This window comes from Neorhizobium sp. 05N33, from assembly GCF_056397445.1.
The window spans coordinates 54,663-168,181 of record NZ_JBFTNK010000006.1; the positions used below are offsets into that span (position 1 = coordinate 54,663).

The window sequence follows — 113,519 nt, forward strand, 5'->3', positions numbered from 1 at the left end:
CGCCAGATCGCGGGTCAGGTCAGGATTGGAGCCGATATAGGCCTCGTAGAAAAGCTGATAGTTACGAGGGATCGGCGCGACGCCCATCGATCGCACCGCATAGATGATCTGGCCGATCAGATCGCTAGATTGCGCTCTCGGCGCTGTTGCCGTCGTCATCGACGATCCCCACTAGATCTCACCTGTATGCTATGAAACGAAGTAGTATGTGAAAAATGTTGGAAAAGAATTAAGGGGTGCGAGCTGAAGAGCTTATTCTTAAATTTATTTCGCATTTCTGAAATACCCGCTTTTACCCTCAAAACTAATGGGTTTACAGACTTCGAGCCCGAAGAAATATTCACCTTTAGAATGTTGATATATTGTCGGAATTAATCATTGTAGGCTGATCGAAAGAGAAAACCCGCCATTCGGGAGGCGGGCCTGCTCGTTATATTGTAAATCAGGTCGCCTTATTTGGGACCGATCATGTTCTCCGGGCGGACATACTGGTCGAATTCCTCGTTCGTCAGGTATCCGCCGCCGACCGCTTCTTCGCGAAGAGTCGTTCCGTTCTTGTGGGCGGTCTTGGCGATTTTGGCGCAGATGTCGTAGCCGAGCCGGGAGTTGAGAGCGGTGACCAGCATCAGCGAATTTTCCACGCCGCGTCTGATATTGTCTTCCCGGGCCTCGATGCCGACGACGCAATTGTCGGTGAAGGAGACCGCAGCGTCGCCGAGCAGCTGCACCGACTGCAGGAAATTATAGGCCATCATCGGATTGTAGACGTTCAGTTCGAAATGGCCCTGGCTGCCGGCGAAGGTGAGCGCCGCGTGGTTGCCGAAGATGTGGGCGCAGACCTGGGTCAATGCTTCCGACTGGGTCGGATTGACCTTGCCCGGCATGATCGACGACCCCGGCTCGTTTTCCGGCAGCGATAGTTCGCCAAGGCCCGCACGCGGACCGGAACCGAGGAAACGGATGTCGTTGGCGATCTTGAAGAGAGCGGCGGCAGCGGCGTTGATCGCGCCGTGGGCGAAGACCATGGAATCATGCGACGCGAGCGCTTCGAACTTGTTCGGGGCGGTGACGAAGGGCAGACCGGTGATCTTCGAGATCTCCTCGGCTACCTTTTCGGCAAAGCCGACCGGGGCGTTGAGGCCGGTACCGACCGCCGTGCCGCCCTGAGCGAGCTTGGAGAGCGCCGGCAGCGTCAGTTCGATATTGGCGATCGCCGAGCCGACCTGTGCCGCATAGCCGGAAAATTCCTGGCCGAGCGTCAGCGGGGTGGCGTCCTGCGTATGGGTGCGGCCGATCTTGATGATGTGGGAGAAGGCCTTGACCTTCACGTCCAGCGCTTCGTGCAGATGCTTCAGCGACGGGATCAGGTGGCGCACGATGGTTTCGACGCAGGCGATGTGCATGGCCGTCGGGTAGGTGTCGTTCGACGACTGGCTCATGTTGACGTGGTCGTTGGGATGGACGGGCTTCTTGGAGCCCATCACGCCGCCGAGCATTTCGATCGCGCGGTTGGAGATCACCTCATTGGCGTTCATGTTCGACTGGGTGCCGGAACCGGTCTGCCAGACGACCAGCGGGAAGTGGTCGTCGAGCTTGCCGTCGATGACTTCCTGCGCCGCTTCGACGATGACCTTGCCGATCGCGGCGTCGAGGCCGCCCAGTTCCATGTTGGCGCGGGCGGCGGCCTGCTTGACGATGCCGAGCGCCCGAACGACCGCGAGCGGCTGCTTTTCCCAGCCGATCTTGAAGTTGCCGAGCGAGCGCTGCGCCTGGGCGCCCCAATAACGGTCGCTTGCCACTTCGATCGGGCCAAACGTGTCGGTTTCGGTGCGGGTCGATGCCATCTTCGCTGCCTCTTTTTGCTCGTGGTCGCTGCCGGTGTCTTGAAAGATCAACAACGCGTTACCGCGTCGGAGCCGGCCGGCGGCATTACTATACGATTGCTGAACGTCCGCAAGCCGCCGAAACAGGCTTTTTGGTACGCTTTCGTCGTGCCTTTTATGACACGGACCGCGTAATTATGCAGCAGAATCCGCCCCCTGATGGGGTCCTTGTCGATGGCCGTCAGTAAAAATTTAACGAATAGTTTCTTAACCTTCCGACTGCGCACCGATGCTGTTTTTCGACGGAACTGAAACCCGCCGGACACTCGGGCGTTTCTTTCCATCCCTCGCGCGATCGGTTAGATGGCGTGATACATATTCGAGCCCGCGGATCAGGACGCGGATGCAGGTGACGGGGACGACATTGCAGCACAAACACAAAAAAACTTCGATCGCATTGGCGCTCGTGTCCGGCATCTCGATTTTTACCGGAGCCGCCGTTCCCGCACATGCCGTGACCCTTCTCGATCTCTTGCGTGGTGGTCCTGGGGCAGACCGCCCAAGGCACGCCGATAACGGCCTGCCGGGTGTCGGCGGCAATGCCAGCATGCCGAGCGAGCGCAGTCTCGCCGATCCCGAACCGCTGCCGAAGGTCTCGGGGCCGCGTTATTACACGTATAAGCCGGACGCCGAGCGGGTTGTGAAGACGACCGCCTTCGCTGCGGCGTCCGCGACGGACGGCACGCGCCTTATCACAGAGGCCAGGGTTTCGGCCCCGCCGGAAATTGCCACCGCTCTCGAAGCCTTCTACGGCAAGGCCGCGGAGCCTCTCTGGGTCACCGCCGGCGACGTTAATGACAAGGCGAGGGGAGTGCTGTCGCTCTTCGAGCGGGCTGGCGAATACGGGTTGGAACCGGCCGACTACATCCTGCCGGCCCCGGCGTTGACCACCGCAAGCGTTGCCGCGCCCGCCGATGCGGCAACCCCCATCAATGTTTCCGCAACGACGTCGGCGCCGGTTTCCGCTGCCGATAGCCACGACCGCGCCCTCATGCAGTTCGAACTGGCGCTGTCGGAAAAGGTGCTGATGTTTGCGCAGGACATGGTGCGCGGCCGTATTGATCCGAACAAGGTATCCGGCTACCACGACTTCAAGCGCAAGGACGTCAAGCTCTCCCTCGTCCTGCCTTTCGCGCAGACCGGAACCGATGTCGCAGCCTATCTCCAAAGCCTTGCGCCGCAGGGTTCCCAATTCCAGGCGCTGAAGGCCGAGCTGGCGACGCTGCGCGCCGCCGCCGCCAACGACGGTCCGCGCATTTCGCTGCCGGACGACATTCTCCTGAAGCCGGGCAAGAGCAGCCCGGATATGGCGAGCATCATCGCCGCCATCCAGCATACCGGTTCCGAAGCGCTGAAGACCAAGCATGCGGCGACGCTGACGGCCTACCAGCAGACCCCGGACTACACGCCCGAGCTCGTCGAGGTCGTCAAATCCTTCCAGGCCGAAGTCGGCCTCAAGGCGGACGGCGTCATCGGCAACGCGACGGTGCGCAAGATGGTCGGCCACACGTCGAAGGACAAGATCGAGAAGGTCGAAGTCGCCATGGAACAGGCGCGCTGGCTGCCGGACGATCTCGGCCAGCGTTACGTCTTCATCAACCAGCCGGCCTTCATGGTCTATTATCATGACCGCGGTGCTGAACAGTTTTCGATGCGCGTCGTGGTCGGCGGCAAGGCCAATCAGACCTATTTCTTCCAGGACGAGATCGAAACGGTCGAGTTCAACCCCTATTGGGGCGTTCCGCAGTCGATCATCATCAACGAGATGCTGCCGCACCTGCGCCAGGATCCGAGCTATCTCGACCGGATGGGTTACGAGGTGTCGATTGGCGGAAAGGCGGTCCCGTCGAGCAGCGTCAACTGGTTCGGCTCGACCGACAAGATCTCCGTGCGCCAGCCACCGTCGGGCGACAACGCCCTCGGCGATCTGAAGATCCTCTTCCCGAACAGCCATGCGATCTACATGCATGACACGCCCTCGAAGAGCTTCTTCCAGCGCGACATGCGGGCACTGAGCCATGGGTGCGTGCGTCTTGCCGAACCGCGCAAGATGGCCGCTGCCGTGCTCGGCACGACGATCGACGACGTGAACGGTCGGATTGCCGCCGGCCAGAACGTCGCCACCAAGGTGCCGGTAAAGATCCCGGTCTATGTCTCCTACTTCACCGCCTGGCCGAACAAGGACGGCAAGGTCGAATATTTCGACGACGTCTATGGCCGTGACGATGCGACGGTGAGAGCCTTTGCCGCGACGACCAAGGTCCGTGCGGCCCAGAGCTGAGCTTTCTGCCGGGATCGAGTTTGGATTACAGAAGGCGGCCTCGTGCCGCCTTTTTACGTGGCTGTCGCCACCCGCTTCACATCGGCCGAAATCAACGTTTCCACCATTTCCACGGTCAGCTCGTGATAACCGCCGATCACCCGGTCCGGGTTGAGCGTATCGACGGCGACGTCGGAATAACCGAAGCTCACGGCGATCGAGGCAATTCCGGCATTTTGCGCGGCGAGAATATCGTTGACGCTGTCGCCGATCATCACGCTCGTCGCGGGGGCGCCGCCGGCACGTTCGATGGTGCCGAAAATATGCCGGGCATCCGGCTTGCGGACGGCAAAGGTGTCGCCGCAGGTCATCGCGACAAAGCGATCCAGAAGGCCGAGCTTTTCAAGAAGCGGGAAGGCGAGCCGTTCGGACTTGTTGGTGCAGACGGCGAGCCGCATGCCGGCGGCCGACAGGCGGTCGAGACATGCAACGACACCGTCGTAGGGGCGGCTTCGGCCCGGCATCTCCGCCTCATAATGTTCCATATAGCGGTCGAACAGCCTGGCCGCGGTCGGCTCGTCGAGCGGAACTCTGCGCAGTTCGAAGGCGCGGCGGATCATCACGCGTACGCCCTGGCCGACGAGATGCGTGAGGTCCTCGAACGTCACCGGCTGCAGGCCGACGTCCTCGATCGTATAATTGAGGCTGTCGATCAGATCCGGTGCGGTGTCGATCAGCGTGCCGTCGAGGTCGAAAATGACGAGTGGAGCGGTCAATGGAACCTCGTGAACGTCGTTCGGGGGATGTCCCGGATTACGCAATGCTGCCGTGAAATGCAAATATGCGAGATTCGCCCACCTTCGTAAAACCCATGGCTTCGTAAAACCCGCCGTGAGGGGACTTTCGTTTGCCGGGAGACGCGTGTAAACAGCGGGTCGGCGAAACAGCGGGGAGCTTTTGGCGGATGGACGCCCGGGAAATGAAAGTCAAGGCGGCGCAAGCGGCACTGGCCTATGTCGAGGACGGCATGAGGCTTGGTATCGGCACCGGTTCGACGGCGGACGAATTCGTCAGGCTACTCGCCGAAAAGGTTCACGAGGGCTTCAAGGTCGAAGGCGTGCCGACGTCCGAGCGTACCGCGCGGCTCTGCGTCGAGCTCGGTGTCCCGCTGAAATCGCTCGACGAGCTTCCGGAGCTCGATCTGACGATTGACGGTGCCGACGAAGTCGATGCCAACCTGACCCTGATCAAGGGCGGCGGCGGTGCGTTGCTGCGCGAAAAGATCGTCGCCGCGGCGTCTGCCCGCATGATCGTGATTGCCGACGAAAGCAAGCTCGTCGGCATGCTCGGGGCCTATCCGCTGCCGATCGAAATCAATCCCTTCGGTCAGACGGCGACCCAGATCGCGATCGAAAAGGCCGCCTCCAGATTGGGGTTGAGCGGCGAGTTGAAGCTGCGTAAATCGGGGGCTGATGTCTTCACGACGGATGGCGGCCACTACATTTTCGACGCATCTTTTGGCCGCATTCCTGATGCAGACGCTCTGTCAGCGGAGCTGAATTTCATTCCCGGTGTCGTGGAACACGGGCTGTTCATCCATATGGCGTCCTTAGCGATCATTGCCGGTGAGGCTGGAGCGCGGACGCTCGAGGCGAAGTAAACTAGGAGCAACAAACTCATGATCAGATTCGCGGTTCTCGGCCGTGCCGCCGCTGTGGCTATCCTCTTCTCCGGCGCCTTCACGGTATCGGCTCGCGCACAGGAAGTTTCGGAAGCCCAGCTTGCCGCTGCACGCGATGCGATCGCGTCGCTCAACGTTACGGATCGCTACGACAACATCCTGCCCAACCTGGCGGAGCGTCTGAAGGCTCAGTTCATCCAGGCCTCTCCCAACTTCCAGGGGCAGATCTCCAACGTCGTCGACGAGCAGGCACTCGTGCTTGCACCGCGCCGTGCCGATCTGGAGAAGGAAGCCGCGACCATCTACGCCAAGAGCTTCTCGGTCGACGAACTGAAGTCGATCTCCACCTTCTTCAACACGGAAACCGGCAAGAAGCTGCTGACCAACCAGCCGCTCGTCAGCCGCGAACTGACCAAGGCCGCTGAAATCTGGGCAAACGGGGTTTCACGCGATCTGACCAACCAGAGCTCCGAAAAGCTGCGCGGCATCATCGATGCAAACCCGATCAAGCCGCCGGTCGTCGATCCGGCTCCGGCGGAAGCACAGGCCGCACCCGCGCCGGCAAAGCCTGCACCGGCCAAGCCCGCCGCTGCGCCTGCGGCCAAGCCCGCTGCTCCGGCCGCGACCGCTCCGGCCAAGCCCGCTGCTCCGGCTACCAAGCCGGCGCCGGCGCCCGCGCCAAAACCCTGATCGATCCCTCGATCCGCTGAATATTATGGAAGCCCGGAGCAATCCGGGCTTTTCCTTTGGGGGTTCCCGTCCCTATATGTGAGCGACATCCCGCCGCCTGCTCTCAAGGAGAATAACATGACCGCCTATGACTATGATCTCTTCGTGATTGGCGGCGGATCGGGCGGCGTGAGGGCCGGGCGCGTGGCAGCATCGCTCGGCAAGCGGGTGGCGATCGCCGAGGAATATCGTTTCGGCGGCACCTGCGTCATCCGCGGCTGCGTACCGAAAAAGCTCTTCGTCTATGCCTCCCAGTACCACGAGCATTTCGAGGATGCGGTTGGTTACGGCTGGGACGTCGGGGCGAGCACGTTCGACTGGAAGAAGCTGATCGCCGCCAAGGACAGGGAGATCGCCCGCCTTGAAGGCCTCTATCGCAAGGGCCTGGAAAACAACGGCGCCGAAATCCTCGAAACCCGCGCCGAACTGGTCGGCCCCCACACGATCCGGCTCGTGAAGACCGGCAAGACGGTGACCGCCGAAAAGATCGTCATCGCGACCGGCGGGGCGCCCAACCCGCATGCGGCGCTGCCCGGCCACGAACTCTGCATCTCGTCCAACGAAGCCTTTGATCTGCCGGAACTGCCGCGCTCCATCCTGATCACTGGCGGCGGCTATATCGCTGTCGAATTCGCAAACATCTTCCACGGCCTCGGCGTCGACGTGACCCTGATCTATCGCGGCAAGGAAATCCTCTCGCGCTTCGACCACGACATGCGCCAGGGCCTGCACAAGGCGATGGTCGAGAAGGGTATCCGCATCGTTCTGACCGATGTGATCGAGGAGGTGACCAAGGCGGCAGCCGGTGGACTTGTCGCCAGGACGATGAACGGCGAGACGATCGCCGTCGACACCATCATGCTGGCGCTCGGCCGCGATCCGAACACGACGGGGCTCGGCCTCGAAGCCGCGGGCGTCGAGGTGAACGAGCGTGGCGCCATTGTCGTCGACAGATATTCCCGTACCAGCGTGCCGCATATCTATGCGCTCGGCGATGTCACTGACCGGGTACAGCTGACTCCGGTGGCGATCCACGAGGCGATGTGCTTCATCGAAACCGAGTACAAAGGCAATCCGACCGCCCCGGACCATGACCTGATCGCGACCGCCGTCTTCTCGCAGCCCGAGATCGGCACGGTCGGCCTGTCGGAAGAGGAGGCCGCCAAGCGTTATCCGGAGCTTGAAGTCTACCGCGCCGAGTTCCGGCCGATGAAGGCGACGCTTTCGGGACGGGCTGAGAAGATGATCATGAAGCTGGTCGTCGATGCGCAAAGCCGCAAGGTGGTCGGCGCCCACATCCTCGGCCACGACGCCGGCGAGATGGCGCAGCTTCTCGGCATCTCGCTGAAGGCCGGTGTCACCAAGGACGATTTCGACCGCACCATGGCGGTGCATCCGACGGCTTCGGAAGAACTCGTCACCATGTACAACCCGAGCTACCGGATGAAGAACGGCGAGCGCGTCTGACGCGCGCCCGGGCTCTGGCGCGGCACTAGCTGGTGATGCGCGGCGTGGCGACGATCTTCAGGAAAAGCGTCTGCATGGCCTGGGTAATGCCCTGCGTCGGGCTGACCTCGAAGAAAAGGCCCGGCGTGGCGCATGCCTCCATCTTGGCGGCGATCGTGCCTTGGAAGGGTGCGACCCAAGCCTTGTAGAAGTCGTTTTCGGGCAGTTCCAGATATGTCGTGTAGAGAACTGCGATGCGGACACCGCGCAGCTTGAGCGCGTCGCAGGCGGTGATGTCGATCGGCTCGATACAGCGGGTGCCGTTCCTGGCGCCCTTTGGACTGGTGCAGCCCTTCGGCTTGTAGCTGTCGCCCACGCCGTCGGCGACGAAGAAGACGATCTTCTGCCTGTCGATATTGCTGGTCCCGTTGCCGGGCACATCCTTGATTTCAGTGTTGATACCCTTCAGCGCGTCGTCGAAACTCGTCTGCTGGTCATCGTTGTAGTTCTGATAGGGAATGCTCATCAGAGTGATCTGGTTGGTCGCCTTGCTGACCTCGCCCAGATTGTAGTCGAGGTTTGCGACCTTGAAGAGCTTCGCATCCATGGCGGTCTTGCCGAATGTGTAGGCGGCCATGCGGAACTGGTTCGCGACCGTCTGGGTATCGGTGGCTTTCGCCATCAGCGCCTTGGTTGCGGCTGCTACCACGTCGATGCGGGTCGTGACGTTGTTGTTCTTGGCGACGTTGTAATAGCTGTTTGGGTCCTCGACGCCGTCCTCCGAGACGATGTGGCAGGCAAAGGCGCAGTTCGCATCCTTGCCCTTGCCATCAGATCCCAGGCGCGTGGCGTACTGCATCTTGGTCACGTCTGCCGGCGTCGCCCCGACACCCATCGAAGGCGTGTTGTCGAGCAGCATGTAGAAGTCGATGAACGACGGCGTCTGGTATTGCGCGGTGGCCTGGCCGGCAACGGTGATGTCATCCTTGCCGACGATTGTCATGAAGGTGGTCGGCAAGGTGGCGCTGAACGATACGCGTGAGGTCAGGATACCGTTGGTCTTCACCAGGGCGATATCGACGCTGACGGGCAGGGTGGAAAGCTCGCCGGACATCTGGCCGAGGAAGATGCTTCGGGCCTCGGCCGGATCGAGCGCCACGCTTCCGTCGCCCTGCAACTGCATAGCCTGGGCGACCGCCTTCGATTTTTCGGCGACCGCGCCGACAGCGGCCGCATCGGCTGCCCCGACGAGCTGTTGCTTGATGGTAAGTGCGTGGCCGAAATCAAGCGCCATGCCAGCGGTGCCGATCAGCGGAACCAGCAGCAACGCGGTCATGACGCCGAAATTGCCGCGGCAATCTTTCCATAGACGTGTCATCGGATGCATCGCCTGCTCCCCAGCAAGAAATTTTCGGCGGAGCGTCGCGCAAATTCGTGAAGTTGTGGCTAAGAACGATAGTAAAAACCCGCGGATGTCTTGATTTCATACTGCATGCGATCCGACCGGCTGCTCCGAATATGGCGCGGACGAGTGGCGGTGAAAGCAGGCAAAACGGCTATGCAACGGTGCTGTTAAGGTTTATAAGCCGCCTCGATTTTAAAGACTTGCCCGGCGGAGGATGGCCGAGGCTGAAACAGGTGAGCGAGATGGCACAGAATTGGACCCCGAGCAGTTGGCGGCAGAAACCGATCCAGCAGGTCCCGGAATTCCCGGACAAGGCCGCGCTGGCAGCGACGGAAGCCCAGCTCGCCACCTTTCCGCCGCTCGTATTTGCCGGTGAGGCCCGCCGCCTGAAGAAGCAGCTCGCCAGTGTCGCGGAAGGCAATGCATTCCTGCTTCAGGGCGGCGACTGCGCCGAAAGCTTCGTCGAACACGGTGCCGACAATATCCGCGATTTCTTCCGTTCGTTCCTGCAGATGGCGGTCGTGCTGACCTATGGCGCTCAGCTTCCGGTCGTCAAGGTCGGMCGCATCGCCGGTCAGTTCGCCAAGCCGCGTTCGTCCAATGTCGAAATGCAAGGCGGCGTCGAACTGCCGTCCTACCGCGGCGATATCATCAACGGCATCGAATTCTCGCCGGAGTCGCGCATTCCCGATCCGGAACGCCAGATGATGGCCTACCGCCAGTCGGCCGCGACGCTCAACCTGCTGCGCGCCTTCGCGATGGGCGGTTATGCCAATCTCGAAAACGTTCACAAATGGATGCTCGGTTTCGTCAAGGACAGCCCCCAGGGCGAACGTTACCGCAAGCTCGCCGACCGCATCAGCGAGACCATGGATTTCATGAAGGCGATCGGCATCACTGCGGAAAACCAGCCGAGCCTGCGCGAGACGGATTTCTTCACCAGCCATGAAGCGTTGCTGCTCGGCTACGAAGAGGCTTTCACCCGCGTCGACTCCACCTCGGGCGACTGGTACGCGACGTCCGGCCACATGCTGTGGATCGGCGACCGTACCCGCCAGCTCGACCATGCGCATGTCGAATATTTCCGCGGGATCAAGAACCCGATCGGCCTCAAATGCGGCCCGTCGCTGCAGGCCGACAACCTGATCGAACTGATCGACGCGCTCAACCCGACGAACGAAGCCGGTCGGCTGACGCTGATCTGCCGTTTCGGTTACGACAAGGTCGCCGATTCGCTGCCGAAGCTGATCCGCGCCGTCGAACGGGAAGGCAAAAAAGTCGTCTGGTCCTGCGATCCGATGCACGGCAACACGATCACGCTCAACAGTTACAAGACCCGGCCGTTCGACCGGATCCTGTCGGAAGTCGAAAGCTTCTTCCAGATCCACCGCGCCGAAGGCACCCATCCGGGCGGCATCCATATCGAGATGACCGGCAAGGACGTCACCGAATGCACCGGCGGCGCCCGGGCAGTAACGGCGAGCGACCTGCAGGACCGTTACCACACCCATTGCGACCCGCGCCTCAACGCTGACCAGGCACTGGAACTGGCCTTCCTGCTCGCCGAGCGGATGAAGAGTGGCCGCGACGAAAAGCGGATGGTCGTCAACGGCTGAACCGCCGCGCATCATCGTTGAAATCGGAGAAGGCCGGCGGCGACGCCGGCCTTTCCGTATCTTGATATAGCTTCCGTTGATGATCATCATCAGCGGAATAGATTTGACCCCGCGGCCCACGCCCGCGACACTGGGCCGTCGCTTCGTCGAGGATGGTGCATGCAGCAGAAGAACAGCGGTCGTTGCCTGTGCGGTGCGATCCGGTTTGAGACGGTAGGTCCGCTGCGGACAGTCACGGCCTGCCATTGTTCGCAATGCCGCCGCCAGACCGGGCTTTATTATGCGGCGACCAGCGTTCGTGCCGAAAACATGACGCTCAAAGGCGAGGAGGCACTCAGCTGGTATCGCGCCAGCGATGAAGCGCGGCGCGGCTTCTGCTCGCAATGCGGCTCTGCGCTGTTCTGGCAGGCGGAGGGCGCGGCAAGCATTTCGATCCTGGCGGGCGCTTTCGATCAGCCGAGTGGACTTGTCATGGGCGAGCATATCTACTGTGCCGACAAGGGAGATTTCTACGAACTGCCGGAGGACGGCGTGCCGCATTATCCGGGCGATCGTCCCGCATCTGCCTGAACCATAAAAAACTCTCGGAACAACGTTGCCGCGGTCTGCTGCGGACATTAAATCGGTACCATGACCCAGGATATCAGCCAGACATTTCGTATCGCCGTTGCCCAGCTCAACCCGACAGTCGGCGATATTGCCGGCAATCTGGCGCTGGCCCGAGAAGCCAGAAGGGATGCCGCCCGTGAAGAGGCGGATCTCATCCTCTTCACTGAGCTCTTCCTGTCCGGTTATCCGCCGGAAGACCTCGTCCTGAAACCGGCTTTCCTCAACGCCTGCCTGAAGGCGGTGGAGGAGCTTGCGGCCGATACGGCAGACGGCGGCCCCGGCGTCATCATCGGCTTCCCGCGTCAGGGCAAGGAGGGCCGGCACAATTCGATCGCCGTGCTCGACGGCGGCAAGGTGATCGCCGTGCGCGACAAGATCGACCTGCCGAATTACGGCGAGTTTGACGAAAAGCGGGTCTTCATCGCCGGCGAGATGCCGGGGCCCGTCAATTTCCGCGGCGTGCGACTCGGCATTCCGATCTGCGAGGATATCTGGGGCGATCTCGGCGTCTGCGAGACGCTCTCGGAAAGCGGGGCGGAAATCCTGCTCGTGCCGAACGGTTCGCCCTATTTTCGCGGCAAGGTGGATATTCGCCATCAGGTCGTTCTGAAGCAGGTGATCGAGACCGGCCTGCCGATGATCTACGCGGCCCAGCTCGGCGGTCAGGACGAACTGGTCTTCGACGGCGCAAGCTTCGCCTTCAACACCGACAAGTCGCTCGCCTTCCAGATGAGCCAGTTCGAGCCGGCCGTCGCCGTCACCGAATGGAAACGGATTGGCGAGACCTGGCACTGCGCCCGCGGACCGATGGCGCGCATTCCGGAAAAGGAGGAGGCGGATTACCGCGCCTGCCTTCTGGGGTTCCGCGACTACGTCAACAAGAACGGCTTCAAGTCGGTCGTTCTCGGCCTGTCCGGCGGCATCGACAGTGCCATCTGCGCGGCGATCGCTGTCGATGCGCTGGGCGAGGAGAGGGTGCGCACGGTGATGCTGCCCTATCGCTACACCTCCGAGGATTCGCTGAAGGACGCAGCCGATTGCGCCAGGGCGCTCGGCTGCCGGTACGACATCGTGCAGATCGCCGAGCCGGTGGACGGTTTTTCGTCAGCGCTGGCCGAGCTGTTCGAAGGAACCGACGAGGGGATTACCGAAGAGAACCTCCAGAGCCGCGCCCGCGGCACGATCCTGATGGCGATCTCCAACAAGTTCGGCTCGATGGTGGTGACGACCGGCAACAAGTCGGAAATGTCGGTCGGCTACGCGACGCTCTACGGCGACATGAACGGCGGCTTCAATCCGATCAAGGACCTCTACAAGATGCAGGTCTACGCGCTGGCCGCCTGGCGCAACGAACACCTGCCGCCGACGGCTCTTGGCCCAAGCGGCGAGGTGATCCCGAAGAACATCATCTCCAAGGCCCCGTCCGCGGAACTCAGACCCAACCAGACCGACCAGGATTCGCTGCCGCCCTATCCGGTGCTCGACGACATTCTCGAATGCCTCGTCGAGCTGGAAATGGGCACCGAGGAGATCGTCGCCCGCGGCCACGACATCGCGACTGTTCACCGGATCGAACACCTGCTCTATCTCGCCGAATACAAGCGGCGCCAATCGGCGCCGGGCGTCAAGATCACCAAGAAGAATTTTGGCCGCGACCGGCGTTATCCGATCACCAACCGTTTCCGCGATCGATAGGAGAGGATCATGGCCTCGCGCAGCTCGGTCGAGATCTTTAATATCCGGACGAGGGTGATGCGAGTGGTCTGGCAGACGGAAGCCCTCTTCGAAGCGCCCAACTGGTCGCCGGACGGGCGTTACCTGATGCTCAACAGCGAGGGCCTGATCTATCGTCTGTCACCGGAGGGTGGTGACGGGCCTGAACCGGTCGATACCGGCTTTGCCCGCCAATGCAACAACGACCACGGCATTTCGCCGGACGGTTCGCTGATCGCCATTTCCGACAAGGTAGAGTTAGGCAAGTCGGCGATCTATGTCCTTTCCGCCGGTGGCGGCGTGCCGCGGCTGGTAACCCGGAACCTGCCGTCCTACTGGCATGGCTGGTCGCCGGACGGAAAAAACTTCGCCTATTGCGGCATCCGCGGCGACGAGTTCGACATCTATACCATCGGCATCGAAGGTGGCGCAGAGACGCGGCTGACATTCGGCGAGGGCCGCAATGACGGGCCGGACTATTCGCCGGATGGAAAATGGATCTATTTCAATTCCAGTCGCACCGGGCTGATGCAGATCTGGCGCGTCCCGGCCGCAGGCGGCGCGGCCGAGCGGATCACCGACGGCGGTTACGGCGACTGGTTTCCGCATCCGTCACCGAAGGGTGACAAGATCGTTTTTGTCTCCTACGACGCCGATGTCTTCGACCATCCGCGCGATCTTGACGTCCGCGTCAGGCTGATGGACATGGACGGCGGCAATGTCGAAACGGTGTTCGAGCTCTTCGGCGGGCAAGGCACGATGAATTCGCCGAACTGGTCGCCTGATGGCGATGAGTTTGCCTATGTGCGCTATTTCCCTGTCGCATGAACGCCTTGCGCCGGGGATAGCGTAAGGGCATAAACGATCCTGTCAGGTGCCGGCGACAAGCCGGAGAATCGGGAATCCGGGGTGGAACCGGAACGTGCCCAACGCTGTGAGGTGGACGCTCGGCCGCAATATATGAAAGCCACTGGGAAACCGGGAAGGCGGCGGTGCAGGCGGATGAAACCAAGTCAGAAGACCGGCCTGACGAGATAGACCAGCCCGCGCGGACGGCGGAAAGGTTTCGGACCTCTTTTTGCCCAAAGGCTTCGTGCCGGGAAGGCAAGGGAGCGACGGCATTGTTGGGGACTTAACGATGCAGACTGATCCTTTCGCGCATGCCTTGCTGCCTGCAGGCGAGTTTTCCAAGGTCGAACGCGCCGCTGTCTACCGGGCGATCGAGACACGCCGCGACGTGCGCGACCAGTTCCTGCCCGATCCGCTGCCGGACGACCTGGTGATGCGGCTGCTTGGCGCCGCGCATTCGGCACCCTCGGTCGGCTTCATGCAGCCATGGAATTTCATCCTCATCCGCGATCAGGCGGTACGCGAGGCCGCGCGGGCCGCCTTTTCGCGCGCCAATGACGAGGCCGTGGAGATGTTTGCCGAGGAAAGCCGCGACCTCTACCGCAGCCTCAAGCTCGAAGGCATTGTCAAGGCGCCGCTGTCGATCTGCGTTACCTGCGATCCGGACCGCGCCGGTCCGGTCGTGCTCGGCCGCACTCACAATCCGCGCATGGATGCCTATTCGACCGTCTGCGCCGTGCAGAACCTCTGGCTCGCGGCAAGGGCCGAGGGCGTCGGTGTTGGCTGGGTCAGCATTTTCCGCGACGAGGACGTGCGCGGGCTGCTCGGTATTCCCGACCGTGTCGAGATCGTCGCCTGGCTCTGCCTCGGTTATGTCGATCGGCTCTACGGCGAACCCGAACTGGCGCTCAAGGGCTGGCGCCAGCGCTTGGGCCTGGACGCGCTGATCTTTCAGGACCGATGGGACAGCCGCTGATTATTGCTGCGGCTGTGGTCCTGCCGATTTCGGATTGGTGAGATCAATACCCGCTTCGGGCAGGAAGGTCGGCCCGACGGTGCGCACCTTTTTGCTGGGGTCGTATGGCCGCTCCGGCGGCGGCGTGAGCACTGGCGGCGGGACCGCGGTCGCCTGCGGCTTTTGCGGCGGGTGGGTGCGCAGGTTGGTAATTCCGGAATAAGGCTCCTCTTGCCTGGGAAGTTCGATGCCCGGCACCTTTCGCTTGTCGTCGACTACAGGCGGCAGCGGCTCGAAAGAAGGGATGCAGCGCTGTTCGCGAATGGCGGCGAGAATGGCATTGCGCTCTTCCGAGGGCAGGATTATCTGCCGCGAACCGTTGCGCTCAGCCGTCAGCGTGTCGCGGCTCTGCTCCATTCTTCCCAGCGCATCTCGCATCTGGCCGCAGACTTCGGCATTGGGGCCGCCGAGGACCACGACGCTGCCGTTGCCGCAGCCGGCGCGGCGCATGTCGACCCGCAGTTCACGGATATCGGCATTATATTCGCCGAGCTGCTGGGCATAGCTGCGCGCCGCCGACGTATTGCCGATGATCTCCGGGCTGTTTCCAAGTTTCCGGTAAAGCGCTGCGCAAACGGCAGGGTCTCCCGCCAGCGCTGCGGCAGGCAAAAACAAGAGCGGTATGGTCAGCAGGCCGCGAAGCGGTATCGGCAATTCCGGCATCCTCTCCTTTACTGGAAGATGACATCATGGAACGTGCCGGTTGATAATCTCATAAAGCCGAGACCACCGCATGGCGAAATCTATCCAAGGGCCGGTTGAGCCCCGGGCGGGGCTCAAGACATCGCATCGAGAGAGTTATTCAACTCAGGATTGAAATTGCAGATTGGGCTGCGATGCCTCCACGACGGCGAGTGCCGCCATGTTCACCACGCCGCGCGACGTGACCGAGGATGACAGGATATGCGCCGGCTGGGCCGCCCCGAGAAGAATGGGGCCGACATGCAGAGCATCCGTGAGGTTGCGGACGAGACCGAGCGAGATATTTGCCGCATCGAGATTCGGGAAAACCAGCAGGTTGGCTTCGCCGGTCAGCGAACTGTCCGGCATGGCCCGCTTGCGCAGCGTTTCCGACAGGGCAGAACCACCCTGCATTTCGCCGTCCACTTCCAGCTCCGGCGCCCGCTGGCGTACCAGCTTCAGGGCGGCCCGCATCTTCTGCGCACTTTCGGAATCGCGCGAACCGAAATTCGAGTGGCAGATCAGCGCTGCCTTCGGGGTGATGCCGAACCGGTGGATTTCCTCTGCCGCCAGAATGGTGATCTCGGCAATTTCCTGCGCGGATGGGTTGTAGTTGACGAACGTGTCGGTGAAGAACATCGCGCCTCGCTGGGAAATCACCAGGCTGAGGCCCGAGAACGCGCAGACGCCCGGACGCTTGCCGATGATCTGGTTCACGTCGCTGAGGTGCTTGTCATAACGGCCCTCGACGCCGCAGATCAGCGCATCCGCATCGCCGCGCTTGACCGCCAGCGCACCGATCACCGTATTGTTGGTGCGCACGATGGTGCGTGCCGCTTCCGGATTGATGCCTTCGCGGCCGACCAGCGCAAAATATTCGTCGACATAGTCGCGGTAGCGCGGATCGTCTTCCGGGTTGACCACGGCGAAATCGACATTCGGGCGGATTCGGATGCCGAAACGGGCAAGCCGCGCCTCGATGACGGAAGGACGGCCGATCAGGATCGGCGTCGCGGTCTTTTCCTCGAGCAGAACCTGGGCTGCGCGCAGCACGCGCTCGTCCTCGCCTTCCGAAAAGATCACCCGGTTCTTTTCCGAAACCTTGGCTGCGCTGAAGATCGGTTTCATCACGAAACCGGAGCGCCAGACGAAGCGGTTCAGCTGATCCAGATAGGCCTCGAAATCATGGATAGGCCGCGATGCGACGCCGGTCTCGGCGGCAGCCTTGGCAACCGCCGGCGCAATGCGCAGGATGAGGCGCGGATCGAAGGGCGAGGGGATCAGATAGTCTGCGCCAAAAATCGGCGACTCGCCGGAATAGGCGCGCGCCGCGACGTCGGAGACTTCCTCGCGGGCAAGCGCTGCGATCGCCTTGACCGCCGCCATCTTCATTTCCTCGTTGATCGTCCGGGCGCCGCAATCAAGCGCGCCGCGGAAGATATAGGGGAAGCACAGGACGTTGTTGACCTGGTTCGGGAAGTCCGACCGGCCAGTGCAGATCATCGCGTCGGGACGGGCGGCGCGGGCAAGCTCGGGCATGATTTCCGGCGTCGGATTGGCCAGCGCCATGATCAGCGGCTTGTCGGCCATCTGCTCCAGGAGTTCCGGCTTCAGCACGCCGGCGGCGGACAGGCCGAGAAACACGTCGGCGCCGCCGATGCTGTCGGCAAGCACGCGCTTGTCGGACTTCTGGGTGTAGATTTCCTTCCACTCGTCCATCAGCGTATTGCGGCCGTCATAGACGAGGCCTTCGATGTCGTGGACCCAGATATTCTCCTTCTTCGCGCCGAGCGAAACGAGGAGGTGCAGGCAGGCGAGTGCCGCAGCACCCGCGCCCGAGGTGACGATTTTCACGTCGGCGATGTTCTTGCCGGCGAGCTCAAGCCCGTTGAGGACCGCGGCAGCGACGATGATCGCGGTGCCGTGCTGGTCGTCGTGGAAGACCGGGATGTTCATCTTTTCGCGCAGCCGGCGTTCGACTTCGAAACATTCCGGAGACTTGATGTCTTCGAGGTTGATACCGCCGAAGGTCGGCTCGAGCGCCGAAACGGTCGAGACCATCGCCTCGATACCGGGCGCGTCGATCTCGATGTCGAACACGTCGATCCCGGCGAATTTCTTGAAGAGGACGGCCTTGCCCTCCATCACCGGCTTTGAAGCCAGCGGGCCGATATTGCCAAGCCCAAGCACGGCCGAGCCGTTGGAGACGACGGCGACGAGGTTGGCGCGGGCGGTATAGTCCGCGGCCAAATCCGGGTTGTCGCGGATCGCCAGACATGGGGCTGCAACGCCCGGAGAATAGGCAAGCGCCAGGTCGCGCTGGTTGCCGAGCGGCTTGGTCGCCTGGATCTCCAGCTTGCCGGGCCGCGGATAGCGGTGGAAGAACAGCGCCTGCTCGTCGAGATCGGCATTGGCTGGGGAAGTTACGGGCATATTCGATGTCATTGCGACCTCGGCGTCTTTCTCGGGAATGGGTCCCTCAATACAACAAATCGAACGGGGGTCCATCCCAGATATTTGCCTCGCCGAATAAAACAAAGCCCGGAGAGGCGCTTGGCCTCTCCGGGCTTTTCGTCGTCTGGGTCAAGGCTCTTATGTCACGCTCTTCGTATCAGCCGCCGCTTTTCGACAGCATGGTCCGCATTTCGGCGCCGAAGGTCTTCAGAGCCTGTACTTCCGGCGTCTTGCCGAGCACGATCGCTTCCCAGACCGACGGTTCCTTGGCGCGGATTGCCGGCATTGCCGGCGGGCGCGAGCGCACAAAGGCCACGTCGAGCTGCTTGATGGCAACCGAATAACCGGGCTCTTCAGCAATCGCTTTCTTGGCGATGTCGACGTCGGCGGTCTTCTTCATGATCGGCAGGTAGCCGGTCTCCACGAAGGTGATCGCGTTGATTTCCGGGCGCGAGATGAATTTCAGGAACGCCCAGGCGCCCTTGCGATGGGCTTCGTCGGAGGCCGAATTGATGCCGATCGTCGCACCGCCGATCGGGGCAGCGCATTTGACGCCGCAAGGCAGCGGGGCAACGCCGAGATCGAATTTCACGGCACCGCGCAGTGCGCCGAAGCCGCCGGTCGAGTCGAAATTGATCGCAGCCTGGCCACTGGTGAAATATTGGCTGGCAAGGCTTTCGTTGATCGCCGCTGCTTCCGGCGAAACCTTGTCCTTGCGGATCAGATCGGCCATGTAGGTATAGGCGCCGATCGAGGCATCGCTATCCATCAGCACGGAATTGTCCTTGGGGCTGACCCATTCGCCGCCGGCCTGTGCAACGAAGGCCCAGCGCACGAACTGGCCGAACCCGATGACACCCCACTGCTTGACGTCATTGCCCTGGCGAACCGTGAGCTTAGCGGACATCTGGCGCAGTTCGTCCCAGGTCTTCGGCGGTGTATTCGGGTCAAGACCCGCAGCGCGGAAAGCGTCCCTGTTGTAGTACATGACCGGTGTCGAGACGTTGAACGGCAGCACATAGGATTTGCCGAGATATTTCGGGCCTTCGAGCGCGAACGGCTGATACTGGTCAAGGAATGCGGCGCCTTCCTTCTGAAGGTAGGGGTCGAGCTGCTCGAGCACGCCGGAATCGGCGAACAGGCCGTAGCGGGTGACCTCCAGCATCATGAGGTCCGGTGCCTGGCCAGCCGGGATGGCGGCCTGCAGCTTGGTGGTCGTGTCGTCGTAATTTCCCGTATATTCGGCCTTCAGTTTGTATTCGCTCTGCGAGGCGTTGAACTTGTCGACGATCTGGTTGACCGCGTCCGTGCCCTTCTTGGCGAGCGAATGCCAGAAGGTGATTTCGACGGGGGCGGCAAGCGCCGGCTGGCCCGCAAGCACCGCGACGGCCGCCGCGATAAGCAGTTTCCTCAACATCCCATTCTCTCCTTTTCGTTGAAACGGCGGTTGAAATACCGGTTCGACGGCCCAGACCGCTATCGCGAAAGGGTAGGAAGGGGACGTTACAGGCGAATGACGCAGGGAGTGGAAAATGTCACGAGACTTTCGCACTGGGCCGCTAAGTCAAAGCGTGACCTTGGGAAAACGTTAGAACGCGATGCGAATATTGAGGCCCTATCTCTATCTTCTGCCCTGTGTCGGGCTGCTCGGCCTCTTCATCTATTGGCCAATCGTCTATTCCGCCTGGCTCAGCATCCATCAGACCAATATCCTCAACGGACGCTCCAGATATGTGGGCTTCGACAACTATCTTGAGCTGTTCGGCTCGGATCAGTTCCATCATTCCCTCTGGGTGACCTTTCTCCTGATGCTGGTGAGCGTGCCGCCGCGACTGATCCTGGCGCTGGCGCTTGCCCATCTCCTGAGGGAAAGCCATGCTTTCGCACGGCTGCTGCGGGGCGTCTATTTCCTTCCCTATGTCACCAGTTCCGTGGCGATTTCGGTGATCTGGAGCTGGATGTTCAACACCGATATCGGCTTCATCAACCTGACGCTCGGCGCCATCGGCATCGGCAAGATTCCTTGGCTGCAGGACGTCAACCTGGCGCTGGTCGCAGTTGGCATCGTGGCGATCTGGAAGCAGCTCGGTTACGATACGCTGCTGTTCATCGCCGGGCTCAACGCCATTCCCGACGATTATTACGAAGCGGCGCGCATCGACCGGGCGGGGCGCTGGCGTCGGTTCAGGGACATCACCTTTCCATTGGTCGCGCCGACCACGCTGTTCCTGCTCGTGGTCTCGGTGATCGACAGTTTTCAGATCTTCACGCTCGTCAACGTCATCACCCGCGGCGGGCCGGCCAACGGCACCGATGTCCTGATGAACTTCCTCTACTACCTGAGCTTTACCCTGTTCGACATCTCGACAGGATCGGCATTGGCCGTGCTCCTATTTCTCGGACTGGTCGCCATTACGCTCGCAAAGCTCGCCTTTGCCAGGGACAAGGTGAATTATGACCTTTCCTGATCGTCTCCTCCATTTCCTCGGCTGGGCGGGGGCGGCGCTGCTCGGCCTCGGTGTGGTCTTCCCCTTCCTGATCGGCATCGGCGCCTCGCTGCTCGCACCGTCCGACCTCCTCAATCCCAATGTCGCCGAATGGTCGCTGCATCCAGATAATTATCTGCGGGTGTTCACCGAGGCAGGTCTCGGCGCCTATTTCATGAACTCGATCATAATCGCGCTGTCGACGACGGTCGGTACGATGATCACCTCGATCCTTGCAGCCTATGCCTTTGCCCGCATGGAGTTCCGTGGCCGCAACATGCTGTTCTGGGCGGTGCTCGGCACGCTGACCATTCCGGAGCTGATCTGCATCATTCCCAACTACCTGTTGATGGCCAAGATGAAGCTGGTGCCGAGCATCTGGGCGGCGGTGCTGCCCCAGCTTGCCTCCGGTTTCGTGACCTTCTTCCTGCGCCAGCATTTCATGGGCGTGCCGAAGGTCTACGAGGAGGCGGCACGCCTGGACGGCGCCAGCCATTTCAAGATCCTGATCGACGTCATCGTGCCGATCTGCTGGGCCGCGATCGCCTCGATGGCGCTGTTTGCCTTCATCGCCCAGTGGAATTCCTATCTCTGGCCGCTGATCGTGCTGCGCGGCGATACGCAGACCGTGCAGATCGCGCTCGCCAACCTGCAGGCGTCGGTGCGCGAACAGCCGTTTACCGACTGGCCCCTGATCCTTGCGGCGAGCTGCGTGGTCCTGTCGCCGAGCATCGTGTTTTTCTTATTTGCCGAACGCCAGCTGGTGCAGGGCGCGGGTCTCGGCGGCATCAAGTGAGGTTTCGAATGACCAAGATCGCATCCCATCGCGGCGGCACCCATCTATGGCCGGAAAATTCCAGGCTCGCTTTCCGCCAGACCGCCGCGCTGCCGGTCGAACTCGTCGAATTCGACGTCCACCACACTGCCGACAAGGTTCTGGTCGTCCACCACGATGCAACGATCGACCGGATGACCGACGGCAAGGGCGAGATCGGCAGGCTCACCTACGAACAACTGTCGAAATTCGTCATCGTCGGCGCGGCAGGTGAAACCATTCCGACCCTCGACGAGGTGATTGACATCTTCGCGCCGTCGCCGGTTGACCTGCGCCTCGAGATCAAGACACGGCCGGACGGGACCGCCTACGAGGGCATGGAGGAGGCGATTGTCGAGCGGCTGGTCGCCAGCGGCATGCTTTCCCGCTGCATGGTGACGAGTTTCTCGCTGGAGCGGCTCGACGCCTTCCGAAAGGCGCTTGAGGCGGCCGGCCACAATGTTTCGGAGCTTCTCGGCTTCGTATGGCTCTGCTCGCCGGCAGTCATCCGCCAGGTGGGCTGGATCGGCGTTGACGCCGCCTTGGCCGCCTATGGAGTTTTCGAGATCGGCATTCGTGCCGAAATGATCTCCGCGCTCGCAATTGCCCCGTTGAGCGACCGCGGCGTGATCATCCACGGATGGGCCGCGCACGACATCGAAATGGCAACGCGGATGTTCGATCTCGGTATCGCGAGCTTCACCACCGATCGCCCGGATATCGCGATTGCGACCCGCGCCAAGCGGGAGATGAGGTAGTCATGCGGCATCCTGTCATCATCCTGAAACACGAGTCTGGTTTTGAAGCCATCAGAAGCGGCAGCGAAAGGACGACTTCGTGACCGGTGAGATGGATACAAGGCATTTCAGAACGCTCTTCATTTCGGACGTCCATCTGGGCTCCAAGGCCGCCCGAACGGACTTCCTCCTGGATTTCCTGCGCTATCATGAAGCGGATACCATTTTCCTGGTCGGCGACATCGTCGACGGCTGGCGGCTGAAGCGCAACTGGTATTGGCCGCAGGGCTGCAACGACGTGGTCCAGAAACTGCTGCGCAAGGCGCGCAAGGGCACCCGCATCGTCTACATTCCCGGCAACCACGACGAGTTCCTACGCTCCTTCCCGGGCACGCATTTCGGCGGCATCGAAGTCGCGGAGCGCGAAATCTACGAAATGGCCGACGGCAAGAAATACCTTGTCCTGCATGGCGACGAATTCGACGTCGTGGTCCGCAATGCACGCCTGCTCGCCTATCTCGGCGACTGGGCCTATGATGCCGCGATCGTCATCAACATCGGGCTTGCCGCCATTCGCCGCCGTCTCGGCATGCCCTACTGGTCCTTCTCCGCATGGGCCAAGCTGCAGGTCAAGCACGCCGTCAATTTCATCGGCGAGTTCCAGCGGGTCGTCGCCGACGAAGCCCGTCGCAACAACGTCGACGGCGTCATCTGCGGCCATATCCATCACGCCGTGATGGAGGACATCGACGGCATCCACTACGTCAACACCGGCGACTGGGTGGAAAGCTGCACTGCGATCGCCGAGAATTTCGATGGCACGCTGGAAATGATTTCCTGGCAGGACATCGTCGCGACGGCCGAGATCAAGGCCTTGCCGGCGCCGCAATCCGTCGGGGACATGCGGGCCGCCTGAGTGGCCCGCGACAGACGGGCTGGCCGGTCGGAGGGCCATTTCTTGCCATAGGCAGGCATGAGGGTGTGTGTTAGGTAAGCTGAAACTTCAGCAACCCACCCGTGAAATCGTGATTCCCTCAAATACGGCGCAGACAGCGCCCCGGTTCTTCCAGTTGCGCTGTGCGATCGCCTATGGCGCGCCGCTCGGGGTGAATGGCGTGATTCTACCCTATCTGCCCGTCTGGCTCGACGGGCTGGCCTTCACCGAATTCGAAATCGGCATCGCGCTTGCCTCGCAGCTTTTCCTGCGCGTGGCTGCCGCTCCGGTGGCGGGACTGCTTGCCGACCGTATGACGGAACGGACCCTGATGCTCGCCTGGTCCGGCGCCCTGTCGCTGCTGACGGCATTCGCGATGTTCTTCACCCGCGATTTCTGGCCGGTCTTGATCATCGTCGCCATTCAGGCTGCGGTCTTCGCACCCTATGCGCCAATCGTCGAATCGATTGCCGTGAGCGGTGTCCGGCGCTGGGGTTTCCAGTATGGCTCGATGCGCGTCTGGGGGTCCGTTGGGTTCGTAGCCGTGACGCTTCTTGTCGGCGAAATGCGCGGCTTCCTGGGTTTGCAGGCCATTCCATCGGCGATAGCGGTCGGCTTTCTGCTGACCGTCGCTGTGGCGTTCGCGGCGCCCAGGCTTGGCCGGGCGGTTATAAGGCCGGACCCCGACAGGATGCCCCAGCCGAGTTCGCTGAAAAGGCTCGACCTGCACGTGCTGATGATCGGCGCGTCGGTGGCGCAGGCAGGGCATGGCATGTTCTATACGTTCGGCACGATTCACTGGCAGCAGGTCGGGTTTTCAAGCGGCTCGATCGGCGTGCTCTGGAGTGCTGCAGTCGTGTCGGAAATCCTGGTCTTTTTCGCCGCCGGCTGGATTGCGCGAAGGATTTCGCCGTGGACGCTGATGCGAATCGGCTGCGCGGTCGCGGTGCTGCGCTGGACGCTGTTTCCGATGCCGCTCGATTTTTGGGGATATCTGGCGCTGCAGGCTACCCACGCCTTCACCTTCGCCTTCGTGCATATCGGCATCCAGCATCGGTTGGTCGAGGCGGTGCGAGAGGATCAGGAGGCCTCGATGCAGGGTGCCTATGTGTTCTACAATGGTGTCTTCCTGGGCTTGTCGACGGTGCTTTCCGGCGTGCTCTACCGCCAGTTCGGCCTGACCAGCTATGTTGCCATGTCCGTCCTGGCGCTTGTCGGCCTGTCGATCATTGCATTTGCCGCGAAACTTCAGCCCCAGAGGTCAGCTTCCGGCGGATAGACGAGAGAGCCTTCATAGCGCAGCCCGCCCGGCCGGTCGCGGGCCAGCAGCAGCGGCCCGTCGAGATCCGCATAATCTGCATCCTGAGCAAGCAGAACGGCCGGCGCCATGGCAAGCGAGGAGCCGACCATGCAGCCGATCATCACCGCAAATCCAAGCCGCTGCGCTTCCGCCTTCATCGCCAGTGCCTCGGTGAGACCGCCGGTCTTGTCGAGCTTGATGTTGACCGCGTCGTAGCGGTCGCGAAGGTTTTCCAGGTCCTCGGTGGCATGCACGCTTTCATCGGCGCAGACGGAAACGAGGCGGCGGATACGGCCAAGTGCCGCATCCTGGCCGGCGGGCAATGGCTGTTCGATCAGCGACACATTCGTTTCGGCGGCGACCGCCATATGGCGGGCGAGGTTTTCCTCCGTCCAGCCTTCGTTGGCATCGACGATGATCCGCGCTGCCGGCGCGGCGTCGCGAACGGCCCTCAGCCGTGCTTCGTCATTATCGGTTCCGAGCTTGACCTTGAGAAGCGGCCGTTGCGCGTTCCTGCCCGCCTCGGCTGCCATAGCTTCGGGTTCGCCCAGCGACAAAGTGAAGGCCGTGACGAAGGGTTTGCGGCTGGTGGCGCCGATCATATCGGCAACGCGCCGTCCGCCGAGCTTCGCCTCGAGGTCCCAAAGGGCGCAGTCGACGGCGTTTCGCGCGGCTCCGGGCTTCATCCGCCTCTGCAATTCTTCGCGCGTCAGGCCGGCACGGATGGCATCGGCGACCGCTTCGATCTCCGCCATCACGCCGTCCAGGCTTTCGCCGTAGCGCTTGTAAGGCACACATTCGCCGCGGCCGGAAATGCCGTTTTCACTGACGACGCAGGTGATGACTTCCGCTTCGGTCTTGGAGCCGCGGGAAATCGTGAACGACCCGGAGATTGGAAACGTCTCTATTGTGGCTTCGAGGTGACGGCTCATGGTTTTACGCGTCCCGTTGTGGCAAATCCCTATGACGCAGCTATATTGCCGGTCTCGAAAGTGCGATCAACCGCATCGTGTTGAAACTCCTGACAAGCTTGAAGCGCGAAAGAAACACGTGACGTCCCAGCCAGCCGAAATCAAGGCCGAAGATATGCCCGGCGGCGACGGTGAACGGTACGTGCTGGCCGGCGAATGGCGCGGCCCGACGATTGCGCCTGTGCTCAAGGAGTTCGAGCGGTTTGAGCATGCCAAGAACCGCGGAAAGGTCGAGATCGATCTTTCCGGCATAACCGGGGTCGATACCGCCGGTGCCTGGCTCATCCGCAGGCTGATGACTGCCAAGGGCGGGCAGGACGGGGAACCGGCCCTGGTCGGCGGCGAAGGCCCGATTCGCGAACTGATCGACGTGCTGCCCGAACATACTCCCGCGCCGCCTGCAGACGGCGCAAACAAGGGAAACCCGTTCGAACGACTGTTTGCGCCGGTCGGCGAGGTGATGGTTTCGCTCGGTGGCGACTTCTACGCGGCCATGCACATTCTGGGATCGGCGGTCCGCGGCGCGCAGATGAAATTCGGCCGTGGCGCTGGCGTCTCGCCGGCCTCGGTCGTCACCCATATCGACCGCATGGGCGTGCGCGCCGTGCCGATCATCGTGCTGATGTCCTTCCTGATCGGCGCGATCATCGCCCAGCAGGGCGCCTTCCAGCTGCGTTACTTCGGCGCCGAAATCTTCGTCGTCGATCTGGTTGGTATCCTGCAGCTTCGCGAGATCGGCGTGCTCCTGACGGCGATCATGATCGCCGGCCGTTCGGGCAGCGCGATCACTGCCGAAATCGGTTCGATGAAGATGCGCGAGGAGATCGACGCCTTGACGGTGATCGGCCTCAATCCGGTCGGCGTGCTGATTTTCCCGCGCCTGGTGGCGCTGACGGTGGCCCTGCCGCTCTTGACGATCCTTGCCAATTTTTCGGCGTTGTTCGGGGCGGCCGTCGTCGCATTTGCCTATTCCGGCATTACCTTCGATACCTATCTGTCGCGCCTTCACGAGGCGATCGACCATACCTCCGTCGCTTCGGGCATGATCAAGGCGCCGTTCATGGCGCTGGCGATCGGCATCGTTGCCGCCGTCGAAGGCATGAAGGTGGGCGGCAGCGCCGAATCGCTCGGCCAGCACGTCACCACCTCGGTGGTGAAGTCGATCTTCGCCGTCATCTTCATAGATGCGATGTTCGCCCTTTTCTATTCCGCGATCGACTTCTGATGGAGAACGGTTTGGAAGAGGCGCCGCAGACCGCCATCAAGGACAAGTCGAACGGCCGGCAGGTGGTGCTGTCGGTGCGCGACCTGACGGTCGGCTTCGGCAATAAGCTGGTGCTCGACCACCTGAACCTTGACATCTACCGCGGCGAGATCCTGGGTTTCGTCGGCGCATCCGGCACCGGCAAATCGGTGCTGATGCGAACCGTGCTCAGTCTTCTGCCGCACCGTTCCGGCACGATCCACATTCTCGGTGCCGATTACGACACCGTCTCGGAAGACGAGCGCATGGCGCTCGATACGCGGCTCGGCGTGCTTTTCCAGCATGGAGCGCTGTTCTCGGCCCTGACGGTGAAGGAAAACATCCAGCTGCCGATGCGCGAATATCTCGATCTGCCGCAGTCGCTGATGGACGAACTTGCCTACCTGAAGATCGAGATGGTCGGCCTGCCGCCTGATGCGGCAGACAAATATCCATCCGAACTGTCGGGCGGCATGATCAAGCGCGCTGCGCTTGCACGTGCCCTGGCGCTCGATCCCGACCTCGTTTTCCTTGATGAGCCGACGTCCGGCCTCGATCCGATCGGCGCTGCCGATTTCGATGCGTTGATCGCCAGGCTGCGCGATACGCTGGGATTAACGGTCTACATGGTGACACACGACCTCGACAGCCTGTTCTCGGTTTGCGACAGAATTGCTGTGCTTGGCGAGAAACGGGTCTTGGTCGAGGGTACGCTTGAGGATATGTTTGCCTGTGACGATCCATGGGTACAGTCCTATTTCCGCGGCAAGCGGGCGCGATCAGTCGTGGTCCAAGAAAAGCAGCCTGCGGCAGAAGTAAAAGAGTGACGTAATCTATGGAAACCAGAGCCAACTACGCCCTTGTCGGTTTCTTCACCTTGCTGGTGATCGCTGCCGCTTTCGGCTTCGTCTATTGGATGGCGCAATCGGGCCGTGGCGGACCGACGGCCGAACTGGCGATCCGCATCCCCGGATCAGCGAACGGCTTGTCCGTCGGCTCTCCGGTCCGGTTCAACGGCATTCCGGTCGGTTCGGTTCGCAGCCTCACCATCGATCCGGATGATCCGCGTTATTCGATCGCGTTCACCGAAGTGCGGGCCGATGCTCCGGTCTATCAGTCCACCCAGGCGGCGCTCGAAGTGCAGGGCCTGACGGGTGCGGCCTATATCGAGCTTTCCGGCGGCGCCAAGGGGGAGGAGAACATCCTCCAGAAATCGATGGAGAACGGCCGGCCTGCGGTGCTGATCGCCGAACAGTCGAGCGTCACCAACCTGCTCGCCACCGCCGACAAGATCCTCGAACGCGCCGACAAGGCGATCGGCGACATCCAGGGATTTGTCGCCGACGCGCGCGGTCCATTGACCCAGACCATCCGCAACGTCGAGACTTTCACGTCGGCGCTTGCCCAGAATTCCGACAGCATCGATAAGTTCCTGAACAGCCTCTCGACGCTCTCGGCGACGATCGACCGGGTCTCCGGAACGCTCAACTCCACCCTTATCGCAGCTGAACGGCTGGTGAAGGCGATTGACGCGGAAAAGATCAATGCCGTGGTCTCCAATACCGAGCGCGCCACCCGCAACATCGCCATGGCCTCGGATAAGTTCGACGACCTGGTAACCAATGTCAGGAACGCCGCCGCCAACTTCGAAAAGGCGGGTTCGGACGCCCAGACCCTTCTGAAACGTGCCGATGGCGTTCTGGGTGCCGTCAATACCGATCAGGTCGCCACCACGATCCGCAATATCACCGCCGCTTCCGAGGATGCCCGCCAGACCATCGGCTCGGCCCGCGGCGTGGTCGACAATTTCGCCCACCGGAAGGACGATATCGACCGCGCGATCGGCGATTTCACCGATCTGGCAAAGAAGCTCAACGACGCTTCGAGCCGCGTCGACGGTATCCTTGCCAAGGTGGACGGGCTTGTGTCGAGCGACGACTCGCAAGGCCTGTTTGCCGAGGCGCGCAAGACGCTCGAATCCTTCCGCACCATGGCCGACAATATCAATGGCCGGGTCGGACCGATCGCCGACAACCTGTCGCGTTTTTCGGCGGGCGGCCTGCGGGACATCCAGACGCTGGTCAACGACGCGCGCCGCACGGTGCAATCGCTCGACCAGACGATCAACAATTTCGACCAGAACCCGCAGAGGCTGATTTTCGGCGGCGAGACGGTGAAGCAATATGACGGCAGAACGCGGCGGTAGGCGGGGCATTTTCAGTGTTGGAAAGAGTGGGGTTTTGATGACCGGTTCGGAGGTTCTGATGCGACGCGCGGCCCGTGCCCCGGTTCTGCTTGCGCTGCCGCTTGTCGCGGCACTGTTGGCTGGCTGCGGCAGCAAGGCCAACAACGACACGTTCGACCTGTCGATCACTCCGTCCGGCCAGGGCCAATCCGCCCGTAACCGGCAGATCCTGGTGCCCGAACCGACAGCGCTCAAGCTCTTGAACAGCGAACAGGTCGTCGTGCGCGTTTCAGCTTCCGAAATCCAGTATCTGGCCGACTCCCGCTGGGGTGACCGCCTGCCGGCGCTCGTCCAGTCGAAACTCGTCGAAGCCTTCGAAAATTCCGGCCGTCTCGGCGGCGTCGGCAAGCCGGGGCAGGGCCTGGCGATCGATTACCAGATCGTCACCGATATCCGCGCCTTCGAGGTGACGGCTGGCAGCCCCCGCCTCGCCAACGTTGAAATCTCGGCCAAAATCCTCAACGACCGTAACGGCACGGTGCGCGCCCAGAGCGTGTTCAAGGCGACGGCCCCGGTCTCGGGTGCCGAGAACCGCAATTTCATCGAGGCCCTGGATCGAGCCTTCGCCAAGGTCGGCGCGGAGATCGTCGACTGGTCGCTGAAATCGATGTGACATGAGATTGCGGTTCGATCCGCGACTCTAGGAGGCGTCGAAGGATGTCGGCTCGCTCCATCGGTGGGGTTGCCGCGATTTCTTCTCATCGCGATGTTTGCGCAAATTTTCGCCAGATATGACGGTAAAAGATCCGCCGCAGAACGAAAAGGATTCGGGATGCAACAATGGCGCATTCCACCGGAACACAGCATCACCCCAGTAATTGGTAACAGGCCCGGCCTTCCCGTCCTTCACCAGAATAATTTCGCATAACGTTCCGCGAAATATGAATGCTCTCTTGTGGTTGAAGCGCTTTTCCGGAACGGCCAAGGCCAAGTCTTGGAGTCCGGCTATCGCCGCATCCAGCAATAAGAAGCTCTCAGCAAGGTACACGAGGTCAATATCTGCGTGGTGCCACGGTGCTCGCAATCCCAGGATTTCCTCAGCCCAGCCTCCAAAGACGTGGCACGGTGCGCTGTGCTTTTCGAGGATCGATAAGACCTCCGCAACCGTCGCCAGTGTGTTTGCCATAGGAGACCCGCCGAATCTTCCATAAGTGGCAAATTCAATCATCGAAACTGGATGAAGTATAGAGACCGTGGATCACGAGCGGCATTGTCGTCGAAGCGAGACCCATTCGCCAACAAAAAAGCCGCCCCGAAAGGCGGCTTTTTAGGTATCGGTTGTTCCGATCCGGCCCTTAGTTGAACCGGCCAGCCGCGTGGGCCAGCATCGTGTAGACCTTGCCAGTGTCCGAGGTGAGGTAGCTCTGGGTTACCGTCTTGTCGCGGTCGGTACGGGCGACGTCGGCGAGCAGCTTTTCGAAATCGGCGATGTAGCGGTCGACGGCGGTGCGGAATTCCGGTTCGCGGTCGTACTTGCGCTTGATCTCGTCGAAGGTCTGCTGACCCTTCAGCGTGTAGAGGCGACGGGTGAAGACGTCGCGTTCGCCGCGCTGGTAACGCCGCCACAGGTCGACCGATGCGTCATGATCGATGGCGCGGGCGATATCCACCGACAGCGAATTCAGCGATTCCACCATATGGCGGGGGTTGCGGTTGTCGCCGTTGCCGCGCGGAGCGGGGGCCGGCTCGGCCGCACGCGGTGCCGGAGGCTGTTGCTGACGCGGTGCAGCGGCAGGCGTCTCAGTGAACTCGTCACGCGATGCGCCGCGCAGCAGATCGCTGATCCAGCCGCCGTCGGTGCCGCCGCGCTGTGCCTGTTCGGGTGCGCGTGCGACGGGCGCCTGTGTCGGGCGGTCGAGCGGCAGCGTGCCGCGCAACGCGTTTCCGGCATAGGGGTCGTTGCGGGGTGCAGGCGGCGCCGGCTGCGGGATGGCTGCGGCAGCGGGCTGCGGCTGCGGACGGGCAGGAGCCGGCTGCGGAGCAGGCGCCTGGCGTGGTGCGGAAGCCTCGGAGATTTCGAAGTTCTGCGTCGAACGTCCGACCAGCGCCGAGATGTCCTGCAGCGCCTTGATCTGCTCGGCGACGGCTCGCCGCATCGCGGCTGCACTTTCCTTGGCTTCTTCCGGCAGGTCGAAGGCGCCGCGCTTGAGTTCGGTGCGGGTCGTATCCAGCTCGCGGCGGATATCCTGCGCCGAGCGGCGGATTTCGTCGGTTGCGCCGGAGAAGCGGTTGATAGCCTCCTCGACCGATTCCCTGAGCGTATCGCGCAGCTGTTCGGCGGCACTGCCGGAGCGGGTGGTGGCATCCGACAGCAGCTGCTCGACGTCGGTGAGCGACTGCGAAATGCTGCCGCGCATCCGCTCGGAGAGATCGCGGGTGCGCTTCTCGGCATCGGAGAGCGTCGTCTCGATGGCGTGGTTGGCGTCGCTGCCGGCGCTGATCAGCGCTTCGCGCATTGCATCAGCCGTGACTTCGGCACGATGCTGCGTTTCCCCAAGCGTCCGGCCGATATCGGCAAACGAAGCATGCAGGCTTTCGCGGAGCCGCGAGCCGACCTGCAGCGAACGTTCTTCCGCCCGCTCGAACGCGCTGTCGACGAGGCTCGTCATGCCGCGCATCGTCGTCTCGATTTCCTCGGACCGCTTGACGAGACCGGTCGACAGGTTGCGCAGCGCGTCCTGACGTTCGTCCAGTGTGCTGGCGAGGTTGGACTGTGCTGCACCGAGGAGTTCGGATGCTTCGACAAGCACGCGTGAATGGTCGTCGAAACGGCCGACAAGGCTGCTGACCTGATCGAGCGTGTTGCCGAAGACGTCCGACATACGACCGATATTGTCCTCGAGCATGCGGGTCGAGCCGGAAACGATATCGGCGGAGTTGGTCGCCGACTGCACGAAGCGGTTGGCCGTCACGCTCAGCTTGCGGTCGGCTTCCGAGAGGTGATGGGCGACGGCGTCGGCGGTACTGCCGAGTTCCTTTGCCGTCTCCTGGACCATCGCGGAAATGTTCGAATTGCTTTCCGCCAGCTTGTCGATAAGGCTGTTGACGCTGGCCGACAGGCCCTGTTCGACGTGACGCATGGTGCCGGCGGCACTTTCGGTCCGCTGCGTGATGGCGGCAAGCGTCTCGTTGGTCCGTGCGGCGATCGCATCGACCAGTGCCGAATTCTCGTTGCGGATACGCGCCGTCGACTCTTCCGTGGCGGAGGAAAGCCGCGAGGTCGTTTCTTCCGCGGCAGAGGAAAGCCGTGCCGACGTTTCCTGCGCCGCAGCCGAGAGCAGTTCTGCACCCTGCTGGGCAGCAGTCGTCATCTGTTCGATGGCGTTGCGGCCGGTCGCGGCATATTCCTCGACCATCGGCTTCGCCTTTTCGTCGAGAAGGCGCGTCAGTTCAGCCGAGCGACCGGCGAGCATGGAATTCAGGTCGCGGGCGCGGGCGTCGAGGGCCGAGTGGATGGCTTCGCCGCGGGCCGCGAGCGCCCGGTCGACGGCGTCCATGGCGCTGTCGAGGTGGCTTGCGGTATCGGCGAGCGTGGTGCGGATGCCGTCGCCGCGCGAGTCGAGAGCCTTCTGCGCATCGTCCAGCGCCTCGGAAATTGCCGTCACCTGGCGCTTCACCAGGCTGTCGGCCTCCGCGACCTTGTGGACGATCGCATTGCCGGCTTCGGAGAAAGCGAGCGCTACGGTTGCCGCCTGGCCGGCGAGCCGGTTCTGGGTTTCCGAAATCCGACCGACGATCTGGGTCGAGCGTTCCTCGATTGCCTTGGTGAACTCGGCGTTGCGATTGCTGAGTTCCTCGGTGAATTCGGCGCCGGCACGGGCCAGCACTTCGGCGGAGCGGGTGGCTTCGCTGTCCATGCTCTGGGCTGCGGCGCCGACTGCTTCGCGCAGTGTCGAGGCGAGGCCGACAGCCTTGCTTTCGATGGTCTTGGTGACGTTGTCGAGGCCGATCGTCAGAGCGCGGTCGATCGTGCCGAGGCGTTCCTCGATACGGGCGGTGCGGCCGTCCATGGTGTCGGTGATACGATCCGAAGCCTCGGTGGCCACGCGTTCGAGGTCAGCCGTGCGGTTGGTGAGCGTGGCCGAAAGATTGGCGCCGGCCTCGTCGACGAGCTGGGCGGCCTCGAGAATTTCGCCGCGGATACGGCCTTCGAGCCCGCCGAACGTCGATTCGATGCGGCTGCCGGTTTCCTCGAGTGCGCCCTGAACCCCGCCGACCGTCTGCCGGATGCGGTTGGAGAATGCGTCGGCCGACCGGCCGATTTCGCCGGCAGCATCGGAGAGCCGGACGGCAAGCGTCCCGACATTGTCGCGCAGACGTTCTTCGAGAGACTGACCTGCCGTATCGATCGCATCGCGCAGAGCATTCTGCTGGTTTTCGAGCGACATTTCCAGCATTCCGGCACTTGCGGCAATCGAGGTGCCGAGCGACGTCGCCTGGTCCTGCATCAGGGTCCCGATCTGGCTCTGCGCATCGCCGAGCGTGGTCGCGATCGAATTCGTGCGTTCTTCCAGAGTGTCGCGAATCTGTTCGTAGCCGGAGCCGAGTGTCGTTTCCAGCTGCTGGTGGCCAAGGCCGATGGTCGCGGCGATGCGATCCTGCGTCGAGCCGAGAACGGCTTCTACCCGTTCCAGTCCATCCGCCATGCCCGTTTCGAAACGCTGGGCGCCGCTTGTGAGCGCCGTTTCAATACGGCTGGTTGCGCCGCCGACCGTCTGTTCGAGGCGATCGCCGCCGCTTTCGAGAATGCGGGCAAGCTCCGCCGTCCGGTTATCGAGCGACTGGTCGAGATTGACCTGGCTGTCGGCATAGGCGTTGCGGATGGTCTCCGCGCGGGCCGCAAAGGACTGCTCGATGCGGACGTCGGCATCGATGAAGGTATTGGCGATGGCCGTCGACTTTTCGTCCAGCATGCCGGCGAGGCGGTCCTCGCCGAGTGCGAAGGAGGTGGCGATTTCCATCGACTTGTCGTCGAGGATTTCTGCAAGCCTGTCGCGGTTGATGCCGAGCGATTCGTTGATTTCAGAGGTACGGCGGGCGAGGTCGCCACTCATGCGCTGTTCGGTCTCCGAAAGCGCACGGGCGATCGATTCCGACTTGTCGTCCAGCATGCCGGCGAGGCGATCTTCACCGAGCGCGAAGGACGTCGCGATTTCCATCGACTTGTCTTCGAGGATTTCGGAAATCCGCTCGCGATTGGCATCGAGCGACGACTGCATCTCGGACGCACGCCGGCCGAGCTCGTCGCCGATCCGCTGTTCGCTTGTCGCGAGCGTGCGGGAGATGTGCTCCGACTTTTCGTCGAACATGCCGGCGAGCCGCTCCGGCGCACCGGACATCAGTGTTTCGATTGATGCAGACTTCTGGCTGAGCACCTCGGTCAGATGATCGTGGCTGCCGGAAAGTGCAGCGATGATGGCGCCCGAGCGGATTGCCAGGCTCTGTTCGAACTTGGCCTGGTTTTCGGAAAGCGTGCCGAGCAGGCTGCTGCTGCGCTCGGCAAGCGTTGTTTCGATATTCTGATGCGCGTTCGCAAAGCCTGCGTGAAGTTCGCTGGTGCCGGAGGCGAATACGCCCTTCAGTTCACCGGTGCGCGAGGCAAGCACATCCTGAAGCTCGCCGGTGCCCGAGGTGAGCACACTCTGGAGTTCGCTGGCGCGTGCGGTGAATGCGTTCTGAAGTTCGGTGGCGCGGCCGCCGATCACGTCGTGAAGTTCGCTGGTTCCGGAGGCGAGCACGCTCTGGAGCTCGGTTGTCCGAGTTCCAAGCACGTCCTGGAGTTCTCCGGTGCGCGAGACAAGCACGGATTGGAGTTCCCCGGTATGCGTCACGAGCGCATCCTGGATTTCGGTAGCGCGGGACGACAGCGTGTCCTGAATTTCGCTGCTGCGGGCCGACAATGCGTCGGACAGTTCGCGCGAGCGGCTTCCGAGCATGGAGTCCAGCATTTCCTGGCCGGTGCCAAGCGTCGTCTCGAGCGCAAGCGACTGATCGGTGAGCGAGGAACTGATGCGCTCGACGCTGGACGAGAGAATGTTCTCGATCGCGTCCGAACCGCTGGCCACCGTCTCGTTGATGCGGGCAAGGCTGTCCATCAGCTTGCTGTCGAGCGTGCCGGCGCGCTGGTCGAAGGCGGAGGTGAATTGCGAGATGCTGTCGTCGAAGGTCGTGCTGAGCAGGCCGACGGTCGTCTGCAGGCGCTCTTCGAAGAAGCCGGAGCGCATGTCGAGGTCGAGGACCACGTCTTCGACGGTGCTTTGCAGGCTCTGGCGGAAGGACGAGCTCTTTTCTTCGAGCGAGCTGTTGAGCGAAGCAAGGATGCCGCCGAGCGAACCGGTGAGCGTCTGTTCGCTTTCGGCAAGTCCGTCGGTAATTTCCCGGGTCCGGGCAAGCAGGGTCTCGTTCAGCTGGCGGGTGCGGTCCGCAAGTGCTGCGTTGAGCTTTTCGGTATTGGCGTCGAGCGAGGAGGCGCGCGTCTGGAATTCGTTGAGGAGCGCCTGGCCGCGCTGCGACAGCACGGTGTTGATCGCTTCCATCCGCTCGTCGAACTCGTGGGCGAGTGCGAAGCCGGAGGAATTGAGCGTCTGCAGCAGGTTTTCAGTCTTGGTGGTCAGCAGGCTGCCGAGCGCTTCGCCGGCGGCGTTGGATTTCTCCATCAGCGCCGCGCCGCGCGTCTCGATCATCGAGGCGAAGGCTTCGCCGGACGTTGCCAGGCGAATGGAGATTTCTTCGGTTGCGAGCGACAGCTCTTCCTTGAGCTGGTCATGGGCGCCGGCGATCGACGAGCGGATGCGCTCAGCGTGGTTGACGATCGCATCCCGTTCGGCGCCGAGTTCGTGGACGAGACCGCGAACGCGCAATTCATTGTCGGTAAAGCTTCGCTCCAGCGCATTCACTTCCGAATGCACGAGCGTTTCGAGCTCGGCGGCACGGGCGATGGTGCGCTCGATACCTTCGTTCATCGCCGATACTTCGCGGCGCACGGCCTGACCGACGCTCATGATCCGCTCGGAGGCAACGGTCTCCGGGTCCGAAAGGCGAAGCGCCACCTCGGCCATCGAGCGGGCGGCGGTCCTGAGGTCCTGAGCGCGAGCCATCATGATCGCGAAGGCGAAGAACAGCATGATCGGGACGAAGATGCAGACCGCGAGCGCGACGATGCCGGGCGCAGCCAGAACGCCCTCGACCGAGGTGATCTGCCAGAGTTGGTTGCCGTAGATCATCTGCCCGAGGGCGATACCGCCGATTGCCCAGAGGATCGAGACGATCACCGCATTGCGGATCGACGAGCGCATTGCGCCGCCTTCCAGCGTCCGCAGGATCGCCGTCGAACTGCGCTTCCCCGAATCGTTGGCAGGCTGGAATGTGGGGGATTTGGCAGCGGTTTCGGTAGCGGCCGACCTGTATGATTCGGCGGCATCATCCTGGTATTGGGTCTGACGCGGTTTGTTAGTGTCTGACACTCTTGCCTCCGAGGCATGGGGCACTGATCTTTGACGCGACTGATCATCGTTGAAGTTGATTTTTAGGGCATCTTCCAACGCCTGGAACGCCGTCTCATCGATCGACTCGCTGCTAGGGTTCTTTGCCATGCGGTTACGCCTCGTTACATACTCGCCCGGCAAATCCCATCTGACGCGCTGCCGCCCGCAGACCGACAGATGGAACGCTGCCTGCCGGAAACTCTCCACCCACAAAGCGGATTTCCAGTTTCCTATTCATTTTCAAGTCGGATGGCCGTTCTTTCAAACGGATGATAATGAAAGCTTACCAACCTACCACCCGGGGCAAAAGGACGATATTCCCCGCCACCTTAGGCGTATTGTAGTGGCACATTCGGCCACCCTGCACAATTATGACGCCTGCCTTCGAATGATGCTGTGGAATGTTGTTAACAGAATTTAAACCATGCGAAGATGCAAAACTCCTAAAATCCCGGGAGCTTAGCAGAAATTAACCATATGGGAAGAAACCGGCCCAGATTGTGCCGGAATTTAACGGGATAGCTGCGATTGGCCCGCACAATTCGGGACATTATCAGAAGAACAACAGGGAAAACAGGTTCATGGCAATGGCAGCCGTCAGTATCGCGTTCGAAGCTCCGGAAACCCTCCGGGGCGCTTGCCCCTCGCAGTCCCGTCCGATCGACCTCGTCCATCTCGCGACCCAGACCATGGGCGACAAGAACCTTGAAGTCGAAGTGCTCCAGATGTTTGCACGCCAGGCGCGCCGCGCGCTGCACGATATATCAAGCGCCGATAGCGCCTACGTTGTCGCAGCCGCACACCGTCTGAAGGGCGCTGCCGGTGCGGTCGGCGCCTTCAAGGTTTCCGCCGCTGCCGAGCGCCTTGAAGACAATGCCTCCGACGCCTCCTTGCGGGCTGCGGTCGCTGCTGCAGTCATCGAGGCCGAAAACTTCATCAACAAACTCTGCCGCTGAGCGAATCGTTTGGGCGAGGCGCCGATTGAACAGCCGGCGGCGCCCCGAAATGTTGACTGCGCCGGGCTTTTATTGGAAGACAGCACGCTCAAATAGTGTGCCCTGACCCTTCAACATTCCGGATTTCCCTATCATGACGAAACTGACCATCGTTGCCTTCGACGGAACGCGCTTCGATATCGAAGCCGAGCCAGGCTCCACCGTTATGGAGAATGCGGTTCGCAATTCCGTCCCCGGCATCGAGGCCGAATGCGGCGGCGCCTGCGCCTGCGCGACCTGTCATGTCTATGTCGACGAGGCCTGGACCGAAAAGGTCGGCCCGCCGGCACCCATGGAGGAAGACATGCTCGACTTCGCCTTCGAGGTGAAGCCGAACTCGCGCCTTTCCTGTCAGATCAAGGTCAAGGCGGATCTCGACGGTCTCGTGGTCAACGTGCCCGAGCGCCAGGCCTGATCGTGGCCTGACCGTCATATCCCATCACCTTTCCGGGCAAAAAAAAGCCTCGCTCCGCAAAAGCGGCAAGCGAGGCAAGGCGGGCGCATCACCAGCAGGGGAGGGAGGAAACACCTGCGGCTTGAAGACACGCCAGGAGAACTAAAACGCTGGAAATCAAAAACTCAGGAACACCTGAAGCAACTGCGTTCGACACATCGGTCCGAAACCGGAGGGGCACGCTGATCTTGCGGCTATCTACCTCATCTGCTTCGTTTTTCGAAGCGTTGGTAGGTAAGCTATGTCTTAGGTTATATCCGAGATTCGTATTTTAGACTATCACCATAAATCACCCGTCATTGACAGGGGATGGTGCAAGCTCGGCAAAAGCCTCGCAGCGGTTGGCGGGGCTGATTCTTTAGAGAGCGGAAGAGAGCGGATTAATTTCCGGATCGTTTCATGCGGTACTGCAGCAACCGCATCATCCGGGCGTCGAAATTGGCCGCCTCGATCTGGTCGAATCGGAGCTGCTCCCGGTCATGCGCTTCGAGAAGCCGGCGGGTCGTTTCCGCAACTTGTTTTTCCAGCGCGTCGCAGGTTCTGTTGGCAGGTAGACCAAGCAGTTCCCGTTCGAGCTGACGCGCATGGTTGCGGGCGATTTCCGCGTGCCGCTCCTCATGGCGTTTGATGTCCTTCGAGAGCGTATCCCAGATGAAGCCCAGCTCGGCCGTGGCTCGGCCGCGATTGCCCCAGCGGGGCAGGATGATGTGGGTGCGAAGCGTCACCCGTGCACCGCCGACCGAACAGTGGCCACCGCTTTCCACATAGGTGACATCGCCCCCGAACTTGATTTCGGTGGCGCCCGGATGGCGATGGCCGGTCCCGCGAGTGAGAGGGCCGAGGTTTTCCAGTTCCTTGTCGAGATCCTCGGCCGTGCGGCCGCCGATCCGAAAATAGGAATAGGTCTTGTTGATGATCGGCTCTGCCATGGCCGTCGCCGGGATCGCGCAGAGAGGAAGAAAGACGCCGAAAAACCGGCGGACTCTGCGCATGGAGAACATTCTATGGCCTGCGACGTTGAACTTATGGGGACCTTGGGGCATAGCCAGCCTGAGCGCAACACAAAGGCATCAAATTTTGCGTTACCCTTCGACAGACGGCCGACCGGTGATATCGCAGCGCAACAGCACCTGGCGTGTCGGGCGCGGTCGTGCCCTTGAACTCGGCCGCCAAGGCCAGATTATGGCGATCATCAACATCACGCCTGATTCCTTTTCCGACGGCGGAAAATACGCAAACGTCGATGCCGCGGCGGCTCATGCCCTTTCCTGCGTCCGCGACGGCGCAGCTATTCTCGATATCGGCGGCGAATCGACGAGGCCCGGCGCGGCCGAGGTGTCGGCGACCGAAGAGCAGGACCGCGTCCTGCCGGTGATCGAAAAACTAGTCGCGGAGACGGATGCGCTGATCTCGATCGATACCTATCGGGCCGAAACCGCCCATCTGGCGATGGCGGCAGGTGCCCATATCATCAACGACGTCCACGGCCTGCAGCGTGAGCCAGAGATCGCCACCGTTGCGGCTCAAACATCTGCCGGCGTTTGCATCATGCATACCGGCCGCGGGCGCGAGCAGGAAAAGCGGCCCGACAGGATCGCCGACCAGGAATTTTTCCTGCAGCAGTCGCTCGAGATCGCACGCAGCGCCGGTATTTCCGACGAGGCGATCGTGCTGGATCCCGGCTTCGGCTTTGCCAAGGACCGTGACGACGACCTGGAATTGATGGCGCGGTTTGCCGAACTGCATAGGCTCGGCTTCCCGCTGCTCGCCGGCACCTCGCGGAAACGCTTCATCGGCGCCCTGACGGGCCGCGAGAAGGCGGGCGAACGCGACGTCGGCACCGCCGCGACGACGGCGATCCTGCGTCTTGCGGGCGCTTCGATCTTCCGTGTCCACAATGTCGCTGCCAACCGTGACGCGCTGGCAATAGCCGACGCGGTTCTCGCCGCGGCCTCCGTTCATGAAGAAAGAGAGGGCCTTTGATGGCGACCTACACGATCACGCTGAAGAACTGTGCATTCTACGCCAAGCACGGTGCCTTCGAGCAGGAGGCCACGCTCGGCCAGCGTTTCTTCATCGATGTCGTCATGGACGTAGAGGCGGATGAGGCGCTCGAAAACGATGATGTCGCAAGCACGGTGCATTACGGCATCGCCTACGAGATCGTCGAGAAGGTGGTGACCGGTCGCCGCCGTAACCTCATCGAGACGCTTGCCAAGGACATCGGCAAGGCGCTGTGCGCCTGGTCGCCGCAGATTCGCCGGGTGGAGATCACCGTGCGCAAGCCGAGCGTGCCGATCCCCGGCATCCTCGATTACGCGGAGGTGCGTGTTGAGCATTTCGCCTGAAAAGACGTTCGAAGTCGCGGCTCTCGGGCTTGGCGGCAATATCGGCGATCCGCCGTCGTCCATGGCCGAGGCGCTCCGGCAGCTCGATGCGCGCGAAGACTGCCGGGTCGTGGCCGTGTCGAAACTCTATTCGACCCCGCCTTGGGGCAAGACCGACCAGGCGGATTTCTTCAACTGCTGCGTTCTGGTGGAGACTTCATTGGAGCCGGAGGACCTTCTGGACGTCTGTCTGTCGATCGAGCGCGGCATGAAGCGCGTCCGCCTGGAGCGCTGGGGACCACGCACCATCGATATCGACATCCTGACCTATGGGACGCGGGAGCAGAAGACCGAAAAACTGGAAGTGCCGCATCCGCGCATGACCGACCGCGGCTTCGTAATGATGCCGCTTGCCGACATCGCCCCGGATCTTCTGGTGAAGGGAAGGAAAGTGCGAGACTGGCTTGGTGGAACCGACATCGCCGGCATCAAGGTCGCGCGCGACAGCCAGAACTGGTGGCAGAGCGCCTGACGGCGCCCCAGCCAGCCTTATTCTTTAATCGAGCCGACGGCGATCGAATCCATGTCGCGGTCGAGGCTGAGCCCGATCACCGGTACCATCTGGTCTTCGACCTTGATCGAGATGGTGATGTTCATCTTGTTCTCGCCGCGCAGGCTCGCGACCATCGCGCCGTTGAGCTGATTGCGGTTGATGCCCATGACGACCTTGTCGCCGCTGACCGAGCCGGAAATGATGTCCAGTCCCTTGCCCTCGGCGCCATCCAGGAACTTGCCGGTGTAACCGCGGCCGCTCTGGGCGATGGTGGCCGACATCGGTTGCTGAAACACGCCGACACGGCAGGTTCCATCGAGCTTGATGCCGACATCACTGTCCGGGATAGCCGCACCGGTCAAATTGCAGCTGAATTTCGTGCCCTTGTATTTGCCGGCGACGATTTCGCCGGGACCTTTCCAGACGCCGGCGACCGACTGGAAGAATGCCTTGTCGCGCGGAGCGGCTTCAGCCTGCGGCGCCATGGCGGAAGTGGTCGCGACTGTCAGAATGGCGAACCCGCCCAGAAGCGAAAAGAAGCGCGAATACATGAACTTTCCCCTGACGAGCAGCAACTTTAAGTGTCCCGTAATTTAGGGGGGAATGGTTAACGACTGGTGACCATGGCCGGATTTGGGCCATGGTCAACCCTTCTATTGTTCATCTTTTCGCCCGCCGACTGCCGCAATATCCGAGATGAAATCGCTGATTCCGGGCCTTTTCACCGCCCGGAAGGGCAGCGGCCGGCAAAGATCCATGGCGGCGATGCCGATTCGCGCGGTCAAGAGGCCGTTGATCACGCCTTCGCCCAACCGCTTCGAAAGTCTGGAAGCGAGCCCGTGCCCGAGGACCTGTTGCGCAACGCCATCGCCGACGGCGATCGAGCCGGTTACGGCGAGATGGGCAATAACGTCCCGCATCAGTCGCAACAGGCCAAGCGTGCCCGGCCGGCCGCCGTAAAGGTCGGCCATGGCGCGGATCAGCCGCGTTACTTCGAAAAGCACGTAGGCGAGGTCGACAACGGCGCGTGGGCTGATGGCGGTGACGATCGAGACACGTTTGGACGATCCGAGAATGAGAGCACGGGCCTTGCGGTCGAGCGGCGCCAGGAGCTCCCGTTCCGCAAGCTCGATAAGCTGGGGGCCATCGATGATCTCGTCCTTCGTGGCGTCGAGGTTGGCGCGACCCTTGGCGGTCTCCGCCCGGTGACTGAGAAGTTTCGCAAGCGTGGCAACGACGGCACGCGCGGCGGTTGGGCGAGGGGAAAGGGCGGCCTCTTCCGCTTGCGCTTTCAGGGTCTGGACGGCGGAAAGCCGCATCATGCCGAAGATCTCGCGGCCGACGATCACGGCAACTGCGACGAGCCCGATGGCAAGTGCTGTGAGTGCTGCATATCCCAGCCAGTCGGCACGGGTGAACAGGTCGCGGACGACGCTGTCGGCCCACAGACCGAAGGCGAGCGACAGGAAGGTGCCGAAGGCCGCGGTCGCCAGATTGACGAACGAGAATTTCTTGCGTGTCCGGGGCTCGGCGACCGGGATGGCCTCTGCGGCGAGTTCGGGCGGCGTCACGAACGGATCTTGTTCGTCGGGCGTCACCACGACGCCGTCCTCGAAGCTGCGCGGGCTGCGGCGAGGGACAGGCAAGGTTTCGTTTCGGGCGGCACTTTCCTCTTCGACCGAGAAAGATGCGGGTCGGCGTTTGCCGTTCTGAGGTGATTCGGGCGGTCTCATGCGAGGCGATCTCCGAACAGGAATTGCATGGCGCGGTCGAGCCGGATATGCGGTACCGAGAGCTTCATGCCGCCATTCGCCTCTTCGAGCGCCGGTGGGCGAAAGCGCACCACGTTGATCTCCGGAAGCTCCGCATTGACCGAATCCAGCTGCTGAAAAAATGCTTCAGGATCTTCCGGCAAGTCGCCGGGAAATATCGCGGTTTTCTTGTTTCCGTCGAAGCGTTCGCCGTTGATCATCTCGCCCGCAATAGGCGTGCCTACGATGACCGGCAGGAGATGGGTGTCTTCCTTGACGGTCGCCTCGCGGGTAGCGCGCACCGATGCGATCGCCATAACCTCGATGCCGGCGCCGGCCATGCCGATCCGTTTGACGGCGCGATCGACCAGCCGACCGGTGAGCCGTTCCAGGCGATCATGGCTTTCGTGATGCAGGTGATCCGCCTTGGTGGCGGCGACCAGAACCTTGTCGATCCTGCGGCCGATCAGGGAAGAGAAGAAACTGTTGTGGCCGGGGCGAAAACAGGCGAGCACATCGGTCAGCGCCCGTTCCAGATCCTGCACCGCTTCGGGACCGCGATTGATCGCCTGCAGCGCGTCGATCAGCACGATCTGACGGTCGAGCCGGGCGAAATGCTCGCGGAAGAACGGCTTGACCACGACGTTCTTGTAGGCCTCGTAACGGCGCTCCATCATCGCCCGCAGCGAACCCTTCGGCGCTTTGGTCTCGGGCATGTTCGGTAGCGGCGCGAAGGTCAGAGCCGGCGAGCCTTCGAGATCGCCGGGCATCAGGAACCGGCCGGGCGGCAGGGTCGAAAGCGACCGTTCGTCCGCCTTGCAGGCCCTGAGATAAGCGGCAAAGGCTTCGGAGAGCCGCCTTGCGGTCATTTCGTCAGCCGGGGCGTCCGCATCTATGCCGTTTGCGAGAGCCAACCATTCCCTCGACAACTCCTCCCGGATGCCGGTCCCGGCAAGTGCTGCGGTATTGTCGCTGAAGGTGCGAAAATCCTGCGCCAGCAGCGGCAAGTCGAGCAGCCATTCGCCGGGATAATCGACGATGTCGATCGACAGCCGGCCGCGGGAAAACATCCGCCCCCAGCCGCTGGCGCTCTGGTAGTCGAGGGTGATCCGCAGCTCCGAGATGGCGCGGGTCGAATCCGGCCAGATCCGGTCGCGCACCAGGGCCTGGATATGGTCTTCGTATTGAAAGCGCGGGATGGCGTCGTCCGGCTGCGGCTCGAGCCGCACCGCCGACACCCGGCCCGATCGGAGCGCTTCGAAGAGCGGCAGCCGCCCGCCGTTCAGGAGATTGTGGACGAGCGACGAGATGAAAACGGTCTTGCCGGCTCGCGACAGGCCGGTCACGCCGAGCCTGATCGTCGGATGCACGAGGCCCGAGGCACGGTCGGCGAGATTGTCGAGCGCGATGCGCGCGTCATCCGAGAAGCTGGTAAGCGAAGGCGGCAAGGCGTCGTTCCGGGTCCAGAGTTTACGCCTATATAGGAAGCCGTTGCGAGGCCGCAAAGCCGTCACTCGGGTCCTGGTCAGGCCGTCAGGAAGTCGGTCAGTGTCCAGGCGGCATCCGAGCCGGCGACAAAACCGCGATAATCGAGCACCGCAAGGCCGGCAGGCGGGTAACCGCCCGGGACCGCCGCCACCATCTGGTCGGCGCCGATCAACCCTTCCAGAACCTCTTCCATAGTCGGGTTATGGCCGACGAGCATGACCGAGTTGCTGTCTCTTTGGCCTGCGAGAATGGCGAGATAGGTGCCGAGCGAGCCGTTATAGAGTTCGTCGATGAAGACAGGCTCGATCTCCTCGCTGATCGCGCGGCGGATGGCTGCGGCGGTCTGGCGGCACCGCATGGCGGTGGAACTGATAAGGATATCAGGCCGATAGTTGCGATCTGCAGCCTTGTCGGCAACGATCTCGGCCTGTGCGAAGCCCTGATTGTCGAGAGGGCGATCGAAATCGTGCTGTCCCGGTTCAGCCCAGCCGGATTTGGCGTGGCGCAGGAGATAGATGCGGGAAGGAGGAGGAGTGATCATCGTCATGCCCGGCACCGCTAGTGAGAGGATGGAAGCGATGGGTACCCTTTCGGCATGAGACTCGTCAACTGCCGCAGATGTTCTGAAATAGCCTCACCGGGCGCGTCCGCCTGTGGAGAAGAGTTTCGGACATTCAGAATAAAAGCTTAAAAAATAGCCGTTTAGCGGATTTTTATGACAGTTTTAAAAATGCCTTAATACTGAGCGCGAGGCTTGAATCCGGATGGGAGGATAGGATATAGAGCGCCGCATGAGATGTTCTTCAGGAGAATCGCGTTGAGTGAGAAGATCGATCTTAGCAATTATGTGCTCTCTGAAAACGACGAGTTCATGAATGCAAACCAGAAAGCGTATTTCCGGGCAAAACTGATCGCCTGGAAAAACGATATTCTGAGAGAAGCGCGCGAAACGCTCGGCCATCTGGCTGAAGAGAGCGCCAACCACCCCGATCTCGCCGACCGGGCTTCCTCCGAAACCGACAGAGCTATCGAGCTTCGAGCCCGTGACCGTCAGCGCAAGCTGATCTCCAAAATCGATGCCGCCTTGCAGCGCATCGAGGACGGCACCTATGGTTACTGCGAGGAAACGGGCGAACCGATCGGCCTCAAGCGTCTCGACGCTCGTCCGATCGCCACACTGTCGATCGAAGCGCAGGAACGCCACGAGCGCCGTGAAAAGGTCTATCGGGACGAATAATTCGCCTGATCAGCCATAAACGAATTCAAGGCACGGTTTTTCCGTGCCTTTTTTCTTGGGCCCAAAATGGCGGGGGCGCCCGCTCACTTGTCGCGGGTGACCGACATTTCACCGAAGATACGGGCGACTTCCGACTGCAGGCTCGGTTCCGGTGTCGCACCGGTGACCGGCGGCACGCCGGGGTTCCTCGGCTGTATCTGACGGCTCGGCTGGGGGATGATGGCCGACTCGCGGGCTGCGAGGTTGTTGGCCATTTCCTCTTCGAGAATCCGCTCGAAATCGCTGCCGAGCTGTTTCGGCTTGTCGGCGGCCGATTGCAGGGCAGGCGGCACGATTGCGGCGCTGACCGGCACGACGCGCGGCTCGGGCGCTTCCTGGAAGACACGTTCGCGGGCGGCATCGAGCACATCGGCGGCTTCGTCGAAAGCCGGAACCTGGAGAGGAGCGGGGGCAGGAGCTGGGCTAGGTGGCGGGGCCGCGGCTGCGAGGGCCGCGATCGGCCGCAACTGTTCGGACTTTACTTCCGGGGCTTGACGGGCGGGCGGTTCGATCCTGGGGGCGGCCACCGGCTCGGCAGCCGCTACATTGTTGGCCATGACAGGCGGGGCTGGCCGCGGAGCAAGGGTGCCGCTCATCGGCATGGGCCCGGTGACGGGAGCTGCTGCTGCTGCCAAAGGCGCAGCGGCGCGCGGGGCCTCGCGCGGCGGCACGACGCTTTCCCGTGCCGGCTCGATGCGCGTTTCCGGAGCCGCGGGACGTGGGATCTGGGCAGGGCGGGGTTCGGCGACGGGAGCCGGCCGGGCTTCCATGGCGGGTGCGGCTTGACCGGGAGCCGTCATGTCAAGCGGCTGGAAGCGGTTTGCCGCGCTTGCTGGGATCACCGGCACGGCGGGTGCCGCCGTGGAAATTCCGCTTTCGATGACGATATCGGTCGGCCCGCCGATCATGATCAGGTGCTCGACCCCGTCGCGGCGGATGAGGACCAGACGACGGCGCGCGTCGACGGCCGCTGCATCCAGCACCTGAAGCCGCGGCTGGCGATTCTTGCCGCCGCGCACGAAGGGGGACGGGCCGGCGCGGCCGCGCATGAGCCAGAGCGCGCCGATGAGGACAAGAAGCCCAATGCCGACGCCGACGACTGCGATCACCAGGCGGCCTCCATAGGCGCCCATCAGGTCATCTAACATCTCTTGCCACTCCTCATATGAACCCTGCGGTAAAAAACGACTTTTTTCCTACCGAAGCAAGCTGCTAACTGTCACTGTTGCGCGCTGAAAGACAGCGCAGAAAAGCAAAGATAGGTCACTCCGCCAAACTGTCCCGGGTTTTGTGGCTCAGCAGAGCTTTTTGCTTAACCAGCAACTTGCTAATAAGGAATCGCGGGATTCCTGATCCCTGAATGTTCATGGCCGCTGCGCCGGTCGAAATGCGAGGAATTGATGACGAAGTTGCAGCAGAGCGGCAACTACGATGCGCCCCTGGTGGAAAAAGGGACGCGTGGCGGCACCATCGTCCGAATCGTTCTTCTGGCGCTCGTTCTCTGTGGCGTGGCTGCCGGCTTCGTGATGTTCCAGCATGCGCTCGACAACGAGCTGGTGCTCGGCCTGCTCGGCATTCTCGCCATGGTCGGCATCTTCTTCCTGGTGTCGTCGATCATCGGCCTCGTCGAGGTCATGCCGCAGTCGCGTTCCGACGAATTGGCCCGCGGTTTCCTCGCCAACCATCCCGACGGCATTCTGATCACCGATGCCAAGGGCCGCATTCTTTACGCCAATGCCGCCTATGGCCGGATGACCGGTGCGACCAAGGCGAGCAACGTTCAGTCGCTCGAAGCGCTTCTGTCCAAGACCCGCGAATCGACTGAGGCGCTCTACCGGCTGACGACGGCTCTGCGCGAGGGCCGGGAAGGCCATGAGGAGTTCCGGCTTCTCCAGCCGATCGGACGGACGACCGGCAATGGTTCCGGTGCCCACTGGTACCGTCTCAAGGCACGGCTGCTGACGCCCGCCGACAGCCGCAAGGGCCAGCTCGACATCTGGCAGATCACCGACATCACCTCGGAGCGCGACGACCAGGAACGGTTCTTCCGCGAGCTGCAGAACGCTATCGACTATCTCGACCACGCGCCCGCCGGTTTCTTCTCCGCCGGCAAGAAGGGTGAGATCTTCTATCTGAACGCCACGCTTGCCGAATGGCTCGGCATCGACCTGACCAAGTTCGTGCCGCGCTCGGTAACGATTGCTGATCTGGTGGCGGGCGAGGGCATGGCGCTGATCCAATCGGTGCAGGCCGCGCCCGGTCTGAAGCGCACCGAGACGCTCGATCTCGATCTGCGCCGCGCCAACGGCCAGAGCCTGCCCGTGCGGCTGGTGCACAATGTCAGCGCCACCCGCGACGGCGCACCGGGCGAAAGCCGCACCATCGTGCTGGCGCGGCCGAAGGGCGGCGAGGGCGACCAGTCCGCCTCCGCGATGCGCTTCACGCGCTTCTTCAACAACACGCCGATGGCGATCGCCTCCGTCGATGGCGAAGGCAGGATCCTGCGCATCAATGCGCCGTTCCTCAAACTGTTTGCCGGCGTCGTTTCCCGCGACGACGTGGATGCCGGTATCGAACTCGACCGCATCGTGCACGACAATTCCCGCCAGCATCTGATGCAGGCGATCGCTGCTGCCAAGGACGGGCAGGGCGATATCGCCCCGATTGATTCGCGCCATCCCGGTGACGAGAACCGCTATGTGCGCTTCTATGTGAACGCCGTGATCGACGAGAGCGACGAGGCGCCGGAAGAAGCCGCGATCGTCTATGCCGTCGAGACGACCGAGCAGAAGGCGCTCGAAACCCAGATGGCCCAGACCCAGAAGCTCAATGCGGTCGGCACGCTGGCGGGCGGCATCGCCCACGACTTCAACAACGTCCTGACCGCGATCCTTCTGTCCTCCGATCATCTCCTGTTGCAGGCGCGCCCCTCGGATGCGAGCTTTGCCGACCTGATGGAGATCAAGCGCAACGCCAACCGCGCCGCCGTGCTGGTGCGCCAGCTGCTCGCCTTCTCTCGCAAGCAGACCATGCGGCCGGCGGTGCTGAACCTTACCGACGTCGTCGGCGACCTGCGCATGCTGGTCGACCGGCTGATTTCCGGCACCAATGTGAAGCTCGAAGTGGATTACGGCCGCGATCTCTGGCCGGTGCGCACCGACCTGTCGCAATTCGAGCAGGTGCTGATCAACCTCTGCGTCAACGCGCGCGACGCCATGCCCCAGGGCGGCACGATCCTGATCAAGACCCGCAATGTATCCGCCGAGGATGCGGGCGGTTTCAACCAGGCGGATCTCCCGGCCGAAGACTTCGTGATGGTCGAAGTTTCCGACACTGGCACGGGCATTTCGCCCGAAATCATGGACAAGATCTTCGAACCGTTTTTCACCACCAAGGAAGTCGGCAAGGGGACCGGCCTCGGCCTCTCGATGGTCTATGGCATCGTCAAACAGTCCGGCGGCTATATCTATCCCGAATCGGAAGTCGGACGCGGCACGAGTTTCCGCATGTTCCTCCCACGCCACATTCCCGAAACGCCCGTCGTCGTCCAGGACGCTACCGCAACCGGTACGCAGGCGCCGCCGGCAGCTCTCGCGCCTGTCGTGTCGACGCCTGCATCCGACGACCTCGACCTCACCGGAAAGTCGGCAGTTGTCCTGCTCGTGGAGGATGAGGAGGCCGTTCGCCGAGGCGGCAAGCGCATGCTGGAAACCCGTGGCTACACCGTGCACGAAGCGGGTTCCGGCACTGAGGCGCTCGACATCATGGAAGAGCTCCAGGGCCAGGTGGATATCGTCGTCTCCGACGTCGTCATGCCTGAAATGGACGGGCCGACGCTTTTGACGGAACTGCGCAAGACCTATCCGGACATGAAGTTCATCTTCGTTTCCGGTTATGCGGAGGATGCGTTTGCCCGCAACCTGCCCGCCGACGCGAAATTCGGCTTCCTGCCGAAGCCCTTCTCGCTGAAGCAGCTTGCCGTGGCGGTCCGGGAAATGCTCGATTCGGAGTGAGAATCGGATCGTCCCTCATAAATTTCAAACGCCGCGATTCCCTCGTCAAATTGCGGCGCAGCCTTGATTTCAAACGGGAATTTTCCAAACCCACGGTGGGCGTGAACATCATGAGAACGAAATCGAAATACCTATTTTGACTCAATCTCTTGGGCGACCCTTGCCAGATGAGAACAAAATAGGTACATCACCTTTATCGGCTGCTTCATTGCGTGCGCGGCGGCAATAACCTAAAGGTGGGACCAGATGGCACAGAATAGTTTGCGGCTCGTAGAGGATAAAGGCGTGGACAAGAGTAAGGCGCTGGAAGCGGCATTGTCGCAGATCGAACGATCCTTCGGTAAGGGATCGATCATGAAGCTCGGTGCAAACGAGAGCATTGTCGAGATCGAGACGGTTTCCACCGGCTCTCTCAGCCTCGATATCGCGCTCGGCATTGGCGGCCTGCCGAAGGGCCGCATCGTTGAAATCTACGGTCCGGAAAGCTCCGGCAAGACGACGCTTGCGTTGCAGACGATTGCCGAAGCCCAGAAGAAGGGCGGCATCTGCGCCTTCGTCGACGCCGAACATGCGCTCGACCCGGTCTATGCCCGCAAGCTTGGCGTCGATCTGCAGAACCTTCTGATCTCGCAGCCGGATACCGGCGAGCAGGCGCTCGAAATCACCGACACGCTGGTCCGCTCCGGTGCCGTCGATGTCCTCGTTATCGACTCGGTTGCGGCTCTGACGCCACGTGCCGAAATCGAGGGCGAGATGGGCGACAGCCTGCCGGGCCTTCAGGCACGCCTGATGAGCCAGGCGCTGCGCAAGCTCACCGCTTCGATCTCCAAGTCGAATACGATGGTGATCTTCATCAACCAGATCCGCATGAAGATCGGCGTGATGTTCGGTTCCCCCGAAACCACCACCGGCGGCAACGCCTTGAAATTCTACGCCTCGGTTCGCCTCGACATCCGCCGCATCGGCCAGGTCAAGGAGCGCGAGGAAGTGGTCGGCAACCAGACCCGCGTGAAAGTCGTCAAGAACAAGATGGCGCCTCCCTTCAAGCAGGTCGAATTCGACATCATGTATGGCGAAGGCGTTTCCAAGACCGGCGAACTCGTCGATCTCGGCGTCAAGGCCGGCATCGTCGAGAAGTCCGGTGCCTGGTTCTCCTATAACAGCCAGCGCCTCGGCCAGGGCCGTGAGAACGCCAAGACGTTCCTGCGCGACAATCCTGAACTTGCCCGGGAAATCGAGACGTCGCTCCGCCAGAATGCCGGCCTTATTGCCGACCGCTTCCTGCAGAACGGCGGTCCCGACGCTGACGACGGCGACGCGGCCGCGGATATGTAAAGCGGTTCCGCCGCACGCGGAGATTTCTCCGGCGGATTATTTTGAACCGGCCGCGCATGGAAAGATGCGCGGCCGGTTTCTCGTTCCGTGAGGCGGCGGGGCGGCTGGACAGTTGGGGGTGTGGGCGATACAAGCCTCTGGTTTTCGAATAATAGGACCGCATCCGGCGGTAAAAAGGGCGTAGCATGAGCGGCGTGAATGAAATCCGGTCGACCTTCCTCGACTATTTCCGAAAGAACGGACACGAGGTCGTGTCCTCCAGTCCGCTGGTGCCGCGCAATGATCCGACGCTGATGTTCACCAATGCCGGCATGGTTCAGTTCAAGAACGTGTTTACCGGCCTTGAGAAACGCCCCTATTCGACTGCGGCGACCGCCCAGAAATGCGTTCGTGCCGGCGGCAAGCATAACGACCTCGACAATGTCGGTTACACCGCTCGTCACCACACCTTTTTCGAAATGCTCGGCAACTTCTCCTTCGGCGACTATTTCAAGGAACGCGCCATCGAGCTTGCCTGGAACCTGATCACCAAGGAATTCGGCCTCGACGCCAAGCGTCTCCTGGTGACCATCTACCACACCGATGACGAAGCTTTCGACCTCTGGAAGAAGATCGCCGGTCTTTCGGACGACAAGATCATCCGCATTCCGACCAGCGACAATTTCTGGGCGATGGGCGATACCGGTCCCTGCGGCCCGTGCTCGGAAATCTTCTATGACCACGGCGATCATATCTGGGGCGGCCCTCCCGGTTCGCCGGAGGAGGATGGCGACCGGTTCATCGAGATCTGGAACCTCGTCTTCATGCAGTACGAGCAGGTGACGAAGGAAGAACGGATCGACCTGCCGCGCCCGTCGATCGACACCGGCATGGGCCTGGAGCGTGTTGCAGCCGTCCTGCAGGGCCGGCACGACAATTACGACATCGACCTGTTCCGGGCGCTGATCTCTGCCTCGGAAGAGGCGACCGGTGTCAAGGCGGAAGGCGAACATCGCGGCAGCCACCGCGTCATCGCCGACCATTTGCGGTCCTCCGCATTCTTGATCGCGGACGGCGTACTGCCCTCGAACGAAGGCCGCGGTTACGTGCTCCGCCGCATCATGCGCCGCGCCATGCGCCACGCGCAGTTGCTGGGTGCCCGCGATCCGCTGCTCTGGAAGCTGCTGCCGGCGCTCATCCAGCAGATGGGCCGCGCCTATCCGGAACTGGTCCGTGCCGAATCGCTGATTTCCGAAACGCTGAAGCTCGAGGAAAACCGTTTTCGCAAGACACTGGAGCGCGGCCTTTCGCTGCTGTCGGATGCGACGAACACGCTTCACAAGGGCGACATGCTCGATGGCGAGACCGCCTTCAAGCTCTACGACACCTACGGTTTTCCGCTCGACCTGACGCAGGACGCTTTGCGCGCCCGCGAAATCGGCGTCGATATTTCCGGTTTCACCGATGCCATGCAGCGCCAGAAGGCGGAAGCCCGCTCGCATTGGACCGGTTCCGGCGACAAGGCGACGGAAACGATCTGGTTCGAGCTCAAGGAAAAGCACGGCGCCACCGAATTCCTCGGATATGACACGGAAACCGCTGAAGGGGTGGTGCAGGCGATCGTCCGCGACGGCAAGGCTGTCGACAGCGCGTCCGCCGGCGACCAGATCCAGATCGTCGTCAACCAGACGCCGTTCTATGGCGAATCCGGTGGCCAGATGGGCGATACCGGCGTGATTGCGACGGACAATGCCAAGCTGAATGTCTCGGATACCCAGAAGAAGGGCGAGGGCGTGTTCGTCCACATCGCGACCGTGACTGAGGGCACGTTGAAGGTTGGTGATGCCGCAGCTCTGACAGTCGATCATGACCGTCGCTCGCGCCTGCGCTCCAACCATTCGGCCACCCATCTGCTGCATGAGGCGCTTCGCGAAGTGCTCGGCACGCATGTGGCTCAGAAGGGTTCGCTGGTTGCGCCCGAGCGCCTGCGTTTCGACGTTTCGCATCCGAAACCGATGTCGGCCGAGGAATTGCAGAAGGTCGAGGACATGGCGAATGCCATCATCCTCCAGAACGCGCCGGTCACGACCCGGTTGATGAGCGTCGATGATGCGATCGCGGAAGGTGCCATGGCGCTGTTCGGCGAAAAATACGGCGACGAGGTTCGCGTCGTTGCGATGGGCAAGGCAATCGAAGGGCCGAAGGCCGGCAAGGCATATTCGATCGAGCTCTGCGGCGGCACCCACGTCAATGCGACCGGCGATATCGGCCTTGTCCGTGTTCTCGGTGAAAGCGCCGTCGGCGCCGGCGTTCGCCGCGTCGAGGCGGTGACGGGCAAGGCTGCGCGTCTCTATCTTGCCGAGCAGGATGAGCGGGTGAAGACGCTCGCAGGTGCCTTGAAGGTGCAGCCGGCGGAATTGGTTTCGCGCGTCGAGGCGCTGATCGACGAGCGCCGCAAGCTCGAGAAGGAACTGGCGGATGCCAAGCGCCGGCTTGCGATGGGCGGCGGGCAGGGTGGTTCGGCCGGCGATTTCAGGGAGATCGGCGGCATCAGGTTCATGGGCAAGGCGCTGAATGGCATCGATGCCAAGGACCTGAAGGGCCTGGCGGATGAAGGCAAGGCGAGCCTCGGCTCCGGCGTCGTCACGCTGATCGGCGTTTCGGAAGACGGCAAGGCCAGCGCCGTGGTCGCGGTCACGCCGGATCTGGTCGAGCGCTTCAGCGCCGTGGATCTGGTCCGGGTCGCGTCCGTGGCGCTTGGCGGCAAGGGCGGCGGCGGCCGTCCCGACATGGCCCAGGCCGGCGGACCGGATGGCGCCAAGGCCAATGAGGCGCTCGACGCGGTGGCAGCCGCTCTCGGCGCCTGACGGCAAACACCGGAAGCGGGCATTGCCCGCTTTTCGGTTTCAAAGGAAAACCAATGGGCGTGACGGCCAAGATCGATGATGAGCTGGATGAGGTCGAAAATGGCCTCGTCCCCACGCTTTTCCGGGATGCGCCGAATTCCGTCTCGTTCAACAAGCTGCGCAAGCGCGTGCTCCGGCAGGTGCGCCAGGCCTTCGACGATTTCGGCATGCTGAATGGCCAGAAGCGTTGGCTGATCGGTCTTTCCGGCGGCAAGGATTCCTATTCGCTGCTCGCCGTGCTGCTCGATCTGCAATGGCGCGGCCTGCTGCCGGTCGAGCTGATTGCCTGCAATCTCGACCAGGGCCAACCGAACTTCCCCAAACACGTTCTGCCGGAATATCTTGCCTCGATCGGCGTAAAACACCGCATCGAATATCGCGATACCTATTCGATCGTGAAGGAAAAGGTGCCGGAAGGCGCCACCTACTGCTCGCTCTGTTCCAGGCTGCGGCGCGGCAATCTTTATCGCATCGCCCGCGAAGAGGGCTGCGACGCCTTGGTGCTCGGCCACCACCGCGAAGATATCCTCGAAACCTTCTTCATGAACTTCTTCCATGGCGGCAGGCTCGCGGGTATGCCGGCAAAGCTCTTGAACGATGAGGGTGACATGATGGTGCTGAGGCCGCTTGCCTATTGCGCCGAGGACGATCTGGCCAAATTCGCCGCCGCCATGCAGTTCCCGATCATCCCTTGCGATCTCTGCGGCTCGCAGGATGGCCTGCAGCGCAATGCGATGAAGGCGATGCTTGCCGATATCGAGGCCCGCATGCCGGGCCGCAAGGACACAATGTTGCGCGCGCTCGCCCATGTGAACCCGTCGCACCTGCTCGATCCGAAACTCTTCGATTTTTCCGGCCTGCAAGCCGCTCAAAATCTCTGAATTCCTCCCGAACCCAGCCTTCGCGCACCAATCCTCCAAGAGACCGTTGTCATGACCCTTCCGCTCGACATCACGAAGCTTGCCGATCTTCTGCGCCTTGCCGCCAAGGCCGAAATCCTGCCGCGTTTCCGGCGGCTGCGCAGCGGCGACGTCCGCTCCAAGAGCGAGCCGTCCGACCTGGTGACCGAGGCCGACGAGGCCGCCGAGCGGATGATCCGCCGAGAACTCGAAGCTTTCGCGCCCGGCGCGCTCTTCGTCGGTGAGGAATCGGTGGCGGCCGATCCGTCGCTGCTCGCCAAGCTCGCGGATGCGGAATTCGCCGTGGTCGTCGATCCGGTCGACGGTACGTTCAACTTCGCCTCGGGCATTCCGGCCTTCGGCGTCATGGCCTCCGTCGTCTGGAAAGGCGAGACGGTGGCCGGTATCATCTACGATCCGATGGGCGACGACTGGGTCATGGCGGAAAGGGGCGCCGGCGCGTTCCTGCGGCGGCCGGACGGCGAGGCGATCCGGCTTTCGGTCGCCGACGCCCGGCCGATCGATGCCATGATCGGCATGGCGTCACCTGGATATTTCTTCGGCGGCGAGCGAGAGCGGATCCTCGGCAATCTCGCCAAGGTCCGGTTCTTCGCCAACTATCGCTGCTCGGCCCATGAATACCGCACATTCGCCGGCGGGCATGTGCAGTTCGTGCTCTACAACAAGCTGATGCCCTGGGACCATTTGGCCGGCACTCTGATCGGAACGGAGGCGGGCGGTTATGTCGCGCGCTTCGATGGCTCTCCTTACATGCCCCACCATGTCGACGGAGGCCTGCTGCTCGCCACCGACAAGGAAAGCTGGCAGATGCTGCGCAACGAGATCATCGGCCACTGAAATAGGCGCTAACAAGAAAAGGCCGGATTGCTCCGGCCTTTTTATTGGGCGAAGTGCCTTAGATCTTCGGATTGTGCGGCTGGAAAAGTTTTCCCTTTTCGCCGATCAGCACGAAGATCAGCCCGATGATCGAGACGGTGAAGAAACCTGCGACCAGCGGCAGCGCCGTACCGTTGAAGGACTGGCCGATCGCGACGCCGATCAGCGCGCCGCCGACTGTGCTCATGAAGCCGAGCACGGCGGACGCCGTCCCGGCGACATGGCCAAGCGGCTCCATGGCGAGCGAATTGAAGTTCGAGCCGATCCAGCCGAACTGGAACATCGAGAGCCCGAAAAACGCGATGAAGATCACGAGCGGCATGGGCTGAGGCCCGAAGATCTGCACGAGCATCCAGACGAATGTGATGCTGATGAAGCCAAGCAGCGAGCCGTGCGAAAGGCGCCGCATGCCGAAACGCCCGACAAACCTGGCGTTCAGGAAGGATGCCGCCGACATGAACACCGCCACACAGGCGAAGACCAGCGGGAACCAGACGCCGACGTCGTAGATCCCGACATAAATTTGTTGGGCCGAGTTGATGAAGCCGAACATGGCGCCGAAAATGAATGTGCTGGCAATCGTGTAACAGAGGGCAAGGCGGTTGGTCAGAACGATTTGGAAGGCGTGCAGGATCGACGAAATGGTGAAGGGACGCACATCGGCCGGATCAAGCGTTTCCGGAAGGCGCGAATACATCCAGAAGCCGATACAGAGCGAGGCGACCGCCATGAACACGAAAATCAGGTGCCAGTTGCCGAACAGCATGATCACCTGGCCCGTGGCCGGCGCGATGACCGGCACGACCATGAAGACCATCATGATCAGCGACATGACTTCCGCCATGGCGCGACCGCCGTATACGTCGCGCACGATCGAGATGGAAATCACCCGCGTTGCGGCCGCTCCTGCGCCCTGGATGAAGCGAAGGGCCAACAGCGCTCCGAATGATGGCGCGATGACGGCGCCGACCGCGCAGACGAAATAGAGGCCGAGGCCGAAGAGCATCGGATTTCTGCGACCGAAACGGTCGGAGATCGATCCATAGATGATCTGCGCGGCGCCGAGGCCGAAGAGATAGGCTGAAACCACATATTGGCGGTGGTTTTCGTTGACGACGCCAAGCGATGCGCCGATCTCCTGCAATCCGGGAAGCATGATGTCGATGGCAAGCGAATTAATGGCCATCAGCATCGCCATCACCGCGATGAACTCGACCCGACCCATGCCGCGCAGGCGGGCCGGGGCAGTTTGTGAAGGATTTGTCACAGCAGTTTCCTAAACAACGTGAAAGGCGCCGTTGGGAGCGGCGCCTTGAAAAATATCGTTTAAAATATCCCGGACAGCAGTCCGGAAAATCTCAGGCAGCGCCGCGAACGCCGATGCCCTGTTCCTGCAGATGAGTCTGCAATTCGCCCGATTGGAACATCTCACGGACGATATCGCAACCGCCGACGAACTCGCCCTTAACGTAAAGCTGCGGAATGGTCGGCCAGTTGGAATAGTCCTTGATGCCCTGGCGGATCTCCGCATCGGCGAGCACGTTGACGCCCTTATAGTCCAGGCCGAGATAGTCGAGGATCTGCACGACCTGACCGGAGAAACCACATTGCGGGAACTGCGGGGTGCCCTTCATGAAGAGAACGACGTCGTTGGTCTTCACTTCGTTGGCGATAAAATCGGTAATTCCGCTCATGTCCTATCCTTTCACATGCGGTTTCAAGGGCCGCTGCGCTGCGTGATCTGCCTTAAATAGCAATCCAGCATCGGGAATTCCAGCGGAATAGTCCGTCGGAATGTGCTTATTGTTTCGCGTAGCCCCGGCTTCGAACCTTAGCCCGGACTGACATCCCTCACTCCGCCGGAGCGGAGGTCTGTAACGCCAGCGCATGCAGCACGCCGCCCATATTGCCCTTCAGAGCCTCGTAGACCATCTGGTGCTGCTGCACCCGGCTTTTTCCCCGGAAAGCTTCCGCCACCACTTCCGCGGCATAGTGGTCGCCGTCGCCGGCAAGATCCCGGATGGTGACCTTGGCACCGGGAATGCCGGCCTTGATCAGGTCTTCGATTTCACCGGGTCTCATAGCCATGATGTCATCCCTTTTCTCTCCGCGGGACTCAAAACCGCAGAACCTTTTGTCAGGATACACTGCCTCAAAGCTGCTCTGCGGTCAAAGCTGGATCGAAGGGCTCCGCCTCAATGGTGTAATAATACGTGTTTCACCTTGTGGAGGCTGGCTTTGGCTCGGGTTCTGAGCGGCGGAAGATGCTGGGCCCGGGAGAATCGAAAAAGCCAGATGGAACTCAGGGTCAGGATCATGAAGCCGTAGGACTCGAAGCTTTCCTCCATCACGACGATATCGAAATGTTCGGCCAGCTGGCTGATGCCGAGAACGGCGGCAATCAGGGCCAGCGGCCAGGAAAGGCGTGGATGAATGGCCCGGAGAATGCCTCCTCTATGGCGATATTCGAACACGATCGTCGCAATCAGCAGGATGAGAGCGGCCGCGCCGATAATAATCGGCAGCCAGGTCTTCGACACACAATAAATTGTCATACTTCCACGGCATATTGGCATCTCGCGCATGAAGAACACGATGGAAATGCAGGCCGTCGTGATTGCGACGAAGCGAGCCAATATCCGCGTACCCAAGGCCGCCATGACGGCAAAAAAGGCGGTGACGGCAAGCGAAGCGGACTGAATGTCTTCGATGGGGCCGTCTTCATCGAAGATGTCGTGGGTGGTCATTCCCATCTTCGAAAAAATCATCCAGGCCAGAACGTTCAGGCAAAGGGTGATGATTAGTGCATCGAGCCAGATGCGCTTGTAGTGCCAGGTCGGGCCCGATGACCTCAACCAGGTCAAAATCGGCATAAGCATTTTTTGCGCTTACTTTCCTAATTCAGAAAGCCGCAACGCTTACCGGGACAGCCCGAGTCCATCAATCCCCCGCGCTTCAAATTTGTTCACCTGTGCAAACAAACCGCGACCTGGAAATCGCGGGCTTGGGTATCGGAACGGGCTGGACTGGATCAGGCCATGAAGGCTGGGAACCAGCTTTCGTGGGCGTCCGTAAGCTGCGGGACCACAATGTCGATGAGGTCGTCGACGATCAGGCTTGCACCTCCGACGATACCGAGCGGGCGGAACGGTACGCCGGCGCTCTCGGCGCTGGCCTGCACGAAATTGGCAAGATCGGCAGGCACCGCGATCACATAGCGGGCCTGGTCTTCGCCGAACAGCAGCGCATGCGCCGGGCCGCGCTGTTCCTTGAGGCCGACCTTCATACCCTTGGCCGATGCCATCGCCATTTCCGCAAGCGCGATCACCAGGCCGCCCGAGGAAATGTCGTGGCAGGCCGTCACCTGGCCGTTGCGGATAAGCGAACGGACGAAATCGCCGTTGCGGCGCTCGGCCTTCAGATCGACTTCCGGCGGCGGGCCGTCATTGGTGTCGAGAATGTCGCGCAGGTAGACCGAAGAACCGAGATGGGTGCCGTCGGTTCCGATCATGATCAGCTTGTCGCCGTCGTTGGCAGAACCGATCTTCGCCATCTTCTGCCAGTCGGGCAGCAGGCCGACGCCTGCAATCGTCGGGGTCGGCAGGATCGCGACGCCGTTGGTCTCGTTGTAGAGCGAGACGTTGCCGGAAACGATCGGGAAATCCAGCGCCCTGCAGGCCTCGCCGATGCCCTTGATGGCGCCGACGAGCTGGCCCATGATTTCAGGTTTTTCCGGATTGCCGAAATTGAGGTTGTCGGTGGCCGCGAGCGGCTCAGCGCCGGTGGCGACGATATTGCGCCAGCATTCGGCCACCGCCTGTTTGCCGCCCTCGAACGGATCGGCCTCGACATAACGCGGAGTGACGTCGGAGGAGAAGGCGAGCGCCTTGGTCGGGTGGTTCTCGACGCGCACGACGCCGGCATCGCCGCCCGGCCGCTGCAGCGAGTTGCCCTGGATCAGCGTATCATACTGTTCCCAGACCCAGCGGCGGCTGGACTGGTTGGCCGAGCCGACGAGTTTCAGCAGCGCCTGGTTATAATCCGCAGGTGCCGCGACCTGCGAGGCGGGCAGGGGTGCACGAACATTCGACTGGACCCACGGCCGATCGTATTCCGGAGCCTGGTCGCCAAGATCCTTGATCGGCAGGTTGGCGACTTCCTCGCCCTGATGCAGGACACGGAAGCGCAGGTCGTCGGTGGTCTTGCCGACAATCGCGAAATCCAGGCCCCATTTGACGAAGATCGCCTTGGCCTGGTCTTCCTTTTCCGGCTGCAGCACCATGAGCATGCGCTCCTGGCTTTCCGACAGCATCATTTCGTAGGCCGTCATCCGGTCTTCGCGCACCGGCACCTTGTCGAGATCGAGTTCGATGCCGAGATCGCCCTTGGCGCCCATTTCGACCGCCGAGCAGGTGAGGCCGGCGGCACCCATGTCCTGGATCGCGATGACAGCGCCGGTCGCCATCAGTTCAAGGCAGGCTTCCAGCAGGCATTTTTCGGTGAAGGGATCGCCGACCTGGACGGTCGGGCGTTTCTCCTCGATCGATTCGTCGAACTCGGCCGATGCCATCGTGGCTCCGCCGACACCGTCGCGGCCGGTCTTGGCGCCGAGATAAACGACCGGCAGACCGACGCCCTTGGCCTCCGACAAGAAGATGGCGTTGGATTTGGCAAGCCCGGCCGCAAACGCGTTGACCAGGATATTGCCGTTGTAGCGCGGATCGAACTCAACCTCGCCGCCGACAGTCGGCACGCCGAAGGAGTTGCCGTAACCGCCGACGCCGGCAACGACGCCAGACACGAGATGTTTGGTTTTCGGATGATCGGGCGCCCCGAAGCGCAGGGCGTTCAGTGCCGCGATCGGGCGGGCGCCCATGGTGAAGACGTCGCGAAGAATGCCGCCGACGCCCGTCGCCGCGCCCTGATAAGGCTCAATATAGGACGGGTGGTTGTGGCTCTCCATCTTGAAGACCACGCAATCGCCATCGTCGATATCGACCACACCGGCGTTTTCGCCAGGACCCTGGATGACCCGCGGTCCCTTGGTCGGCAGCGTGCGCAGCCATTTCTTGGAGGATTTATAGGAGCAGTGCTCGTTCCACATGGCGGAGAAGATGCCGAGTTCCGTGAACGTCGGTTCGCGTCCGATCAGATCGAGAATCCGCTGATATTCGTCGGGCTTGAGGCCATGCGAGGCGACGAGTTCGGGAGTGATCGCGATACTGTTCGGAATGGTCATGATCTTCTCTGGATTGAAGGGCCAAGCTCTTGGCGCTCTTTAGCCTAAGTCGCAAAGCGGCGCGACAGGAAAATACGGCTGTGCAGCGTTACGGCGTAGGAGCCGGAAAACAAAAAGCGCCGGAAAACCGGCGCCTCAGTTGGAAAATACGCGATCTGGATCAGAACTTGTAGCCGACCGCGATGCCTGCATAGGAAAGACCGGCATTGTAGTCGCAGAGGTTGGCATTCGATGAGTGCTCGACGGTCGCCAGCACACGCCAGTTGTTGGTGATGTTGTAACCGAGGCCGAGCGACTCGTGGAAGAGCGCATGGCAGCCGACCTTCGGACCGTCATTCGGCTTGTCGAGATTGCCGTTGTTGAAGGCGCCGCCGAAGCCGAGATCGACGAAGATGCGGTCGGTGATCGGTGCAGTCCAGGTGAAGCCCGCAAATACCTGGCTTGCTTCGCCTGCCGTCGACACGATCGCGCCGACATGGACGCGCGGACGCAGCATGTGGTCCATGAAGCTTGCGGCATGACGCTGGTCGAAGGGGTCAAAGAAGACGGTGGCGGACGGGAAGGCGCCCTTCTCAAAAGTGCTCGCGCTCTGGATCGAACCGGAGACGCCGATCCGCACTTCGTCGAACAGACGTTCCTGGGCAAATGCCGAGGAGGATATGCCCGAAGCCAGAATGATTGCTCCGATTGCAGATGCGAAAAATGCCTTGTTCATTCCACCGCCCTCATAAGCGCCGCCATACCGGCGGCCGGTGCGATCCACACTCGGTGCACTCGCCCACTCTTCAAGATCGAAGTGGTACAATGGCAGTTTGACGCCGTCCAGCACCGTTCACACTGTGTTATCACTTGTGGCCAAAAAATGTGACGATTTGGACAAGCCGGTGCAGGCGTGCAACAGATTACATATTAATGCGTAAATACAGATGGTTAATATCAGCAGCCCGTCGCGCCGCCGGCCCAGCGCAGGACGTCGCGCTTGATCCTCTCCCCATCGGGACCATTGATCATCGGGCCGAAAGCGTCGAGGCGGGCCGGGTTGCCTTCCGCCTGGACGACCAGCATCGGACGCGACTCAGGGCTGTTGCGCGGCACGGCGAGAATGCGCGGCCGGCCGGAGAAGGAATTGAGTTCCGGTGCCAGGCGGTAGGGCTTGAAAGCCGCGTCGCCCGACTTGAACCAGCAGCTATTGGCGGCCAGCGCCACGCGTTCCATGGTCGGAAGCGCGGCGCGGTTGGCCGTCACTGCCGCGGGACGTCCCGACTGACAGGCGGACAGCGCCACCCCAAGGATCACCAGAGACGAGATGGCGGGCAGGCGATGGGAGAACGGCATCAAAACGTCCTGACGTGGTTTCGGTCGTTCTAGGATCGATCCGGATAAGATGAAGGTTCAGGCGGTCGCGGCGATGACATCGAGCGCCGAGGCGAAAATCCCGCGCCCGTCATTGCCGCCATGGGCGGCTTCGATCAGGTTTTCCGGGTGCGGCATCATGCCGAGCACGTTGCCGCGGCTGTTCATGACGCCGGCGATGTCGTTCAGCGAGCCGTTCGGGTTGGTGCCCTCGGCATAACGAAAGACGATTTCGCCACGATCTTCCATGCCCGATAACGTTTCCGCATCGACGAAATAGTTGCCGTCGTGATGGGCGACCGGGCAACGCAGCACCTGGCCCTTTTCGTAGGCTCGGGTGAAATCCGTGTCGGCATTGACCACTTCGAGCTTCACTTCCTTGCAGACGAATTTCAGCGAGGAATTGCGCATCAGCGCGCCGGGCAGCATGCCAGCTTCGACCAGGATCTGGAACCCATTGCAGACGCCGAGCACCTTGACGCCCTTGTCCACCTTGTCCTTGATCGCCTGCATCACCGGCATGCGGGCCGCGATCGCGCCGCAGCGCAGATAATCGCCGTAGGAAAAGCCGCCCGGGATGACGATGAGATCGACATCATCCGGGATGTCGGTCTCCGTCTGCCAGATGGTTATCGGCGCCTTGCCGGAAATCTTGGTGAGGGCAGCGATCATGTCGCGATCGCGATTGAGACCGGGAAGCTGAACGACGGCGGATTTCATGGGTGCGGTTCAAACCTTGCCTGGGCCTCGGCGAGCTCGCGCAGTTCGAGGCGGTTTTCGATACGGTCGAGACGCTGGCTGTGCCTCTCCAAAGTCATGTAGATGTTATGAATATCCTGATGCATGGAGACCATGGTACCACGCATCGCATTCATTTCGGCCTTAAGCTCGCGCTGGTCGACTTTCAGATCAGCAATATCGGCGTGCACGCGCTTCAGCAGCTCATACATCAGTTCATTCGTGATCTCGGCCATCACACGCTCCGCAACCTTCAGTCGAGGGCGATAGTATAGTTCTCGATCACAGTGTTTGCCAGCAGCTTGTCGCACATGGCTTTGAGGTCCGCTTCGGCCTTTGCCTTGTCGGCGCCCTCCAGCTCCAGGTCGAAGACCTTGCCTTGGCGCACATGTCCGACGCCGGAAAAACCCAGACTGCCGAGCGCGCCTTCGATGGCCTTGCCCTGCGGATCGAGAACGCCGTTCTTGAGCGTGATCGTCACGCGTGCCTTGATCACTGATCTACCCCCAGTTACTTGACGAGGACCGGTCCGGTGCCGCGGACGGGTTCGTTCTCATTGATGATGCCGAGACGGCGCGCCACTTCCGAGTAGGCTTCAACCAGACCGCCAAGGTCCTGCCGAAAACGGTCCTTGTCCATCTTTTCCTTGGTCTCGATGTCCCAAAGACGGCAGCTGTCCGGCGAAATCTCATCAGCGAGAATGATGCGCATCATGTCGCCTTCGAACAGGCGGCCGCATTCGATCTTGAAATCGACGAGCTGGATGCCGACGCCGAGGAAAAGGCCGGAAAGGAAGTCGTTGACGCGGATGGCAAGCGCCATGATGTCGTCGAGCTCGGCAGGGTTCGCCCAGCCGAAAGCGGTGATGTGCTCTTCGGAAACCATCGGATCGGCGAGCGCGTCGGACTTGTAGTAGAACTCGATGATCGAACGCGGCAGGACCATGCCTTCCTCGATGCCGAGGCGGGTCGAGAGCGAGCCGGCGGCGACGTTGCGGACCACGATCTCGAGCGGAATCATCTCCACTTCCTTGATCAGCTGTTCGCGCATGTTCAGCCGGCGGATGAAATGCGTTGGGATGCCGATCTTGTTCAGATGGGTGAAGAGGTATTCCGAAATGCGGTTGTTGAGGACGCCCTTGCCGTCGATGACGTCGTGCTTCTTCTTGTTGAAGGCGGTGGCGTCGTCCTTGAAGAACTGGATCAGCGTGCCGGGCTCAGGGCCTTCATAAAGGATCTTGGCCTTGCCTTCGTAGATACGGCGGCGACGGTTCATGATTTTTATCTCGTTGTTGGCGCCCTGCCGGACGCAATGGATGATGTTTGAGCGGTCCCTTATCGGAAAAGAACGGGTTTCACAATGCGGGCCTCCAAAACCTTTGTGGGCGAGGGGTTGGCGAAGCGTAACCAAGAATCGTTGACCTCCAGACTACACAGGTTTTCAAAGGTTTTGCTCTAGCAATTAGGATGTCCGGATCCCACGAGCAGCAATAAACAGGGAAAACAGGGGATCATGATGTGCATCTTCGTCGTGATGGCGCCAAGGGCGTTTGGGGCAAATTTGCCTATGACCGCAGCTCGCGGTTTCGCGCGAAATCTCGTCGCCGGGGTCAAGGGGCCTCGGCTTGCATTGCCGACACAGGCGGCCGGGTTCGGATCAGGTTTTTCCGCCTCGACGGCAAAGCTCTGTAAGAACATAGCCATCCAATTGCGTCATGATTTCGACGCCTCCGGTGTCGTCGTTTCCGGTGACGAGCTATGGACCTGGATGCACAACCTGCCGAAGCTTTCCTGTGATGTAATTGCCATTCGTCAATTCCGTATCGGGATTCCGCGTCCGCCAGTGTCGGAATCGGCAAACCGCCGATTGCGCTTCGCTCCTCTTTTGATTAAGGGGGTCCCATAAAAGTTCACTTTGGGAGACCCGAGATGAGTGGCCTCAGCGATCGCGAAAAAGCCTTTGAAAACAAGTTTGCCCTGGATCTTGAATTGAAGTTCAAGGCGCTTGCCCGTCGCAACAAGCTCGCTGGTCTCTGGGCGGCCGGCCTGCTCGGCAAGACAGATGCCGACGCTTACGCAAAGGAAGTCGTCGTTGCCGACTTCGAGGAAGCGGGTGACGAGGACGTCTTCCGCAAGCTGCGTGGTGATCTCGATGCCGCAGGCGTTTCCATCTCGGACCAGGATATCCGCTCCAAGATGCTGGAGCTTCTGGCTCAGGCGGTCGATCAGATCGAGAACCAGTAAGCTTCATTTCACCAGACTGATAAGAAGCTGCGTCCGGTCGGCGCGGCTTTCTCTTCCCGTGGATAAAACGGGGTCAGTTGTCCGTGGGATGTCGCTTGCGGCCGTCGGGCTGTATGCTTTCGCTGGTGCGCCAGCGGCCCGAATGTATGAAATCCGGAATACTGCTGCGCGGCATCGGCCTTGCGAGCGCATAACCTTGGAGGACGTCGCAGCCGAGATCGCGCAGGATACGAATCTGTTCCGTGGTCTCTACGCCTTCCGCGACAACCTCGATATTCAGCGATTTGCCGATCTCGATGATGGATCCGACCATCTTGCGTTGCTTTTGCGACTGCGAGACGAGACGGACGAGCTCGCGATCGATCTTCAGCGCACGCGGATTGAGCCGGAGCAGGCTGATGATCGAGGCATGGCCGGTGCCGAAGTCGTCGATCTCGATATCGATGCCGAGCTTCTTGATCCGGGCCAGGTTCTTCAGGATATCGTCGTCGCAATCGTCAAGGAAGATCGATTCCAGGAGTTCGAAAGATACCGTGCCGGGCTCGATCTTCAGCTTCTTGAGCTTGCGTGACAGCGAGGCGTCGTGCAGACGCCGGTATGAAACGTTGACCGAGAGTTTTGGGATCGAGAGGCCATTGCTGCGCCAATCGCGGAAATCGGCAAGCGCCTTATCGAGTATGGTTCCGTCGATGACCGAGACGACGTCAAGTTCCTCGGCCATATCGAGGAACTTGTCGGGAGACAGCATGCCTCGCTCCGGGTGCATCCACCGCGCCAGCGTTTCCACGCCGGAAATCTCCAGCGTCGCTGCATCGAACTGCAGCTGATAATACGGAATGAACTCGTCACGCTCGAGAGCAAGAAGGATTTCGTCTGAAATCCGCTTCGTGCTGATGATCTCGTTCTGGGTATCGGCCGAGAAGAATTCATGCCGGTTGCGGCCGCGATTCTTGGCCCGGTAGAGCGCGATATCGGCGTTCAGAAGGAGTTGGCGCGCATCGACCTCCACTCCCGTATGACAGGCGATGCCGATGCTGGCGCCAAAACGGCAGTCGTGCCCCTCATAGGACACCGGCTTGCGCAATTCCTTGATGATCCGGTCGGCCAGATGCGAGAGCTTGCGTGGCGAACCTTCGAATTTCGACAGGATGACGAATTCGTCGCCGCCGATACGGGCGACGAAATCGCCCTTGCGGATCGTGCCTTTGAGGACTTTCGCCGCATGCTTCAGCATCATGTCGCCGGCGCTGTGACCGAGTGTGTCGTTGATCTGCTTGAAGCGGTCGAGATCGATATGGAGGATTGCGATGCCGTGTCTGTCGCGGGCGCATTCAGCCGCCACGCGGTCCAGCATCTCGTCGAGGTAACGCCGGTTCGGAAGGTCGGTCAGGTAGTCGTGCATCGCATTGTGCTCGATGCTGCTGCGGGCGGCTTCGAGTTCGCGATTGCGCGCCTCGGCAAGGGTCTTTGCCCGTTCGAGTTCGCGGTGGAGCGCCACGTCGGCCGTCACGTCCCAGTTGGCCCCGACCATTTTCTGGTGACCATTTCCATCGACGAAAGACATGGTGCGGGTGCGCACCACGCGTTCGGACCCGTCCCGCAGTATCACGCGGTATTCGTCCGAAAAGCGTTTGCCCTCCTCGATATTGGCAAGCACGTTTGCCTGTACGCGTCCGGCGTCATCCGGGTGCAGGAAGCTCTCCCAGAGCCCGCCGATCTTCACTTCCTCGCTTTTTGCCAGCCCATAGATACGGAACATCCGCTCATCCCACTCGACCTCGCCGGTGGAGAAATCGGATTCGTAGACCCCGATGCCGGATATTTCGAGGGCCATGTCGAGCCGTCGTGACATCTGTGCGGTTGTCTCCTCCGCGGCCTTGCGGGCGGTGATATCCGTGTCCGTGCCGACGACGCGGGTCGCCTTGCCGTTCGCGTCCCATTCGACGCACGCACCCCGGCATTCGATCCAGATCCAATGCCCTTGCTTGTGGCGTTCGCGATAATCGAAGACGGCATAGGCCGGATCGCCGGCATTCTGCCGCTCGATGGCATGAATGACATGGTCGTGGTCGTCCGGATGCACGAGCTCCAGCCATTCCTTCGTGCTGGCGGCCAGTGGATCCTCCGGCGACATTCCGCGAATCTGCCGCCACACCGGCGAGTAATATTTCTGGCCGGTCGCATAATTGTGATCCCAGACCCCCGAGACGGAGCTGACAAGCGCGTTGTCCCAACGGCTTTCACGTTCGATAAGCTCTTCGACCTGCCGTCTCTGATCGGTGATGTCGGTCAGGTGGACCGCAGAGAGGATCTGACCTTTTAGGTTTTTGCCGAGCGGCGCGAAGGTGGCTACCACCCATCGCTGCGAACCGTTCGGATCCGGGACGCGCAGTTCCAGGCGTTTCGCGGGAGAATCGAGAGACAGGCCCCGGATCGTCCGGTGGAAACTGTCCTGGTCACCCGGATGCAGGATGGCTGACAAAGCCGCCGGCTGACGGCCGTCGCCCATCCATTCGCGTCTGAATGTGCCATTCGTAAACAACAGCGTAGCGGCGTGGTCGACGATGGCAATCGGAAACGGTGCTGCCTGGAACACCGTCTCAAGAACGCCGATCTCGTCTCCTAGGCCGGAGTCCAATAGGCGCGAGAGAACATTTGACGGCATCGGCACAGCCTGGCGCTACAAAACGAGCGGGCACCTTAGCAAGTGTCAATTAAGTCCGGCTTAAAAATGCTGTTCGAATTGACACACCCTGAAATTATGGGGCGCCGCCCATTGCACCATGTTTTTATGGCTTCAGGCGGCTGAGGAACTGGGCAAAAACCATTGTGCCTTCGGGCCAGGGGCCGTGGCCGGAATCCTGGTTGATATGGCCAGCTTCTCCGGCATCGACGAGCATCGAACCCCAGGCGGACGCGATGTCGTCCGCGTGTTCATAGGAGCCGAACGGATCGTTGCGGCTCGCGATCGTCAGCGACGGGAAGGGGAGCGGATCGCGCGGGTAGGGCCCGAAGGTCTGCAGGTGCCTGGGCCGGATGGACGGATTGTCCACTTCCGGCGGGGCCACGAAAAAGGCGCCGGCCACCGGTTTCGTGAACAGCGGAATGGCGTGAATGACGGTCGGGATGCCGAGCGAATGGGCTATGATGACGACGGGCCGCGTCGCGCAGTTCACCTCTTCGGCGACCCGTGCAATCCAGTCCTCGCGCACCGGCTTTGACCATTGGTCCTGCTCGACCCGGCGGGCCGTCGTCAGCTTCTGCTCCCAACGGGTCTGCCAGTGATGTGGCCCGGAATTGGTGTAGCCGGGGACGATCAATATATCTGCTTCGGATGCCTTCATGGCGCCTATCTGTGTTCGCCGAGGGTCAAGATCAAGCCTCGCCGAAAACCCGGCGGAAGATCGTGTCCACATGCTTGGTGTGATAGCCGAGGTCGAATTTCTCGCGCAGGTCCGCTTCAGACAGTGCGGCGCGGACCTCCTGGTCCGCCAGCAGCTCCTCGAGAAAATCCTTGCCTTCTTCCCAGACCCGCATCGCGTTGCGCTGTACGAGACGATAGGCGTCTTCGCGAGAGACGCCGGCTTGCGTAAGGGCAAGCAGCACCCGCTGCGAGTGAACAAGCCCGCGGAACTTGTTCATATTCTTCATCATGTTCTCAGGGTAGACGAGCAGCTTGTCGATCACGCTGGTCATGCGCGCTAGGGCGAAATCGAGCGTCACCGTCGCGTCCGGGCCGATCATGCGCTCGACCGAAGAGTGCGAAATGTCACGCTCGTGCCAGAGCGCCACATTCTCCATCGCCGGCAAGGCATAGGAGCGTACCATGCGGGCAAGGCCCGTCAGGTTTTCGGTCAGCACCGGATTGCGCTTGTGCGGCATCGCCGACGAGCCTTTCTGGCCCGGCGAGAAAAACTCTTCCGCTTCGAGCACTTCGGTGCGCTGCAGGTGGCGGACTTCGATCGACAGCCGTTCGATCGATGAGGCGATGACGCCTAATATCGCGAAATACATGGCGTGACGGTCGCGCGGAATGACCTGGGTCGAGACCGGTTCCGGCTTCAGGCCCATGGCGGCGGCGACATGTTCCTCGACGCGCGGATCGATATTGGCAAAGGTGCCGACGGCGCCGGAAATCGCACAGGTGGCGATCTCGTCGCGGGCTTCGAGCAGACGCGTCTTGTTGCGGTCGAATTCCGCATAGGCCTGGGCGAGCTTGACCCCGAACGTCGTCGGCTCCGCGTGGATGCCGTGGCTGCGGCCGATCGTGACCGTGTCCTTGTGCTCGAAGGCGCGACGCTTCAGCGCTTCGAGCAACTTGTCGATATCGGCAAGCAGCAGGTCCGTGGCGCGCACCAGCTGTACGCTGAAGCAGGTGTCGAGCACGTCGGAAGACGTCATCCCCTGGTGGATGAAGCGGCTATCCGGACCGACGAATTCGGCAAGATGGGTCAGGAAGGCGATGACGTCATGCTTGGTGACGGCCTCGATCTCGTCGATGCGCGCGACATCGAATGTGGCGCTGCCACCCTTTTCCCAGATCGTCTCCGCTGCCGATTTCGGGATCACCCCGATCGCCGCAAGCGCATCGCAGCCATGTGCCTCGATCTCGAACCAGATGCGGAACTTGGTTTCGGGCGACCAGATGGCCACCATTTCGGGCCGCGAGTAACGGGAGATCATGGGTTTGTCGTTTCCTTCACGAGTGTCGGCTGCGCTGTAGCAAGAAGCGCGGCGAAGCTCAAGTTTTTGAGGCCGATCAAACGAGATCAGGGCGCAGTCTTGACCGGAACGGCGATCCAGCGTCCGTTCTGGCCCTCGAAACCGGCGCTGAGGACCATGACCAACGCGACTTCGACCGGAGCACCTTCGAGCGATGAGCCGGTGACGACGCCGGCGAGCCGGTACCCGGTGACGCAGCCGCGTGAGGCGGGAATGCGCTGGTCTTCGTGGACCATGTCGTCGACCGGTTTTCCGTTCCGTTCGGTAAAGCGCAGGCGCAGCGAGACCGTCTTTTCGACTATGCCCTCGCATTGCGGATCGAGAGGCTGAGGGACCTCCTCGAGAACAAGCGTATTGGCTTCTCCGACAGGAGGCAGGGCCGGCACGCTGCGATAGCGGAGCTGATGCGGGTCGGCGCCGATCTCGGTGATCGGATTGAAGGCGACGAGTTCACCCGGATGATTGGCGAGCTCATGAGTTTCGACCATCACATCTGCGTCATTGTGGACCTGCCAGCGGGCCTTGGCGATCGTCGCCCCGTCTTCTTCCAGCCGGACCCGGAACGGCGTACCCGGCAGATAGGTATCCTTATTGAGGTCGAGCGCGAAGATATTGGCATAGGGAAAACCGGATCCGTCCTGGATGCCGTATTCCTCGAAGGCGAAAACGGCGCCGTCGGAAGAAAAGCCGATCGGGCGTACGCTTGCGATATCGGCAGCCGATGTGGAACCGGCGAACATTATCGCCGCAAATGCCGGAACCGAAGATCGCAAGCCTGACATCATCTGCGTCCGTCCTCCGCCGCGGCTTTCAGCCGCGCGATATTCTCACGATAGGCCGCGATTCCATCGCCTTTGTAAACCGCAGATCCTGCAACAAAGACATTGGCGCCCGCAGCGGTTGCTGCGCCGATCGTCTCGGCGGTAATGCCGCCGTCGACTTCGAGCTCGATCGGCCGGCCGCCGATCATTGTCCTGGCATCGCGAATCTTGTCGACCATCGCGGGGATGAACTTCTGGCCCCCGAAGCCGGGATTGACGCTCATGATCAGGATCAGGTCGATGTCGTCGAGAACGTTCTCGATCGCTGAGAGCGGTGTTGCCGGGTTGAGCGTGACGCCGACCTTCTTGCCGAGCGAGCGGATCGTCTGAAGCGAGCGGTGCAGGTGTGGCCCCGCTTCGACATGTACGGTGATGCCGTCGCATCCGGCCTTGGCAAAGGCTTCGAGGTAAGGATCGGCGGGTGAGATCATCAGGTGGCAATCGAAGAAGGCGGTCGTATACGGCCTCAGCGACTTGATCACATCGGGTCCGAACGAGATGTTCGGCACGAAATGCCCGTCCATCACGTCGAGATGGACCCATTCGGCTCCCGCTTCGACGGCGTCGCGAACTTCCTGGCCGAGCTTCGAAAAATCGGCAGCGAGAATGGACGGGGCGATGCGGATCGGCAGGGGCGCGGCCAGGGTCATGGGTCGAAAATCTCCGGTTGTCGGCTGTCCCTCTAACATCGCGATGTCACGGGAACAACGTCACTCGGTCGCCGGACGCGACAGGGTGAACGTCGATCCACGCCATTCGAGCAGGCGGAACGGATTGTCCTTCAGTTCATGGCCGCGATCGAAGGCAATCGGGCCGATCACGGTATTGAAGGAACGGCTGCCGATCGTTTGAGCCAGAGGCTGGCCTGCCGCCGCAGTCGCCGCCTGGTGAACCAGTTCGGTCGCGGCATAAGCGGGCAACATGTAGCCGGTCGCATCGATATTTTTTGCGCGCAGGGCCGCGACGGCTGCCGCCGCGGAGGGCAGGGCGGCATAATCGGGAAGGGCAACGGCTAAAACGCCGTCGCGCAGCGGCACCGGACGGTTGGCTGCACGCAAGTTATCGCCGCCAAGCAGTGTGAGCGGAATGTTCTCGGAAGCGCCGTCGCGGGCAATGATCGCCATGTCGTTGCGGTCGCCGCCGACGAACACATGGCTTGCCCCCGCCTTGGCGAGACGGCGCACCAGCGCCACCTGCTGCTCCTGGCCCGGCCGGAAGGTGTCGGTGAAGATCGGCATGATGCCCATCGGTTCGAGACGCTGGCGGATGGCGCTCGCAAGCTCGCGGCCGTAGATCGTGCCGTCCTCGACCAGCGCGATCGGCTCCGCCTTCCAGATGCCGAGAATGGTTTCCGACAGTTTCTCCGCCTCGTCGCCTTCGGCCGGCGCCATGCGGAAGAAAGGCCAGCCATTGCGCAGCGTGTCTTCCATCAGGATCTTCGAGCGGACAGAGATGGTAATTGCCGGGATCTGGGCTGCCTTCAGCAGCGGCAGCGCGGTGGAAAGCGTTTCGACGCAGAGAAAGCCGATTGCGGCAGACACTTTCGCGTCGATGAGGTTTCTGGCAGCGGCAGCGCCGCCGTTCTCGTCACAGCTTTCATCGATCTCGACAACGGTGTCGCCGGCCGCTTCCGCTGCTGCGCGGGCGCCTTGGAAGACCTGGGTGCCGAGCGGTGCGTATGGACCGGAGCGTGGCGCCACGACGCCGATCATCGCCGCCGATGCCGATCCGCATCCGAGAAATGAAGCCAGCAGTCCGGCGATGATGAAACGTCGTGCTGTCATGTTTTCCCTGGGATTCTTCTTTGAAGTGACATTTAGCCTTCTGGTCGCAGCCGTCAAAGAGAATCGGCTTTTGCAAGCAAAAAGCCGCAAGTCCGGTGGACATCAAGAGTTTTTGCCACCATATCTCGAAGAGTAATGCAGGACTGACGGCAGTCCCTGGATGCCTTTCAAGAGATGCCTTTGACGGACCAGCCTCTCCTCGATCCCGTCCACTACCGAAACGGCATGGCGCGGTATGCTGGCCACGTCCAAGTTGTGACGACGGAATTCGAAGGCGTCAGGCGCGGCGTGACGGTGACGGCAGCGTGTTCGGTCTCGGACAATCCGCCGACCGTGCTCGTCTGCCTGAACGGCAGCAATGTCAACAATGCCGTTTTCGAAGAGAGCGGCATCTTTGCTTTGAATTCGCTGGCGGCGCATCATCAGGCGCTGGCGACGGCATTTGCGGGCTTGAGCGGCGTTCCGGCGGACGAGCGGTTCGCGCTCGGAGATTGGAAGACACTGGTGACCGGCGCCCCGGTTCTTGCCGATGCCGTCGTCAGCTTCGATTGCCGTTTGACCGACATCAAGCGGGTTTCGACCCATTTTGTCATGTTCGGCGAAGTGAGGGCCATGCATTTCGGCGAGGCGAACCCCTCGCTCATCTATCTGGATCGCGGCTTTCGCACATTATAGGATGCCGTTTGAAAGGGTGTAGTCATGCCTGACGGAACAAAAAGCGCTCTGCCGACCTCGATCGACGAAACGATCGCGCTTTTAGGCGCCGAGGATTATCTTGCCGGGCGCTCGCTCGGCACGGTGATTTTCCTGGCACTGAAAATGAAACGCCCGCTTTTCCTCGAAGGTGAGGCAGGGGTCGGCAAGACCGAGATCGCCAAGACGCTCGCCAAGGCTCTGAACCGGCCGCTGATCCGGCTGCAGTGTTACGAAGGCCTGGATATCTCCTCGGCAGTCTACGAATGGAACTATCCTGCCCAGATGCTGGACATCCGGCTTTCAGAAGCATCGGGCGTCAAGGATCGCTCGCGCATCGAGGCGGACCTGTTTTCCGAACGCCACCTGATCCGCCGGCCGGTGCTGCAGGCGCTTGGCCAGCCGGGTGGTCCGGCGCCGGTCTTTCTGATCGACGAGCTCGACCGCACCGACGAAGCCTTCGAAGCCTTCCTCCTGGAAGTGCTGTCCGACTTCCAGGTGACGATCCCCGAACTTGGCACGATCAAGGCCGAGGAGCCGCCGATCGTCATCATTACCACCAACCGTACACGCGAAATCCATGACGCGCTGAAGCGACGCTGTCTGTATCACTGGGTCGATTATCCGGATGCGGCACAGGAACTGGAGATCATCCGCCGCAAGGTGCCGCAATGCTCGGAAACCCTGTCGCGGCAGGTGGTCGCCTATGTGCAGAGGCTGCGGACAGTCGATCTCTTCAAGAACCCGGGCGTCGCCGAAACCATCGACTGGGCGACGGCGCTAACCGAACTTGACCGAATCGCCCTCGATCCGGAAACGATTGCCGATACGCTCGGCACGCTCTTGAAATATCAGGACGATATCGCCCGCATCAAAGGCGGAGAGGGCGAACGGGTGCTTTCCGAAGTGAAGGCCGAACTTCTGGCAGCGGGATAGGGATCATGGCGGCTGGTTTCAGCGAAGACGGTATGATCACGCCTCCGGTTCCGGCCGGCGCTGGAGGCTTTGACGCGGCAAGGCCCGGCGATGGCCGGCTTGCAGACAACCTCGTCTATTTCTCCCGCGTCCTGCGGCGCGCCGGGCTGAAGACCGGGCCGGCCGCTGCCGCCGACGCGATTGCTGCGGTCGACGCGATCGGCATCGGTTCGCGCGAAGAGTTCCATGCGGCGCTGTCGGCCGTCTTCGTCAAGCGCCACGAGGATCAGCCGGTCTTCGACGAAGCGTTTCGCCTGTTCTGGCGCTCTCGCGATCTGGTCGGCAAGATGATCGCGATGATGTCGCCGAAGGCTGCCGACAATCGCGAAAGGGAAAAGCAGAAGGCCGGCGCCACCCGCGTCAGCGAGGCGCTGACCGCCGACCAGCCGGAGACCCCGAACCGCAAGAAGCCGCCGGAGGTCGAAGTCGACTCGCGCTTCACGACCTCCGCCGGCGAAATCCTCAAGCGGATGGATTTCGCCCAGATGAGCGCGGCCGAACTGGCGGAGGCGCGGCGTGAACTGGTCAAGCTCGCTCTGCCGCTGGACAAGGTGGCGACACGCCGCTTCCGGTCGTTCAATCATCCGCCCAGGATCGACCCGCGCGCCACCATGCGCCAGGCGATGAAGAGCGGCGGCGATCTTATTCTGCCACGGTTTCGCGAGCGCAAGACCGCGCCGCCACCACTCGTGGTGCTTGCCGATATCTCCGGTTCGATGAGCCAGTACACCCGAATCTTTCTGCATTTTCTGCATGCTCTGACCGAAAAGCGAACCCGGGTGCACACCTTCCTGTTCGGCACGCGGCTGACCAACGTCACCCGCCAGATGCGCCGCCGCGATCCGGACGAGGCGCTGTCGGGCTGCACGGACGCGGTGCGCGACTGGTCGGGCGGCACGCGGATCGGCGCGACGCTTGCCGAATTCAACCGGCTCTGGTCGCGTCGCGTGCTCGGGCAGGGCGCTGTCGTGCTGTTGATCACCGATGGCCTCGAGCGGGAGGGTGTCGAGGAACTGGCGCAGGAAATGGACAGGCTGCACCGCTCCTGCCGCCGTCTGATCTGGTTGAACCCGCTGTTGCGTTTCGATGGTTTCGAGGCACGGGCGCGTGGCGTGCGCGCCATGCTGCCGCATGTGGACGAGTTTCGTGCCGTCCATAATCTGCGCTCGCTTGCCGATTTGGCGACGGCATTGTCGGATGACCATGCAAAGACCGCGGACCCGCGGCGCTATTTGAACATGAGGAGGGTCGCATGACTGTTTCCGAAATTCTGGACCCCTTGCTGACCGCCGAGAGCTGGAAGCAGGCCGGCCGCGACGTGGCGATCGCAACTGTGATCGAGACCTGGGGCTCCGCGCCGCGCCCGACAGGCAGCCATCTCGTCATCGACGGCGAAGGCAATTTCGAAGGCTCCGTCTCCGGCGGCTGCGTCGAAGGCGCTGTCATCACAGAGGCGATCGACGTCATCGAGAGCGGCGCCCCGAAAATGCTTGAATTCGGCGTTGCCGACGAGACGGCCTGGCGGGTCGGCCTGTCCTGCGGCGGCAGGATCCGGGTTTATGTGGAAAGGCTCGGCTGATGCAGCTCGAAGCACTGATAGAGCTCAACGCCGCCCGGCGTTCCCGCAGGGCTGCCGTTGTCGTAACCGATCTCGCCAGCGATGAGGTTCGGGTCATCCTCGAAGGCGAAGCCACCTCCGGCCCGTTCGGCGAAGAGATAGCCAAGGCATTTCGCAGCGGCAAGGCAGGAACGGCGGAGATCGAAGGACAGTCGCTGTTCCTCAATGTTCACCTGCCGCCGCCGCGCATCGTGGTGATCGGCGCCGTGCATATCAGCCAGGCACTCGCGCGGCTGGCCCCGGTCGCCGGATACGACCTGACGATCATCGATCCGCGCACGGCTTTTGCGACCGAAGAACGTTTCGAGGGCGTCGATCTGATCGCCGACTGGCCTGAAGACGTGTTGAAGGACCGCCCGCTCGACGCCTATACCGCACTGGCGGCCGTTACCCATGATCCGAAGATCGACGATTTCCCGCTCTCCGAAGCGCTGCGGGTCGGGTGCTTTTACGTCGGCGCGCTCGGCAGCCGGAAAACCCATGCGAAGCGGGTCGAGCGGCTGAAGGAAATGGGCCGCAGCGACAACGAGATCGGTCGCATCGCCGCGCCGATCGGCCTCGACATCGGTGCCGCGAGCCCCGCGGAGATCGCGCTCGCCACGCTTGCCCAGATCGTCCAGGCGTTTCGCCGACGTGATCTCGTCACTGCCGGGTGACGCCATGAGATACGGGACGTTCGAACTCGACGATGCGGAAGGCGTAGTGCTTGCGCACAGTATCAGACTGCCGGCCGGCCGCATCTCGAAAGGGCACATGCTGTCGCGGGAGGACATCGCCCGGCTTTCGGTAGAAGGCATCAGATCCGTCGTCGCAGTGCAGCTTGATCCGGGCGACATGCTGGAGGATGACGCGGCCCAGGCGATTGCCGATGCGATCGCGCCGGACAATCTCCGTTTCTCGGAGGCGACCACCGGCCGCGTCAACATCTATGCCAAGGTGGATGGCCTTTTTGTCGCCGACAAGAGGGTGGTTGACGCGCTGAACCGCATCGATCCGGCGATCACCCTCGCCTGCCTTGCCGATCATGTGGCGGTGCGCGCCGGCGACATGGTGGCGACGGTGAAGATCATTCCGCTTGCCGTCGGTGGGACAAAGGTCGCGGAAGCCGTGAGATTACTGGCAGAATCGGTCGCCTTCGAGGTGAAAGCCTTCAGTCCCCGCGCGGTGACCCTGATCGCGACCGAGCTTCCTTCGCTGAAAGTGTCGGTCATGAATCGGACCGCCAAGCTGCTGGAGCAGAGGCTTGCTTCATCCGGTAGCCGGCTAATAAAAGAAATCCGCATTCCCCATTCTGCTGAACGCCTTACCGAGGTTCTTCAACAGCTTCGGCCGGAGGAAATTAATGAGCCGGCTATGATTATCGTCTTCGGCGCCTCGGCGGTGGCCGATCCTGACGATGTCATTCCCGCCGCCATCCGCCGCGCGGGCGGAGAGGTAGATCAGGTCGGCATGCCCGTCGACCCCGGCAATCTTCTCGTTCTTGGGCGGATCGGCAATGTTCCGGTGCTGGGTGCGCCGGGCTGCGCCCGCTCGCCGAAGGAAAACGGTTTCGACTGGGTGCTGAACCGGCTGATGGCCGGCGAAACGCCGACCTCCTTCGATATCACCGGCATGGGCGTCGGGGGGCTGTTGATGGAGATCCCAACCCGCCCGCGCCCGCGCGACGCCACGTCGGAAAAGGCAGCGAGCCTTTCGGTCGGCGCCCTGATGCTCGCGGCCGGCCAGGCACGGCGCATGGGCAAGGACGGGCCGCACAAGCTGCTCGCCGAATTCGAGGGCATTCCGCTCGTCCGCCGTACCGCCGGGATACTGTTGGCGTCGCAGGCTTCACCTGTCATCGCCGTAACCGGTCATCGGCGCGACGAGATCGAGACGGCGTTGTCCGGCCTCGAGATCGGTTCCCACTTCAATCCGGACTATGCCTCCGGCATGGCAAGTTCGCTGGTGGCCGGTTTCTCAAGTCCGGAACTGGCGCAGAAAGACGGCATTCTGGTCATGCTGGCCGACATGCCGGGCGTCACGACGGAGCATCTGAACATGCTGATCGCCGCCTTCCGGGAAGCCGGCGGCGGTGTCGTGGTCCGTTCGGTGTCGGACGGAAAACGTGGCAACCCGATCATTCTGCCGCGAGTAGCCTATGATGCCGTATTGCGGCTGCAAGGCGATGTCGGCGCTCGTGCGATCATCGAGAATTCAGGACTTTCGGTGGTCGATGTGGATATCGGCCCTGCCGCGCATCTGGACGTCGATACGCCCGAAGCGGTAACAGCCGCCGGCGGGATTTTGAAAAGGTAAGCGAATGGACAATCCCGACATCGAGGAAATGTTCGAGGGGCTCGGCCCGGTCTCGATCCGCCGCATGTTCGGCGGCAAGGGCATCTATCACGATGGTTTGATCGTTGCGATCGACCTGCGCGGCGAGATCATGCTGAAAGCCGATGCGGTGAGTGCACCGGAATTCGAAGGCGCCGGTGCCAAGCAATGGTTTTATGAGGGAAAGAAGGGGAAAACCGTGCTGATGCCTTATTGGTCGGTGCCTGAAGAAGCCTTCGACGATCCCGACGAGATGCGCAAATGGGTGCGGCTGGCTTTCGAAGCCGCCGTGCGAGCGAACTCCAAATCCTGAACTTCGATTCCGAGTGCTAGATTTCGCATCTTGCTCGACAGGGTCCGAAGCACATACCGTCCACCTCATATTGAGGGACGTCGGCCGCCGAATCTCTCGGTAAGCTTGCATCCGGAAATTCTGTCAAAATGATTTCATCAAGTCGACCGCTTCGGTTCTCCGGAGCGGTTTTCGTTTGCACTTATTTTGGGAGATATGAAAAGGCCCTGGCAGAAAAGGCCGAAAGCGGCTGAGGCGGGTTATGAGGATCGAACCAGCCGATGTCCGACAGTTTATCTGGCTCCGTGAGCGAAGGCTCGCCCGTAAAGTCGCGGGTGATGTAGATCAGCGAAACCCAGTGCTGCCGATCGGCTTCGATGATCTCTTCGGCGGTACAAAGAAGCTCAACCTTGCCGATTTTCAGACCGGTTTCTTCTTCCGCTTCGCGGCGGGCGGCTTGCGAGGAAGGCTCCATCGGATCGACCTTGCCTCCGACGATGTTCCAGAAACCCGCTTCCGGCGCCTTCAGACGACGGCAAAGCAGAACCTTGCCGTCGTCGCGCAGGATCACAAGCCCGGCGCCGACGCCAGGGAAATCAACGCCGGGCGTGAGCACGGAAGTGTTAAGCCTTGCCGCCGTTTGCAACGATCAGCATGAAAGCCGGAATATCGTCGCCGAAGCCGACGGGGGTCGGGCCGTCGTCGTGATCGCGGTGGTAACGCTGACGACGCTCGCGATTGTCATCGTTTGCGGGTGCCGGTGCAGGTGTCGGCCGCGAATTGCGGTTGCCGCCATTGTTCTGCGGCTTCCTGTCTGCCTTGCGTTCCGGTTTCACGTTTTCCACCCTAGCTTCCACAAATGCCTCTTCGACTGCTTCAATCTGATTATCCTGGCTCTTCGTGTCAGCCTTGTGACTCGAATCGCCGCGCACGGAATCAGCACGTCCCGAATCGCTTCGTCTGCCGCGGCCGCGGTCCTTATCACGATCGCGACCCTTGCGGCCACCGCGTTCGCTCTCATGGCTTTCCATCGGCGCGGGAAGTGCCGAAATGTCGCCATTCAGCCATTCGATCTTCTCATTGATGAGGTTCTCGATGGCAGCGAGATATTTGGTGTCGGAGCGGGTAACGAGGGTAAACGCGCGGCCCGAGCGGCCGGCGCGTCCGGTGCGGCCGATGCGGTGGACATAGTCCTCCGCATGGATCGGCACGTCGAAGTTGAAGACATGGCCGACATCGGGCAGGTCAAGGCCGCGTGCGGCAACGTCGGAGGCGACCAGCAGCTGGATATTGCCGTCGCGGAAATTCTGCAGCATCGTCGTGCGGGAACGCTGGTCCATGTCGCCATGCAGAGCGCCGACCGAGAAGCCATGCCGCTCGAGCGAACGGAAAAGGTCCGCCACATCGACCTTGCGATTGCAGAAGATGATCGCGTTCTTGAGATCGTCCTGCGCCTTGATGAGCTCGCGCAGCACTGCGCGCTTCTCGTAATCCTTGTTGTGCGAGGCGACGAGGCGCTGCGTCACGGTCTTGGCGGTGGTGGAAGGCTTGGCGACCTCGATCCGTTCCGGGTTCTGCAGGAAGCGGTCGGCGAGCTTCTGAATTTCCGGCGGCATGGTGGCCGAGAAGAACAGCGTCTGCCGGGTGAAGGGGATCATCTTGGCGATCCGCTCGATATCCGGAATGAAGCCCATGTCGAGCATGCGGTCGGCCTCGTCGATGACGAGAATTTCGACACCGGTCATCAGCAACTTGCCGCGCTCGCAGTGGTCGAGCAGGCGGCCGGGGGTGCAGATCAGCACGTCGGCGCCCCGTTCCAGCTTACGGTCCTGGTCGTCGAAGGACACGCCGCCGATCAGCAACGCGACGTTGAGCTTGTGGTTCTTGCCGTATTTCTCAAAATTTTCGGCGACCTGGGCGGCGAGTTCGCGGGTCGGCTCGAGGATCAGCGTCCGCGGCATGCGAGCGCGAGCTCGGCCCTTTTCCAGAAGCGTCAGCATCGGGAGAACGAAGGAGGCCGTCTTGCCCGTGCCGGTCTGTGCGATGCCGCAGATATCGCGGCGCTGCAGAGCATGCGGGATTGCCCCTGCCTGGATCGGCGTGGGGATCGTATAACCCGCGTCGGTGACAGCGGAGAGGACTTTCTGGCTCAGGCCAAGATCAGCAAATGTGGTCAAAGGGAATTCTGTTTCCGTTCCGGTTCTATGCGAACACTATGGGAGTCGACGCATGCTGGCCGACAACTGGCCGCGACATAGGACCAAAATGTCCAAAAGTCAAGGAATGCAGGGCGATTGGCGATAGGATTGGTGAATGAAAACGCTCGCTGAGCAAGCCGGCTACCGTTTATATAGGCAAACAATTGCCTTCTGCCTAGGCGCGTCCCTCAATTGAGGTAGGTGGTGAGCTTCATGCCGGCATTGAGGAAGTGCACGGGGTCGATCGGATTGCCGTCTCGGCGGACCTCGTAATGGACATGCGGGCCGGTGGAACGGCCGGTCGAGCCTGCCCTGCCGATCACCTCTCCGGCGGCAACCTCGTCGCCTTCCTTCACCAGGATTTTCGACATGTGACCGTAGCGGGTGGTGATGCCCTGGCCATGGTCGATCTCGACCATGTTGCCGTAACCGCTGGCAGCTCCCGCCGAGATTACCTTGCCGGAGCCGGTACTTTTTACGTCGTCTCCGGTGGAGGCCTGGAAATCGATACCGGCATGCAGCGCCATCCGGCCGAGGAAAGGATCTATGCGGTTGCCGTAGCGGCTGGTGACCGGCCGGCCGGGGGCGGGATTGCCGAAGGGCAGGTCGCGCGCCGTCTCGCGCACGCTTTCCAGCCGGCTGAGCGCCGCATCGAGCTCGTCGAGCGAGGCATCGAAGGCGCCGATATTGGTCTGCGGCGCGACATAGGGGCCCCCAACGCCGTCCGTGGCATCTTCAGTACCGTTGTCTGCGGATGCCACCTCGACGCCGGTCCGCTTCAGGATCGCGGCGATAGCGTCTGCGGTTTCCGAAGCGCCGGTGGTCAGATCAGCGATCTTGGCAAGCTGCTCCTTCTCGATGTTCTTCAGGGACAGCGTCACCTTGGAGAAAACCCGGTCGGCGCGGTCGGCGATGTTTTCGCGCAGAGGCGCATAACCGAGCGCGGTTGGCGCCTGGAGCGGGGTGGCGGAAGTCTTGCCGGAGAGCAGCTTCTCAATTGCCTGGACGCCGCCGCTGCCGCCGGAAAGCGAAGCCTGGCGTTCCTGGGCCGGTGGCTGGAGCATGGCCGGCATCGCTGTTTCCGGTGTCGTGAGGCCGGATTCCTCGGCGCGGTTCAAAAGAGAACCCAGCTTGCCGTGGCGCGAAAACAGGGCGTTCTGCTGTTCCAGCAGCTTCTCGACCTTTTGCTCGACCACCTGCTGGTCGAGGAGCTGGCGCGAGGTGATCCGGTCGAGCTGGGCGCGCAGCGCCGCGATCCGATCTTCGTAATCGTATTGCATGCGGGCCTGGCGCGCCATGGTCGCGCCGATCAGGTCGTCACGGATCACCAGATAGGAGGTGGCGCCAAGATAGCCGATTGCGAAAACGCCGAGAAAACAGAAGGTCAACGCGGCCATCCAGGGCCGGATGGTCATGTGGCGGATCTTCTCACCGCTGGCGAAAATGAGAACGTGCTGAGGCGCCCGTTTCCCAAACACCCGGCTTTCGGTTCCCTTCGCCACGCGGATCTCCCGGAGATGCGACTCGTTCGGCCGCTGTTCCTATTGTCGGGATTACACATGGATATGGTTAACGAACGCTTTAATCGAGGCGTTCAGGCGTAGCTGGTGGAGGTTAGCGACCTGTAGAATGACGGCGTCAGGCCCGCTTCGGCCCGGGCGATATCGTTGAACGGCGCTTTCAGCGATCCGCGGAAATTGGCGCGCACCAGCTGCTGGAACGTCGCTGCCGGATCCTTGCGCTCGCGGGCGCAGAGAAAGCGGAACCATTTTGCGCCGATCGCCACGTGGCCCTTTTCATCGTTGTAGATGACGTCGAGGATGGCCGCGCTTTCGAGATCGCCGGTCTCGCGCATCTTCGCCTGCAGGGATGGTGTCACGTCGAGACCGCGCGCCTCGAGAATGAGCGGCACGACGGCAAGGCGGGCGGTAAGGTCGTTGCGCGTGGAATGGGCCGCCTGCCACAGCCCGTCATGGGCTGGCATGTCGCCATAGTCGGCACTCATCTCGTTCAGCCGGGCCCGCACCATGCGAAAGTGTTTCGCCTCTTCGAAAGCCACCTGCATCCAGCCGTCAAAAAAGGAATTCGGCACCGGCTCGGTCGCAAACCGGGCGACGATATCGAGCGCCAGATCGACGGCGTTGAGCTCGATATGGGCGATCGCATGCAGCGTTGCGATACGGCCGTTGACGGTATGCAATGAGCGTTTGCCGACCGCCTTCGGCGGCACCAGCTCGGGCTTTGCCGGCCGGCCGGGACGTTCGGGGAGGGGGGCGTCGAGTGGAGAGCGGAGCGACAGCCGCCGCTCGAACCACCGGGTGGCGGTCTCCTGCGCCAGCCGCGTTTTGATATTGAGGTCGGCCGACAGGATTGCCGCCGTTGCGCCGCCCCTCAGCGACGTGATCGAAAACTCGCCCGACATCGATTTGTCTCCTGCCTATAGCGCCTTGAGGCTTTCAAGCACCTCCTCGGCATGGCCTTTTACCTTCACCTTCGACCAGATCCGGGCGATGCGCCCGTCCGCGCCGATCAGGAAGGTCGTGCGTTCCACGCCCATATAGGTCCGGCCATACATGCTCTTCTCCTTCCAGACGGCGTAAAGATTGGCAAGGGCAGTGTCTTCGTCAGCCGCCAGGATGATCGAAAGGTCATGCTTCTTGGCGAACTTGTCATGCTTCTTGACGCTGTCGGGCGACACGCCGATGACCGACGCGCCCGCCTTTTCGAATTCCGGCAAGAGACCCGTGAACGAGATCGCCTCCTTGGTGCAAGCTTCGGTGTCGTCTTTGGGATAGAAATAGAGGACGACCGGTTTGCCCGCGAACGCCTTGAGGGAAACGGAGCCGCCGCCGTCGCGCGGAAGGTCGAAGTCCGGTGCAATGTCGCCAATGGTCAAATCGGCCATGGATTTCCTTTCTTTCGCCGGTATCGTGGATGATATTCGCCACAATCGGTATATAGTCGCCCGAGCGACGTCCAGAGCGGTCGCGCCCGGCCCGACGACGAATGCAGAAAGATGAGTCCTCAACTTGGTATCGGAAATTCGCGGAGAAAGGGTCAGTTTCAGTCGGAAAGAAATCATTCCGCTGCATGAATTACCCTCCGCACAGGTCGAGGATCCGATTATCGTGCACTGCCCGCCGCCGAGCCGGCGAGGCAAACGAGTCGGCAAGACGGTGCTGTTTTTCGTCCTGCTGGTGTTTATTGCGGTCGGCAGCGCCGTTTTCGCGATCGAGGGCGGCATGGTCGACAGCACGCTTTCGTCGCGTGCTCAGAGCGCCATCAACAATGCCATCGGTCCACGTTACGTCGCTTCCGTCGGCTCGACCGCCATCCGTTTCGATTCGAGGTTACGCCTTGCGCTGGAAGCGCGTGACGTCGATATCGTCGAACGGGCGACCGGCGAACATCTGAGCCGTGCCGGCGCCATGCGCATGGCCGTCGATCCGCTGGCGCTTCTCGGCGGCCGCGTGTCCATCAAGCACATGGAGGCGGAACATATCCGTCTCGACACGGCTCAATTGCCTTCCGGCGATCCATTACCGATCTCGGAAGTCCGCGTCGATGCCATGCCGGCTCTGCTGGAGGAGATTTTCCAGCGTCTCGACGAAGCCAAAGCGCTCATCGAGCGAACCGGGACCGGCTCCGTCAGCATCGCCGGAATAGAGATCCTCTTGCCGGCAGCGCCCGGACGCAAGCCGATCACGCTGGTCGTCGACGATCTCGAACTGACACGCAGCGCCGAAGGCGAGGTGGTGATCAACGGCGCGATCAGCCTCAACGGCCGCAAAGCCGTCCTCATCGCAGCGTCGAAGACCATCGAAGGGGTTACGTCGTCGCTCTCGGCCAAGCTGACGGGCCTCGAGGTGACATCTTTTATGCTGCAGCGAACCGAGGATGGTCAGCCGCGCGAGGGGATCGAAGGCTCCCTCGATCTCGATCTTTCGGCGGTTCGCTCACGTGAGGCTGCAAAGCCGGCCATCACCGCGACGCTTCGCCAGTCTCCTGGCCATTTTTACTTCGATGGTATCCAGCAGATTTTGAGCGGTGCCAATATCAACGTGGCCTATGATTTCGCGAAGAACTCGATCGAGCTGCTGAAATCCGAGGTCCGTTTCGGGCCGACAATCCTGCCGTTCACCGGCGCGGTGATCGATCTCAGCCGGCTCAATCCGGACGACAAGCGTCCAGGGTTCGGCCTCGATGTTCTGATCAGCGGCGCAACAGCCGTCGGCGCCTCGGCAAGCGAGCAGCCCGCCCGCTTCGATCTCAAGGCGAATGGGCGATACCTGTCGGCAGATCGCGCGCTTCAGTTCGATGAGATGGCGGTTTCCAGCCCTCTCGGCCGCATGGCCGGATCTCTCAAAGTGCGGTTCGGCAACCAGTCTCCCGAGATCAGTTTCGGGGCGCAGCTGCCGCATATGGAAGTGACCGGCGTCAAGCAGCTCTGGCCGTTCTGGATGGCCCGCAAGCCGCGCGATTGGGTCATGGACAACATGTTCGGCGGCACCATCACCAATGGCTCGATCGCCGTCTTCATTCCGGCCGGCCGGATGAAGGGGCCGGGCATTCCGATGGAGCTCGACAAGAACGAGCTGCAGATCGGTTTTGATCTCGCCAATACCCGGATCAACCTGCCGGGCGACGTGCCTCCGCTACGCGACATCGATGGTCGTTTCGACTTGAAGGGCGAGGTGATGCAGGTCGATATCGCACGCGCATCTTCCTTCTTTCCATCCGGTCGGTTCGTCGCCGTTGAAGGCGGCCGGTTCTCGATCCCCTCGACCTATGTAAAGCCCCTGATGGCGGACCTTTCGCTCAAGATTGCGGGGCCGGCCGATGCGATGACGGAGCTTGCGAATTTCCGGCCGATCAATGCGTTGAAGGGGACTGAGTTCAAGCCGGAGGATTTTTCCGGTCACGCGCGCGTCGACCTCAAGGCCCATATGGGGCTAATCTTGGCGCACAATCCGCCGAAACCGACCTGGAGTGCCCATATCGATCTGGACGACATCGATCTCGGCCCGCAGTTTTCCGGCCGCAAGATCGGCAGTCTGGATGGCACGCTCGACATCGACAACCTGGCGGCACGGCTTGTCGCCAAGGGGACGATCGATGATGTGCCGGCCGATATCACACTGGTCGAACCAGTCGGGCCGACTTCTTCGGTCAAGCGCGAGCGGATCGTCAAGACCGTCCTCAATAACGATCAGCGGGAAAAACTCGCGCCGGGTCTCTCCGACGTGATCGACGGGCCGGTGACGGCTCAGTTGACGCGGATCGACGAAACTCGCCAATCTGTCGCGCTCGATCTCAGCCGGGCAACGCTTTCCATCCCGTGGCTCGGCTGGACCAAGGGCGGCGGCATTCCGGCCAAAGCGCAATTCGAATTGTCCGACACCGGAGAACGTTCCGATATCCGCAATTTCGAACTCTCCGGCGACGGGTTTGGCGCGCGCGGCAGCTTCGCGCTCAATGGCGGCAGCCTGACGTCGGCGGACTTCTCGCATATGCAGCTCTCGCCGTCCGACAATTATGCGGTGAGCGTCAAACGCACCAAGGGCAATTTCGACGTCTCGATCAGCGGCTCCGTCGTCGATATGCGGCCCGTCGTCACCAAGATCCGGGCAGGCGGAAAGAGCGGTAGCGGCGGCAAGCGCGGTGGCGACGATACGAGCAACGCCACCGTGCGAGGTAAGCTCGATCGCATGATCGGGTTCAATGACCAGACGCTCTCGAATGTGTCGTTCCTGTTTTCAAGCCGTAGCGGCAATATTTCGGCGGCGGATTTTTCCGGCTCGACGGAAAGCGGACAGGCGGTCGTCAGCGAGATGAATGCGGGCGACACGATTTCCATCACCAGCGGCGATGCCGGCGCGATCATCCGCTTCATGAACCTCTACGACAACATGCGCGGCGGCCTCCTGAACCTGCGCTTGAAGGCGCAAGGCGATGCGTGGACCGGTGCCATCGATCTGCGCAATTTCGCGCTGGTCAACGAGGCCAAACTCCAGTCTCTCGTTGCGACTCCGGACCAGGAGGGCCGCAGCCTGAACACGGCCACGAAAAAGAACATCGATGTCAATTCGGCCAAATTCCAGCGCGGCTTTGCAAGCCTGCTTTATCGGAACGGCTCGTTTGCCATAGAAAACGGCGTCGTGCGCGGCGAACAGATCGGTGCGACTTTCCAGGGCCTGGTGCGCGATGCCAAGGGCAATATGGAGATGACCGGGACGTTCATGCCGGCCTACGGCCTGAACCGCCTGTTCGGTGAGCTGCCGCTGATCGGCGCCATTCTCGGCAACGGCCGCGATCGCGGCCTGCTCGGCATTACCTTCAAGCTCGAAGGCCCGTTCGAGAAACCGAGGCTGACCGTGAACCCGCTGTCGCTGATCGCGCCCGGCATCTTCCGCCAAATCTTTGAATTTCAATAAAAAGGGCCGCGAAAGCGGCCCGTTTCAACTCGCTATCGAGACGCTCGGCTCAGGCCGGGCGCACCAGGATGTGCTTCTTCTTGCCGAGTGAGAGCTTGATCACGCCGTCGCCGGTGATCTCGCCGGTGCCGATGGTCATACGTTCGTCGCTGACGGCCTGGTCGTTGATGCGCACGCCGCCGCCCTGGACGTGACGGCGCGCTTCGCCGTTCGAACCGGCAAGGCCGGCGCGCACGATCAGCGACAGGAGCCCGATCCCGGCTTCGAGATCGGCAGTGGGAACCTCGACCGACGGCAGGTTTTCGGAAAGCCCGCCTTCCTCGAACGTCTTGCGGGCGGTCTCCGCTGCTTCTTCCGCAGCTGTGCGACCGTGCAGGATGGCCGTGATCTCGGTTGCGAGGATCTTCTTGACCTCGTTGATCTCCGAGCCGCCGAGCGCTGAAAGCCTGGCAATCTCGTCCATCGGCAGCGTCGTGTAAAGCTTCAGGAAGCGGGGGACGTCGGCGTCCTCGGTATTGCGCCAGTACTGCCAGAAATCGTAGGCCGACAGCATGTCCGGGTTGAGCCAGATGGCGCCCGTCGCCGATTTGCCCATCTTGGCACCGGAGGACGTCGTCAGGAGCGGCGAAGTCAGCGCAAAAAGCTGCTGCGTCCCCATGCGGTGACCGAGGTCGATACCGTTGACGATATTCCCCCACTGATCCGAACCGCCCATCTGCAGCCGGCAGCCGGTCCGCTTGGCGAGTTCCACGAAGTCATAGGCCTGGAGGATCATGTAGTTGAATTCCAGGAAGGATAGTGACTGCTCACGATCGAGGCGCGTCTTGACGCTCTCGAACGACAGCATCCGGTTGACAGAGAAGTGCCGGCCGACGTCGCGCAGGAACTCGAGGTAGTTGAGGCTGCGCAGCCAGTCGGCATTGTTGATCATCAGTGCGTCCTTCGGACCTTCGCCATAAGCGAGGTAGTTCGCGAAGACGCGCTTTATCGAGGCGATGTTGCCTTCGATCGTGTCGACAGTCATCAGTTGGCGCGCTTCGTCCTTGAACGAAGGATCGCCGACCATGCCGGTGCCGCCGCCCATCAGCGAAATCGGCCGGTGGCCGGTCTGCTGCATCCAGTGCAGCATCATGATCTGGATCAGGCTGCCGGCGTGCAGGCTCGGCGCCGTTGGGTCGAAACCGATATAGCCGGTGACGATTTCCTTCGAAAACAGTTCGTCGAGCCCGGTCTCGTCGGAAACCTGGTGGATGAAACCGCGCTCGTCGAGCGTGCGGAGGAAATCGGACTTGAACCTGGACATGATCTAACTCTGGCAGGGTGGGGTTTTGGGATATGTGGCCGCGCCTCTAGCACTGTTTTTGCCGGTAATCACTTCAAAAGTGATGTTGGGTGTGATCAGCGCGACGAATGGGCGGCGGCCAACAGGGAACCTTGCAATTTCCGCGGGACGCAATAGCAGATGCAAGAAGGACAGGTTATGCATTAACGGTTTCTTGTTCCATGGGCTTTTAACATCCGGCCCGGGACGCGATAACCGGGTGGTGTGCAGGTCTCCTGCATTGATGGGCTGATGAACGGGGCTGCCTTTTTCCTCGCGGTGAATTTTATCATCGCCATGTGTTTCGGTGCGGTTTTTGTTGTGGTTTCCACGCGCAGCCGCTCGCGGACGGCTGCGCTCTGGTTTGCCGCCGCTTTTACCATCGCCTCGCTCTCGTCAGTCTGTGAGTTGCTGGTCGCCTATGCGTATCTCACGAAATTCTGGGCAATCTGCGCCTTCGCATCGGTGCTCTGCGGCATGACCTTGCTCAGGGTCGGTATCGGTACTCTCTACGGCCGGAAGGTCGCGCCCGTCTGGGCGGGCTGTTTCCTGGCGGCGGGCATCTGCCTCGACCTGCTGATCTACGACCTGCCGCGGGGAACCGCCGCACATGCCTTTTCCTACCAGACACCGTTTGCCTTGGCGCTCCTTTCGAGTGCGGCGGCCATCTTTTCATCGACCCGCCGGCTGGCGATCGACCGGGCGCTTGGTTATCTGCTGCTGGCGACCGGCCTGCATTTTTTCGCAAAGGCGAGCCTTGCCGTGATCGCGGGGGCGGGCACGACCGCCAAGGATTATATCGGCACCAATTACGCGCTGATCTCACAAAGCTCGACTGCCGTGCTGATGGTCGCGGTCGGATTGACGCTGCTGTCGGTTCTGGTCCTGGAGATCATGGCGGACGAGCGCAGCAATTCGGAGAAGGACGCGCTTTCTGGTCTTGCCAATCGCCGCGGCTTCGAGAACGGCGTCAAGGCGGCGATGGCGCTGGCGCCGAAGGCCGGGCACGCGGTGATCATCTGCGATCTCGACCATTTCAAGCGCATCAACGACACCTACGGCCATCACGGTGGTGATCTGGTGATCCAGGCCTTCAGCGATTTGTTGCAGACAAGCGCCGCCAAGAATGCCGTGGTCGGCCGCATCGGCGGCGAGGAGTTCGCGATCTTCATCCCCAGTACGACGCTCGACATGGCGACGCTGTTTGCGCAGGCGCTCCGGGGCGGAACGATGGGAATAACGGTCAGCGCGCTCCCGTCCTCCTTTGCCGTGACTGCGAGTTTCGGCGTGGCGGAACTTGCGCCGGGAGGCGATCTTGCAGGAGCCATGCGAGACGCCGATTCCGCTCTCTACGACGCCAAGCGCTCCGGCCGCAACCGCGTCAGGCAGGCGAGGCATATCGGCTCTCCACAGCCGAAATCCATCAAAGCCGTCAAATGAAAACGGCCGCCGAAGCAGCCGTTTTCGCCAACAATTTTTGAAAGCGATCAGCGAATGCGCTTGGCTGCCGGTTCAGGCACCAATTCGCCGTTGAGGCGGCGGTCGAGATAATCCTCGCATTCGCCCATCAGCGTGTCCACCTGGCCGTTGAAGAAGTGATTGGCGCCCTCGACTATCCGATGGGTGATCAGAATGCCCTTCTGCGTCTTCAACTTTTCCACGAGCCCGTTGACGTCCTTTTCGGGGGCCACCTTGTCGCTGTCGCCGTTGATGATCAGGCCGGACGACGGGCAGGGCGCAAGGAACGAGAAGTCGTAGATGTTCGGCTGCGGCGCGATCGACATGAAACCCTCGATCTCAGGACGGCGCATCAGGAGCTGCATACCGATCCAGGCGCCGAAGGAATAACCCGCGACCCAACAGCTCTTCGAATCGGGATGCAGGCTCTGCACCCAGTCGAGCGCCGAGGCGGCATCCGAAAGCTCTCCGGCGCCGTGGTCGAATTCGCCCTGGCTGCGACCGATGCTGCGGAAATTGAACCGGAGTGTCGTAAAACCGCGCTTCTGGAACATGTAGAAGAGCTGGTAGACGATCTGGTTGTTCATCGTGCCGCCAAACTGCGGGTGCGGGTGCAGGACGATGGCGATCGGGGCGCTCTTTTCCTTGGATGGCTGGTAACGACCTTCAAGGCGGCCGGCTGGGCCGTTGAAAATGACTTCGGGCATCGGTACTCCGGTCAATATGTTCAGGCTCCAAACGAGTATCACGTCGAGTTTGACTTGACGAAGACGCTCAGCTTTTCTAAACTCAGTTTAGAACCATTCGAAACTTTGGGCCGCATGCTGGATGCGCGCCCGATGCGATGTCTCTTACGGCAAGGCCGACGGAAATTTCAAGGAAAATGCGGGTCCCCCGTCCGCCCATATGTAATTCAACATCTATCTAGAAACGGAAGCCGATCAGGCAATGGCGCTGAACCGCACATATCTGGACTGGAACGCGACCGCGCCCTTGAGCGCGCCGGCCCGCGCCGCCATGCTGGATGCGTTGCAATTACCGGGAAATGCCTCGTCGGTTCACGGCGAGGGCAGGGCGGCACGCGCCGCAATCGACAAGGCGCGCCGGCAGGTGGCGGCGCTGGTCGGTGCAGAGCCGGCGCATGTGACCTTCGTCAGCGGCGCGACGGAAGCTGCCAATCACGTGCTGACCCCGGATTTCCGGATGGGCCGGGCGCCTTTGGCGATGAGCCGTGTCTATGTCTCTGCGATCGAGCATCCGGCGATCCGCGAAGGCGGTCGTTTCGATCCGGCCCAGGTGACCGAAGTGCCGGTGACACCGGCGGGTATCGTCGATCTTTCCGCACTTGAGGCGCTGCTGGCCGAACACGACCGGAGCGTCGGCATGCCGATGGTCGCTGTCATGCTGGTCAATAACGAGACCGGCATTGTTCAGCCCGTGGCAGACGTTGCGGCGATCGCCCATGCCCATGGCGGCTTGATGGTCGTGGACGCCGCGCAGGCGGTCGGCCGTATCCCGGTGGACATCAATGCGCTGGATGCGGATTTCCTGATCCTGTCGTCGCACAAGATCGGCGGTCCGAAGGGCGTCGGCGCACTCGTTTCGCGCGGCGAAGTGCTGATGCCGAAACCGCTCATCCGCGGCGGCGGCCAGGAAAAGGGCCATCGGTCCGGCACGGAAAATTTCCATGCCGTCGTCGGGTTCGGTGCAGCGGCCCAGGCCGTGCGTGAAAACCTTCATGACCGCAATGCCGGGATCGAAGAGTTGCGCAACCGGCTGGAAGCGGGAATGCGTCAGGCTGCGCCGGATGCGATCATCCATGGCGAGGGAGTTCTGCGTGTGGCGAATACCTGCTTTTTCACTTTGCCAGGGCTGAAATCGGAAACCGGGCAGATCGCTTTCGATCTCGAAGGTATCGCGCTGTCCGCCGGCTCCGCCTGCTCGGCGGGAAAAGTCGGCGAAAGCCATGTTCTGACGGCGATGGGGCATGATCCGAAGCTCGGTGCTTTGCGGATTTCGCTCGGCGTCGACACGACGGAAGATGATATCGCGCGGGCGCTGGCCGCCTTCGCCAAGATTGCCGGCCGGCGAAAACCGGCGGGCGAGGCGGCGTGACCGCTTCCAAAATTGCGCATGCGCAAATTTCCGCTTGCCAAAAGGTGTGAAAACCGCCTTCTGGCGCCTACATAAGGGAGGCAACTGTCCCCCCGGATTGATGACAAGAATTGCCGGAATTTGAACCGGCAAGATTTGGAGTATGAACATGGCTGCCGTGCAGGAAACAATCGATCAGGTTCGCCTAATCGATGTGGACCAGTACAAATACGGTTTTGAAACCGTCATCGAAGTGGACAAGGCGCCAAAGGGTCTTTCGGAAGATATCATCCGTTTCATCTCCGCCAAGAAGCAGGAGCCGGAATGGATGCTGGAATGGCGTCTTGACGCCTATCGTCGCTGGCTGACCATGGAAGAGCCCACCTGGGCGCGCGTCGAATATCCGAAGATCGACTTCAACGATCTCTATTATTACGCAGCTCCGAAAAGCAGCGCCGGCCCGAAGTCGCTCGAAGACGTCGACCCGGAACTGTTGAGGGTCTACGAGAAGCTCGGCATTCCGCTGCGCGAACAGGAGATTCTGGCTGGCGTTGAAACGCCGCGGGTCGCCGTCGACGCCGTCTTCGACTCGGTTTCGGTCGTGACGACCTTCAAGAAGGAACTGCAGAAGGCCGGCGTGATCTTCATGTCGATCTCCGAGGCGATTCGCGAACATCCTGAGCTGATCAAGAAATATCTGGGCTCGGTCGTTCCGACTTCGGACAATTTCTATGCGACCCTGAACGCCGCCGTGTTCACCGACGGTTCCTTCGTCTTCGTGCCGAAGGGCGTGCGGTGCCCGATGGAGCTGTCCACCTATTTCCGCATCAACGAAAAGAATACCGGCCAGTTCGAGCGCACGCTGATCATCGCCGAGGAAGGCGCTTACGTTTCCTACCTCGAAGGCTGCACGGCGCCGCAGCGCGACGAGAACCAGCTTCACGCCGCCGTGGTCGAACTCATCGCTCTCGACGATGCGGAGATCAAGTATTCGACGGTGCAGAACTGGTACCCGGGCGACGCCCAGGGCAAGGGCGGCATCTACAACTTCGTCACCAAGCGCGGCGATTGCCGCGGCGCCCGCTCGAAGATCTCCTGGACGCAGGTCGAGACCGGTTCGGCGATCACCTGGAAATATCCGAGCTGCATTCTTCGCGGCGACGATAGCCGCGGCGAGTTCTATTCGATCGCCGTTTCCAACGGTTATCAGCAGATCGACAGCGGCACCAAGATGATCCATCTCGGCAAGAACACGTCGAGCCGCATCATTTCGAAGGGTATTTCCGCCGGCAATTCGAACAACACCTATCGCGGACAGGTGTCGATCAACCGCCGGGCTTCAAATGCCCGCAACTTCACCAATTGCGACTCGCTCCTGATCGGCGACCAGTGCGGTGCCCACACCGTGCCCTATATCGACGTGAAGAACGCATCGGCACAGATCGAGCACGAAGCGACGACCTCGAAGATTTCCGAGGACCAAAAATTCTACGTCATGCAGCGCGGCATTCCCGAAGAGGAAGCCATCGCCCTGATCGTCAACGGCTTCGTCAAGGACGTCATCCAGCAGTTGCCGATGGAATTCGCCGTCGAGGCCCAGAAGCTGATCGGCATCTCGCTTGAAGGCTCCGTGGGCTGATGGCCCGCTGTCCGAATATCGCGCACTGACGCGTCACCGAATAAATCCGGAAGGATAAGAAACATGCTTGAGATCAAGAACCTGCACGCCCGTATCGCCGAAGACGGCACCGAGATCATCCGCGGCCTCAACCTCACCGTGAAGGCTGGCGAAGTTGCTGCCGTCATGGGCCCGAACGGCTCTGGCAAGTCGACGCTGTCCTATATCCTCGCAGGCCGCCAGGATTACGAAGTCACCGAGGGCGACATCCTCTATAACGGCGAGAGCATCCTGGAACTCGACCCGGCCGAGCGTGCGTCCAAGGGCATCTTCCTCGCCTTCCAGTATCCGCTCGAAATCCCGGGCGTCGCCACCATGCAGTTCCTTAAGGTTGCGATGAACGAGCAGCGCAAGGCGCGCGGCGAAGCGGAACTGACGACGCCGGACTTCATCCGCCGCGTCAAGGAAGCCGCCGAGAAGCTGAAGATCGACCAGGCCATGCTGCGCCGCCCGCTCAACGTCGGTTTCTCCGGCGGCGAAAAGAAGCGCGCCGAAATCCTGCAGATGGCGCTGCTCGAGCCAAAACTTTGCATCCTCGATGAAACCGATAGCGGCCTCGACATCGACGCGCTGAAGATCGTTGCCGATGGCGTCAACGCTCTGAAGTCGCCGGACCGCGCCACGATCGTCATCACCCATTACCAGCGCCTGCTCGATTACATCGTGCCGGACACGGTTCATGTGCTTTACAAGGGCCAGATCATCCGCTCCGGCGACAAGGCGCTTGCGCTTGAGCTGGAAGAGAACGGCTATGCCGATATCATCGGAGAAGCGGCTTAAGCGGCCCGAAGGGAAGGATGTTGTCATGAACATGCAGACGACAAGCCGCCTCACGGCTGCAGAAACCGCGTTGGTCGAAGCCTTCGGCACGCAGATCGGCGAACTGCCGGGCAATGGCGCCGTGATCGGCACGCGGGACAGGCTTCTGGACGACCTCAAGAAGTCCGGCCTGCCGACCCGCCGCATCGAGGCCTGGCATTATACCGACCTCAAGAACCTGCTGCGTAGCGTCCCCGAAGTGACGCTGGTTTCCGCCATTGATCCGATCGCGCCGCTGGTCGAGGGCTCGAAGGTGCTTTCGATCCTGCAGGGTGATGCGGATGCGAAGGCCGCCGTTGACGGCGTCGAGATCACGCTTTTCAAGGACAGTCTCGCCGACGGTTCGGCCGCTGCCGGTCTGACGGCGCTCGACAAGGACGACGCGATCGGCCGCATCAACGGCAGCTTCGTGCGTGATGGTTACGCGGTCACCGTTCCGGCCAATACGGAACTGGATGCGCCGATCGAACTGCAGGCGCTGCACGGCGCCGGCCAAGTTCATACGCGCTTCCCGGTCTCCTTCGGCGCCGCTTCCAAGGCGACGATCATCGAGCGTCACCGGTCGGTGGCTGAAGGTTCAGCGCTGGTGTCCTCGATCAGTGACATCGCGCTGGAGGACGGCGCTGACATCACCTGGATCATCCTGCAGCAGCAGGCTGCAGAGGACACCCATCTCGGCCAGATCCGCGTAAAGCTCGGCACTGATGCCAAGCTGCGCCTGTTCGTCATCAATGCCGGCGGCAAGCTGGTGCGCCAGGAACTGCGCATCGACGTGGCCGGCGAGGGTGCCGAACTGACGCTGCGCGGCGTCAACCTGCTCGGCGCGGAAAGCCACACCGACGTCACGCTGGTTCTCGGCCACAACGTGCCGAACACCAACTCGACGGAAATCATCCGCAACGTCGTGTTCGACCGCGCCAACGGCGTCTTCCAGGGCATGATCCGGGTCGCTCCGGACGCACAGAAGACAGACGCCAAGATGTCCTGCAACACGCTTCTGTTGACCGACGATGGCGGGTTTTCGGCCAAGCCCGAGCTCGAAATCTTCGCCGACGACGTGGTCTGCGGCCATGGCGCGACGGTTGCCGATATCGAGAGCAGCCATCTCTTCTACCTGATGGCGCGCGGCGTTCCGGAAAATAAGGCGCGGGCCATGCTGGTCAATGCCTTCGTTGCCGAGATCGTCGAGGAACTCGAGGAAGAAAAGCTGGTCGAGGCGCTGGAAGGCGTCATCTCGGCCTGGCTTGAAAAACACGCCTGAGAAGGGGCCTGACATGGACCAGAGTGCACCCTCGACGACCTACGATGTGGAAGCGATCCGCCGGGATTTTCCGATCCTATCGACGATGGTGCACGGCAAGCCGCTGGTCTATCTCGACAACGGCGCCTCGGCCCAGAAGCCGCAGGTGGTGATCGACGCGATCAGCCACGCCTATTCGAGCGAATATGCGAACGTCCATCGCGGCCTGCATTTCCTCTCGAATGCCGCGACCGAAGCCTATGAGGCGTCGCGCGAAAAGGTGCGCCGGTTCCTGAATGCCGGTTCGGTGGACGAGATCGTCTTCACCAAGAACTCGACCGAGGCGATCAACACGGTCGCCTACGGCTGGGGCATGCCGAATATCGGTGCCGACGACGAGATCGTAGTAACGATCATGGAGCACCATTCCAACATCGTGCCTTGGCATTTCATCCGCGAGCGGCAGGGCGCCAAGCTCGTCTGGGTGCCGGTCGACGACGAGGGTGCCTTCCATATCGAGGATTTCGAAAAGTCTCTCACCGAAAAGACCAAGCTCGTCGCCATCACCCATATGTCGAACGCGCTCGGCACCGTGGTTCCGGTCAAGGAAGTCTGCCGCATCGCCCACGAGCGCGGCATTCCGGTTCTGATCGACGGCAGCCAGGGCGCCGTGCACATGCCGGTCGATGTCTGCGACATCGATTGCGACTGGTACGTGATGACCGGCCACAAGCTTTACGGTCCGTCCGGTATCGGCGTGCTTTACGGCAAGTCGGACCGGTTGAAGGAGATGCGGCCGTTCCAGGGCGGCGGCGAGATGATCGTCGACGTCACCGAGGATATCGTCACTTACAACGATCCGCCGCATCGTTTCGAGGCGGGTACACCGCCGATCGTCCAGGCGATCGGGCTCGGTTACGCGCTGGATTATATGGACAAGATCGGCCGCGCCGCGATCGCCCGCCACGAAGCGGACCTGGCCGCCTACGCTGCCGAACGCCTGCGCGCTATCAACTCGCTGCGGATTATCGGCAATGCGCCCGGCAAGGGCGGCATCTTTTCCTTCGAGCTCGCGGGCATCCATGCCCATGACGTCTCGATGGTGATCGACCGCAAGGGCGTGGCGGTCCGCGCCGGCACCCATTGCGCCATGCCGCTCTTGAAGCGCTTCGGCGTCACCTCCACATGCAGGGCATCGTTCGGCATGTACAATACCCGTGCCGAAGTGGATGCGCTGGCCGATGCGCTCGACTACGCGCGAAATTTCTTTGCTTGAGGACTATTGCCATGGCCGCCGATGAAACGGAATTGAAGTGGGACGCCCGCGAAGGACTGATCCAATCCGCTATTCCGGCCGATGAGTTGGCGCGATTGAGCGACGACGTGATCGGAGCGCTGAAAACGGTCTATGATCCGGAAATCCCCGCCGACATCTTCGAACTCGGTCTGATCTACAAGATCGACATCGAGGACGACCGCATGGTGAAGATCCTGATGACGCTGACTGCGCCAGGCTGCCCGGTCGCCGGCGAAATGCCGGGCTGGGTGGAAAACGCCGTCGGGGCTGTCGAAGGCGTGTCCGGTGTCGAAGTCGAGATGACCTTTGATCCGCCGTGGACGCCGGAGCGCATGTCCGAAGAAGCCCAGGTGGCTGTCGGCTGGTATTGATCGATTAATCGGTCGGTACTACATTTGAATCGTGAAACACCGGACCTTGAATCCGAGTGCGGAAGGAGAATGAGCCTATGGGCTTCGCCATTATGACCATGACCGATGCCGCTGCGACGCGCGTCAAACAGCTCGTTGCCAATTCCGGAACGGAGGCCAAGGGCCTGCGTGTGGGGATCAAGAAGGGCGGCTGTGCCGGCATGGAATACACGGTCGATCTCGTCACCGAGCCGAATGCGAAGGACGACATGATCGAGCGCGACGGCGCGAGCGTCTGGATCGAACCTTCCGCCGTGCTTTATCTCCTCGGCACCCAGATGGATTTCGAAGTCACGCAGATGCGCTCAGGCTTCACCTTCGTCAATCCCAACCAGACGTCTGCCTGCGGCTGCGGCGAGTCGGTCGAACTGAAGCCTGCGGATCTCGCTGCGCTCGCAAAGCAGCGCGAAGCCGAAGTCCACGCCTGATTACCTCATGAATTCGTCAGATAGGCGAGGAGTGTCTCCATCGCTCTTCGTGCCGCTTCGACGTCGCTCGCCCGGATGGCGCGGATGACGGCGACATGCTGGGTCACCGCCTGATCCAGCCGTTCGATAGAGGCCGTCGAAAACCACCGCCGCCGCGAATGGGTCTGGAGCGGCGCCAGCGCCGAGGTCAGGAACCGGTTGGGGCAGGCCTCCTCGAGGGTCTCGTCAAAACGCTTGTCGGCATCCAGGAAGCCGTGAATGTCACCGGTCGCCGCTGCGGCACCCATTGCCTTGGCGCAGTCGAGCAGGGCGCTGCGCTGCTCATCGCTGGCATGTTCCGCCACCAAGGCTGCTGCAACCGGTTCAAGCTGGCGCCGCACCTGCATAATGCTCTCGTGGTCGCTCTCGATGATCTCGGTGACCTGCAGACCGACGCGCGGGCGCACCCGCATCAATCCCTGCCATTCGAGTTTCTGGATCGCTTCGCGCACTGGCGTGCGGCCTTGTCCCGCAAGGCCGATGAGCTGCTTTTCCGTAACCAGCGCACCGGGCGGCAGCTCCATGGTGACGATCAGGGTTTCAAGCCGGTGATAGGCCTGTCTGCTAAGCGGTTCTGCTTCGGATGCCATGGTGATCCTCTCTGATATATCAGACGGTGACATGTCGCATTTGGAATGGCAAGCCGAGCTGATATATCAGTCTGCGGTATTCAGTTGTTCGTCGGCGTTCTTGGCGGCCAGAGGCGCTTTGGTCATTCGTGGCGGAGGGCTTCGATCGGATTGAGCTGCGCCGCACGCCGGGCCGGAAAATAGCCGAATACCATGCCGATCGCCGCCGAGAAGGCGAAGGCGAGCAGGATGATCGTTGGGCTGGCGACGAAGGGCACGCCGAGGAAGCTCACGACGCCATAAGCAAGCGCAAGGCCGGCAATGATGCCGCTGACGCCGCCGAAGATCGACAGCATCACCGCCTCGACGAGGAATTGGGTCAGTACCTGTCGCTCGAGCGCGCCGATCGCGAGGCGAATGCCGATCTCGCGGGTGCGTTCGGTGACCGAAACCAGCATGATGTTCATGATGCCGATGCCGCCGACCAGCAGGCTCACGGCCGCGACGGCACCGAGCAGCCCGGTCAGCAGCACCGTCGTGCCGGTCATCGCCGCGGCGATCTGCGACATATCGTTGACCGAGAAATCGTCATCGCGGCCAACCGCAATCCTGCGCCGTTCGCGCAGCAGGCTTTCGACATCCGACTGGACTTTTTCGGTTGCCACACCATCCTGCGCCGACAGGATGATACTGCTGATCGTCGTCGTGCCGCCGATCCGCCGCTGGTGCAGTTTCAACGGCATGATGACCGTGTCGTCCTGGTCGTCGCCCATGCCGGACTGGCCCTTGACGGCGAGCACGCCGACCACCGGGCAGGCGACATTGCTGACGCGGATGTTCTGCCCGACCGGGTTGGCTGCGCCAAAAAGTTCCTTGCGCACCGTCTCGCCGATGATGCAGGCAGCCTGGCTGCCGCGGTCCTCGCTGGCGAGGAACGACCGGCCGAGCGACAGATCCCAGTCCTGGGCGATCAGATAATCGTTGTTGGTGCCGATCACGCTGGACGAATGGTTGGCACCGCCGGCAATCACGGTCGCGGTGCCGCGGTTCACGGGCGCCACGGCGCGAAGTCCGGCCACCTGTTCCTGGATCGCCAGGACATCCTTGTCGTTGAAGCGCTTGGCCTCGCTGCTGGCGCGTCCCGGCCCCCATTGGCCCGGGCGGACGAACAGCGTGTTGGTGCCGAGGCGAGAAAGCTCGGCCTGGACCTTCGCCGTCGTGCCGTTGCCGACCGTCACCATGGCGATGACAGCCGCGACGCCGATCACCACGCCGAGCACGGTCAGGAAGGAGCGCAGCATGTTGCGGCTGATTGCTCGCCAGGCCAGTTTCGCTGTTTCAAAGAACATGATCATGCTCCTTCACCTGGTCGGAGGCGAGGCGTCCGTCGACGAAGCGCAGGAGCCGCTTGCCATAGGCGGCGATGTCCTCCTCGTGGGTGACCATGATCACGGTGATGCCGTTATCTCGATTGAGCCGGGTGATCAGCTCCATGATCTCGGCGCTGGTCCTGGTGTCGAGATTGCCGGTCGGCTCGTCGGCCAGCAGCACGGCGGGATCGGTGACGATGGCGCGAGCGATCGCCACGCGCTGCTGCTGCCCGCCGGACAGTTCTTGGGTCGTGTGCCCTTCGCGGCCCTTGAGGCCGACCTGTTCCAGCGCAACCATCGCACGTTTGCGCCGCTCGCGGTGATCCATGCCGCGATAGACGAGCGGCAGCTCGACATTTTCGACCGCGGACGTGCGGGCTAGAAGATTGAACCCCTGGAACACGAAGCCGAGCATATGCCGGCGTAAAAGTGTCAGCTGGGCGCGGTCGAAGCCGCTCGTCGGAATGCCCTGGAACAGATATTCGCCGGATGAAGGCACGTCGAGCCCGCCGATGATGTTCATCGCGGTCGACTTGCCGGAACCGGACGGACCCATGATCGACACGAACTCGCCCGCCGTGATCGACAGGTCGATATGATCGAGGGCACGGATCGTCGCTTCGCCGTGCCCGTAGAATTTCGAAACCTGCCTGAAGGCGATGATGGGAGGGAGCCTCATCGAAACCCTCCTCAGCTCGCCCGGGCGACAGCGTCCGTGATCAGCAGATCGCCTTGCTTGATCTCACCGGATTTCAGCACCGTGAACTGGCCGTCGCTGGGGCCGGTCTCGACCTGTACTCGCGTCGGCGCGCCTGCGCGCAGAACCCAGACGGCACGACCCGCTCCCGAAGCATCGTCGCCGCCGCGATTGCCGCGCGGACGCGGCGGCGCAAAAAGCCGGGTGAGGAAATTGCCGCGGCTGCGCGCCGTCGTCGGCGGCGAGTAGCGCAGCGCCGCATTCGGCACGAGGAGCGCGTCGGTGACCGATTGCACGGTAATATCGGCCGTTGCCGTCATGCCGGGACGCAGCAGCAGGTCGGCATTGTCGACCGTCAGGATCGCCTTGTAGGTGACGACATTGGAGACGGTTTCGGAGGCGAAGCGCACGGTCTGGATGGTGGCCGGAAAGTTGCGATCGGGATAGGCGTCGACAGAGAATTTTGCCGCCTGACCCTCCTGCACATGGCCGACATCCGCCTCGTCAACGGCGACCTGCAGCTCCATGCGCTTTAGGTCGCCGGCAATGGTGAAGAGCACCGGCGCATTGAGCGAAGACGCGACGGTCGCCCCCGGATCCACGGCGCGGGTCAGCACGATGCCGTCGATCGGCGAGACGATCTTGAGCTTCACGAGGTTGAGTTCCGACAGCCGCAGATTGGCTTCGGCGGAAAGAACAGACGCCTCGTTGACGGCCTTGGTGGCGAGCGCCGAATCATAGGTGAATTTCGCCGCGTCCAGTTCCTGCTGGGTGGAAATGCGGTTGCTGACGAGGCCGGTCAAGCGGTCGAACGAATTCTTGGCCGACGCTGCTTCCGCTTCGGCCTTCAGCACGTTGGCCCTTGCCGAAGCCAACTGGGCGCGGGCGCTCTGGACATCCGCTTCCTGCTTGTTGGTGTCGAGTTCGGCGAGCACATCACCCTGTTTGACCGCGCTGTTATAGCTGACATTGACCTTGCGGACGGTGCCGGACAATTCGCTCGATATGTCCACTTGATCGGTCGGCTGGACCGAGCCTGTCGCTGTGACGATGACCGAGAGGCCACCACGCTTGGCCGGCTGCGTCGTGTAATCGTAGCGCGGGCCGCCACTGCCCGAATAGCCATAGGCGCCCGCCGCCACCGCAACGAGAACGACAAAGACCGTCGGCCAGATCCAGCGACGCTTTTTGCGCCGGCTTCCCGAGGTTGCCAGGATCGCGGCGAGATCGGGCGTGCCGCTGGTCTTTGCTGCCGGGTCGGGGGTGTTCTGCACGTTCAACGGCCTGTCCTTTGCTGGATAGCGATACAACCAGGGCTAAATCTCTCGCTGCGCCGTCATGGGGCGCAAATCCGCCCGAAGCATGGTCGCCGGGCGAAATTCTTATGCTCTCTCAATGACATAAAACCGGAAATGGTAAAACTTAAATATCGGTAATGCACGTGTATCAAAGAATACCGGCCATTTCATCAGCCTTTAACGGTAGTGTGGTAGCAATAACCAACCCAATTAATGGGTAGAGGGGTAGTATTGTGGTTAAGAAATTCTCAACATTAGCCGGCGCTTTCGCAGCTATTCTGATGTCAGCGGGTGCTTCGCATGCTGCAGACGATCTTGTGTTCACTCTGATCAACAAGACAAAGGGTACACTTGAGCGCTTTTACACCTCACCGGAAGGTGTGGACAACTGGGAAGAAGACGTTTTCGGCAACGACGTGCTGGAGCCCGGCCAGAGCATCAAGATCACCATCCGCGATGGCCGCCGTACCTGCAAATACGACATGCGCTTCGAATTCTCGGAGGATTCCAAGCTCGAAGACATGGAGGACACGCAGGACTTCTGCAAAATGGGTACTTACACCCTGCACCAATAACCTTTGCCAGCGGCGTGTTTTCGAAAGGTCCTGCCTTTTTGAAGAGGCATGCATCGATATCTTCATTCACGCGTTGTCGGAGCGCTGAAAAGGAGATTTCCCATGATCGATGCTGCAAGAATCAAGGAACACGCCGAAGTCATCGGCGCGGATGGCGTCCATGTTGGAACGGTCGACCGCGTCGAAGGCAGCCGTATCAAGCTGACCAGGAAGGACAGCGGTGAGGGCGGCCATAAAGGCCACCATCACTTCATTCCGCTTGAACTCGTCGCCGATATCGAAGGCAACAGGGTTCGCCTCTCGGCCGATGGCGATGTCGCAGTGACATTCGAAGAGGAAGAGAGCGGCAAGGGTGTTCATTGATTGGTAGACATGAAAAAGCCGGCGCCTCGAAAGAGACGCCGGCTTTTTCGCATAGCAGATCCCAACTTCAGGCGTCTACGTCATTGTGTCGAACCGGGGACGCCGAAGCGTTCGGGCATGAAGGCGGTCTCTGCCGGTGGGCCGCTAAGGCGGTCCGACTTCGCGGTCACGGTCGGTCCGGCAGGATGCATCAGAAGGGCGACGACAAGGCCACCCGCAATCGCAGATCCCAAGGCAATCAGGACATTCTGGGCGCTCATGGCAACGACTCCTCTATTGCCTGACAACACCCTGAAAACGGGAAGGTTCCGGGCAAAACCGGAACCTTCGGATCAATGTCGCGTGACAGGCAATCAAGCTTTCTCGCGGGCCGTCTTGAGCGCCGTTGCCCACCAGGAAAGATCGTCCAGCATGGTCTTTACGCCGTTTGACGCGATTCGGATCAGTTCTGAGCCGAGAGTTCCGCGGGAGTGGCAAGAATATCGCCGCCACCCAGCGATTGATCCGCATATTTGAACGCTAGGATGCTGAGCACCGAAACGATCATGACGATGAATATGATGCGCATGCAATGCTCCTTCGGCCGAACAAACGTCTTATGCTCATCAAGGTTCCGGCGGGGAGGAAAGTGGGCAAAGCAAAGAGACGCCGCCCGGTCCGGAAAACCGCGCGGCGCCGAAAAAATGGTGGGTGAGTCGGGCCTCAGCCGATCGAGAAGGGAACCGCGACGAAGGTCTGGTTCTCGCCTCGCTGGATGAGAAGCAGGACCGACTTGCGGCCGGACTTGCCCGCTTCGGCAACTGCCGTCTTGGCATCCTTCGCCGACTTCACCGGCTGCTGATTGATCGAGATGATGACGTCGCCCGGCTGCAGGCCGGCATCGGCAGCCGGTTTGTCGGGGGCGACGCTCTCGATCACTGCGCCGTTTTCCCGACGGGGCAGGTTGAGGGCCTGGCGGATATCCGGCGTGATGTCGGCAAGACCGATGCCGATGGTCGGAACGCGCTGGGCACCCTGCATGGACTTGTCGCCATTGTCGGCGGAAGCCTGCTGCTGGTCTGGCTCGTTGCCGCCGACCGTGATGCTGAGGTTGCGGTTTTGACCCTGACGCCAGACGGTGAGGCCTTCCTTGGCGCCGGGCGTCAGGTCGGCCACCATGCGCGACAGGTCCCGCGGAGATTTGACCGCCTGGCCGCCGAGCGCGGTGATGACGTCGCCGGTCTGGATACCGGCCTTGGCAGCCGGCGTGCCGTCGTTGACATTGGCAACCAACGCGCCTTCCGGCTTGTCGAGGCCGATGGCGCTCGCCACATCCGCCGTCACCGGCTGAATCTGCACGCCGATGAAGCCATGCTCGATGGAGCCGTCCTTCATCAGCTTGGCGACGACCTTCTGGGCCTGGTCGGAGGGAATAGCGAAGCCGACCCCGACGCTGCCGCCGTTCGGGGAATAGATCGCCGTGTTGATACCGACGACCTTGCCCTCGAGATCGACCAGCGGACCGCCGGAATTGCCGTGGTTGATCGGCGCGTCGATCTGGATGAAGTCATCATAGGGGCCGCTGTGCAGATCGCGGCCTCGCGCCGAAACGATACCGGCCGTCACCGTCGTGCCGATGCCGAACGGATTGCCGATCGCCAGGATCTGGTCGCCGGCATTGAGCTTGTCCGAATCGCCCCAGGCGATGGTGGCCAAGGGCTTCGGCGCCTTGATTTTGATGACCGCGAGGTCGGATTTAGGATCGGTGCCGATCAGCTTGGCGGGTACTTCCGTGCCGTCGTCGAGTGTCACCTTGATGTCGATCGCATTGTCGATCACGTGGTTGTTGGTGACGATGTAGCCGTCCGCCGTCACGACGAAACCGGAGCCGAGAGCCTCGGCCCGCGGAGCCTGGCGCTGCTGCGGCGTCTGGCGCGGCACGGGAATGCCCTGCTGGCCGAAGAACTGCCGGAACTGCTCGTCAAACGGGGAATTGTCACCGAAGGGCGAGCTGTCGTCCGAGGCGACGTTCTGGGCCTTCATCGTGGTGATGATGGTGACGACCGCCGGCTTGTCGGCCGAAACGATCGGGGCGAAGGAGCCGCCCGGAGCGACAATACCGGAAACCGAGCCGGTGACGGAGGTTGCCGTGGTTGCCGCATGCGCCGCGTTGGTGCCGAGAATGACCGGCACGGAGAGCGGCACCGCAACGATGGCGGCGCCGAAAAGGACGGCAATTCGGTGTCTGCGAAGGATATTGGACATGGAGGTCTTCCTTTCAATCTGCAGCTCTGGCGCCGGCAGGCGGGCGCATCAGGGCAATGAAGATCGGAGCCGCGCGATGGAGCGCGCACGACCGATCGGTTGGTATTCAAAGATTTACGATGCTGAAAAGTAGGCTTCAGAGGTAAGCCGCTGCTTCAGAAAGCCATATCACCGGGAGGCAGGCGAAGCGGCTTGAACCCTTTGCGATCGAAGTCGATCCTCGGGCGGCCCTGTAAGGTGCATCATCGGGCAGGGCGTCGGCGGCGCCGGGGAATGCTGGTTTATCGGGACAAGCGAGCGCATATGAGCACCACCTTCAGCAAACGATCTGCAACTGGCTCTGCGGTCACGGCATTTCCGGCCGTCGGCATCACTCAGTCCTGAAGATGAAAATACGCCCGGAGGCGTCGAAGGTCAGCTTAACAATAAATAAGGTTCGGAACGCCTCATCCGCCGAATTTCGGGCCCAATCTTAGGCTCCGGAGATTTTCCCCATCCAGCGCGTGTAGTGATTTCAAGCGCTTGGCGCGCTGACCCGGGTTTTTACCCGTCCGCCGGTTATCGCCGCGAAGGTGAATAGGTTGTAATGAACGGCGTTCGCTCTCAACATGAGCAAATTTTAATGGATAAACAGTGGCTTTTCGCCCTGCAATCCGCGTGTCGGATCTGAGAATGGACGGCCGACGTGATCTCGTGGCAGCGACGTGACGTCAATCGGTCGCCCGACCCCGTTCTAAAACTAACGGCAGTCGCGTCCTGATCGGCTTGTGACAGACCGGCTGGATTTCGTCCACCCACATTTTGACAGGCCGATCACACCGATTCTATCCGCCAAGGCGGAACAGGCGGAACAGGCGGCGCCCGAAGCCTCCCCCACGCATCAGGCGACAGCGATCACATCGGCTATTTGAGGGCGTCGGCTAATTGGGGCTGCTTTGATCTAAATGGTGAGAGCGTCGGGGTTCGAACCCGAGACCTACTGATTAAAAGTCAGTTGCTCTACCGGCTGAGCTACGCTCTCCCGCGGCCGCGGATGAGCGCGTCCTTGAAAGTGCGCGGAACATAGGCAGGTGACCTCTTGCGGTCAACCCGCAAAAACACCAAAAATGCGGCTATCTGCCGCTTTTTCACGGCAATGCGAAAAGGTGATTGGCATTCGCCGCGTCGGGCCATTACCTCAAGCGCAAGACGCGGGCTCGCAAAAGGCCCGCCAGCCGGAGCCACACGTGTCGATTGCCGAAATATCCCTGTTGAGCGCGCTTCTTGCCGGCGCCCTATCGTTTCTTTCTCCCTGCGTGCTGCCCCTCGTGCCGCCTTATCTTTGTTACATGGCGGGCATTTCGGTCGAGCAGTTCCGCGGCGGCGGTGGTGCGGCGGTCATCGAATCGCGGAGCGGCACACGTCGCGCGGTACTGAAGTCGGCGCTGTTCTTCACCCTCGGGTTTGCGACTGTGTTCGTGGCGCTCGGAGCCGGCGCCTCGACGATCGGCGTGCTCCTGCGCCAGCATCTCGATCTCCTGTCCAAACTCGGTGGCCTGATCATCATCGTCATGGGCCTGAATTTTCTCGGCGTCTTCCGGATTGGTATTCTCGCCCGCGAGGCGCGTTTCCAGGGCGGCGGGCAGCCGGCGACGCTCTCGGGCGCCTATGTCATGGGGCTTGCCTTCGCGTTCGGCTGGACGCCCTGCATCGGTCCGGTGCTTGGCGCCATCCTCGGGGTCGCCGCATCGCGCGATACGGTCGGCGAGGGGGCGGCGCTGCTCGCCATCTATTCGCTCGGCCTTGCCGTACCGTTCTGGATCGCCGCCGGTTTCTCCGGTGCCTTCATGCGGTTCCTGACCCGCTTCCGCCGCCATCTCGGCATGGTCGAGAAGGTCATGGGAGTCTTCCTGATCCTCACCGGGCTTGCCTTCATCTTCGGTTTCGTCACGTCCGCCGCAATCTGGTTCCAGCAGACCTTTCCAATCCTGATGCAAATCGGCTAACGGAAAACCGTCTTCCAATACGGCCCGGTCAGCGGGCAGGGTGCCGATGACCGATATCATTGCATTGCTGTTGCCCTTCTTCGGGCTGATCTTCATCGGTTATCTTGCCGCGAGGGTGACGAAACAGCCGGCTGAAGCGCTCGGCTGGATGAATACGTTCATCATCTACGCGGCCCTGCCGGCGCTCTTCTTCAAGCTCGTGTCCCGCACGCCGGTCGAGCAACTGACCCGGGCCGACTTCATTTTCGGCGAGATCGGCGCGACCTACCTGGTCTTCCTGGTTCTCTTTCTGATCGGCTTCTTCATCCGCCGCAATTCCTTTGCCGATTGCACCATCCAGTCGTTTGCCGGCGCCTACGGCAATATCGGTTATATGGGGCCGGGCCTGGCGCTGCTTGCTTTCGGCGAGGCGGCAGCGGTGCCGGTGGCGCTGATCGTCTGCTTCGAGAACGCCGCGCATTTCATCGTCGCACCGGCGATGATGGCAATGGCCGGCGGCGACAAACGTCCCGCCAGCCACGTGGTCGCCGATATCGTCCGGAAAGTCGTGCTGCACCCGTTCATCATCTCGACGGCGCTCGGTTTCTGCTTCGCGGCATTTGCCGTTCAGCCGCCTGCTGCCTTCCAGCGGCTCATCGACTACCTCGCCCAGGCAGCGGCCCCTTGCGCGCTTTTTGCCATGGGAGTGACGCTGGCGCTCCGGCCGATCAAACGTGTGCCGGTGGAGATCAGTTATATCGCGATCTTCAAGCTGATCCTGCAGCCGATGACGACCTATACGGTCCTGTCGCTGATCGGCAATTTCGATCCGGTCTGGATCTATTCCGCGACGCTGCTTTCGGCACTGCCGACGGCGACCAATGTCTTCGTCATCGGCCAGCAATACGGCGTCTGGCAGGAGAGGGCGTCGGCCAGCATCCTGATCATCACCGTTGCGTCAGTGGCGACCCTCCCGGTGCTGCTCTACCTCATCAATTCCGGAACGTTACCGCCGGATCTCTTTCCGTAAGGCATCGACGACAGCGCGCAGGCCCCGGCCGGGCTCGATCCCTTCGCGCATCAGCAGATTGCGCAGCGGCGGTGCATAGGTAAGGATGTGCAGGCCGGCGGCCCGCAGCATCTGCACCGGCAGGAAGTCCGACAGCAGCGAACGGTTGAGAAGATCGACGCCGACGGTGCGGCTGACGATGTCCGGCCCGCGGCGCCGGCTGAAGCGATCGCCGGCATCGGCTGCAATCGCGCGGTCGCTGGTTGCGACGAGCAGTTCCGAAACGGCGATGATATCGCGCAGCGACAGGTTGAGGCCCTGCGCTCCGATCGGCGGAAAGGCATGCGCGGCCTCGCCGATCAGCGCCAGCCGACCCTTGCCGAACCGCTCTGCCATCAGGCTGGAGAGCGGCCAGGCCTGCGCAGTGCCTTCGACAGTCACCTTGCCGAGCATCGATTGCATGCGGTTTTCGACCAGCCGCGACAGTTCCCCGGTCGGAAGTTCGACAAGTCGGCGAGCTTCATCCGGCTTCACCACCCAAACGAGGCTGGAACGCAGGCCCGGCAGGGGAACCTGCGTGAACGGCCCGCTTTCGGTATGGAATTCGGTCGAGATATTGCCGTGTGGCACGCTGTGGGCGAAATTCAACACCACCGCCGACTGTGGATAGGACCAGCGACGCACGCCGATGCCGGCAGTCTCACGGGCTTTCGAATTGCGTCCATCGGCGGCAGCCACGAGGTCGGCACCGATCGAGGCGCCGTCCGACAGCGTCAGCATGGCTCGTTCGGCCGAGAAGTCGAACGTCTCGACGTTTTGCGCGATCCTGCTGATATTCGGTTCGGCGGCAACGGCGGCATCCAGCGTTTCCGATAGCGCCCGGTTGGGAATGTTGTAGCCGAAGGCGTAGAGTCCGACGTCCTGCGCCCGGAACTGCGCCGTCGGTGCGCGCAGCAGCCGTTTGGTGCCGTCGATGATCTGCATCACCGAAAGCGGGGCGGCCGAAGCCGCAATGTCTCCCCAGACGCCAAGCCGTTCGAGAAAACGGATGGACTGGTCCATCAGCGCGGTCGTGCGTTCATCGGCCTTTTCGGATGGCGGTGTGATCAGCGCCACCTTGCGGCCGGCCCGCGCGAGCGCCAGTGCCGCAACCGATCCGGAAAGTCCCCCGCCCACCACCGCAATCTCGAAATGCTGCATGTCCGTCGTCCTGCGCTGCAAATGTACGATGGATTATCTAGAGCTTTGTGGCGTGCATATCCATGGGACACGGCAGCGCAGCATAGAAAAAGCAATGCTTTATGTCTGGCGGCGGCCCCAAGCTGGTTGCAATGCGCGGTGATTGGCCGCATACCTCGCCGGATGAGGGAAAGACGGGACTGACGCGTGATCAGACGAATCTTCAATTACAAAAAAGTTCCGTACGCTGAAATCCGCGCCTTCTCGGTTCATCTGCTGACGGCGTCCGGCTCGTTCCTTGCTTTCCTCGGCGTCGTCGCGGCAGCCGAGCATCGTTTTGTCGACATGTTCTGGTGGCTCGGGCTTGCGCTTCTCGTCGATGGCATCGACGGGCCGATCGCTCGCAAGGTTCGGGTCAAGGAAGTCCTGCCCAACTGGTCGGGCGATACGCTCGACAACATCATCGACTACGTGACTTACGTGCTGCTTCCGGCGTTCGCACTTTATCAGAGCGGCATGATCGGCGAACCTTGGTCCTTCGTTGCCGCAGGCGCAATCGTCGTCTCGAGCGCGGTTTATTATGCCGACATGGGCATGAAGACGGACGAGTACTTTTTCTCCGGTTTTCCGGTCGTCTGGAACATGGTGGTCTTCACACTGTTCGTCGTCGACGCGAGCGCAACGGCGGCTCTGGTCCTCGTCTCGGTCTCTGTCATTCTCACCTTCCTGCCGATCAACTTCCTGCACCCCGTGCGCGTCAAACGGCTCCGTCCGCTCAATCTGGCTGTCTGCCTCATCTGGTGCGCCCTCGGCGGCTATTCGCTGCTCCTGCATTTCGAGACGCCCGCCTGGGTCGTTTACGGCGTCGTCCTGAGCGGTATCTATCTCTATTGCATCGGCGGCGTGCTGCAGCTTTTCCCCAGTCTCGGAAAATAGTTGGACCTTCAACCCCCTTTCTTTAGTGTTGTGCGAAGCAACAAATACGGTATCAATATCAGTCGAATGTCCGGAGTGATCGCCGGATGTCGGGAAAATCAATACGCCGCGGCGCCCTGAAAAACCTCGAAGAAGGTAGGCCCGCGGTGAACGAGGGGGTTCAGTGACGTTATCCGAGGGTCCGACGACCGGTCCGCTTCTGTCGGTTCGAGGTTTGACCAAGCTTTTCGGCAGCTTCGCGGCCTGCAACGCGATCGATCTGGATATCGCGCCCGGCGAAATCCACGCATTGCTCGGCGAAAACGGCGCCGGCAAATCGACGCTGGTAAAAATGCTGTTTGGCGTGCTGCAGCCGAGCGCCGGCCAGATCCTCTGGCAGGGCACGCCGGTGACGATCGCTTCGCCGGGCGAGGCCCGTCAGCTCGGCATCGGCATGGTCTTTCAGCATTTCTCGCTGTTCGAGGCGCTGACGGTGGCGGAAAACATCGCGCTGTCGCTTGACCCGAAGATTTCGCTCGCCAGGATCTCGGACGAGGCGGCATCGCTTTCCAAGGCATACGGCCTGCCGCTCGATCCCAAGGCGCATGTGGCGGACCTTTCCGTCGGCGAGCGCCAGCGCATCGAGATCGTCCGGGCTCTGCTTCAAAACCCCAAGCTGATCATCCTCGACGAGCCCACATCGGTCTTGACGCCGCAGGAAGCGGACCGGCTGTTCGAGACGCTGTTCAAGCTGAAGGCCGAGGGTCGGTCGGTGCTCTATATCAGCCACAGGCTGGAGGAAGTGCGCCGCATCTGCGACCGCGCCACGGTTCTGCGCCATGGCAAGGTCACCGGTGCCTGCGATCCGAAAAAGGAGACGCCGGCCTCGCTCGCCCGCATGATGGTCGGCTCCGACGTTGCCGAAGTCCATCGCGACAGCGCAGCAGCACTCGGCGATATCCGCATCGAAGTCAGCAATCTGTCGGTGTCGGCGCGCACGCCTTTTGCGGTCTCGCTGAAGAACGTCGCCATGAAGGTCCGCGCCGGCGAAGTGCTGGCGATCGCCGGCGTTGCCGGCAATGGCCAGGGCGAACTCTTCGATGCGCTCTCCGGTGAATATCCGGTCGCCGCGGACGAGGCGATCCGCATCCGCGGCAAGGCGGTCGGCCGCACCGGCATCAATGGCCGGAGACTGCTCGGCGCCGGTTTCGTGCCGGAGGAGCGGCACGGCCACGCCGCCGTCTCCGCCATGGCGCTTTCGGACAATCTCCTGCTCGCCCGCAGCCAGTCGGACAAGAAGGCCTTCCTGTCCGGCGGCGCGTTTTCCGTCATCCGCTTCGACGCGATCCGCTCCGCCACGCGCCGCATCTGCGAGGCGATGGATGTCCGCAAGAGCGGCGAGGATCCGCAGGCAGGCTCGCTCTCCGGCGGCAATCTCCAGAAATTCATCGTCGGGCGCGAGCTTGACCGGCAACCATCGGTGCTCGTCGTCAACCAGCCGACCTGGGGTGTCGATGCCGGTGCGGCAAGCCGCATCCGCCAGGCGCTGATCGATCTCGCCAAGTCGGGCTCGGCGGTGGTGGTGATCAGCCAGGATCTCGACGAGATCTTTGAGGTGGCGACGAATATCGCGGTGATCTCGGAAGGCCGTCTTTCCGAGCCCCATCCGGCCGGCACCCTGACGTTGGAACGTATCGGTCTGCTGATGGGCGGTATCCACGAAAGCCATTCCAATCCGGAGGCGGCGCATGCGCATTGAGCTCCAGAAGCGCGCCCGCGTCTCGACGCTGTTCTCGATCCTCTCGCCGCTGGTCGCCTTGGTGCTGACGCTGCTTTTCGGCGCGATCATGTTCTGGCTGCTCGGCAAGAACCCGCTGAGCGCGCTCTACATATATTTCGTCGAGCCGTTGCTGGAGGTGTGGTCGCTGCACGAGCTGGCTGTGAAAGCAGCCCCGCTGATCCTCATCGCTGTCGGGCTTGCTGTCTGTTACCGGTCCAACAACTGGAATATCGGCGCCGAAGGCCAGTTCACAATAGGCGCGATTACCGGATCGATCCTGCCGGTCATGTATCCGGCCTGGCACTCGCCGATGATCCTGCCGCTGATGCTGATCCTCGGCATGGTCGGTGGGGCGCTTTATGCAGGCATCCCGGCACTTTTGAAGACGAGGTTCAACACCAACGAAATCCTGACCAGCCTGATGCTGGTCTATATCGCCCAGCTTTATCTCGATTGGCTGGTACGCGGACCATGGCGTGATCCGCAGGGCAACAATTTCCCGATCACGAAGACGTTCCAGATCGAGGCCGTCGTGCCGGAAATTCTGTCGTCGTCCGGCCGCGCCCACTGGGCCTTCGTCTTCGCCATCGTCGCCGCCGTGGCGTTATGGTTCATGATGCGCTTCATGCTGAAGGGCTTCGAGGTCTCGGTGCTCGGCCAGTCGGAGCGGGCAGGGCGGTTCGCAGGCTTCTCCGCCCGCCGGATGGTGTGGTTCTCGATGCTGCTGTCGGGCGCGCTCGCGGGCCTTGCCGGCATTTCGGAGGTCTCCGGCTCGATCGGCCACCTGCAGCCGGTTATCTCGCCGGGCTACGGCTTCACGGCGATCATCGTCGCCTTCCTGGGACGGCTCAACCCTCTGGGAATCATCGCTTCCGGGCTCGTGCTGGCGCTCACCTATCTCGGCGGCGAGGCGGCACAGCTGTCGATCGGCATTTCGGACAAGGTCAGCCGCGTCTTTCAAGGGTTGCTGCTCTTCTTCGTGCTCTCCTGCGACACGCTGATCCACTACAGGATCCGGCTGATCTTTGCCGGTGCGAAAACGGCGGAGGTGAAGGGCTGATGTTCGAGGCGATCCTTCTTACCGTCATCACCGCATCGACCCCGTTGGTTCTGGCAGCTCTCGGCGAATTGGTGACCGAACGCTCCGGCGTGCTGAACCTCGGCGTCGAAGGCATGATGATCATGGGCGCCGCCTGCGCTTTCGTTGCCGCGCAACTGACTGGTTCCCCCTATGTCGGCCTCCTCGCTGGCATCTTGGGCGGTGGGATCTTCTCGCTGCTCTTCGGGTTCCTGACGCTGACGCTGGTGGCCAACCAAGTTGCGACCGGGCTTGCGCTCACCATCCTGGGGCTCGGGCTTTCCGGCCAGATTGGCGAGGCTTTCGTCGGCCAGCCCGGCATCAAGCTGCAGCCGATCGTCTTCCCGCTTCTCTCCGACATCCCGTTCCTCGGCCGCGTCCTGTTCGCGCAGGACCTCACCTTCTATCTCTCGGTTGTGCTCGTGATCGGCATCAACTGGTTCCTGTTCAGGAGCCGGACCGGTCTTAAGCTGCGGGCGATCGGCGACAGCCATGCCTCCGCCCATGCACTCGGCATCAACGTCATCCGCACCCGTTATCTGGCGGTCATGTTCGGTGGTGCCTGCGCGGGGCTGGCAGGCGCGCAGCTTTCGCTCGTCTACACGCCGCAATGGGTGGAGAACATGTCCGCCGGCCGCGGCTGGATCGCGCTCGCGCTCGTCGTCTTCGCCTCCTGGCGGCCGTGGCGGGTTCTGGCCGGCGGGTACCTCTTCGGCGCAGTCGGCATCGGCCAGCTGCATGCCCAGATCCTCGCCCAAAATCTCGGCATCGTCATACCGTCGCAATTCCTGTCGGCACTTCCTTATGCGGCGACTATTGTCGTGCTGATCATCATTTCGCATA

Annotated in this window: 103 protein-coding genes, 1 tRNA gene and 1 riboswitch (2 of these 105 cut by a window edge); of the genes, 55 read left to right on the forward strand and 49 right to left on the reverse strand. The window is 61.6% G+C overall.

Annotated elements, in window-relative coordinates:
• Positions 1–159: the beginning of a GGDEF domain-containing protein gene (locus tag AC1DLT_RS16920; protein ID WP_038542783.1), read on the reverse strand. 912 nt of this gene lie to the left of the window's left edge; 159 of the gene's 1,071 nt are visible here — the first part of the coding sequence; its start codon is at positions 157–159; the stop codon falls past the left edge of the window.
• Positions 160–452: 293 nt separating this feature from the next.
• Entirely contained in the window at positions 453–1,844 is a 1,392-nt protein-coding gene (gene fumC, locus AC1DLT_RS16925; RefSeq protein ID WP_038549151.1) for a class II fumarate hydratase, read from the reverse strand.
• Between the two features lie 382 nt (positions 1,845–2,226).
• On the opposite strand from fumC, the gene AC1DLT_RS16930 reads away from it, so the two are divergent.
• Complete coding sequence (locus tag AC1DLT_RS16930; protein WP_477487493.1) at positions 2,227–4,164, forward strand: L,D-transpeptidase family protein; 1,938 nt, start codon at positions 2,227–2,229, stop codon at positions 4,162–4,164.
• Positions 4,165–4,217: 53 nt separating this feature from the next.
• Here the strand turns inward: AC1DLT_RS16930 and AC1DLT_RS16935 are convergent, their stop codons facing one another.
• Positions 4,218–4,919 carry an HAD family hydrolase gene (locus tag AC1DLT_RS16935; RefSeq protein WP_477487494.1) on the reverse strand — a complete coding sequence of 234 codons (702 nt, stop codon included), beginning with the start codon at positions 4,917–4,919 and terminating at the stop codon, positions 4,218–4,220.
• 188 nt (positions 4,920–5,107) lie between these two features.
• Here AC1DLT_RS16935 and rpiA point away from each other — a divergent pair, with 188 nt between their 5' ends.
• From rpiA to gor, 3 genes are all read left to right on the forward strand, one after another.
• Positions 5,108–5,803: a ribose-5-phosphate isomerase RpiA gene (rpiA, locus tag AC1DLT_RS16940; RefSeq protein ID WP_038542788.1), complete on the forward strand. Its 696-nt coding sequence runs from the start codon at positions 5,108–5,110 to the stop codon at positions 5,801–5,803.
• 18 nt (positions 5,804–5,821) lie between these two features.
• Entirely contained in the window at positions 5,822–6,514 is a 693-nt protein-coding gene (locus AC1DLT_RS16945) for a DUF2059 domain-containing protein (protein WP_477487495.1), read from the forward strand.
• Positions 6,515–6,631: 117 nt separating this feature from the next.
• Positions 6,632–8,020 (forward strand): glutathione-disulfide reductase, encoded by a 1,389-nt coding sequence (gene gor, locus AC1DLT_RS16950; RefSeq protein WP_477487496.1) that lies wholly within the window; start codon positions 6,632–6,634, stop codon positions 8,018–8,020.
• A 25-nt stretch (positions 8,021–8,045) separates the two neighbouring features.
• Here gor and AC1DLT_RS16955 read toward each other — a convergent pair whose 3' ends face one another.
• Complete coding sequence (locus AC1DLT_RS16955; RefSeq protein WP_477487497.1) at positions 8,046–9,386, reverse strand: TadE/TadG family type IV pilus assembly protein; 1,341 nt, start codon at positions 9,384–9,386, stop codon at positions 8,046–8,048.
• A gap of 260 nt (positions 9,387–9,646) precedes the next feature.
• Here AC1DLT_RS16955 and AC1DLT_RS16960 point away from each other — a divergent pair, with 260 nt between their 5' ends.
• From AC1DLT_RS16960 to bluB, 5 genes are all read left to right on the forward strand, one after another.
• A complete protein-coding gene (locus AC1DLT_RS16960) occupies positions 9,647–11,020 on the forward strand; it encodes a class II 3-deoxy-7-phosphoheptulonate synthase (protein WP_247038314.1) in 1,374 nt (457 codons plus the stop codon).
• A 159-nt stretch (positions 11,021–11,179) separates the two neighbouring features.
• Complete coding sequence (locus AC1DLT_RS16965) at positions 11,180–11,590, forward strand: GFA family protein (protein WP_477487498.1); 411 nt, start codon at positions 11,180–11,182, stop codon at positions 11,588–11,590.
• 60 nt (positions 11,591–11,650) lie between these two features.
• Positions 11,651–13,324, forward strand: a complete 1,674-nt coding sequence (locus AC1DLT_RS16970; RefSeq protein WP_477487499.1) for an NAD+ synthase — start codon at positions 11,651–11,653, stop codon at positions 13,322–13,324.
• Positions 13,325–13,333: 9 nt separating this feature from the next.
• On the forward strand, positions 13,334–14,170 hold the full coding sequence (locus AC1DLT_RS16975) for a TolB family protein (RefSeq protein ID WP_477487500.1): 837 nt from the start codon (positions 13,334–13,336) through the stop codon (positions 14,168–14,170).
• A 27-nt stretch (positions 14,171–14,197) separates the two neighbouring features.
• Positions 14,198–14,386: riboswitch (cobalamin riboswitch) on the forward strand.
• Positions 14,387–14,480: 94 nt separating this feature from the next.
• Positions 14,481–15,167 carry a 5,6-dimethylbenzimidazole synthase gene (gene bluB / locus AC1DLT_RS16980; protein WP_477487501.1) on the forward strand — a complete coding sequence of 229 codons (687 nt, stop codon included), beginning with the start codon at positions 14,481–14,483 and terminating at the stop codon, positions 15,165–15,167.
• Here the strand turns inward: bluB and AC1DLT_RS16985 are convergent, their stop codons facing one another.
• The 3 genes from AC1DLT_RS16985 to AC1DLT_RS16995 form a co-directional block, all read right to left on the reverse strand.
• Positions 15,168–15,869: a hypothetical protein gene (locus AC1DLT_RS16985; protein ID WP_477487502.1), complete on the reverse strand. Its 702-nt coding sequence runs from the start codon at positions 15,867–15,869 to the stop codon at positions 15,168–15,170. It abuts the gene before it with no gap.
• Between the two features lie 144 nt (positions 15,870–16,013).
• The gene (locus AC1DLT_RS16990; protein ID WP_477487503.1) at positions 16,014–18,320 is read right to left on the reverse strand and encodes an NADP-dependent malic enzyme; all 2,307 of its coding nucleotides are present in this window, start codon (positions 18,318–18,320) and stop codon (positions 16,014–16,016) included.
• Between the two features lie 178 nt (positions 18,321–18,498).
• Entirely contained in the window at positions 18,499–19,758 is a 1,260-nt protein-coding gene (locus tag AC1DLT_RS16995) for an ABC transporter substrate-binding protein (protein ID WP_477487504.1), read from the reverse strand.
• 181 nt (positions 19,759–19,939) lie between these two features.
• Here AC1DLT_RS16995 and AC1DLT_RS17000 point away from each other — a divergent pair, with 181 nt between their 5' ends.
• From AC1DLT_RS17000 to AC1DLT_RS17020, 5 genes are all read left to right on the forward strand, one after another.
• Complete coding sequence (locus AC1DLT_RS17000) at positions 19,940–20,809, forward strand: carbohydrate ABC transporter permease (protein WP_477487505.1); 870 nt, start codon at positions 19,940–19,942, stop codon at positions 20,807–20,809.
• A complete protein-coding gene (locus AC1DLT_RS17005) occupies positions 20,796–21,623 on the forward strand; it encodes a carbohydrate ABC transporter permease (RefSeq protein ID WP_477487506.1) in 828 nt (275 codons plus the stop codon). The genes AC1DLT_RS17000 and AC1DLT_RS17005 overlap by 14 nt, the downstream gene beginning before the upstream one ends.
• Positions 21,624–21,631: 8 nt before the next feature.
• Positions 21,632–22,399, forward strand: a complete 768-nt coding sequence (locus AC1DLT_RS17010) for a glycerophosphodiester phosphodiesterase family protein (RefSeq protein WP_477487507.1) — start codon at positions 21,632–21,634, stop codon at positions 22,397–22,399.
• A gap of 91 nt (positions 22,400–22,490) precedes the next feature.
• Entirely contained in the window at positions 22,491–23,294 is an 804-nt protein-coding gene (locus tag AC1DLT_RS17015; RefSeq protein ID WP_080719155.1) for a UDP-2,3-diacylglucosamine diphosphatase, read from the forward strand.
• Positions 23,295–23,403: 109 nt separating this feature from the next.
• Complete coding sequence (locus AC1DLT_RS17020; protein ID WP_247137451.1) at positions 23,404–24,591, forward strand: MFS transporter; 1,188 nt, start codon at positions 23,404–23,406, stop codon at positions 24,589–24,591.
• Here AC1DLT_RS17020 and dgcA read toward each other — a convergent pair.
• A complete protein-coding gene (gene dgcA / locus AC1DLT_RS17025; RefSeq protein ID WP_477487508.1) occupies positions 24,561–25,544 on the reverse strand; it encodes an N-acetyl-D-Glu racemase DgcA in 984 nt (327 codons plus the stop codon). The two genes, AC1DLT_RS17020 and dgcA, sit on opposite strands and share 31 nt — an antisense overlap.
• A gap of 154 nt (positions 25,545–25,698) precedes the next feature.
• Here dgcA and AC1DLT_RS17030 point away from each other — a divergent pair, with 154 nt between their 5' ends.
• From AC1DLT_RS17030 to AC1DLT_RS17045, 4 genes are read left to right on the forward strand one after another with little or no spacing between them, the layout of a single operon-like run.
• A complete protein-coding gene (locus tag AC1DLT_RS17030) occupies positions 25,699–26,808 on the forward strand; it encodes an MlaE family lipid ABC transporter permease subunit (protein ID WP_477487699.1) in 1,110 nt (369 codons plus the stop codon).
• On the forward strand, positions 26,808–27,653 hold the full coding sequence (locus AC1DLT_RS17035; protein WP_038542818.1) for an ABC transporter ATP-binding protein: 846 nt from the start codon (positions 26,808–26,810) through the stop codon (positions 27,651–27,653). The genes AC1DLT_RS17030 and AC1DLT_RS17035 overlap by 1 nt, the downstream gene beginning before the upstream one ends.
• A gap of 8 nt (positions 27,654–27,661) precedes the next feature.
• Positions 27,662–29,032, forward strand: coding sequence for an MlaD family protein (locus tag AC1DLT_RS17040; protein ID WP_038542820.1), 1,371 nt, complete (start codon positions 27,662–27,664; stop codon positions 29,030–29,032).
• 37 nt (positions 29,033–29,069) lie between these two features.
• Complete coding sequence (locus tag AC1DLT_RS17045) at positions 29,070–29,684, forward strand: ABC-type transport auxiliary lipoprotein family protein (protein WP_151042206.1); 615 nt, start codon at positions 29,070–29,072, stop codon at positions 29,682–29,684.
• A gap of 27 nt (positions 29,685–29,711) precedes the next feature.
• Here AC1DLT_RS17045 and AC1DLT_RS17050 read toward each other — a convergent pair whose 3' ends face one another.
• Both AC1DLT_RS17050 and AC1DLT_RS17055 read right to left on the reverse strand, forming a co-directional pair.
• Entirely contained in the window at positions 29,712–30,197 is a 486-nt protein-coding gene (locus AC1DLT_RS17050; RefSeq protein ID WP_477487509.1) for a hypothetical protein, read from the reverse strand.
• A gap of 169 nt (positions 30,198–30,366) precedes the next feature.
• A complete protein-coding gene (locus AC1DLT_RS17055) occupies positions 30,367–36,663 on the reverse strand; it encodes an apolipoprotein A-IV repeat region-like domain-containing protein (RefSeq protein ID WP_477487510.1) in 6,297 nt (2,098 codons plus the stop codon).
• A 479-nt stretch (positions 36,664–37,142) separates the two neighbouring features.
• Between AC1DLT_RS17055 and AC1DLT_RS17060 the strand changes: the two genes are divergently transcribed.
• Both AC1DLT_RS17060 and AC1DLT_RS17065 read left to right on the forward strand, forming a co-directional pair.
• The gene (locus tag AC1DLT_RS17060) at positions 37,143–37,511 is read left to right on the forward strand and encodes an Hpt domain-containing protein (protein ID WP_477487700.1); all 369 of its coding nucleotides are present in this window, start codon (positions 37,143–37,145) and stop codon (positions 37,509–37,511) included.
• Between the two features lie 133 nt (positions 37,512–37,644).
• A complete protein-coding gene (locus AC1DLT_RS17065; protein WP_038542828.1) occupies positions 37,645–37,965 on the forward strand; it encodes a 2Fe-2S iron-sulfur cluster-binding protein in 321 nt (106 codons plus the stop codon).
• Between the two features lie 419 nt (positions 37,966–38,384).
• On the opposite strand, the gene AC1DLT_RS17070 is transcribed toward AC1DLT_RS17065, so the two are convergent.
• Entirely contained in the window at positions 38,385–38,933 is a 549-nt protein-coding gene (locus AC1DLT_RS17070; protein WP_477487701.1) for a DUF922 domain-containing Zn-dependent protease, read from the reverse strand.
• A 178-nt stretch (positions 38,934–39,111) separates the two neighbouring features.
• Here AC1DLT_RS17070 and folP point away from each other — a divergent pair, with 178 nt between their 5' ends.
• From folP to folK, 3 genes are read left to right on the forward strand one after another with little or no spacing between them, the layout of a single operon-like run.
• A complete protein-coding gene (folP, locus tag AC1DLT_RS17075; RefSeq protein ID WP_477487511.1) occupies positions 39,112–39,987 on the forward strand; it encodes a dihydropteroate synthase in 876 nt (291 codons plus the stop codon).
• Positions 39,987–40,352: a dihydroneopterin aldolase gene (gene folB / locus AC1DLT_RS17080; protein WP_038542831.1), complete on the forward strand. Its 366-nt coding sequence runs from the start codon at positions 39,987–39,989 to the stop codon at positions 40,350–40,352. Before folP ends, folB begins: the two co-directional genes overlap by 1 nt.
• On the forward strand, positions 40,336–40,863 hold the full coding sequence (gene folK, locus AC1DLT_RS17085) for a 2-amino-4-hydroxy-6-hydroxymethyldihydropteridine diphosphokinase (RefSeq protein WP_258719342.1): 528 nt from the start codon (positions 40,336–40,338) through the stop codon (positions 40,861–40,863). The genes folB and folK overlap by 17 nt, the downstream gene beginning before the upstream one ends.
• 17 nt (positions 40,864–40,880) lie before the next feature.
• On the opposite strand, the gene AC1DLT_RS17090 is transcribed toward folK, so the two are convergent.
• From AC1DLT_RS17090 to AC1DLT_RS17105, 4 genes are all read right to left on the reverse strand, one after another.
• Positions 40,881–41,435, reverse strand: a complete 555-nt coding sequence (locus AC1DLT_RS17090) for a hypothetical protein (protein ID WP_038586660.1) — start codon at positions 41,433–41,435, stop codon at positions 40,881–40,883.
• A gap of 102 nt (positions 41,436–41,537) precedes the next feature.
• Positions 41,538–42,617: a YcjF family protein gene (locus AC1DLT_RS17095; RefSeq protein WP_247039194.1), complete on the reverse strand. Its 1,080-nt coding sequence runs from the start codon at positions 42,615–42,617 to the stop codon at positions 41,538–41,540.
• Complete coding sequence (locus AC1DLT_RS17100; protein WP_477487512.1) at positions 42,614–44,083, reverse strand: YcjX family GTP-binding protein; 1,470 nt, start codon at positions 44,081–44,083, stop codon at positions 42,614–42,616. The genes AC1DLT_RS17095 and AC1DLT_RS17100 overlap by 4 nt, the downstream gene beginning before the upstream one ends.
• 77 nt (positions 44,084–44,160) lie before the next feature.
• Positions 44,161–44,670 (reverse strand): SixA phosphatase family protein, encoded by a 510-nt coding sequence (locus tag AC1DLT_RS17105; protein WP_477487513.1) that lies wholly within the window; start codon positions 44,668–44,670, stop codon positions 44,161–44,163.
• 270 nt (positions 44,671–44,940) lie between these two features.
• On the opposite strand from AC1DLT_RS17105, the gene dksA reads away from it, so the two are divergent.
• Positions 44,941–45,360, forward strand: coding sequence for an RNA polymerase-binding protein DksA (dksA, locus tag AC1DLT_RS17110; RefSeq protein WP_007771163.1), 420 nt, complete (start codon positions 44,941–44,943; stop codon positions 45,358–45,360).
• Between the two features lie 83 nt (positions 45,361–45,443).
• Here the strand turns inward: dksA and AC1DLT_RS17115 are convergent, their stop codons facing one another.
• Complete coding sequence (locus AC1DLT_RS17115) at positions 45,444–46,547, reverse strand: flagellar biosynthetic protein FliO (RefSeq protein ID WP_477487514.1); 1,104 nt, start codon at positions 46,545–46,547, stop codon at positions 45,444–45,446.
• Between the two features lie 252 nt (positions 46,548–46,799).
• On the opposite strand from AC1DLT_RS17115, the gene cckA reads away from it, so the two are divergent.
• The 5 genes from cckA (at position 46,800) to AC1DLT_RS17140 (ending at position 55,389) form a co-directional block, all read left to right on the forward strand.
• Positions 46,800–49,412, forward strand: coding sequence for a cell cycle histidine kinase CckA (gene cckA, locus AC1DLT_RS17120; protein ID WP_247138765.1), 2,613 nt, complete (start codon positions 46,800–46,802; stop codon positions 49,410–49,412).
• A gap of 246 nt (positions 49,413–49,658) precedes the next feature.
• Positions 49,659–50,747 (forward strand): recombinase RecA, encoded by a 1,089-nt coding sequence (gene recA, locus AC1DLT_RS17125; RefSeq protein WP_038542844.1) that lies wholly within the window; start codon positions 49,659–49,661, stop codon positions 50,745–50,747.
• Positions 50,748–50,932: 185 nt separating this feature from the next.
• Entirely contained in the window at positions 50,933–53,593 is a 2,661-nt protein-coding gene (gene alaS / locus AC1DLT_RS17130; RefSeq protein WP_477487515.1) for an alanine--tRNA ligase, read from the forward strand.
• 53 nt (positions 53,594–53,646) lie between these two features.
• Entirely contained in the window at positions 53,647–54,513 is an 867-nt protein-coding gene (gene ttcA / locus AC1DLT_RS17135; protein ID WP_477487516.1) for a tRNA 2-thiocytidine(32) synthetase TtcA, read from the forward strand.
• A 51-nt stretch (positions 54,514–54,564) separates the two neighbouring features.
• Positions 54,565–55,389: an inositol monophosphatase family protein gene (locus AC1DLT_RS17140; RefSeq protein WP_247137670.1), complete on the forward strand. Its 825-nt coding sequence runs from the start codon at positions 54,565–54,567 to the stop codon at positions 55,387–55,389.
• Between the two features lie 58 nt (positions 55,390–55,447).
• On the opposite strand, the gene AC1DLT_RS17145 is transcribed toward AC1DLT_RS17140, so the two are convergent.
• The 11 genes from AC1DLT_RS17145 to purC all read right to left on the reverse strand — a co-directional run bounded on the left by AC1DLT_RS17145 (position 55,448) and on the right by purC (position 64,033).
• Positions 55,448–56,695 (reverse strand): multidrug effflux MFS transporter, encoded by a 1,248-nt coding sequence (locus tag AC1DLT_RS17145; RefSeq protein WP_477487517.1) that lies wholly within the window; start codon positions 56,693–56,695, stop codon positions 55,448–55,450.
• A 91-nt stretch (positions 56,696–56,786) separates the two neighbouring features.
• Positions 56,787–57,122 (reverse strand): Grx4 family monothiol glutaredoxin, encoded by a 336-nt coding sequence (gene grxD / locus AC1DLT_RS17150; RefSeq protein ID WP_038542857.1) that lies wholly within the window; start codon positions 57,120–57,122, stop codon positions 56,787–56,789.
• 157 nt (positions 57,123–57,279) lie between these two features.
• A complete protein-coding gene (locus AC1DLT_RS17155) occupies positions 57,280–57,516 on the reverse strand; it encodes a BolA family protein (protein WP_007770085.1) in 237 nt (78 codons plus the stop codon).
• A 107-nt stretch (positions 57,517–57,623) separates the two neighbouring features.
• Positions 57,624–58,301 carry a hypothetical protein gene (locus AC1DLT_RS17160; protein WP_038542859.1) on the reverse strand — a complete coding sequence of 226 codons (678 nt, stop codon included), beginning with the start codon at positions 58,299–58,301 and terminating at the stop codon, positions 57,624–57,626.
• A 158-nt stretch (positions 58,302–58,459) separates the two neighbouring features.
• Entirely contained in the window at positions 58,460–60,667 is a 2,208-nt protein-coding gene (gene purL / locus AC1DLT_RS17165) for a phosphoribosylformylglycinamidine synthase subunit PurL (RefSeq protein WP_477487518.1), read from the reverse strand.
• Between the two features lie 160 nt (positions 60,668–60,827).
• Complete coding sequence (locus tag AC1DLT_RS17170) at positions 60,828–61,382, reverse strand: acyloxyacyl hydrolase (RefSeq protein WP_477487519.1); 555 nt, start codon at positions 61,380–61,382, stop codon at positions 60,828–60,830.
• Positions 61,383–61,603: 221 nt separating this feature from the next.
• Positions 61,604–62,002, reverse strand: a complete 399-nt coding sequence (locus AC1DLT_RS17175) for a hypothetical protein (protein ID WP_477487520.1) — start codon at positions 62,000–62,002, stop codon at positions 61,604–61,606.
• 57 nt (positions 62,003–62,059) lie between these two features.
• Positions 62,060–62,740, reverse strand: coding sequence for a phosphoribosylformylglycinamidine synthase subunit PurQ (purQ, locus tag AC1DLT_RS17180; RefSeq protein ID WP_477487521.1), 681 nt, complete (start codon positions 62,738–62,740; stop codon positions 62,060–62,062).
• The gene (locus AC1DLT_RS17185) at positions 62,737–62,994 is read right to left on the reverse strand and encodes a hypothetical protein (protein WP_247037942.1); all 258 of its coding nucleotides are present in this window, start codon (positions 62,992–62,994) and stop codon (positions 62,737–62,739) included. Before AC1DLT_RS17185 ends, purQ begins: the two co-directional genes overlap by 4 nt.
• Positions 62,995–63,011: 17 nt before the next feature.
• Positions 63,012–63,254: a phosphoribosylformylglycinamidine synthase subunit PurS gene (gene purS, locus AC1DLT_RS17190; protein ID WP_477487522.1), complete on the reverse strand. Its 243-nt coding sequence runs from the start codon at positions 63,252–63,254 to the stop codon at positions 63,012–63,014.
• Positions 63,255–63,268: 14 nt separating this feature from the next.
• Positions 63,269–64,033: a phosphoribosylaminoimidazolesuccinocarboxamide synthase gene (gene purC / locus AC1DLT_RS17195; RefSeq protein ID WP_477487523.1), complete on the reverse strand. Its 765-nt coding sequence runs from the start codon at positions 64,031–64,033 to the stop codon at positions 63,269–63,271.
• A 237-nt stretch (positions 64,034–64,270) separates the two neighbouring features.
• Between purC and AC1DLT_RS17200 the strand changes: the two genes are divergently transcribed.
• Both AC1DLT_RS17200 and AC1DLT_RS17205 read left to right on the forward strand, forming a co-directional pair.
• Positions 64,271–64,663, forward strand: a complete 393-nt coding sequence (locus AC1DLT_RS17200) for a hypothetical protein (RefSeq protein WP_477487524.1) — start codon at positions 64,271–64,273, stop codon at positions 64,661–64,663.
• A gap of 23 nt (positions 64,664–64,686) precedes the next feature.
• Complete coding sequence (locus tag AC1DLT_RS17205; protein WP_477487525.1) at positions 64,687–65,001, forward strand: DUF1476 domain-containing protein; 315 nt, start codon at positions 64,687–64,689, stop codon at positions 64,999–65,001.
• Between the two features lie 73 nt (positions 65,002–65,074).
• Here AC1DLT_RS17205 and AC1DLT_RS17210 read toward each other — a convergent pair whose 3' ends face one another.
• From AC1DLT_RS17210 to AC1DLT_RS17235, 6 genes are all read right to left on the reverse strand, one after another.
• Positions 65,075–67,666 (reverse strand): sensor domain-containing protein, encoded by a 2,592-nt coding sequence (locus AC1DLT_RS17210; RefSeq protein ID WP_477487526.1) that lies wholly within the window; start codon positions 67,664–67,666, stop codon positions 65,075–65,077.
• A 124-nt stretch (positions 67,667–67,790) separates the two neighbouring features.
• Positions 67,791–68,345, reverse strand: a complete 555-nt coding sequence (locus AC1DLT_RS17215) for an RBBP9/YdeN family alpha/beta hydrolase (RefSeq protein WP_038542882.1) — start codon at positions 68,343–68,345, stop codon at positions 67,791–67,793.
• A 31-nt stretch (positions 68,346–68,376) separates the two neighbouring features.
• Positions 68,377–69,684 (reverse strand): adenylosuccinate lyase, encoded by a 1,308-nt coding sequence (purB, locus tag AC1DLT_RS17220; protein ID WP_477487527.1) that lies wholly within the window; start codon positions 69,682–69,684, stop codon positions 68,377–68,379.
• A gap of 86 nt (positions 69,685–69,770) precedes the next feature.
• Complete coding sequence (locus tag AC1DLT_RS17225) at positions 69,771–70,508, reverse strand: DUF2259 domain-containing protein (protein ID WP_477487528.1); 738 nt, start codon at positions 70,506–70,508, stop codon at positions 69,771–69,773.
• Complete coding sequence (rpe, locus tag AC1DLT_RS17230) at positions 70,505–71,194, reverse strand: ribulose-phosphate 3-epimerase (RefSeq protein ID WP_038542892.1); 690 nt, start codon at positions 71,192–71,194, stop codon at positions 70,505–70,507. Before rpe ends, AC1DLT_RS17225 begins: the two co-directional genes overlap by 4 nt.
• 60 nt (positions 71,195–71,254) lie before the next feature.
• Complete coding sequence (locus AC1DLT_RS17235) at positions 71,255–72,328, reverse strand: branched-chain amino acid ABC transporter substrate-binding protein (RefSeq protein WP_477487529.1); 1,074 nt, start codon at positions 72,326–72,328, stop codon at positions 71,255–71,257.
• A 174-nt stretch (positions 72,329–72,502) separates the two neighbouring features.
• Between AC1DLT_RS17235 and AC1DLT_RS17240 the strand changes: the two genes are divergently transcribed.
• The 7 genes from AC1DLT_RS17240 to AC1DLT_RS17270 are packed head-to-tail and all read left to right on the forward strand — an operon-like array spanning position 72,503 to position 78,240.
• Positions 72,503–73,003, forward strand: coding sequence for a flavin reductase (locus AC1DLT_RS17240; RefSeq protein ID WP_477487530.1), 501 nt, complete (start codon positions 72,503–72,505; stop codon positions 73,001–73,003).
• A gap of 24 nt (positions 73,004–73,027) precedes the next feature.
• Entirely contained in the window at positions 73,028–73,957 is a 930-nt protein-coding gene (locus AC1DLT_RS17245) for an AAA family ATPase (RefSeq protein ID WP_477487531.1), read from the forward strand.
• Positions 73,958–73,989: 32 nt separating this feature from the next.
• The gene (locus tag AC1DLT_RS17250; RefSeq protein WP_477487702.1) at positions 73,990–75,252 is read left to right on the forward strand and encodes a vWA domain-containing protein; all 1,263 of its coding nucleotides are present in this window, start codon (positions 73,990–73,992) and stop codon (positions 75,250–75,252) included.
• Positions 75,249–75,575, forward strand: coding sequence for an XdhC family protein (locus AC1DLT_RS17255; RefSeq protein ID WP_105440564.1), 327 nt, complete (start codon positions 75,249–75,251; stop codon positions 75,573–75,575). Before AC1DLT_RS17250 ends, AC1DLT_RS17255 begins: the two co-directional genes overlap by 4 nt.
• Positions 75,575–76,270 carry an XdhC family protein gene (locus AC1DLT_RS17260; RefSeq protein WP_477487532.1) on the forward strand — a complete coding sequence of 232 codons (696 nt, stop codon included), beginning with the start codon at positions 75,575–75,577 and terminating at the stop codon, positions 76,268–76,270. Before AC1DLT_RS17255 ends, AC1DLT_RS17260 begins: the two co-directional genes overlap by 1 nt.
• A gap of 4 nt (positions 76,271–76,274) precedes the next feature.
• Positions 76,275–77,909 carry an NTP transferase domain-containing protein gene (locus AC1DLT_RS17265; protein ID WP_477487533.1) on the forward strand — a complete coding sequence of 545 codons (1,635 nt, stop codon included), beginning with the start codon at positions 76,275–76,277 and terminating at the stop codon, positions 77,907–77,909.
• Between the two features lie 4 nt (positions 77,910–77,913).
• Positions 77,914–78,240, forward strand: a complete 327-nt coding sequence (locus AC1DLT_RS17270) for a TfoX/Sxy family protein (protein ID WP_247138181.1) — start codon at positions 77,914–77,916, stop codon at positions 78,238–78,240.
• 181 nt (positions 78,241–78,421) lie between these two features.
• Here the strand turns inward: AC1DLT_RS17270 and AC1DLT_RS17275 are convergent, their stop codons facing one another.
• The 5 genes from AC1DLT_RS17275 to AC1DLT_RS17295 all read right to left on the reverse strand — a co-directional run bounded on the left by AC1DLT_RS17275 (position 78,422) and on the right by AC1DLT_RS17295 (position 83,322).
• A complete protein-coding gene (locus AC1DLT_RS17275) occupies positions 78,422–78,835 on the reverse strand; it encodes an NUDIX domain-containing protein (RefSeq protein ID WP_477487534.1) in 414 nt (137 codons plus the stop codon).
• A gap of 7 nt (positions 78,836–78,842) precedes the next feature.
• A complete protein-coding gene (locus tag AC1DLT_RS17280; RefSeq protein WP_038542912.1) occupies positions 78,843–80,396 on the reverse strand; it encodes a DEAD/DEAH box helicase in 1,554 nt (517 codons plus the stop codon).
• 209 nt (positions 80,397–80,605) lie between these two features.
• Positions 80,606–81,919, reverse strand: a complete 1,314-nt coding sequence (locus tag AC1DLT_RS17285) for a M23 family metallopeptidase (RefSeq protein ID WP_038542914.1) — start codon at positions 81,917–81,919, stop codon at positions 80,606–80,608.
• 92 nt (positions 81,920–82,011) lie between these two features.
• Complete coding sequence (locus AC1DLT_RS17290) at positions 82,012–82,839, reverse strand: ferritin-like domain-containing protein (protein ID WP_038542916.1); 828 nt, start codon at positions 82,837–82,839, stop codon at positions 82,012–82,014.
• 15 nt (positions 82,840–82,854) lie between these two features.
• Positions 82,855–83,322 (reverse strand): peroxiredoxin, encoded by a 468-nt coding sequence (locus tag AC1DLT_RS17295; RefSeq protein ID WP_038542918.1) that lies wholly within the window; start codon positions 83,320–83,322, stop codon positions 82,855–82,857.
• Positions 83,323–83,593: 271 nt separating this feature from the next.
• On the opposite strand from AC1DLT_RS17295, the gene AC1DLT_RS17300 reads away from it, so the two are divergent.
• Positions 83,594–86,851 carry a hypothetical protein gene (locus AC1DLT_RS17300; RefSeq protein WP_477487535.1) on the forward strand — a complete coding sequence of 1,086 codons (3,258 nt, stop codon included), beginning with the start codon at positions 83,594–83,596 and terminating at the stop codon, positions 86,849–86,851.
• Positions 86,852–86,900: 49 nt separating this feature from the next.
• On the opposite strand, the gene tyrS is transcribed toward AC1DLT_RS17300, so the two are convergent.
• Complete coding sequence (gene tyrS, locus AC1DLT_RS17305; protein WP_477487536.1) at positions 86,901–88,154, reverse strand: tyrosine--tRNA ligase; 1,254 nt, start codon at positions 88,152–88,154, stop codon at positions 86,901–86,903.
• Positions 88,155–88,424: 270 nt separating this feature from the next.
• On the opposite strand from tyrS, the gene AC1DLT_RS17310 reads away from it, so the two are divergent.
• Positions 88,425–89,612 (forward strand): GGDEF domain-containing protein, encoded by a 1,188-nt coding sequence (locus AC1DLT_RS17310; RefSeq protein ID WP_477487537.1) that lies wholly within the window; start codon positions 88,425–88,427, stop codon positions 89,610–89,612.
• A 47-nt stretch (positions 89,613–89,659) separates the two neighbouring features.
• On the opposite strand, the gene AC1DLT_RS17315 is transcribed toward AC1DLT_RS17310, so the two are convergent.
• A complete protein-coding gene (locus tag AC1DLT_RS17315; protein ID WP_038542924.1) occupies positions 89,660–90,337 on the reverse strand; it encodes an alpha/beta hydrolase in 678 nt (225 codons plus the stop codon).
• 241 nt (positions 90,338–90,578) lie between these two features.
• Here AC1DLT_RS17315 and AC1DLT_RS17320 point away from each other — a divergent pair, with 241 nt between their 5' ends.
• The 7 genes from AC1DLT_RS17320 (at position 90,579) to sufA (ending at position 97,596) form a co-directional block, all read left to right on the forward strand.
• Entirely contained in the window at positions 90,579–91,745 is a 1,167-nt protein-coding gene (locus tag AC1DLT_RS17320) for a cysteine desulfurase family protein (protein WP_477487538.1), read from the forward strand.
• Positions 91,746–91,893: 148 nt separating this feature from the next.
• A complete protein-coding gene (sufB, locus tag AC1DLT_RS17325; RefSeq protein WP_038549186.1) occupies positions 91,894–93,363 on the forward strand; it encodes a Fe-S cluster assembly protein SufB in 1,470 nt (489 codons plus the stop codon).
• 63 nt (positions 93,364–93,426) lie between these two features.
• A complete protein-coding gene (sufC, locus tag AC1DLT_RS17330) occupies positions 93,427–94,182 on the forward strand; it encodes a Fe-S cluster assembly ATPase SufC (protein WP_038542928.1) in 756 nt (251 codons plus the stop codon).
• Between the two features lie 25 nt (positions 94,183–94,207).
• Entirely contained in the window at positions 94,208–95,482 is a 1,275-nt protein-coding gene (sufD, locus tag AC1DLT_RS17335) for a Fe-S cluster assembly protein SufD (RefSeq protein ID WP_477487539.1), read from the forward strand.
• 13 nt (positions 95,483–95,495) lie between these two features.
• Positions 95,496–96,737, forward strand: a complete 1,242-nt coding sequence (locus AC1DLT_RS17340) for a cysteine desulfurase (RefSeq protein ID WP_477487540.1) — start codon at positions 95,496–95,498, stop codon at positions 96,735–96,737.
• Positions 96,738–96,748: 11 nt separating this feature from the next.
• Complete coding sequence (locus AC1DLT_RS17345) at positions 96,749–97,129, forward strand: SUF system Fe-S cluster assembly protein (RefSeq protein WP_038542934.1); 381 nt, start codon at positions 96,749–96,751, stop codon at positions 97,127–97,129.
• Between the two features lie 77 nt (positions 97,130–97,206).
• Entirely contained in the window at positions 97,207–97,596 is a 390-nt protein-coding gene (gene sufA, locus AC1DLT_RS17350) for a Fe-S cluster assembly scaffold SufA (RefSeq protein ID WP_477487541.1), read from the forward strand.
• A gap of 5 nt (positions 97,597–97,601) precedes the next feature.
• Here sufA and AC1DLT_RS17355 read toward each other — a convergent pair whose 3' ends face one another.
• The 4 genes from AC1DLT_RS17355 to AC1DLT_RS17370 form a co-directional block, all read right to left on the reverse strand.
• Entirely contained in the window at positions 97,602–98,225 is a 624-nt protein-coding gene (locus AC1DLT_RS17355) for a GntR family transcriptional regulator (protein WP_477487542.1), read from the reverse strand.
• Between the two features lie 122 nt (positions 98,226–98,347).
• Positions 98,348–99,553 (reverse strand): ABC transporter permease, encoded by a 1,206-nt coding sequence (locus tag AC1DLT_RS17360; protein ID WP_477487543.1) that lies wholly within the window; start codon positions 99,551–99,553, stop codon positions 98,348–98,350.
• On the reverse strand, positions 99,543–100,253 hold the full coding sequence (locus tag AC1DLT_RS17365; protein WP_477487544.1) for an ABC transporter ATP-binding protein: 711 nt from the start codon (positions 100,251–100,253) through the stop codon (positions 99,543–99,545). Before AC1DLT_RS17365 ends, AC1DLT_RS17360 begins: the two co-directional genes overlap by 11 nt.
• A gap of 11 nt (positions 100,254–100,264) precedes the next feature.
• A complete protein-coding gene (locus AC1DLT_RS17370; protein ID WP_477487545.1) occupies positions 100,265–101,551 on the reverse strand; it encodes an efflux RND transporter periplasmic adaptor subunit in 1,287 nt (428 codons plus the stop codon).
• A gap of 299 nt (positions 101,552–101,850) precedes the next feature.
• Between AC1DLT_RS17370 and AC1DLT_RS17375 the strand changes: the two genes are divergently transcribed.
• Positions 101,851–102,144, forward strand: a complete 294-nt coding sequence (locus tag AC1DLT_RS17375) for a hypothetical protein (RefSeq protein ID WP_247033066.1) — start codon at positions 101,851–101,853, stop codon at positions 102,142–102,144.
• Between the two features lie 102 nt (positions 102,145–102,246).
• A complete protein-coding gene (locus AC1DLT_RS17380; RefSeq protein ID WP_038542946.1) occupies positions 102,247–102,507 on the forward strand; it encodes a DUF2171 domain-containing protein in 261 nt (86 codons plus the stop codon).
• 80 nt (positions 102,508–102,587) lie between these two features.
• On the opposite strand, the gene AC1DLT_RS17385 is transcribed toward AC1DLT_RS17380, so the two are convergent.
• The 4 genes from AC1DLT_RS17385 to AC1DLT_RS17400 form a co-directional block, all read right to left on the reverse strand.
• A complete protein-coding gene (locus AC1DLT_RS17385; RefSeq protein ID WP_038542948.1) occupies positions 102,588–102,767 on the reverse strand; it encodes a hypothetical protein in 180 nt (59 codons plus the stop codon).
• A 182-nt stretch (positions 102,768–102,949) separates the two neighbouring features.
• Positions 102,950–103,075 carry a hypothetical protein gene (locus tag AC1DLT_RS17390; RefSeq protein WP_024164227.1) on the reverse strand — a complete coding sequence of 42 codons (126 nt, stop codon included), beginning with the start codon at positions 103,073–103,075 and terminating at the stop codon, positions 102,950–102,952.
• Positions 103,076–103,209: 134 nt separating this feature from the next.
• Entirely contained in the window at positions 103,210–104,751 is a 1,542-nt protein-coding gene (locus AC1DLT_RS17395; RefSeq protein WP_477487546.1) for a DegQ family serine endoprotease, read from the reverse strand.
• 945 nt (positions 104,752–105,696) lie between these two features.
• Positions 105,697–105,772 (reverse strand) — tRNA-Lys (locus AC1DLT_RS17400).
• Positions 105,773–105,977: 205 nt separating this feature from the next.
• On the opposite strand from AC1DLT_RS17400, the gene AC1DLT_RS17405 reads away from it, so the two are divergent.
• Positions 105,978–106,736: a cytochrome c biogenesis CcdA family protein gene (locus AC1DLT_RS17405; RefSeq protein WP_477487547.1), complete on the forward strand. Its 759-nt coding sequence runs from the start codon at positions 105,978–105,980 to the stop codon at positions 106,734–106,736.
• A 46-nt stretch (positions 106,737–106,782) separates the two neighbouring features.
• The gene (locus AC1DLT_RS17410) at positions 106,783–107,745 is read left to right on the forward strand and encodes an AEC family transporter (protein WP_477487548.1); all 963 of its coding nucleotides are present in this window, start codon (positions 106,783–106,785) and stop codon (positions 107,743–107,745) included.
• On the opposite strand, the gene AC1DLT_RS17415 is transcribed toward AC1DLT_RS17410, so the two are convergent.
• Entirely contained in the window at positions 107,722–108,924 is a 1,203-nt protein-coding gene (locus tag AC1DLT_RS17415) for a UbiH/UbiF family hydroxylase (RefSeq protein WP_477487549.1), read from the reverse strand. The two genes, AC1DLT_RS17410 and AC1DLT_RS17415, sit on opposite strands and share 24 nt — an antisense overlap.
• A 186-nt stretch (positions 108,925–109,110) precedes the next feature.
• Between AC1DLT_RS17415 and pcsA the strand changes: the two genes are divergently transcribed.
• The 4 genes from pcsA to AC1DLT_RS17435 all read left to right on the forward strand — a co-directional run.
• Positions 109,111–109,839, forward strand: a complete 729-nt coding sequence (pcsA, locus tag AC1DLT_RS17420; RefSeq protein ID WP_046601006.1) for a phosphatidylcholine synthase — start codon at positions 109,111–109,113, stop codon at positions 109,837–109,839.
• Between the two features lie 163 nt (positions 109,840–110,002).
• The gene (locus AC1DLT_RS17425; RefSeq protein WP_477487550.1) at positions 110,003–111,577 is read left to right on the forward strand and encodes an ABC transporter ATP-binding protein; all 1,575 of its coding nucleotides are present in this window, start codon (positions 110,003–110,005) and stop codon (positions 111,575–111,577) included.
• Positions 111,567–112,658 (forward strand): ABC transporter permease, encoded by a 1,092-nt coding sequence (locus AC1DLT_RS17430; protein WP_477487551.1) that lies wholly within the window; start codon positions 111,567–111,569, stop codon positions 112,656–112,658. The genes AC1DLT_RS17425 and AC1DLT_RS17430 overlap by 11 nt, the downstream gene beginning before the upstream one ends.
• Positions 112,658–113,519 carry the 5' portion of an ABC transporter permease gene (locus AC1DLT_RS17435; protein ID WP_477487552.1) on the forward strand. 65 nt of this gene lie beyond the right edge of the window, so the window shows 862 of its 927 coding nt (coding positions 1–862); the start codon lies at positions 112,658–112,660; its stop codon lies off the right edge, out of view. Before AC1DLT_RS17430 ends, AC1DLT_RS17435 begins: the two co-directional genes overlap by 1 nt.

Bases quoted from the DNA above. Each gene is read 5' to 3' on its own strand.
- fumC (WP_038549151.1), bottom strand. From the start codon at position 1,844: ATGGCATCGACCCGCACCGAAACCGACACGTTTGGCCCGATCGAAGTG.
- AC1DLT_RS16930 (WP_477487493.1), top strand. From the start codon at position 2,227: ATGCAGGTGACGGGGACGACATTGCAGCACAAACACAAAAAAACTTCG.
- rpiA (WP_038542788.1), top strand. From the start codon at position 5,108: ATGGACGCCCGGGAAATGAAAGTCAAGGCGGCGCAAGCGGCACTGGCC.
- AC1DLT_RS16945 (WP_477487495.1), top strand. From the start codon at position 5,822: ATGATCAGATTCGCGGTTCTCGGCCGTGCCGCCGCTGTGGCTATCCTC.
- gor (WP_477487496.1), top strand. From the start codon at position 6,632: ATGACCGCCTATGACTATGATCTCTTCGTGATTGGCGGCGGATCGGGC.
- AC1DLT_RS16955 (WP_477487497.1), bottom strand. From the start codon at position 9,386: ATGCATCCGATGACACGTCTATGGAAAGATTGCCGCGGCAATTTCGGC.
- AC1DLT_RS16965 (WP_477487498.1), top strand. From the start codon at position 11,180: ATGCAGCAGAAGAACAGCGGTCGTTGCCTGTGCGGTGCGATCCGGTTT.
- AC1DLT_RS16970 (WP_477487499.1), top strand. From the start codon at position 11,651: ATGACCCAGGATATCAGCCAGACATTTCGTATCGCCGTTGCCCAGCTC.
- AC1DLT_RS16975 (WP_477487500.1), top strand. From the start codon at position 13,334: ATGGCCTCGCGCAGCTCGGTCGAGATCTTTAATATCCGGACGAGGGTG.
- bluB (WP_477487501.1), top strand. From the start codon at position 14,481: ATGCAGACTGATCCTTTCGCGCATGCCTTGCTGCCTGCAGGCGAGTTT.
- AC1DLT_RS16985 (WP_477487502.1), bottom strand. From the start codon at position 15,869: ATGCCGGAATTGCCGATACCGCTTCGCGGCCTGCTGACCATACCGCTC.
- AC1DLT_RS16990 (WP_477487503.1), bottom strand. From the start codon at position 18,320: ATGCCCGTAACTTCCCCAGCCAATGCCGATCTCGACGAGCAGGCGCTG.
- AC1DLT_RS16995 (WP_477487504.1), bottom strand. From the start codon at position 19,758: ATGTTGAGGAAACTGCTTATCGCGGCGGCCGTCGCGGTGCTTGCGGGC.
- AC1DLT_RS17000 (WP_477487505.1), top strand. From the start codon at position 19,940: ATGCGAATATTGAGGCCCTATCTCTATCTTCTGCCCTGTGTCGGGCTG.
- AC1DLT_RS17005 (WP_477487506.1), top strand. From the start codon at position 20,796: ATGACCTTTCCTGATCGTCTCCTCCATTTCCTCGGCTGGGCGGGGGCG.
- AC1DLT_RS17010 (WP_477487507.1), top strand. From the start codon at position 21,632: ATGACCAAGATCGCATCCCATCGCGGCGGCACCCATCTATGGCCGGAA.
- AC1DLT_RS17015 (WP_080719155.1), top strand. From the start codon at position 22,491: ATGGATACAAGGCATTTCAGAACGCTCTTCATTTCGGACGTCCATCTG.
- dgcA (WP_477487508.1), bottom strand. From the start codon at position 25,544: ATGAGCCGTCACCTCGAAGCCACAATAGAGACGTTTCCAATCTCCGGG.
- AC1DLT_RS17030 (WP_477487699.1), top strand. From the start codon at position 25,699: ATGCCCGGCGGCGACGGTGAACGGTACGTGCTGGCCGGCGAATGGCGC.
- AC1DLT_RS17035 (WP_038542818.1), top strand. From the start codon at position 26,808: ATGGAGAACGGTTTGGAAGAGGCGCCGCAGACCGCCATCAAGGACAAG.
- AC1DLT_RS17040 (WP_038542820.1), top strand. From the start codon at position 27,662: ATGGAAACCAGAGCCAACTACGCCCTTGTCGGTTTCTTCACCTTGCTG.
- AC1DLT_RS17045 (WP_151042206.1), top strand. From the start codon at position 29,070: ATGACCGGTTCGGAGGTTCTGATGCGACGCGCGGCCCGTGCCCCGGTT.
- AC1DLT_RS17050 (WP_477487509.1), bottom strand. From the start codon at position 30,197: ATGGCAAACACACTGGCGACGGTTGCGGAGGTCTTATCGATCCTCGAA.
- AC1DLT_RS17055 (WP_477487510.1), bottom strand. From the start codon at position 36,663: ATGGCAAAGAACCCTAGCAGCGAGTCGATCGATGAGACGGCGTTCCAG.
- AC1DLT_RS17060 (WP_477487700.1), top strand. From the start codon at position 37,143: ATGGCAGCCGTCAGTATCGCGTTCGAAGCTCCGGAAACCCTCCGGGGC.
- AC1DLT_RS17065 (WP_038542828.1), top strand. From the start codon at position 37,645: ATGACGAAACTGACCATCGTTGCCTTCGACGGAACGCGCTTCGATATC.
- AC1DLT_RS17070 (WP_477487701.1), bottom strand. From the start codon at position 38,933: ATGGCAGAGCCGATCATCAACAAGACCTATTCCTATTTTCGGATCGGC.
- folB (WP_038542831.1), top strand. From the start codon at position 39,987: ATGGCGACCTACACGATCACGCTGAAGAACTGTGCATTCTACGCCAAG.
- AC1DLT_RS17090 (WP_038586660.1), bottom strand. From the start codon at position 41,435: ATGTATTCGCGCTTCTTTTCGCTTCTGGGCGGGTTCGCCATTCTGACA.
- AC1DLT_RS17095 (WP_247039194.1), bottom strand. From the start codon at position 42,617: ATGAGACCGCCCGAATCACCTCAGAACGGCAAACGCCGACCCGCATCT.
- AC1DLT_RS17105 (WP_477487513.1), bottom strand. From the start codon at position 44,670: ATGACGATGATCACTCCTCCTCCTTCCCGCATCTATCTCCTGCGCCAC.
- AC1DLT_RS17115 (WP_477487514.1), bottom strand. From the start codon at position 46,547: ATGTTAGATGACCTGATGGGCGCCTATGGAGGCCGCCTGGTGATCGCA.
- cckA (WP_247138765.1), top strand. From the start codon at position 46,800: ATGACGAAGTTGCAGCAGAGCGGCAACTACGATGCGCCCCTGGTGGAA.
- recA (WP_038542844.1), top strand. From the start codon at position 49,659: ATGGCACAGAATAGTTTGCGGCTCGTAGAGGATAAAGGCGTGGACAAG.
- alaS (WP_477487515.1), top strand. From the start codon at position 50,933: ATGAGCGGCGTGAATGAAATCCGGTCGACCTTCCTCGACTATTTCCGA.
- ttcA (WP_477487516.1), top strand. From the start codon at position 53,647: ATGGGCGTGACGGCCAAGATCGATGATGAGCTGGATGAGGTCGAAAAT.
- AC1DLT_RS17140 (WP_247137670.1), top strand. From the start codon at position 54,565: ATGACCCTTCCGCTCGACATCACGAAGCTTGCCGATCTTCTGCGCCTT.
- grxD (WP_038542857.1), bottom strand. From the start codon at position 57,122: ATGAGCGGAATTACCGATTTTATCGCCAACGAAGTGAAGACCAACGAC.
- AC1DLT_RS17155 (WP_007770085.1), bottom strand. From the start codon at position 57,516: ATGGCTATGAGACCCGGTGAAATCGAAGACCTGATCAAGGCCGGCATT.
- AC1DLT_RS17160 (WP_038542859.1), bottom strand. From the start codon at position 58,301: ATGCCGATTTTGACCTGGTTGAGGTCATCGGGCCCGACCTGGCACTAC.
- purL (WP_477487518.1), bottom strand. From the start codon at position 60,667: ATGACCATTCCGAACAGTATCGCGATCACTCCCGAACTCGTCGCCTCG.
- AC1DLT_RS17170 (WP_477487519.1), bottom strand. From the start codon at position 61,382: ATGAACAAGGCATTTTTCGCATCTGCAATCGGAGCAATCATTCTGGCT.
- AC1DLT_RS17175 (WP_477487520.1), bottom strand. From the start codon at position 62,002: ATGCCGTTCTCCCATCGCCTGCCCGCCATCTCGTCTCTGGTGATCCTT.
- purQ (WP_477487521.1), bottom strand. From the start codon at position 62,740: ATGAAATCCGCCGTCGTTCAGCTTCCCGGTCTCAATCGCGATCGCGAC.
- AC1DLT_RS17185 (WP_247037942.1), bottom strand. From the start codon at position 62,994: ATGGCCGAGATCACGAATGAACTGATGTATGAGCTGCTGAAGCGCGTG.
- purC (WP_477487523.1), bottom strand. From the start codon at position 64,033: ATGAACCGTCGCCGCCGTATCTACGAAGGCAAGGCCAAGATCCTTTAT.
- AC1DLT_RS17200 (WP_477487524.1), top strand. From the start codon at position 64,271: ATGATGTGCATCTTCGTCGTGATGGCGCCAAGGGCGTTTGGGGCAAAT.
- AC1DLT_RS17205 (WP_477487525.1), top strand. From the start codon at position 64,687: ATGAGTGGCCTCAGCGATCGCGAAAAAGCCTTTGAAAACAAGTTTGCC.
- AC1DLT_RS17210 (WP_477487526.1), bottom strand. From the start codon at position 67,666: ATGCCGTCAAATGTTCTCTCGCGCCTATTGGACTCCGGCCTAGGAGAC.
- AC1DLT_RS17215 (WP_038542882.1), bottom strand. From the start codon at position 68,345: ATGAAGGCATCCGAAGCAGATATATTGATCGTCCCCGGCTACACCAAT.
- purB (WP_477487527.1), bottom strand. From the start codon at position 69,684: ATGATCTCCCGTTACTCGCGGCCCGAAATGGTGGCCATCTGGTCGCCC.
- AC1DLT_RS17225 (WP_477487528.1), bottom strand. From the start codon at position 70,508: ATGATGTCAGGCTTGCGATCTTCGGTTCCGGCATTTGCGGCGATAATG.
- rpe (WP_038542892.1), bottom strand. From the start codon at position 71,194: ATGACCCTGGCCGCGCCCCTGCCGATCCGCATCGCCCCGTCCATTCTC.
- AC1DLT_RS17235 (WP_477487529.1), bottom strand. From the start codon at position 72,328: ATGACAGCACGACGTTTCATCATCGCCGGACTGCTGGCTTCATTTCTC.
- AC1DLT_RS17240 (WP_477487530.1), top strand. From the start codon at position 72,503: ATGCCTTTGACGGACCAGCCTCTCCTCGATCCCGTCCACTACCGAAAC.
- AC1DLT_RS17245 (WP_477487531.1), top strand. From the start codon at position 73,028: ATGCCTGACGGAACAAAAAGCGCTCTGCCGACCTCGATCGACGAAACG.
- AC1DLT_RS17250 (WP_477487702.1), top strand. From the start codon at position 73,990: ATGATCACGCCTCCGGTTCCGGCCGGCGCTGGAGGCTTTGACGCGGCA.
- AC1DLT_RS17255 (WP_105440564.1), top strand. From the start codon at position 75,249: ATGACTGTTTCCGAAATTCTGGACCCCTTGCTGACCGCCGAGAGCTGG.
- AC1DLT_RS17260 (WP_477487532.1), top strand. From the start codon at position 75,575: ATGCAGCTCGAAGCACTGATAGAGCTCAACGCCGCCCGGCGTTCCCGC.
- AC1DLT_RS17265 (WP_477487533.1), top strand. From the start codon at position 76,275: ATGAGATACGGGACGTTCGAACTCGACGATGCGGAAGGCGTAGTGCTT.
- AC1DLT_RS17270 (WP_247138181.1), top strand. From the start codon at position 77,914: ATGGACAATCCCGACATCGAGGAAATGTTCGAGGGGCTCGGCCCGGTC.
- AC1DLT_RS17290 (WP_038542916.1), bottom strand. From the start codon at position 82,839: ATGTCGGGCGAGTTTTCGATCACGTCGCTGAGGGGCGGCGCAACGGCG.
- AC1DLT_RS17295 (WP_038542918.1), bottom strand. From the start codon at position 83,322: ATGGCCGATTTGACCATTGGCGACATTGCACCGGACTTCGACCTTCCG.
- tyrS (WP_477487536.1), bottom strand. From the start codon at position 88,154: ATGTCCAGGTTCAAGTCCGATTTCCTCCGCACGCTCGACGAGCGCGGT.
- AC1DLT_RS17310 (WP_477487537.1), top strand. From the start codon at position 88,425: ATGAACGGGGCTGCCTTTTTCCTCGCGGTGAATTTTATCATCGCCATG.
- AC1DLT_RS17315 (WP_038542924.1), bottom strand. From the start codon at position 90,337: ATGCCCGAAGTCATTTTCAACGGCCCAGCCGGCCGCCTTGAAGGTCGT.
- AC1DLT_RS17320 (WP_477487538.1), top strand. From the start codon at position 90,579: ATGGCGCTGAACCGCACATATCTGGACTGGAACGCGACCGCGCCCTTG.
- sufB (WP_038549186.1), top strand. From the start codon at position 91,894: ATGGCTGCCGTGCAGGAAACAATCGATCAGGTTCGCCTAATCGATGTG.
- sufC (WP_038542928.1), top strand. From the start codon at position 93,427: ATGCTTGAGATCAAGAACCTGCACGCCCGTATCGCCGAAGACGGCACC.
- sufD (WP_477487539.1), top strand. From the start codon at position 94,208: ATGAACATGCAGACGACAAGCCGCCTCACGGCTGCAGAAACCGCGTTG.
- AC1DLT_RS17340 (WP_477487540.1), top strand. From the start codon at position 95,496: ATGGACCAGAGTGCACCCTCGACGACCTACGATGTGGAAGCGATCCGC.
- AC1DLT_RS17345 (WP_038542934.1), top strand. From the start codon at position 96,749: ATGGCCGCCGATGAAACGGAATTGAAGTGGGACGCCCGCGAAGGACTG.
- sufA (WP_477487541.1), top strand. From the start codon at position 97,207: ATGGGCTTCGCCATTATGACCATGACCGATGCCGCTGCGACGCGCGTC.
- AC1DLT_RS17355 (WP_477487542.1), bottom strand. From the start codon at position 98,225: ATGGCATCCGAAGCAGAACCGCTTAGCAGACAGGCCTATCACCGGCTT.
- AC1DLT_RS17360 (WP_477487543.1), bottom strand. From the start codon at position 99,553: ATGTTCTTTGAAACAGCGAAACTGGCCTGGCGAGCAATCAGCCGCAAC.
- AC1DLT_RS17365 (WP_477487544.1), bottom strand. From the start codon at position 100,253: ATGAGGCTCCCTCCCATCATCGCCTTCAGGCAGGTTTCGAAATTCTAC.
- AC1DLT_RS17375 (WP_247033066.1), top strand. From the start codon at position 101,851: ATGTCAGCGGGTGCTTCGCATGCTGCAGACGATCTTGTGTTCACTCTG.
- AC1DLT_RS17380 (WP_038542946.1), top strand. From the start codon at position 102,247: ATGATCGATGCTGCAAGAATCAAGGAACACGCCGAAGTCATCGGCGCG.
- AC1DLT_RS17385 (WP_038542948.1), bottom strand. From the start codon at position 102,767: ATGAGCGCCCAGAATGTCCTGATTGCCTTGGGATCTGCGATTGCGGGT.
- AC1DLT_RS17390 (WP_024164227.1), bottom strand. From the start codon at position 103,075: ATGCGCATCATATTCATCGTCATGATCGTTTCGGTGCTCAGCATCCTA.
- AC1DLT_RS17395 (WP_477487546.1), bottom strand. From the start codon at position 104,751: ATGTCCAATATCCTTCGCAGACACCGAATTGCCGTCCTTTTCGGCGCC.
- AC1DLT_RS17410 (WP_477487548.1), top strand. From the start codon at position 106,783: ATGACCGATATCATTGCATTGCTGTTGCCCTTCTTCGGGCTGATCTTC.
- AC1DLT_RS17415 (WP_477487549.1), bottom strand. From the start codon at position 108,924: ATGCAGCATTTCGAGATTGCGGTGGTGGGCGGGGGACTTTCCGGATCG.
- AC1DLT_RS17430 (WP_477487551.1), top strand. From the start codon at position 111,567: ATGCGCATTGAGCTCCAGAAGCGCGCCCGCGTCTCGACGCTGTTCTCG.